A 114,585-nucleotide genomic window follows, 5' to 3' on the forward strand; every position below is an offset into this window, starting at 1 on the left:
TGTTCGCGGTCCGACAGCCCGGGGCAGGTCAGGAGTTCGCCGTTGGACAGGGCCGCCGAGACGGTGACGCCGCGGTCCACGCCGACGACCTCACCGGTACCGGGTGCGGGGATCGGCTCCGGGATGGCGGCGAACGCGAGGTACCAGCGACCCATCCGGTCGCGGGTGATCCGGTACGACTTCGCGTCGGGAATGGCACGGGACAGCCGGAACCGGACCGAGCCGACCTTGGGCACGTTGACCGCGGCCCACTTGCGGTTCAGCTTGACGATCCGGGACGCCTGGCCGCCGACGATGCGGAACCCCTCGTGCACCCCGGCTTCGCGCCAGGTCGGCCGCCGGTGGGTCCCGGCGTAGAAGTTCTTGACCGCCTGGTCGAAGTCCCGCAGCGCCTGCTGTTGCACGGTCTGCGACCCAGCCCGCAACCACCCGAACGCGGCTCGGGCCTCGGTCAGTTGCCGGGCCTGCTCGACATACCCCGGTGTCGGGCGTTTGTCGGGGGTCCACATCGACCACTGCTCAAGCGCCAGGTTCCACACGTCCCGGGCATGCCGGCATTGCGCCAGCAACGCAGCTTCCTGCGCGGGCGTCGGGTACAGCCGGTATCGGGACATGCCGAGTATCCAATCAGCCGGGACCGACAGTCCCCGATCTCCGAAGGGAGGCAGTCGCGGTTCCTCCCCGCCCTGAAGGACGGGGCTTCCCTGCGACCAATCCGATGAGCGACGGCCCGTCTCTGCGGGTGCTGTCGTACAACGTGCATCGCTGGGGTGACGATCGCGAGGCACTGGCGCGGCTGGTGCGGGCGTGTGCGCCCGATGTGGCGCTCATCCAGGAGGCGCCGACCTGGTGGGGCACTCGCCGGAAGCGCCGCGCGATGGCGGCGAGCTTCGGCCTGCAGTACGTCGCCGCGTCGGCCCGCAACGCGATCTTGGTTGCTGACGGCACCGAACTCGGGGAGACGGTGGGGTTGCGGATCTGGCGGCCCTTCGTGCGGCGACGGTTGCGTTTGATCGCGACTCAGTTGCCGGGTGGCGCGGTGGGGGGTCGGACGACTTTGGGTGGGGTCGAGCTGGCGCTTGTCGTGTGCCACCTTGGCCTGCACATCCGTGGTCGCCAGCATGAGCTGGATCAGGTCCTGCGGGGGTGCAAGTCTTTTGGCCTGCCCTATCTCCTGGTCGGCGACCTCAACGAAGAACCAGGCGGCCCCGTGTGGGACCGCCTGGCCGTTGAGGGTTTGGTGGATCTAGGTGTCGACGCGGGGCCGACGTTCCACTCGGACAACCCGGTCAAGCGGATCGACGGGGCTCATCTCTCACCTGAGCTGAGCGGCCGGATCATCCCGCTGGACTCGGTCGACGGCGTCACCCGCGCCGACCTCGCCGTGGCGTCCGACCACCTACCGATGCTGGTCGAGCTGACTAGTGGCGAAACTCCACGAGCGGATTCGTAACGGCTTCTCGCCAACGTTCCCGGTGACCGGTGGCGTGCAGGCGGTAGTAGACGGTCTCGCGGCGCTCGTCGTTCGCTGTACCGGAGTGTCCGCCGATGTTGTGCCCGAGTAGGTAGTGCGCGAAGAGGACGCTGCCGGCGGGGCCGCTGACCTGGATCTGATCGCCGAGGTCGATCTTCGGGTAGGGGCCGGGACTCATCTCGTCGAGGCGCGTCAGGGCGTCGGCGCCGTGCTCGCGCAGGTACTCGCCGAGGCGCAGATGCGTGCCCGGCCAGACGTGGAGGTTGCCGCGATCGAGCTGCTCGTGATCGGTCAGCCAGATCCCGGTGAGCATCGTGAACGTGCCCGGCGTACCGTCCGGAAGGGTGGGAGTCACGCCGTCCACGTGGGGGCCACCGGGGCGATGCGGCCAGGGTGGAATGGTCACCGCCAGCTGAGCGAAATCCGGCTCGTCGACGCCGAGATCCGGCCGGAGCAGCTGACTCGCCAGCTTGGCGATCCCTGCCTCGTCGTAGAGGTTCAGCAACGGATTGCCGCCGGCCTCGAACCTCGGCCAGAGGAAGTGGAACCCGACGTGGTCCGCCGGCGGCGGCTCCTTGGCCAGCAGCTCCGCCACCACGGCGCGCGCCCTTGTCAGCTGGTTCGCGCCGAGTACGTCCGGCACGACCACGAATCCCTGCTCGCGAAAGGTCGTCCGCATCTCGTCGTTGATCGCCGGCACCACGTCAGTCCACCAACCTCGGCGCGTAGTCGGCAACCGAATAATGCGTTGCGACAGCGGCCATGGTTCACGGCAGGATGGGTGGATGAGCTCAGCTAAGCGACCGGTTGCGTTGGTTACCGGAGTGGGTCGGCGGGTCGGGATCGGGGCGGGTCTGGCTGAGCGGTTGGCGGCGAGTGGGTGGGACGTGGCTTTTACCTACTTCGCTGGGTATGACGACCGGATGCCGTGGGGTCGCGATACGGCCGCGCGGGACGAGATCACCGAGTTGCTGGAGAAGCATGGGGCGCGGGTGGCGGCGGTCGATGCGGACTTCGAGGACACGGCGGCGCCGGCTACGTTGTTCCGGGCGGTCAACGAGGCGCTCGGGCCGGTTCAGGCGTTGGTGATGGCGCACTGCGAGAGCGTGGACAGCGGAATCCTCGACACCTCGATCGAGAGCTTCGACCGGCACTTCGCGGTGAACGCCCGGGCGACCTGGTTGCTGATCAAGGAATTCGCCGGCCAGTACGACGCGCCGTACGGCGACGGGCGGATCATCGCGTTGACCAGTGACCACACTGTCGGCAACCTCCCGTACGGCGCGAGCAAGGGTGCCCTCGATCGGATCACCCTGGCCGCGGCGCGGGACCTGAGTCACCTCGGCATCACCGCGAACGTGATCAACCCCGGCCCGATCGACACCGGCTGGATGACGCCCGAGATCAGGGAGATGCGGATCGCGCAGACCCCGCTCGGCCGGCTCGGGCTGCCCGCCGACACCGCGAACCTGGTCGCCTTCCTCTGCTCACCCGAAGGCGGCTGGATGAACGGCCAACTCCTCTACAGCAACGGCGGCTTCGCGCCCTAGCTCTTCTTGCGATTCAGGAAGGCCAGCATCGCTTGCTGGGCGGCTTCGGAGCCGAAGAGGCCGGCGGACAGTTCTGCGAGGTCCTTGCCTCGGGCATCGATGTCGGCGAGCAGCTCGCGGGTGAGCAGCTTCTTGGTCTCGCGGAGGCCCTGCGGGACACCCTTCAGCAGCGACTTCAGGATGGCGGCGAGGGCGGTGTCGAGTTCGTCCTCGGGTACGGCGCGGGTGACCAGGCCGAGCCGGGCGGCCTCGGCGCCGTCGAAGGTGTCGCCGGTCAGGAACGTGAGCGCGGCGGCGCGGTCGGTGAGCCGAGGGATCACGGTCAGCGAGATCGTCGCCGCCGCGAGGCCCAGGCGGACCTCGGTGAGCGCGTAGGTGGAGGTGTTCGCGGCGATGCTGATGTCGGCGGCCGCGACGATCCCGATCCCGCCGGCCCGGACCGGTCCCGCGACGCGAGCGACCACCGGCTTTGGGTTCGCCACGATCGCCCGCTGTACGTCGACCATCCGCTGCGCGCCGACCCCCATCCCGACGGTCGTCGCCTCGGACAGATCGGCCCCGGAACAGAACACGTCACCCGCCGACCGGATCACGATCACCCGCACCGCGTCGTCCGCACCCGCCGTCTCCAGGTGAGCCAGCAACTCCCCGGTCAGCTGCTGCGACAACGCGTTCTTGTTGTGCGGCGAATCCAGCGTGATCGTCCCCACGCCGTCATCCACCCCGAGGTGCACCAGTTCCGTCATACCCATCTCCTACTTGGTGGAGGCGTAGTCGGGGGCGAGTTCGCGGGCCAGGTGTTCGATGAAGAGGCCTACGTCGGTGACTATGCCTCGGGCTTGGGAGGAGCCGCGGTCGGCGAGTTTGGTGACGGTGGCGGGGTTGATGTCGATGCAGGTGAGCGGGATCGAGGCCGGCAGGATGTTGCCGGTGGCCACCGAGTGGAGCATGGTGGCGGCCATCAGGCAGTAGCCGACACCCGGCAGCTCGGCCCGCATCGCGCGTTGGCCGGCCAGTACGTCGGTGTAGACGTCGGGGAGCGGGCCGTCGTCGCGGACGGAGCCGACCAGGACGAAGGTCTTGCCGTTCTTGACCAGCGAGTGCATCACGCCCGAGGTGAGCACGCCCTGCTCGACGGCGGCCGCGATCGAGCCGGCCTTGCGGATCGTGTTGATCGCGCGGATGTGATGCTCGTGACCGTGTTCGACGCCGCGGCCGCGGGCCAGGTCGACGCCCAGCGAGGTGCCGTACAGGGACGACTCGATGTCGTGTGTGGCGAGCGCGTTGCCGGCGAACAGGATGTCGACGAAACCGGCCTCGACCAGCGCGACCATCGCCGGTGCGGCGCCGGTGTGGACGATGCCGGGGCCGCCGACCCAGAGCACCTTCTGGCCGTTCGCCTTGGCCTCGCGCATACCGTCCGCGACCTGCATGACCAGCACCCGCTGCGGCTTCTCACTGGACACGTCCGAGTCCATGAAGCCGAACGCTTCCTCGGTGTTCGCCACGATCGGCGGTGTGACCTTGACCCCCTGCGCGCTGCTGATGATCCGCATCCCGGCCTTCACGTCGGACATCGGAATCGTCCGAACAGTACTGCCGCCCTCGGCCTCCTCAATCACGAGCCCGCAGTCCATCTCCGGGTTCTGCACCTGGACCCAGTGACCGCCGAGCCGAACGCTGGTCGGCAGGTTCGTGGTCGAGTAGAACCCGTCCGGGAAGACACCGTCCTGGATCACTTCGGAGATCTCCGGCTCGCCCGGGTTGACCAGGTTCGCGCCCTTGGTCTGGATCCGCATCAGCAGCCGCTGCAGCGCCTCCTCGTCCTCGGCGCCGACCGTCATCCGGACTGTGGACGGGTCGTCCTTGTCGTAGCCGAGGTCGAACTTGTCCAGCGTGTACTCGCCGCCGTAGCCGCGGATGTCGTCCAGGACCCGGGACAGCAGCCCGGAGTCCATCAGGTGGCCGGTGATCTCGACCGTCTCGGTGACCTGCACGGGTGCCTCCCTCGAACCAGATTCGTCGGATTGTCCGACGATCGGAACTCTAGACCACGGCCCCGTCGTCCGGGGTGTCGTCCGGTGGAAGACGGTCATTCATCCGGATGACCAGGGTGAGGAAGCCGGCGATGAACGCGACCACGCAGAGCAACTGCAGACGGCTGGAGCCGAAGTCGAGGATCGCGGCCAGGATGAGCACCACCGGGCCGCCGAGCAACCCGAGCCAGGCGGCGCGGCTGATCCAGTCGAGCCGGGGCGCACGGGGTGGTTCCGGCGGGACGAAGTGGTCGTGCGGGTCGTCCTTGCGCCGGGCCGGTGGTGGTTCCTCCGGCGGCTCCTCGTCGGTGTCGCCGACCACCAACCCGGCCGGTACGTCGATGAGCGGTTCGTAGGTCTCGTCCACGTCCTCGGTCGCCGGCCAGCGGGGTACCGGTGGAGCGTCGTGCCCGGGAGCCGACGGCGCGTTGTACTGCTCGACCAGCGACTTCCACTCGGCGTCCTCGGTGCTGCGGTCGATCACCCCGCGCGCCGCCTCCACCGACCCGGAGTCCACGAAGATCTCCTCGAACCCCACCGGGATCTGCTGGACCGGCTCGTCCGCCTTGGCCGGCGCCTCGGCCTTCGCCGGTCCCTCGGACTCGGCGGCCGCCGGATCCGGGGAGGCGTCGGCAGTCGGGTCCGGCGCGGTCTCCGCCGGGCGCCCGGGTGTGGGCTCGCCCGACGGATCGGACTCGCCCGGCGGAGCGCAGTACGCCGCGATGCCGGCCTCGGCCAATGCGGCCAGGACCGGGTCGGCGACGAGGGGATCGATACCGCCCATCGACGTGTACGCCGGGGCGGTCAGGCCGTTGTCACGCATCGGCCGTGATCCGTCGGATGAAGGCGGTCGAGTCCGCGAAGATCCGCGGTGCGTCGTTGTCCAGAGTTGCCACGTGATAGCTGTCCTCGAGCAGGGTCTCGGTCACATCGCGGGACGAGATCCTGGCCAGCACCGTCCGGCCCGAACTCGGCTCCACCACGTGATCGACAGTACTGCGGAACATCAGCAGCGGCTGTGTGACCTTGGCCAGATCGTCGCGGGTGATCTTCCACAGCAACGACAACTGGTACAGCGCGCGCAGCGGCATCCGGTCGTACGCGCCCTCGTCGACACCGGGCTTCTTGATGTCGTTCGCGATCCCCGGGAACGACGGGAGCACCCGCTGCAGCACCGGCAGCACCGCGAGCCGCTTGTCGTCGGTCTGCACGGATGGGTTGACCAGGACCACGCCGGAAACGTCCGCGCCGTGCTCCTCGGCCATCCGCAACACCAGGCAGCCGCCCATCGACAGGCCGGCCAGGAAGACCTGGTCGTGCTCTTTGCGGAGCCGCTCCAGCTCGTTGTCGAGTACGGCGTACCAGTCCTGCCAGGTGGTCTTGTTCGCCTCCCGCCAATGCGTGCCGTGGCCGGGCAGCCGGGGTACGGCGACGCCGAAGCCCTCGGCCGTCAGGTGCTCGGCGAACGGGCGCATCGCCTTGGGCGATCCGGTGAAGCCGTGGGACAGCAGTACTCCGGTGGCGGCTTCGGGGCCGTGGCCGGGACTGCGGAACTCCTCGGCGTGGGCTTGCACTGGCACAGGTCGCTCCTCGGCGTTCGCGTGTTTCCGAGCTAATGGTCGCAGCCGGACGGCCCCCCGCCCAGACCGCTTCGGGTGCGTGACAGATATCGCATCCAGTCTGCAATCACAGATCAACACAGAGTGCAACTCCAGAATCCCTGGCGGTGACATTGCCTGAGGAGGAAGCTGGAACGTAGTGTCCTCCCCGGCGGTGCCTGCCACCGTCTTGCGCGGGACATACTGGGCATGGCCGAGCGGCGGAGGTGAAGGGCGCGTGTTGTACCTGTTCCTCAGACGATTTTTCGTCGCCCCGCTGGTGAAGTTGTTGTTCCGGCCCAAGGTCACCGGACTGGAGAACATTCCCGACGACGGACCGGCCCTGCTGGTGAGCAACCACCTGGCCTTCTGCGACTCGATCTTCCTGCCGGTCGCCGTACCGCGGCAGATCGTCTTCCCGGCCAAATCGGAGTACTTCACCGGTCCCGGGCTGAAGGGCAAGCTGGTCGCGACCTTCTTCCGGTCCGTCGGGCAGATCCCGATCGACCGGTCCGGCGGGCGCGCCTCGCTGGCCGCGCTGAACACCGGCCTGGAGATCCTCGGCAAGGGCGAGCTGTTCGGCATCTACCCCGAGGGCACCCGGTCACCCGACGGCCGGCTCTACAAGGGCAAGACCGGGGTCGCGCGGATGGCGATCGTGGCCGGCGTACCGGTCATCCCGGTCGCGATGATCGACACCGAGAAGCTGCAGCCGCCGGGCACGATGAAGCCGCGATGGCTGGTCCGTGAGCCGGGTCGCCGGCTGCCGCGGCTGATCCGCCCCGGCGTCGCGATCGGCAAACCGCTCGACTTCTCCCGCTACGAGGGAATGGAGAAGGACCGGTTCGTCCTCCGCTCGGTCACCGACGAGATCATGTACGCGCTGATGGGGCTGTCCGGCCAGGAGTACGTCGACATGTACGCCGACAGGGCCAAGGAACTGATCAAGGCCGGCGAAAAGGTCGACGACCATCTCAAACCCCGCCTCGACGACACCAAGGCCTCCTGACCTTGTACTACGCCCCGCCGGGGTGAAGATGTCCTGGTGGAGAGCGAACTGAACGTGCTCGGGGAACCGCTGGAGGAGTGCGGTACGGATCCGGTGACCGGGTTCTTCCGCAACGGGTGCTGCAACACCGGACCGGAGGACCTCGGCAGCCACACGGTCTGCGCGGTGATGACGGCCCAGTTCCTGGCTCACCAGCAGTCGGTTGGCAACGACCTGGTCACCCCGAGACCGGAGTACGACTTCGCCGGCCTCCACCCCGGCGACCGCTGGTGCGTAGTCGCCGTCCGCTGGCTCCAGGCCTACCACGACGGCGCCGCGGCCCCCGTAGTACTGGCCGCCACCAACGCCCGTTCCCTGGACACCATCCCACTCGAGGTCCTCCGCGAACACGCGGTGGACGTCCCACCGGACCTGAGCTCCATCACCTGACGGCTGGGTGAGACGGGCGGGCGGGGGCTGGAGGCGCTCGAATAAGGTGGGGGTATGCAATTTGCGACGTTGAGCGCGGGGGTTGTGCCGGGGGTGCCGGGGCTGGACGAGTTGCGGGCGTTGAAGCCGCTGCAGCAGCCGGAGTGGCCGGACTCGGAGGCGCTGGAGCAGGTGATCGGGCAGCTGCGGAGCCTGCCGCCGCTGGTGTTCGCCGGTGAGTGCGACGACCTGACCACGAAGATCGGGGCCGTCACGCGCGGTGAGGCGTTCATCCTGCAGGGCGGCGACTGCGCGGAGACGTTCGACGGGGTGACCGCCGAGAACATCCGGGCCAAGCTCCGGGTGCTGCTCCAGATGGCCGTCGTGCTCCAGTACGCCGCGAGCGTGCCCGTCGTGAAGGTCGGCCGGATCGCGGGGCAATACGCGAAACCCCGCAGCTCCGGCGAGGAGACCCGCGACGGGGTCACCCTGCCGTCGTACCGGGGTGACGCGGTCAACGGGCTGGACTTCACCCCCGAGGCCCGTATCCCGGACCCGCAGCGGCTGCGTGGCGTCTACAACGCGGCCGCCGCGACGCTCAACCTGACTCGTGCGTTCACGACCGGTGGGTACGCCGACCTGCACCAGGTGCACGCCTGGAACACCGACTTCGTGAAGTCCTCGCCGGTCGGGCAGAAGTACGAGCGGCTGGCCACCGAGATCGAGCGGGCCCTCGCCTTCATGCGCGCCGCCGGGGTCGCCTCGGACGAGATCAAGACCGTCGACTTCTACGCGTCGCACGAGGCCCTGATCCTGGAGTACGAACACGCACTGACCCGGATCGACTCCCGCACCGAGCTCCCGTACGACGTGTCCGGGCACCTGCTCTGGGTGGGGGAGCGGACCCGTCAGCTGGACGGTGCGCACGTGGAGTTCCTGGCCTCGCTGAGCAACCCGATCGGCGTGAAGATCGGGCCGACCACGACGCCGGAGTACATCAAGGCCCTGATCGACAAGCTGAACCCGAAGGGGATCGAGGGGCGGCTGACGTTCATCACCCGGATGGGTGCGGGCAAGATCCGGGAGGCGCTGCCGCCGCTGCTGGAGGCGGTCCGGGACCACGGGTCGCCGATCGCGTGGGTGTGCGACCCGATGCACGGCAACACCTTCGAGACGCCGAACGGCTACAAGACCCGCAACTTCGAGGACGTCATGCACGAGGTGCAGGGCTTCTTCGACGCGCACGAGCAGGTCGGCACCTGGCCGGGCGGCATGCACATCGAGCTGACCGGCGACGACGTCACCGAGTGCCTCGGCGGCGGTGAGGAACTGGTCGCCGAGGACCTGGTCAACCGGTACGAGACGGCCTGCGACCCGCGGCTGAACCGGCACCAGTCGCTCGAGCTCGCGTTCCTGGTCGCCGAGCGTCTGCACAGCGCACGGGCATGATCGATCTCCGGTCGGACACCGTCACTCGTCCGTCGGCCGGGATGCTCGCGGCGATGACGAGCGCGCCGGTCGGCGATGACGTGTACGGCGAGGACCCGACGGTCACCGAGCTCGAGGAGACGGTCGCCGGCCTGCTCGGGCACGAGGCCGGCCTGTTCACGGTGTCGGGTTCGCTCGCCAACATCCTCGGCGTACGGGCTCTCTCGGCGCCCGGCACGGAGGTGCTCTGCGAGGCGAGCGCGCACATCGCCCGGGCCGAACTCGGCGCGCACGCCGCCGTCTCCGGCATCACCACGCGGACCTGGAGCGCACCGGCCGGCCAGATCGACCTCGCCCAGATCCGCGCGCTGATCTCCGCCGACCTCGGCCCGTACTTCGTGCGCACGGCCGCCGTGTCCGTCGAGAACACGCACAACTTCGGCGGCGGTTCGATCCAGCGCTCGTACGACGTACTCGCGGACGAGCTGGACGCGATCGGCCTCCCGCTGCACCTGGACGGCGCACGCCTGTGGAACGCGTCGGTGGCGTCCGGCGTACCGGTGTCCGCGTATGCATCCCGGGCCGCGGCGGCCAGCGTCTGTCTGTCGAAGGGATTGGGCGCACCCGTCGGCTCGGTCCTCGTCGGCTCGACCGAGCTCATCCGGGAGGCACGAGTCTGGCGCAAACGCCTCGGCGCCGGCTGGCGTCAAGCGGGCGTCCTCGCCGCGGCCGGCCTCTACGCGCTGCAGCACAACGTCGACCGCCTGGCCGAGGACCACGCCAACGCCCGCTTGATCGCGGAGATCCTCGCCGACGCGGCCCCCGGCTCGGTCAAACCCGACCAGGTCGACACCAACATCGTCGTCGCCGACCTCGCAGCGACCGGCAAGTCGGTCCCCGAGGTGGTCGAGGCGGCTCGTACGGAAGGCATCCTGGTCGGCGGCGTAGGCCCCACCCAGCTGAGGTTGGTCACCCACCTGGACGTCTCAACATCCGGTTGCCGTCGTGCCGGTGAAGTGGTGGCTGGTCTGCTCCGCTGATCTCACCAGTTAGGCTTTCGGTGTCGTGGTTGCTGCGTTCGGGGAGAGCCGTGCGAGAGATCGTCGTGTTCAGCGGAAGTGCCCATACCGCGCTGGCGGAGCAGATCTGTGCCGATCTCGGCGTGGAGTTGTCGCCGGTGGAGATCCATCGGTTCAGCAACGATTGCCTGCAGGTTCAGTTGCAGGCGAACTGCCGGCAGCGGGACGTGTACATCATCCAGCCGCTGGTGCCGCCGACCCAGGAGCACCTGATGGAGCTGCTGCTGATGATCGACGCGGCCCGCGGCGCCTCGGCGGCCCAGATCACCGCGGTCATGCCGCACTACGCCTACGCGCGGTCCGACAAGAAGGACGCCTCCCGGATCTCGATCGGCGGCCGCCTGGTCGCCGATCTGCTGGTCGCAGCCGGCGTGGACCGCGTGCTGACGATGGCCTTGCACGCTCCGCAGGTGCACGGGTTCTTCTCGGTACCGGTCGACCATCTGACCGCGATCGGGGTGCTCGCCGAACACTTCAGTACGGCGGACGTCCGCAACACCGTGGTCGTCAGCCCCGACCTGGGCAACGCGAAGACCGCGACCCAGTTCGCCCGGTTGCTCGGTCTGCCGGTCGCGGCGGGCAGCAAGCAGCGGCTGGCCGACGACAAGGTGGTGATCGACGCGATCGTCGGTGATGTCGTCGGCAAGCGGGCGATCGTGCTCGACGACGAGATCGCCACCGGCGGCTCGATCATCGAGCTGCTGGACCGGCTGAAGGACTTCGGCTGCACCGAGGCCGCGGTCGCCTGCACGCACGGGTTGTTCGCCGGGCCCGCGGTCGAGCGGCTCCGCACGCACCCGTCCATCACCGAGGTGATCAGCACCGACACCGTCCCGCGCCCGCCCGGTTTCCCGGAGCTCAAGGTGCGGTCGGTCTCACCGCTGTTCGCCGAGGCGATCAAACGCATCCACTACGGCGAATCGGTCAGCAGCCTCTTCGACGGCGTCGACCCGACCCACGCCCCGCCACAGCCGAAGCTCCCCTTCTAGCCTTCGCAGCAGGCCCGGTGCAGCCACTCGGGCTCATGCCACCAGTACGCCGCGTCGTGGGCGTGCGCCTGATCCCTACGCAGCGGCGCCGGACCCGCCGCGGCCTTTGTAGTGCTCTCGAATGGCCCCAGCAACTCGTCGACCGTGTGCAACCTCCCAGCGATCATTACCTGCTGTACTGCGGCCGCGTGCTTGATGTCCGCGAGCGGATTCCCGCGGACGAACGCCAGATCGGCCTGCGCACCGGGTTTGATGACCCCGATCTTGTCCTCCAGGTTCAGCCACTTCGCCGGATTCCGGGTCGCCGTGCTCAGCGCTTCGTACGGCGTGAATCCGCCGCCGACCATCGCCCGCAGGTTCGCGTGCAGCGACACAGCGATGTTGTCCAACGGAGTGTCCGTACCGGAGATCACCAGGCCGCCACCCCGATGGATCCGCAGCACCATGTCGACGTTGCCCCGCAGCAGTTCGCGAGTCGTCACCCCGGCCGGCCCGGACGCGGTGTTCACCTCGGCCTGGAGGGCGGCGTACTCCCAGGCCGGGAAGAGCGTCGTCGTCCGTCGGTCGGTGACCAGGGACGGATCGTCGACGTGCGCCATCGTCGAGTTGAACAAGGTCGGCGTGACGGACATCCCGGACTTGGTGAACAGCGTGATCACATCTGCATAGGCGCGGCCGAGCCGGCTCACCGTGTGCGAGTAGCCGAGCCGGTTGGTCGCGCCGGTGTGCTCCATCCCGTCCATGCCGAGGTTCTCGGCCGGGTAGAGGTAGTGCGACGACAGTTGCAGGCCGAGCCGGTGGACTGCGGCGATCGCGCGCCGCTGGTATTCGACCGGCAACCGCACATAGGTCTTCACCAAGTCGTACGCGAGCCCCTCGACCCGGTCGATCTCCAGTTCGAGCTGTCGCAGCGACAAGGTCGGCCGCATGAAGTTGTAGTAGACCCGCGATCCGTCGATCGCCTCGCCCGTCGCGAAGTACCGCGGTCCGAGGAGCGACCCATGTGCGAGGGCTTCGCGCGTCTCCTGCATCTGGTAAACCGGGTCGCCGGGAGACCGCGTGGTCGTGATCCCGAACGCGAGCCATAGGTTGCCCTGCCGCGCACCCCACGCTCGTCCGCGCAGATGCCAGTGGTTGTGCGCGTCGATTAGCCCCGGCATCACCGTCAGCCCGGACGCGTCGATGTCGGCATCACCCTGGTGCGGCCGGACCGCTGCGATCTTCGACCCGTCCAGTACGACGTCCACGTCGTGCCGCAGTTCCTCGGCCCGCCCGTCCCACAGGGCGGAGGCGTGGATCGTGACGTGCTGGTTCACCGTCGCGCGTTGCCAAGTGAGATCGAGCGGCACGGTCCGCGGACGGGATCCGGCGAGATCCGTACGACGCAGCTTGCCGTTGCTGAGGTAAAGCAACGTCCGCTCGTCCTGCCAGACAGGCGAATCGGTCACCTCTGACGTGATCGCTTTCGGGTCCCCGACGTACCGACCACGGGCGTCCACCGGTACGACGTACAGTAGGCTCTCGACGACGAAGGCGAGCCACTTGCCGTCGGGGGAGAACACCGGTCCGTCATCGCCGCGCGTTGCGAGTGACCGGAATGGCATGGGCTCGACGTACTCGAACGCGGTGCTCGCGACATCGACGTACAGGAGCTGGCTGGTGCCTTCGCGGAACCGCCTGGAGAATGGCTTGACCGCGGCCAGCACGATCGTCTTGCCGTCGGCCGACCAGCTGACCCGGCCGGGCTGGAACAACGTCGGCGTGAGCTGGCGGACCTGGTTGGTGGCGAGGTCGAGGACCCAGGCGATGCCGTCCTGGTCCTGGTACGCGACCTGCTTGCCGTCCGGGGAGAACCGCGGTGCGGTCTGGGCCCCGGGCAACGAAGAGAGCTTGCTGTCGGCACCGGTCGCGAGATCGTGCAACCAGAGATCCGCAGTACCGTCCCGGTCGCTTGCGTAGAGCAACTTCTCGCCGTCGGGGGAGAAGTCCGGGTCGGAGTTGAAGTAGCCGTCGGCAACGATCTTCCGGGGTCGGCCGCGCCCGTCGGTATTCGCGAGCCAGAGGGCGTTCAGAGCCCGGAAGGCGACCAGCCGGCCGTCGGGGGACACGGTCGGGCCGGCGATGCCGAGTACGGGCCGGCGTTTGGTGGATTCCAGATCCGGCGCCTTCGGTCGCGGTCGGCGCGACGTGACGGGAACGCTTGCGGTGAAGGGGATTGCTTGATGTACGCCGCCCAGTTCGTGTTTCATCACGTGCCCGTCGGCGGTGTAGTAGAGCGTCGTGGCGGATGCCCATGACGGCGGTACTGCGAAGACGTCCTTGCCGCTCGTGACGGCCTGATCGCCGACCACCAGATTGCAGACCGGTCCGGCCAGCCGTACGTAGGCCAGCTGGCCCGCGGGGGAGTACGCCGGACCGTAGACGCTGCTGCCGGTCTGAGCCGGTACTGCGGTACGCCGCTGGCCCGTCGTCAGGTCGAGCTCCACGATCGACGAGGCGTCCACGGTGAACGCGATCTTGGTGCCGTCCGGCGAGAACGCAGGCTCGGCCTCCTCGGTCGGGTCGTCGGTGAGCGCGACGATGCTGCCGGTGGACAGGTCGAGCCGGTGGATGCCGTAGCTGCCGGAGCTGCCGCGATCGGACGAGAACACGACCGACCGGCCGTCGGGGGAGAAGTGCGGTTCGCGGTGGTCGTACCGGCCGGTGGTGAGCTGGCGGAGCCCGGTGCCGTCGGGGCGGATCGTCCACAGGTGGAAGTTGCCATCGCGGTATGACTGGAAGACGAGCTGCGATCCGTTGGCGGACCAGCGCGGGCGGGTGGCGTCCTGCAGATCGTCGGTGAGCCGCCGGGACCGTCCACCTGCGGCCGGCGTCACCCAGATCGCGGTGACCAGATCAAACGCGAGCCAGTTCCCGTCCGGCGACACCGCAACCATGAAGTTGGTGCCCTCGGTGAGAGTGGCTTCGTTGGCGCTACCGACCTCCCCGGCGGCGGCGCTGACTGCCGGCAGGGAGCCGGCGGCGGCGATACCGCCCGTCAGTTGCAGCGCGGTGCGACGCGAGAAGCTCCATGGTCTAGGCGTATCTGAGTTCACAGCTCGTCTTCCAATCCTTCGGGGGCGGGGGCGGCAGTTCGGACACCAATTTGCCAGGAGTGTCGGCAATAAATGGCCCTGAACGGCGTGGCGAAACAGGCTCGCAATATCGTCTGGGGTCATGACTTCTGTCTCTCCGCGGGCCCGGGCGGGTCTTGCTGCTCTTGGCTGCCTGGTGATCGCGATCGTCGCAGCGCTCGCGGTCGACGTCCGACTCGACCGGCACTGGGTGCTGCGCGGGCTCACCTTGCTGCTCGCTCTCGGGTGCGCCGCCGTACTCGCGGTCGACCAGGGCAGGCGGGCCCGGCAGATCATCGGGGTCGTCGGGATGCTGATGTTCGGCCTGGTGTTCCCGGTAACGACGACCACGTGGGCGACCCCGCCGGAGATCGACTTCGCCCTGGCGGTCGCCACCGATGCCGAGGCCGCTGCCTTCAAGGACGCCCGCAGCGTGGTCCTCCCTGGCGACGTCCGTGCCGCGGCCGAGGCTCGAGGCGGAGCGGTCGGCACCCTCAAGACCGACCGCACCCCCGAGGTCCGAGGCGCCGACTCCTTCCCGGTGATCGTCCGCCCCACGCCCAGCCAGGGCCGCCCCCGAGCCTGCATCACCTTCGAGAACGGCTTCGACGCCAAGGTCCGCCCCTGCTAGGCGAGGCCGCTGGATGCCCACAACCTCGCAGCACGGTTCCTGGGAAATCGATTTCTTGCTAGGGTCGCGGGCATGACTCTTGGGAAGCTGACCGGAATCAGTGCGATCGCGGAGGTCGAGTCGCGGTCCATCAGTGCCGAGAACCCGACCGGCGAGCGCGGCCAGGGCGGACGTCGTACGGAGGGGACCGGTGCCAGGGCCGCGCGGGACCTCGGGGTCGGGTGGAAGGTGTCGCCGTCGATCGAGATCGCGGCCGGCGAGACCGTCACGCTGGCGGATATCGCCGGGCCCGGCTGCATCACTCACATCTGGCTCACCACCCACGTGGACCACTGGCGCCGGCTCGTCCTGCGGGCCCACTGGGACGGTGACGACGCGCCCGCGATCGAGACGCCGGTCGGGGACTTCTTCTGCTCGGGGTGGGGCCGGTTCGCGCAGGTCAACTCGCTCCCGGTCGCGGTGAACCCGAACGGCGGTTTCAACTCCTACTGGGAGATGCCGTTCCGCTCGCAGGCGCGGATCACGCTGGAGAACACCCACGACGAGCCCGTGATCGTTTACTTCCAGATCGACTACTGGCTGGGCGCGGTCGCGGAGGAGTCGGCGTACCTGCGCACGCAGTGGCGGCGCAGCAACCCGCTCCCGGCCAAGACCGTGCACACCCTGCTCGACGGCGTCGAGGGCCCCGGCCACTACGTCGGCACCTACCTCGCGTGGGGCGTCAACAGCACCGGCTGGTGGGGTGAGGGTGAGGTGAAGTTCTACCTGGACGACGACGAGGAGTTCCCGACCATCTGCGGTACCGGTACCGAGGACTACTTCGGCGGCGCCTGGAACTTCGACGTTCCAGGAGGTGGGTACACCGAGTTCAGTACGCCGTACCTCGGCATGCCACAGGTGATCCGTCCCGACGGCCTGTATGCGAGCCAGCAACGGTTCGGCATGTACCGCTTCCACCTGCCCGACCCGATCCGCTTCCGCACCCGCCTCCGCGTCGACGTCCAGGCCCTCGGCTGGCGTTCCGGCGGCCGCTACCTCCCACTCCAGGACGACATCAGCTCCACCGCCTTCTTCTACTCCACCCGGACCAGCACCAACCGCCCCGAAGCCCCCACCCACGACACGATCGAGATCTGCTGACCGTCAAGGAATGGGCAGCGGGCGATCGAGTGCGGCCGTGGTGAGGACGACGAGGGCCGAGGTCCAGCCGAGCGGGGCCTCGCCGGCCGGTTGAAGGTCGCGGTTGACCTTCTCCGGGATGGCGCCGGACGGGGTCCGATGGGTATCGATCCAGTGGAGCAGCTCGGTCGCGGTCTCGCGGTCCCCACGGGCCGCGGCGCTGAGCGCGAAGAGGACGGTCTGCGGGGTCCAGGCAACTCCGTCAGCCCGCCACTCCTCGCCCGGTGTCACACCGCCGTTCGGTTGAGTCAGTACTGCGTGCGCTCGGTTGATCGCCGCTGTCGTCTGCGGCTTCTCCGGGGCGAAAGGCGGACCGAGCACCGCGACGATCGCGTCCGCTCCGCCGCCGATCCCGGTGCCTGCGCGGCCGGGAGTGCGGGGGTAGTCAGGACCGAAGGCACGATCGGTGGCGGTCGACAGGCGGGACAAGGCGTCTTGCCAGCGGGGCAGTTCGGTGGTGCGACCAAGCGACTGCGCGATCGCGACGGCGGAACGAAGGCCGGTCAGCAACGGGGCGATGGTGCCGAGGGTGACCTCGGATTCGGGGCGCTCCCAGTAGTCGGGGGAGGGGGCGGGCAGGCCGTCGGGTCCGAGTTCGGCGACGATCTGGTCGGCGGACTCCTGCACCATCGGCCAGTACCGGTTGAGATCGAGGCCGGCCGAGGCGCAGAACCAGGTTGCCCAGAGCACCCAACCGGAACCGTCGAGCTGATCCTCCCGGCCGTCCTGTGGGATGGCGCCCGTGTCGGCGAAGTACCGCGCCGCCCAGCGTCCCGACGACGGCCTGACCCGGTCGAGGAACCCCAGTACCTTGGCGGCCTCGGCGTACTGGCCGATCGAGCAGCGGGCGGCGGCGACGAACGACGCGTCGCGCGGCCAGACGAAGCGCCATGGCCCGTCCCACCCGGCCAAGGTCCCGCCGTTCGGGAGGGTGAGGGCGTCGAGGTCCGCGAGAGCGTGCCGCGCCAGGTCCGCGAAGGCGCAGTCCGTCGTACTCAAGGTGGAGCCCGGGCAGGTGCCCGTTGTGGTGGGCAACGGACGGCCGGGGATGCCGTCGGCGACGAGCTGCGGTTGTGGATTGCGGCGCACGTTGGACGCCGTACCGGCCGCCAGGAACGCCAGCAGGACCACGATCACGACGGCCGGAAACCACCGGATCCGTCGCGCACCGTCGTCCCGCATGGCACCTCCCCTTACTGGGCGAGGTGCTGGACCTCGGCCTCGAACTTCCGTCGCGGCGCCAGCTCGACCAGGTACATCGCACTGACCACCAACGCACCGCCGATCAGCAGCCGCCCCGTCACACTGTCCGACCCGAACAGTACGGCGAACGCGGACGCGAACACCGGCTCCATCGTCATCGCGATCGCCGCCCGCGTCGGGGTCAGATGGGCCTGTGCCCAAGTCTGCACGATCAACGCGAGCGCACCCGCGATCAAGGCCATGTAGACCACCCGAACCCAGTCCCCACCGTTGTCCGGTACGGCGAAACCACCCGGCACCGCCCCGATCGCGCACACCGCCGTGATCACGATCATCTGCAACGACGAGAGCCCGAAGGCGTTCGACGGTGTCGACCACGCGCCGAGCCCGATGATGTGCAACGCATACAGGCCCGCGGACGCCAACGTCAGCAGCTCACCCGTCCCCAGGCTGAGCCCGCGCAGCGAGAGGACGCCGAGCCCGATCGTGGCGAGCGTCACGGCGATCCAGGCCCAGCGGCCGATCTTGTGCCTCAGGATCACGGCGGCCAGCAGCGGCGTGAACACGACGTACATGCCGGTGACGAAACCGGACACACTCGCCGACGTGTGCCGCAGGCCTTCGGTCTGGACGAGTTGGGCGACCCCGTAGGTGATGCCGAGGGCAACACCCCGGCCGCGATCGAGCCGGCTCAGCCTCGCCATCGCGGGCGGGTGGACCATGATCAGCACGACCGAGGCGATCAGGAAGCGCAACGCCAGGTAGTCGGCGACGTCCATCCGGGTGAGCAGATCCTTGGTCAGGAAGAACGTCGATCCCCACGCCGCCGCCACCGCGAGCAGGGCCAGAACAGCGATGCGCGGGTGATTCACCGGCCAAGCTAACCAGACGCCTTGGCTTCGCTGGAAATCAGACGATGGTGACGATCACTGTGCTGCCGGGTTTGGCCTTGCGACCGGCCGCCGGGTTCTGACCGGCGACCAGGTTCAGGCCGAGATGGAACGGCGCCTGCTCGACCTTCACCTTGAAGCCGGCGTCGGTGAGCATCTTCCGCGCCTCGGCGAGGTTCTTCCGCCGGACGTTCGGCACCTCGCGCAGCGCCGGGCCCTTCGACACCACCAGCTTGACCTTGTCCTTGGCGAACAACGTCCCCGTGTTCGGGGTTTGGCTGATCACGTTGCCCTCGGGCACGGTCTCGTCGTACTGGTCGGTGCGGTCGATGCGGAAACCGGCCTTGCGCAGCGCCTTGGTCGCCTCGCCGACCTGCTTGCCGGTCATGTTCGGTACGTCGATCGGCCGCTTGCCCAGCGAGACCCACAGGTTGACCGTGTTCCCCGGCTTCATCACGGTGTCGAACTTCGGGGTGAAGGTGATCACCCGCCCGGCCGGCACCGTCTCGCTGTAGGTGTCGGTGATCTTCCCCGTGACCAGGGTGATCGAGTCGAGCGCGCGCTTGGCCGAGTCCAGGTCGAGCCCGGCGAGCTGCGGCACGCGGTACCGCTCCGGCCCCTTCGACACGATCAGGCCGATCTCGCCGCTCTTCCGGATCCGGTCGCCGGGCGCCGGATCCGTGCCCATCACCTGCCCCTTCGGCACGGTCTCCGAGAAGCCCTGATCGCGCAACGTGGTCCGAAGGCCGACCTCGCCGGCCTTGGCCGTCGCGTCGGTCGGCGACAGGTTGAGCAACACCGGCGTGGCCGTGTACCGATGGATCCCGTAGTACCAGCCGGCTGTCCCGGCCCCGATCGCCAACGCGAGCACGGCGATCAGCGCGATCAGGCCACGCCAGCGCCGAGGCGGTCGAGCAGCCACTCGTGCGGGTGGGGAAGCCCCAGGAGCCCCGGACTCGATCGGTACGACGATCGTGTCGTTGCGCAGCTTGACGTAACCGGTGCCCCGCTCGTATCCGCCGTCGTCGTACTCGGACTCGTCGCGGAGCTGCTGGATCGGCACGGTCAGGTCGCCGGTCAACTCCGGATCGTCGGGCAGGCCCTCCTCGAGCGCGCTGCGGACCCGGCGTACCTGGCGGCTGAGTACTCGCGCATCGGCCGGCCGAAGATCCCGGTCCCTCGCCGTGGCCCGCTGGACCAGCGCATCGACGTACGGCGGGATGCCGGCCTGCAACGCGGACGGCGGCGGTACATCGGCGTGAACGTGGGCGTATGCGACCTGGATCGGGGTGTCGCCGGTGTGTGGCTTGGTCCCGGTGAGCATCTCGAAGAGCAGGATGCCGGCCGAGTACACGTCCGACCGGGCATCGGCGCTGCCGTCGGTGACGAGCTCGGGCGCGAGGTAGGAGACCGTACCCATCAGGAGTCCCTGGGTCGCGGTCTGGCCGGTCGGCTTGACCGCCCGGGCGAGGCCGAAGTCGGCGACCTTGACCGTGCCGTCGTGGGCGATCAGCACGTTCTCGGGCTTGATGTCGCGGTGCACGATGCCGGCGTCGTGGGCCGCGGAGAGCGCGGACAGCACGGGCATCAACAGGTCGAGCGCGCGGCCGGGGGCGAGCGGCGAGGACTGCCGGATCACGTCACGCAGCGTGCGGCCGGGGACGTACTCCATCGCCAGGAACAGGGTGCCGTCGTCCTCGCCCTGATCGAAGACGGCCACCACGTTCGGGTGCGACAACCGCGCGGCGGCCCGGGCCTCGGCCACGAACCGGCGGCCGAACTCGGCGTCGTCACCCATTCCGAGGTGCATCACTTTGAGCGCGACGACCCGGTCCAGCCGCATGTCCAGCGCCTCGTAGACGGTGGCCATGCCGCCCTTCGCGACGCGCGCACCCACGCGGTACCGCCCGTCGAGCACACGCCCGACAAGGCGGTCGCTGACCTGGGTGTCTACGTCGTCCGTCACGTGCGGTGAGCCGCCTCTCGAAGCCTGTCTGCTCTGAGAGTGTAAATAGGCGGCCCAGTCGCGCCTTCCCCGCCGCGCCGTGCCACGGTCTGTGACGCTCAGCTTGCTGGATTCCAGCCGCTCTCCAGTTGCGCCTTGATCCGCATCACGTTCTTCACGTACAGCTTCGTGTCCGGATACATCCCGTTCCGCCGCACTCCGCCGAGGCCCTGGTAGTAGCCGGCCACCGCGATGTCGAGCTGGGCAGCCCCGGTCAGCCGGTCCAGCAACACCACACCCGCGGTGACGTTGTCCTGCGGCTTGAGCAGATCCAGCTTGCGGCCGACCACGTTCGACGCGAACCGCCCGGTCGACGGGATCACCTGCATCGCGCCGATCGCGTTCGCGGGGGACACCACCCGCTGCTTCCAGCCGGACTCCTGCCAGGACACGGCCAGCGCGAGTTCGGGATCGACGCCGTACCGCTTCGAGGTGGTGATGATCATCGCCCGCATCTGGCCGCGGGTCGGGAGTTTGCGCTGCTTCAGGATCGCCCGGTTCCGGTCGGCGGCGTCGACCACGTGGTCGGCGTACTTGCGGCCGGCGAAGGTGTTGTTCTTCCTTTTCTTCCTCGGCGTCGTCTTCGGGACCGGCACCGGGACCTGGAGCGGCTTGCCGATGTAGATGTGGTCGGTCCGCGACAGGCCGTTCACCGAGAGCAGGTAGGCCTGAGTCACGTGGTACCGCTTGGCGATCCGGCCGATCGTGTCACCGGATTTGACGACATACGTGATCCGGCCGCGGCTTGTCTGCTGGCCGGCGCCCTTGGTGCCGGCCTTGCCCGGCAGTTGCAGGAGCTCGCCGGCGTAGATCGCGTTGCCGTTGCCCGGCAGGTTGTTCAGCAAGACCAGGGTCTTCACGGTCGTGCCGTACCGCGCGGCGATGTGACTGAGAGTGTCACCCTGCTTCACCTTGTACTGGCCGAACCCCGGCGATCCCGCCGTGATCACCCCGGCCGCCACCACTGGTACGGCGATCCCGGTGAGGATCCGTAGTACTACGGTCCTGCGCCGTCGCGTGTCGCTCATCATCCATCTCCCCGTGTCAACGTCCCATGACCGTAAGTGGTGGTGCTGATGTGACAACAGAGGCGAATGGGTCACTTGTTACGGCTGTTACCCAATGTTTACAGTTGACGACTGAACTACATCACTGTGATTCACAAAGCGACACGCCCGGGCATGCTGATTGGCGCGGCTGATTCCTTGCCGGGAGCAACTGATGCCTAGGGTGTGTCTGCTCATCCCCTGCAGTCGCGAGCAAGTGCTCGGCGCGGTAGCTCGGTGTGCTGGAGTGAAGGCGGCGATGCGGCGCATCGTGGCCTTTGCTCCAGTGCAGCGAGATGCCGTGCCGAGTGCTGCGCAGCACGCAGGGGATGAGCAGACACACCCTCGGGCAATCAGAGGTCTGCGCGGCCCTCTAGTGGCGAGGATGCCTGGGCTGCGTGGTAGCGCCGCGGGATGCGTCCGGCGAGTCGGGCGTTGCGCCCGGCGACCACCGCGTCACGCATCGCGGCGGCCATCAGGGCGGGCCGTTCGGCCCTGGTCACGGCCGTCGCCAGTAACACAGCGTCACAACCTAGCTCCATCGCGAGCGCCGCGTCGGACGCCGTACCGATCCCCGCGTCCAGCACGATCGGGACCTGAGCGGCCTCGACGATCATGCTGATGTTGTGCGGGTTCCGGATCCCCAGGCCCGACCCGATCGGCGAGCCGAGCGGCATCACGGCCGCACAGCCGACCTGCTCCAACCGGCGGGCCAGGATCGGGTCGTCGTTGGTGTACGCGAGCACGGTGAACCCGTCGGCGGCCAAGGTCTCGGCGGCGTCCAGCAGCTCGACCGGGTCCGGCAGCAGGGTGTGGTCGTCGGCGACCACTTCGAGCTTGATCAGGTCTGTCTGCAGTGCCTCGCGAGCCAGTCGAGCCGTGAGCACGGCTTCGCCCGCGGTGAAGCATCCGGCCGTGTTAGGTAGTACGGCGATGTCGTGCTTGCGCAGTACATCGAGGACCGAGCCTTGCTGACCCGGATCGAGCCGTCGAAGCGCGACGGTGGTCAGCTGGGTCCCGGAGGCCACCAGGGCTTCCTCCAGCACCTCGAGACTCGGCGCTCCACCGGTCCCCATCACCAACCGGGACGTGTACTCGCGTCCGGCGATCACCAGGGTGTCGTCGCTCATCCGTCCTCCTACCCGCCCTGGACCGCGGTGAGAATCTCCACCCGGTCCCCTTCGGTCAGCGCGGTACCGGTCCACTCGGCCCGGGTCACCACCGCTTCGTTCACCGCGACCGCGACACCGATCGGGCTGCGGGCCCAGCGGTCGACGACGTCGGCGACCGTGGTTCCGGCTTCGAGTTGTTCGGCATGGCCGTTGACGAGCACGTTCATGGCCTCACTCACCTCGCTACCTTAGGCGTCTGCTCACCGTTGTCCGGTACCCGGTGGGCGAACCGGTCGGCGAGGAAAGGCTCGATCAGCTTCGGTACTCCGCCGGTACGGATCGACTCCGCGATGAGATCGGCGGTGATGGGAGTCAGCAGTACGCCGTTGCGGTAGTGCCCGGTCGCCCAGAGCAACCCGTCGATCCCGGACGGTCCCAGGATCGGCGCGTTGTCCGGAGTCGCCGGCCGCAACCCCGCGACGGACTCCACCAGCTCCAGCTCGTCCGTGATCGGCAGCACCGTGCGCGCATCCCGCAGCAGGCTGAACACCCCACCGGCCAGCACCCGCGTGTCGTAGCCGAGCTCCGATGTGGTTGCGCCGACCACCAGTTCACCACCAGGCCGGGGGACGAGGTACACGCCGAATCCCCGTGCCGTGGCCCGCACGGTGTGGGTGAGCGCGGGCCGGTATGCCTCGGGGACACGGAGCCGGAGGATCTCACCCTTCACCGGTCGGACCGGCGGCCGGAGTTCGTCCGGGATCCCGCCGAGCTGCGCCGACCAAGGGCCGGCCGCGGCGACTATCTGGGACGAGGTGATGGTGTCCCCGTTGTCCAGCTGGACGCCGACGGCCGTCGTACCGGAGACGAGCACGCGGGCAACGTGTTCGCGGACCAGGTTCACGCCGACCTTCTCGACGGCGCGGAGGAGAGCGGCCACGGCCTGGCGGTTGTCGACCGAGTGATCGCCGGGAACCCAGACGCCGGCGGAGATCCCCGCGGCCAACAGGGGCTCGCGTTTGCGGGTCTCGCGGCCGGTGAGTTCTTCGACGTCGAGGCCGAGCCGGCGTTGGTAGTCCGCCAGTCTGCGAAGGGCGGCCGCGTCGTCGGTGTCGTAGGCAACGGAGAGGGTGCCGGTCCGATGGAGGCCGGCCGGGACACCCGCGACGGCTTCGAGCTCCTCCGCGAAGGCAGGCCAGGCGGCCACGCTGGCGAGGTTCAACGCGAGCAGGTCGTCCTCGCCGAACTCGACCTCGGTGATCGGGGCGAGCATGCCGGCGGCGACCGAAGACGTCTGAGTGCCGGGTGTCGGATCACATACCGTCACCTGCATACCGTCTGCCGCGAGCCGCCAGGCAACAGCCAAGCCGATCAGCCCGCCACCGACCACCACGACATCAGCCACGCCCCCAACAGTACTAATTTCTTTCCCCACCCCACCGCCCCGGTCAGGACGACGGTATACACCTGGCAAGCTGTGACCTGTGACTGAGCACACCGCGGGACTACGTGACCGGCTCGAGGCGGCCCGGCTCTACCTGTGCATGGATGCACGGGAGAAGCAGGGTGACCTGGAGCAGTTCCTCGACGCCGCGCTGAGCGGTGGTGTCGACATCGTGCAGTTGCGCCAGAAGGAGATGGAAGCGGCGGACGAGCTGGCCGCGTTGGAGGTGTTCGCGGACGCCTGCAAGCGGCACGGCAAGCTGCTGGCCGTGAACGACCGCGCCGACATCGCCTTCGCCGCCGGCGCCGACGTCCTCCACCTCGGCCAGCGGGACCTGCCGGTGCACGCCGCCCGGGCCATCACCGGGCCGGAACCAATCGTCGGCCGGTCCACGCACACCTTCAGCCAGGTGAACGCCGCAGTCGCCGAACAGGGTTCGGACTACTTCTGCGTCGGCCCGACCTGGGAGACCCCGACCAAGCCCGGCCGGACCGCCGCCGGTCTCGAGCTCGTTTCGTACGCCGCGAGCCGGCCGCAACCGAAACCGTGGTTCGCGATCGGCGGGATCGATCTTGGCCGGCTCGACCAGGTCCTCGAGGCCGGTGCGAGCCGGGTGGTCGTCGTCCGGGCGATCACGGCGGCCGACGACCCGGCGGCCGCGGCCGGTGAGTTCGCCCGGCGGTTGCGGGGTGCCGGGTGATCAACAACCCGAAGATGGCCCGCATCATCGCGGCCGTGGTGATCGCGGCGATGGTCATCACTCTCGCCGCCGCGCTGTTCGGGTGCGCAGCGGAGGAGAAGAGCCCTGGGAAGGACCCGGCGAGTGGTCTGACCATCGTCGCGGTCGAGGACTTGCCTGCTGGGGGGACCAAGGGATGACTGAACTGCGCGCGCTGCTGGACGAAGGGCTGCGTCCGGGCGTCTATCGCTGGCGGTCCGACCTGCCCGCCGAACAGGTGCGGGGCGGTGTCGACGCTGCCGGGTGGGGCTTCGTGCTGCTGGACACCACGGCCGTGCACGACAAGGCCGGGCTGCTGGATGTGTGTGCGACCGCTTTCGACCTGCCGCGCTGGTTCGGCCGCAACTGGGACGCCCTGGCCGACTCGCTCAGCGACCGGTCCACCGGTGAGCCCGAGCTGGTCCTGTGGGAGGGCTGGCGCGAACTGCTCGACCATGACCACGACACGGTCGACGTGGCCTTGCAGATCTTCGCCGAGGACGCGAACGAGTCTGGTCAGCTGCGCGTGTTCCTCCGCGAGGCCGCCGACGTTCCGGACCTCGTCACCGCAGTACCGCTCGTCTAGGCGTTTCCGCCCGAACCGGCAGCCCGAACCGTGCCGCTACGCCGGCGCTGAAGGCGACGTGGTCGGGTGGGCGGTCGCCTAATCCGATGGGCGCCAGCAGGCCGTGATCCTCGAAGTCGACGAGCTCGGCCGTTCGTAGTACCCAGGTCGGGTGGTCGTTGGGCAGGTACCACGTCCTTCCGGCGCGGGCCACGTGCAATCCCCAGCGGGCGGTCAGGAAGTGCTCCAGTGGTCCGGGGATCAGGGTGGTGCTCGGGCGAACCGTCACCGTGCTCGCGGCGGCCGGCCCAGGCCAGCGCAGTACGGACTCGTAGGTGTGTAAGCCGTTGTGTTGTTGGTAACTCATCCGGGCCCAGCGGTAGGGGAGACCGAAGGCCGTCCGAGCCGCGGCCACCACGTCGAGGCGGTTGGTGTCGAGGCTGAGGAACACGACGCCGCGGCGGCCGGTGCGGTCGACCGAGTAGAGGCGGACGTTCGTCTCCAGGAAGGTGCCGATCAGGGCCGGGCCGTGGGGGAAGCCGGTGTTGGCCATCTGGAACGGCACCAGACCGACGTACGTGCGGCCCTCGAAGGTGTCCGGCTCGGTCCCCGGTGGGAAGAAGTGCACGACGCTAGGCGGGTCGACGGCCCAATGCAGGAAGGACAGGTTGAGCCAGTCCTGCCGCAGGATTCGCGGCTTGGGTAGGTATGGCGCGTCTGGGGTCACCGCTTCCCGCATGGCCGCAATCTAGCCCTGCCGAGCCCCAAACTAGCGCCGCCGCTCCTCGAACGACGCCAGGTCCGGCACGAACCAGACGTCCTTGCCCCGGTTGGTCTCCCGCACCCAGTCGCGGAACGGCTTGCTGGCCGCCTCATGCGCCGAGACGTCGCCGACCACGGCCAACCGCATCCGGTAGTTCACGAACTTCTGCACGATCGCCCCGGCCACCCCGCTGCTCAACGTGAAGAACTCCGCGGGCAGTTGGTCCCTCTGCAGAACGACCCACTCAGCCTGGTGAAGGTGGTACGCATCCGCGATCAGATCGAGCGCATCCTGCTCGCTGCCGATCGCCCGATCGCTGACGAATAAGCTCATAGGCCCTAAACTACCGTAAATGGTCATATCTCGTCATCTATAGGGAATTCTAAGGAATCGGATAATGGTGACCGTTAGCCTGAGAGCCCGCGAGGAGAGGTGGCCGATGCCGCAGGAGCTGTACTCGGTCGAGCAGGTTGCGGACCGGCTCGGTCTGCACGTGCGCACGATCCGGAACTACGTGCGGGACGGCCGGCTGAAGGCGGTCCGGATCGGCAAGCAGTACCGGATCGCCCGCGAGGATCTCGACGCGTTCACCGGCCTGCCGAGCGCGCCAGGAGGCACCGAGTCGGCGGCCAGGCAGGTCGAGGTGTCGAGCATCGTCCAGATCGACGCGATCGACCGCGCCGCCGCCGACCGGATCTCCACCTACGTCACCGCCTCCCTGAGCCAGGGCGGCCTCGGCCACATCCGGGTCGAGATCATCTACGACGAGACCCGGGCCGTGCTCAAGCTCATCCTCCTCGGCGACCCCACCATCACCGCCGACCTGCTCCGGCTGATCGCCATGCTGGCCAGCCCTGAGTAGTCCAGCCCTGAGCAGTCCAGCCCCGAGCAGTCCAGCCCTGAGTAGTCCAGCCCCGGATCCAACCTCAGAGGGTGCGGGCAGTGGCGGCGATCGCGAGATCGGAGAGAGCCTTGTGGGCGGCATCGTCGGCGAGGGGAGCGCGGTCGAGCGCCTCCAAGGCGTCCTCGGTGCGCTCGGTGATGAGGTCTTCGCAGGCCCGGACGGCGCGGCTGTCCTGAAGGATCTCGCGGAGCAACTGGATCTCGTCGTCGTCGAGGTCCGGGCGGCCGAACAGCCGGTCGAACTCGGTCAGCTGGACCTCCGAGGCGTGCTCCACGGCATACGCGACGAGCACGGTGCGCTTTCCTTCGCGCAGGTCGTCGCCGGCCGGCTTGCCTGTGACGGCCGGATCGCCGAACACGCCGAGCAGGTCGTCGCGCAGCTGGAACGCCTCACCGACCGGCAGGCCGTACGCCGACAGGGAGTCGATCAGGTGCTGCCCGGCACCACCAAGTGCGGCGCCGATGTGGAGTGGGCGCTCGACCGTGTAGGTGGCGGACTTGTACCGCAGTACTCGCAAAGCGCGGTCCATGTCGGCTTCGCCGCTCGCCTGCGCGACCAGGTCCAGATACTGACCTGCGGTCACCTCGACCCGGACCGCGTCGAAGAACTTGGACGCCCGGGCCAGCGCGGCCGCGTCGAATCCGGACGTGTGCAGCATCTCGTCGGCCCAGATCAGGCAGAGGTCGCCGAGCAGGATGGCCGCGCCGATCCCGAAGCCGACCGGATCACCGCCGACCCCGCTCGCCTCCGACCGGGCCCGCTGCAGTGCCTCGAACCGCTTGTGCGCGGCCGGCGCGCCCCGGCGTACGTCGGACGAGTCCATCACGTCGTCGTGCACCAGCGCGCTGACGTGCAGCATCTCCAGGCTGGCCGCGGCCTTCAGGATCGGCCGGGCCGGATCGCCGCCCGCGGCCCGGAAACCCCAGTAGCAGAAGGAAGGCCGCAGCCGTTTGCCGCCACTGGTCGCGTCCCGCGCGGCCTGTACCTGCTCGGCCAGCTCGGGGCCGATCTCCGCCAGCCGTTCCTGCTGGATGTCCAGGAAACCGGTCAGGGCGCGCTGGACCTCGGTCGGGATGTCTACGTCGGCATGCACGTCTCGGAGGGTAGTCGGTCGGTCCGGTTGCGCCCATGCCCCGGTAGCCTTGGGGGATGGTCACCGGTCTTCCCTCGACGCGCCCCGGCAGCACGCCGACGATCCGTGAGCTCCTGGCCGCGGGCAACCGGTCCTTCTCCTTCGAGTTCTTCCCGCCGAAGACACCTGAGGCCGAAGAGGTGCTCTGGCGGTCGATCCGCGAGATCGAGCAGCTCCGGCCGACGTTCGTCTCGATCACGTACGGCGCGGGCGGGACGACCCGGGACGGCACGATCCGCGTCACCGAGCGGGTCGCGCAGGACACCTCGCTCACCCCGCTCGGCCACCTGACCTGTGTCGCGCACTCTCGCGACGAGCTTCGTTCGGTGATCGGCGCGTACGCCGGCTCCGGGGTGCGGAACATGCTCGCGCTGCGCGGTGACCCGCCGGGTGGTCCGTCGCAGCCCTGGGTCGCGCACCCGGAGGGGATGAACCACGCGATCGAGCTGGTCGAGCTGATTCGTTCACTCGGCGACTTCTGCGTGGGCGTCGCCGCGTTCCCGGACAAGCACCCCGAGGCCGCCGATCTGGACGCCGACGCACGCGTGCTCGCCGAGAAGGCGGAGGCCGGTGCGGACTACGCGATCACCCAGATGTTCTTCGGGGCCGACGACTACTTCTCCCTGGTCGACCGCGCGGCGGCGTACGGGTGTGACATCCCGATCCTGCCGGGCATCATGCCGGTGACGAACATCAAGCAGATCAAGCGGATGGCCGAGCTGACCGGGATGGCGCTGCCGACCGCGGTCACCGATCGGCTGCACGCGGTCGAGGAGGACCCGAAGGCGGTCCGCGAGGTCGGGATCGAGATCGCCAGCGAACTGTGCGAGAAGCTGCTCTCCGGCGGCGCCCCCGGGATCCACTTCATCACCCTGAACCGCTCGACGGCGACCCGTCAGGTCTACCTCAACCTGCAGGGCACAACCGTCTGAGCCGGACCGCTATCGTGACCTGATGGCCGACCCATCCGATCTGCTGATCGACCACACCCTGGTTCTGCTCCGGCACTCCAAGGCGGTGCCGCCCGAGACGATGCCCGACCTGGATCGCCCGCTCGCCGACCGTGGTCGCGCCGACGCGGCGGCGGCCGGCCGCTACCTCGTTGCCCAGGGCATCGAAGCCGACCTGGTCCTGTGCTCGCCGTCGACCCGGACCCGGGAGACCTGGCAGTACGCCGCCGAGGCCGGTGCGGTCGCCGCGGACATCTGGTACGACCGCCGCATCTACAGCTCCGACACCGACGGGCTGCTCGACGTGATCCGCGAAGCCCCGGCCGAAGCGCGCACGGTGATCCTGGTCGGCCACGGACCGGGCGTCCCCTGGCTCGCCGACGAACTGGCCCTCGACGGCACCAGCCCCGAACGCGTCGAGCTCACCAAGAAGTACCCGACCAGCGGCCTGACCGTCCTCCACCACACCACCCGCTGGTCCGCCTTAGCCCCCGACGACTGCGATCTGGTCTCTTATGTCATCCCCCGCGGCTAGGGCAGCCACTGGGTCGTGCTGTTGACGGTGATCATGCGTTGGGTGGCGCGGGTGAGGACGACGTACAACGCGCGTACGCCGCCGAGGGTGTCGCTGACGATGCGGTCGGGTTCGACCACCACGACGGCGTCGTACTCGAGGCCCTTCGACTCCAGCGGCGTGAGCGCGACCACTCGGGGATTGTTGAGCTCGGCAAGGGTCGCGTCGACCGCGGGTCGCAGCCCGGGCGGCACGATCACCCCGACCGTGCCTTCCACCAGTTGGAGGAGTTCGCCCGCGGCGTCGGCTGCAGCCTCGGCGACCTTGGCGGCGTCGAACACGCGGTGCTCCGGCTCGACCCCGGTACTGCGAACCGCGTTCGGCAGGTCCGCATCGGGGATCTGGCGCCGGATCACCTCACCCGCGAAGGCGTAGATCTCGGCCGAGTTCCGGTAGTTGGTCGACAGCCGGAACGCGTGCCGCTGCAGGTGGGACAGCATCGACTCCATCGCCTGCCGCGCTTCGTCCGGGTCCGGCCACGAGCTCTGGGCCGGGTCGCCGACGATCGTCCAGCTGGCCTGCGGACCGCGCCGGGTGACCATCCGCCACTGCATGGGGGAGAGGTCCTGCGCCTCGTCGACCAGCACGTGCGCGTATTCCTCCGGCTCGTCCGCATCCGCCGCCGCGGCCGCCCGGGCCCGCCGCTCGGACGTGGTGAGCACCTCGTTGACCCCGTCCGACAGCCCTTCGAGCCAGTCGAACTCCTCGTCCTTGCCAGGCTCGGCCACCGGTGGCCGGCCGAGCAGATGGCTCAGTTCGTCGAGCAACGCCACGTCGGCGATGGTGAACTGGTCCGTACTGCGAACCGCCGCGGCCAGCGCGTCCACCTCGGCCGGGCCCAGCTCGTTCCGGGCCCATCGGGTCAGCCGACGCGGGTCGCCGAGCCAGCGCAGTACGGTCTGCGGCGAGAGCGTGGGCCACCAGGAGGCGAAGAACGACCGGTACGCCGGGAGGTCAACGACGATGTCCCCGAACGACTCCCGATCGGCGTACACCCCGTTCCGCAGGTCGTCGGGGAACCGGCTCCACAGGGCGGCGACCAGTCCCTTCCGGGCCTCCGAGGCAGCGCGGTTCCGCGGCGTCCGCCGCAACGCGTTCCGCCGGACGTTGTCCAGCTGGTTCGCATCGAGCTCGATCGTTGCCCCGCCGACGAACACGCGCAACGAGGTCGGCGCAGCGGGAACCCGGTCCCGGGCAGCGCGAGACAGCACTCCACGCATCCGCAGCGACCCCTTGATCGCGGCAGCGTCCGCCTCGTCGACAGCGGTCGCGCGAACCCCGTCGACCAGTTCGCCGACGGCTCGCAGCGACACGGTGTTCTCGCCGAGGCTCGGCAGCACCCGCTCGATGTACGCCATGAACGCGGCCGACGGACCGACCACCAGCACCCCGCCCCGCTCGAACCGGCGGCGGTCGCTGTAGAGCAGGTACGCCGCCCGGTGCAGCGCGACCACGGTCTTGCCCGTCCCCGGACCGCCACCGATGATCGTGACGCCGCGAGCAGGAGCGCGGATCGCCAGGTCCTGCTCGGCCTGGATCGTCGCGACGATGTCCCGCATCGTGTGACCACGCGCCCGCGACAGCGACGCCATCAACGCGCCCTCACCCATCACCGGGAGATCCTCGGGCGCACGCTCCGGTGCGAGCAAGTCGTCCTCGATCCCGACGACCCGCGCACCCTTGTTCCGCAGCACGCGGCGGCGTACGACGGCCAGCCGGTCCGCCGCCGTCGCCCGGTAGAAGGGCTCCGCCGCCGGCGCGCGCCAGTCGATCACCAGCGGCTCGTACTCCGCGTCGCGCACCCCGATCCGGCCGACGTACAGGCTCTCCAGATCCTCGGCGCGCTCGACCGCCGGTTTGTCTTCGCCGTGGTCGGAATCGAGCCGGCCGAACACCAGGCCCTCGTGCTCGGCGTCCAGCTCGGCGATCCGGCGGGCCGCGGCGAACACCAGCACGTCGCGCTCGTACAGACCGGTCTGCTCCTCCTCGCGGACCCGGCCGACGTTCTGCGCCTGGGCTCGCTGATGTCCCTCGACCGCGATCCGGGAGGCGGATCGGGCGGCCTCCGCGACCCGGCCGTAAACCCGGTCCACGTGTTGCTGCTCGGCCTCCAGCTCAGCCTGCTCGACGACGACGCTCTCCGGCTGTTCGACTTTCCCGGAATGGGGCGAAGTGGGGGATTGATCCACCGGGGTCCTCTCTACTGCCGGGCCTACTGCCCCGACACGGAACACAGGAACGATCAATCTTAGTGTGCCTTCCTCGCCGACCCCAGGCCGGTCCGTACTGCCGGTCCGGATCAGGCTTTTCCGACCGCTTCGGCGACGATCGCGGCACCAAGGGTCGTCGCCGGGACACCCGAGCCGGGATGGGCGCCCGCGCCCACGCAGTACAGGCCTTTGACGGGGGAGATGTTGCCTGCCCGGCGGCGCGCGGTGCGGTACCCCTCCCAGGCGACGCCGGCCCACCAGGACGCGGAGGTCTGCCGGGAGACGACCTTGTCGCGGACATGCAGACCACGGGCGACCAGCAGATCGAGTACGTCGTCCGTCGGGTAGCCGTGGACGAGGACGGACCAGGCCTGATGCCCGGCCGGCGCCTGACCGCCAGTGCGGATCGTCACCGTCGGACTACCGTGCAGAACGGTCTCGAACGGCAGCGTCGGCACGGGGTCACGCAGCCCCAAGTGGACGACGTACGCCGCCTGCGCCTGATGGGTCTGCTCCACCCTCTTGCGGATCTTCTTGGCCGCCGGATCGTTGACGAGCTGGGCGTACAGCCGGCGTGGATCGAGATCGCTGACCACGATCTCGGCCGGCAGTTCGGTCCCGTCGGCCAGCCGCACGCCGGTGACCGTGCCGCCGGACGTGCTCACCGACACCACTTCGGCTCCGGTCCGTACGTCGATCTTCCGCTCGGTCGCCCGCTGCGCCAACGCGTCGGCCAGCGCCCCGAATCCACCCGCGATCGTCCATCGGCCGAAGGTCCGCTCGAGATACGACCAGACCCCGACATACCCAGGCGTGAGGCGCGCCTCGGACCCATGCTGCGTGGCGTAGTACTTCAGTACTGCGCGCGCTCGGTCGTCGTCCAGGTTGCGCTCGGCGACGCGCTCGAGGGATTGCCAGGGCTTCAGGCCACGGATCGCGTTGAGTGGCAGCTTGTCGATCAGCGGCGGTTCGAGCGAGGTCTTGCGCAGGATCTGCCAGGTCTCGCCGTAGCCGTCGACCAGGGCGGTCCAGCGATTCGCGGTCTGCTCGCCGGCCAGGTCGGTCCACGCCTGGAGTTGGGCGGCGCGATCACCGACCGGGAGGTCCAGGATCGAGCCGTCGGCGAACAGGTGCCGGCGAGGTTCGCTGATCGGTTCGAGTTGGACCAGGCTCTCGATCGGCCGGCCGGACTTTCGGAACAGGTCGCGCAGGGCGGCCGGCAGCGTCGTACTGGCTGCGCCCGCGTCCCAGCTGAAGCCGTCGGCCTCGACCCGGCCGAGTGCGCCGCCGAGCCGGTCCTCGGTCTCGCACAAGGTGACCTCGTGGCCGAGCTTGGCCAGCCGGACGGCGCTGGCGAGACCGGCGAGCCCGGCTCCGATAACGATCGCGCGCGCCATTACCTTTCCTTCCCCGTCCCGCCACCCCGGTCAGGCGAAACGGTCCCTGTCGCAGGGTCGCCGCGTTTCTCTCGCCAGGCTTTGAACCGGGCGTACCCGCGTTTGATCGCGCGGAAGGCGAAGAAGACCGCGACGATGCCAATGAGCAGCAGGATGCCCGCGATGATCAGCGCCACGGTCGGGTGGAACGCGGCGAGCGAGACGACGCTGAGCACGGCCACGTCCTCACCGGATGAGGCTGCGACGTTGGTGACCGGTTCGGGGGAGGTGTTGATCGCCAGCCGCAGGCTCGACTTGACCAGATGCGAGAGCAACGCGACGAGTCCGCCGGTGGTGGCGATGAACGCTTGCTCCAGGTTGCTCGCCTGGCCGGACATCAAGGCGGCGATGATGGCCCCGACGGTCGGCCGGATCAGCGTGGAGATGGTGTCCCAGGCCGAGTCGACGTACGGGATCTTGTCGGCGACGAACTCGAACAGGAACATGGCGCCGGCCGCGATCAGCACGCCGTTGGAGGTCAATGCGGTCGGGACGTCGTCGACATCGGCGAAACGGCCGAGCAGACCGAGGACCAGCACGCACGCGTACGCGTTGATACCGCTCGCCCAGCCCGTCGTGAACGCCAACGGCAACGCTTCCATACTCCCGCTCCGTAACCCTCTGCTGTGCCCCGTCGGACGACTGTCACCGTCATTATCGAACTCGATGGCCCGACTTTTGGTTAACCGTTGACATCGACCCTGCCGCGACTCATTGTGAACGAGGCTGCCAGGCTTTGTGACCGGCACCCCAGATCAGGGAGATCGAACATGCGTCGTCGTCCGAAGATTCTCGCCGCATTGGCAGTGGTAGCGCTGCCGATCGCGGTGAACGGCGTGTCGTCCGGCAGTCAGCCGACGGCCGTCGCCTCCATGCCTTCGCCCGGGCTGGCCTCCGCGTTTCAGGCCGCATCGCAACAGTACGGCGTACCGGAGTCCGTGCTGCTCGCGCTGTCGTACGCCGAAACGCGGTGGGACGACCACCAGGGCAAGTCGAGCACGTCGGGCGGTTACGGCCCGATGCACCTCACCGCGGTCGACCCGAGCACCACGGTCGAGCGCTCCGACGGCAAGAAGGTCGCGAAGGCCGATTCGCAGCGCACGTTGTACACGGCATCCGACCTGACCGGCCTCGACCCGGTTGCTTTGCGCACCGACCCGACGGCCAACGTGGCCGGTGGCGCGGCCCTGCTCGCGTCGTACCAGAAGTCGCTCGGGCTGCCGGTCGGTTCCGACACCTCTGCGGCCGACTGGTACGCCGCGGTCGCCAAGTACTCCGGTGCGTCCACCCGCGTCACCGCCTCGGAGTTCGCCGACGACGTTTACGCGACCCTCGCCCGCGGCGCGGCCCGTACGACGAACACCGGGCAGGAAGTCGCCATGCCGGCGGAGAAGGTGGCTCCGGCGAAGGCACAACTGTCCCGGTTGGCCTTGCCTGCTGGGGCTTCCGGTGGGACGTCGGACGTCGAGTGCCCGAAGTCGCTGGCCTGTGAGTGGTTGCCAGCGCCGTACCAGGACCTGGGCGCCGGCGACTACGGCAACCACGACCTCGCGGACCGGCCGAAGACCGGCAAGATCGACTACATCATCATTCACGACACCGAGGGTGGCTGGCAGGGCACGCTCAACCTGGTCCAGGACCCGACCTACGTGAGCTGGCAGTACACGATGCGGTCGTCCGACGGCTACACCTGGCAGCACGTCAAGGCCAACGACGTCGCCTGGCACGCCGGCAACTGGTACGTGAACATGCACAGCATCGGCATCGAGCACGAAGGTGTCGCCGCTCAGGGTGCGACCTGGTACACGGAGGCGATGTACCGCAACTCCGCCAAGCTGGTCCGGTACCTGGCGGCCAAGAACAACATCCCGCTGGACCGCGCCCACATCATCGGGCACGACCAGGTACCGGGCACGATCCCGGCGAACGTCCGGGGCATGCACTGGGACCCGGGACCGTACTGGGACTGGGAGCACTACTTCGACCTGCTCGGCGCGCCAATCTGGGGGAAGACCGTGTTCCCGGTGAAGGTCGGCTCGATCGTGACCATCAAGCCCGGGTTCGCGGGTAACCAGCAGGTCCTCACCAACTGCACGGGCGCCGGGACGACCTGCACCCCGCAGGGCACGAACTTCGTCTATCTCCGGCAGGCGGCGGACGACGCGGCCCCGCTGGTGAAGGACATCGGGCTGCGGCCGGACGGGTCGGACTCGACCACCGTGGTGTCGGACATCGGGGCTCGCGCGGCCGCCGGTTCGCAGTACGTGGTGGCGCAGCGGTCGGGGGACTGGGTGGCGGTCTGGTACCTCGGGGCGCTCGCGTGGTTCAAGAGCCCGGCGTCGGCGCCGGACGCGTTCGCCAAGCCGGGGCTGGTGGTGAAGCCGAAGGCGGGGAAGACGTCGGTACCGGTGTACGGGCGGGCGTATCCCGAGCAGGCCGCTTACCCGGCCGGGATTCCCTACCAGACGGTGACTCCGCTGCAGTACTCGATCGGGGCGGGGCAGGCGTACCCGGTGGGTGACGCATCGATCGAGACGGACTACTACCGGGCTGTGACGTTCGCCGGGGAGCCGCCGGCCGATCACGTGCAGGTGCTCGGGACGGACAAGTACTACCAGATCTGGTTCGGGCACCGGATGGCGTACGTCCGGGCCGCGGATGTGGACCTCCGGCCCGCCGTTTAGTCACTGATCGACGAGAGCCGCCCACTGTCTGGTGGGCGGCTTTCGTCCTTCCCGAGGTCTTGTCAGCGGGTTTGTTTATCGATATACCTCTTGGGCAACGGATCTAGCCCGGGAGGTCGTTCCGGTGTCAGTTGGTGTGGGGTCTGGTGGTCTGGCGCTCGACCAGATGGGCCGGTACGACGAGCTCCTCGGGCTCGTCGGTCGGGCCGTCCTTGAGCTGCCGGATCAGCAGCTCGCAGATGGCGTCGGCCATCTCGTCGTGCCCGGGGTTGATCGAGGTCAGCGACGGCACCAGGAAGCGGGCCTCGTCGACATCGTCGAAGCCGACCACCTGGACGTCGTCCGGGACCCGGAGCTTGGCGTCGGCGAGGGCGCGGATCGCGCCGATCGCCACCACATCGGTCAACGCGAACACCCCGTCGAAGCCGATCTTCCGGTCGAGCAGGGACCGGATCGCGTCGTACCCGTCCTCGAAGCGGAAGCTGGACCTAACCACCAGGTCGGGGTCCGTCTCGATGCCGGCGTCAGCGTGGGCGAGCGAGTATCCCTCGGCGCGCAGGCCCGTCATGCTCGCACCACCGTCCGGATCGCCACCGAGCAGGACGATCCGGCGCGACCCGGTCGCGAGGAGATGCGCCGTGGCCTGCCGGGCGCCGTCGATGTTGTCCATCATCACGTGGTCGAACTTGGACGGCAGTGCCCGCTCACCGATCATCACGACCGGAGCGTCGGTGCGCATCTGGGTCAGCTCCGCCGGGTCGAGGTCGACCACGCTCAGGATCAGCCCGTCGTACATCCGCAGCCGGGAGAACACGACCGCGTCCAGCTCACCCTGCCGGCTGGCCCCGGTCCGCTCCACCACGATCCGCAGGCCGTGGGCCTCGAAGCGGTCGGCGAGCCGGCCGGCCAGCTGGGCGAAGTACGGGCGCTCCAGTTCCGGTACGGCGAGGCCGACGACTCCGGTCCGGCCCGCGCGCAGATGCCGGGCGGCCAGGTTCACCTGGTAACCGAGCTCGGCGATTGCCGCCAGCACCCGCTCGCGGGTCTCGGCGCCGACCCGGGGGCGGCCGTTGATCACGTTCGAAACGGTCATCGTGGACACCCCCGCGGACCGCGCCACATCGGCCATCGTCACCACGGTGGACGTCTTCTTCATGGTCCTTACCTTAAGCATCTCTTGGAGTTGTGATGAGAAAACGCCGCACTCTCGCCGCTCTCGCGGCTGTCGCGCTCGCTGTCCCGCTGGTCGCCTGTGGTGGTACGCCGGGGAGCGGCGGTGACAGCAAGAAGCTGACCTTCTTCTCCTGGGACGGGGAGGAGACGATGAAGCCGCTGATCGCCAAGTTCGAGCAGGACAATCCCGGTACCAAGGTCGAGTTCTCCAATGCGCCGCCGGTCGCGGAGTACATCTCCACCCTGCAGTCGCGGATCCTGTCCGGTACGGCGGCAGACGTGTTCGTCATCGCCGCGGAGAACAAGACGAACCTGATCAACGGCAAGCACGTGGTCGATCTGAAGGACAAGCCGTTCCTGAAGAACGTGCCGAAGTTCAACCAGGCCACGTACTCCGGTCCGGACGGCGCGGTGTACGGGATGTCGGTCGCGTCCTGGGGTGCCGGCATCCTTTACAACAAGGACCTGCTGGCCAAGGCCGGTGCGACCACGATCCCGCAGACGTGGGACGAGTTCCTTGCCCTGTGCAAGAAGTTGAAGGACGCCGGCGTCACGCCGTACCTGGAGTCCGTGCAGGGTATGTCGACGCCGCTGTCGGCGTTCCTCGGCGCCGAGAGTCGGGCGAGCGGGGACACGATGGACACGAAGATCTTCGATGGGTCGGCGAAGTTCAAGGACTACTGGGTCGAGCCCCTGACGCAGTGGTCGCGGCTGTGGACCGAGGGTCTGGTCACCCGCAACGTGGTCGGCCTGACTGGTGACCAGGTCCGGACCGAGTTCGTCACGGGCAAGGCCGCGATGATGATCGCCGGTCCGTGGGACGTGCCCGGCGTCCGCAAGGCGGCGCCGAAGCTGAACATCGAGATGGCCCCGATTCCCGGGATCAGCGGCGGTAAGCCGTACCTGGCCGGCGCGGCCAGCCCGGGCTACGCGATCAACGCGAAGGCGAAGAACCCGGAGGCAGCGGAGAAGTTCCTGACCTTCCTGGACACCCCGGAGGCGATGGCGATCTACCAGAAGGCGACCGGCGCGATCACCGTCACCACCGACTTCCAGCCGACGCTCGATCCGGCACTGACCCCGATCGTGAAGGACGTCCGGGCCGGCAACGTGTACCTGCCGCAGATCGCGTGGAAACGGGCCGAGGACATCCTCAACGTCGAGGCGACCGCGCAACTGCAACTGCTGGTCCAGGGCAAGGCGACGCCTGAACAGGTCGCGAACGCCCTCGACACCAAGCTCGCGAGTACCTCGTGACCGCTGGCCTGATGGCTCCGGCCGAGACCTCCACCGAGGTCTCGGCCGGAGCCGGCCGGCCACCCCGGATCAGGTGGGCGCGGGCGCGCGAGACGTCCGCCAACCAGCTGTTCCTGGTCCCGGTCGCGCTGGTCTTCGTGGTGCTCCTGGTGGTGCCGCTGACGCAGACGTTCTACTGGAGTTTCACCGACTTCACCGGCTACTCGGCCGAGGTGAAGTTCGTCGGGCTGTCGAACTACGGCAAGGTGCTGACCGACCCGTCGATGCTGGCCGGTCTCGGTTTCACCCTGGCCTTCACGATCGGTTCGGCCGTACTCATCACCGTGGTCGCGATCCCGCTGGCCGTCGTACTGAACAAGAAGTTCTTCGCCCGCAACTTCGTCCGGTCGGTGTTCTTCTTCCCGGCCATCCCGAGTATCGCGATCCTGGGCCTGGTCTGGGGCTACATCCTGTCGCCGCTGGGATCCGGTGTGCTGAACTCGGTGCTGGAGAGCCTGTTCCACGCCGGGCCGTACCCCTGGTTGTCGGACGCGACGCTGGCGCGGGTGTCGGTGATCGTGGTCGCGGTCTGGGGCGGCGCCGGCTGGCACGCGATGCTCTATCTCGCCTACCTGCAGTCGATCCCGTCGGACTACTACGAGGTGGCGACCATCGACGGCGCATCGGCGCGGCAGCAGTTCTTCCACATCACGCTGCCGCTGCTCACCCCGGCCATTGTCATCAGCAATTTCCTGCTGATGACCGGCGGGCTCAAGGTCTACGACCTGCCGTACACCCTGACCAAGGGCGGTCCGGGCTTCGCGACCTACACGATCACGCAGTCGATCATCACCAGCGGTGTCGCACAGGGGCGGTACGGGCTGGCCTCGGCACTGGCCGTGCTGTTCACGATCGCGGTCGGCATCGTCGCCGTCGCCCAGCTGTGGGTGTCGCGCCGAATCGAACGGAGAGTGCTGTGAAACAACGACGTTCTCCGATCACCAGCGTGGTGATGATCGGGCTCGCGTGTCTGGTCGGCGTGCCTCTGTACTACATCGTCGTCAACACGGTGAAGACACAAGAAGAAATGGCCCGGTCGCCGTTGGCGCTGCCGACCAAGCTGTTCCTGGACAACTACCAGCGGGTCTTCGAGACGGTGCCGCTCGGCCGCAGCTTCCTCAACACACTGATCCTCACCGTCGCCTCGATCCTGGCGATGCTGTTCGTCGGCTCGACCGCGGCGTACGCGATGGCGATGCGGGCCAGCCGGTTCAACCGGTTCTTCGGTGCCCTGCTGCTGCTCGGGTTCATCGTGCCTGGGCAGTCGACGCTGATCCCGCTCTACCGGATGCTCGTCGACGCCGAACTCGTCGACACCCTGCGCGGGCTGGTGGTGATCTACACCGGCGGCTCGATCTTCGTCTACTTCCTGATCCAGGGCTACATCAGCCGGCTGCCGTTCGAGATCATCGAAGCGGCCCGCATCGACGGTGCCGGACCATTCCAGATCTACTGGCGAATCGTGCTCCCGCTGATCCGGCCGATCCTGGCCACCGTCGGAGTGTTCCAGACGATGTGGATCTGGAACGACTTCATCACTCCGAGCGTCTTCCTCAGCTCACCGGAAAAACAAACACTCGTCATGCAGGTCTACCGCTCAGTCGGCGAATTCAGCACCGACTGGCCCGGCTTCATGACCATGAGCGTCATCGTTCTGATCCCGATGGTCGTCTTCTTCATCCTCACCCAACGGCACATCGTGAACGGCCTGCTGGCCGGCAGCGTGAAGTCGTGACCTTTACCGACGTTTCCACCCACTTCCCAAGGAGTCGACTCTTGTCTACGGAGCCCACCAGCGCCGCCCGGATCGTGATCGATCTGGACGTCCCCGGCCCCACCATCAGCAGGCATCTCTACGGCCACTTCGCCGAGCACCTCGGCCGTTGCATCTACGAGGGCTTCTACGTCGGGGAGTCGTCCGAGCTGCCCAACGAAGCCGGCATCCGGCTCGACGTGGTCGAGGCTCTGCGCGCGCTCGACATCCCCAATCTCCGCTGGCCGGGCGGCTGCTTCGCCGACGAGTACCACTGGATGGACGGCATCGGCCCGAAGTCCGAACGGCCCGGAATGATCAACACCCATTGGGGAAACGTCGAGGAGAACAACCATTTCGGCACCCACGAGTTCATGGCATTGTGTGAACTGCTCGGCGCCGAGCCGTACGTCAACGGCAACATCGGCAGCGGCACCGTCAAGGAGATGAGCGACTGGGTCGAGTACCTGACCCGCGACGGCGACAGCCCGATGGGCCGGCTGCGCAAGGCGAACGGTCGCGACGAGCCGTGGAAGATCCCGTTCTGGGGGCTGGGCAACGAGGCGTGGGGCTGCGGTGGCAATCTGCGCGCCGACGCGTACGCCGACCTCGCCCGGCAGTTCAGCACCTTCTGCCGGGATCACGGTGACAACAAGCTCTACAAGATCGCTGCCGGCGCCGCCGATGACGACCTGGCCTGGACCGAGACGTTGATGAAGGCGATCAGCTGCCTCGGTTGCAAACGCGACCCCAAGGGCTTCTTCCAGGGCATCTCGTTCCACTACTACACGGTGCCCGGACCGTGGGAGCACAAGGGCAGCGCCACCGAGTTCGACATCGACGACTACTACCGGACGATGATCAAGGCGGCCGACATCGACCGCGTCATCGCCGGTCACAGCGCCGTCATGGACGCGTACGATCCGCAACGCAAGGTCGGCCTCGTCCTCGACGAATGGGGCACCTGGTGGGACGTCGAACCCGGGACGAATCCCGGCTTCCTCTACCAGCAGAACGCGTTGCGCGACGCCCTGGTCGCCGGTCTGCACTTCGACATCTTCCACCGGCACGCCGAACGACTGGTGATGGCGAACATCGCCCAGACCGTCAACGTCCTCCAGGCGATGCTCCTCACCGACTCCTCCGGCGGCCTCGTCCTCACCCCGACGTACCACGTCTTCGAGATGAACAAGGGCCATCACGACGCGACGTCGGTCCCGGTGCACCTGGTCGACCGGCCAGCGCCGTACACCATCGACGGTCAGAGCCTGGAGTTGCTCTCGGCCTCGGCCAGCATGAAGGACAACCGGGCCCTGATCTCGCTGACGAACCTCGATCCCAGCTCGCCCGCGGACATCACGCTCGACCTTCGCGGCGCGACCATCAACAGCCACTCCGGCCGACTCCTCACCGCCCCCAAACCCCAAGCCCACAACACGTCGACCGACCCGTCGGCCGTCACCCCTGTGCCCCTCACCACCATCACTCCCGTGGCTGGTGGCCTCCAGGTGACCCTCCCACCCCACTCCTTCGCCACTGTTGCCCTAGACCTGTGAACTAACCTCTGCCCCAATGACCGACGAAGCCGTCCAGACCCTGCTGGACGGCTTCGTCCGTTCCGTCACCTACGGCGACCACCGCTTCCCTCCCTGCTCTGGCGCATTCGCCGTGGGGAGCTCACCCGCACCTATTTCCACACCCAAATCCCCGCCTTGGCCACCTGACCTATTCCGTTGAAAAGGTCCGCGGCGTAGAACGGCCAGTGCAGGCACATCTCTGGGAGGGGTCATGTTCGGACGTTCAAGCATCATCGCGGCAAGCGCCGCCCTGGCGATTACCACCACCATCGCACCGGCCGCGACCGCGGCACCAGCCATCCCGCTCAGCGGCGGCCAGGAAACCGCCGCCGCCGACGACGACGGCCACGGCTTCTTCACCTACTCGATCGACGGAACGACCTTCTGCTGGACCCTCAGCTGGCAGGACATCGACGCCCCGTTCGCCGCGCATATCCACGTCGGTCCACGGCACGTCGCCGGCCCCATCGTCATCGGCCTCGACGTCGACGGAGTACCGGGCCCCGACACGTCCGGCTGCACCACCATCGCCGCCGACCTCGCCGCAGCCATCACCGCCAACCCCAACGGCTACTACGCCAACGTCCACAACGCCCCCTTCCCCGGAGGTGCCATCCGAGGCCAACTGAAGTAACCCAACAAACGTTGGAACTCGAGACGGCCGGCTCCGCGCCGAGAGCCGGGGGGAGGGCTCAATCGGAACGCGAAGTCGACCGCCTACTGCAAGTGTGCCTCGGAGCGCAACCGCCGACGAGGGCGCGCCGGGAAAGAGATTTCCGTGGTCAGTTGACGACGACCGGTGTGCCGTTCGTCAAGTGCAGGAGTTCCTTGTACGTGGTGGGAAAGACCGTGTGCGCGATCCCACCCGCGGCCCAGATCTCGTCGTACTGTTCGAGCGCTGTGTCGACCAGTGTGCGGACCGGAGCGGGGTGACCGACCGGGGCGACTCCGCCGATCGCCTGCCCGGTGTGCTGCTTGACGAACTCGGGTGTTGCCCGACGCAACTTACCGATCCCGAGCTCCGCGGCGAGCTTCTTGGTGTCGACCCGGTGCGCACCCGAGGTCAGGATCAGCACCGGCTCGCCGTCACCGTCGAAGATCAGGCTGTTCGCGATCGCGCCGACCTCGCAGCCGAGCTCCGCCGCCGCGGCCGCCGCCGTCGGGACCGCCTCGTCGAGGATCCGGATCTCACCGGTCGCACCGGCTGCCGCCAATGCGTCGGCGACCTTCTGGACGTTGGGATGTGTACTCACCATCACACCTTATTTCTCGTAGATCTTGACCAGCCGCCGGTAGGCGGCCGTCGTACTCAGCAGGTCGGTGTTGTCCGCGAACTGGTCGATCCCGCCCACCAGCTCGAGCCGCCGCAGCAACGGATCCCGCACCCGCGCGACACACGCGGCCACGAATCGGTCCGCCCCGAGCACCGTCGCCGGCCTGTCGAAGAACTGCCGCACGTCAGGATCCACCTCCTCCGTGACCCCCAACGCATTGTGCCGCCGAGCCATCAACCCGTACGCCGTAACCAGGGCGCGCTCACGATCCACCAACTCGTCCGCGGCCAGCACCTCGGCCAGGACCCGGTCGAGCCCATCGTCATGCCCGAGCCGAGCGAACGCAGTACCGAGCCATTTCGTGTACGGCGCGTAGGTGCGCTCCATCAACAGGGCGAGCCGCATCACGTCCCGAACCAGTCGCGCCGCCACCACCCGCGAACCGAGGTGGTCCCCGACCTCGTCGGTGCGCTGGACGAACGGTTCCTCCTGGGCAATCCGGGACCACTGACAGGCGAGCAACCAGATCCACACGTCGTCCGGATACCACTGGAGTGCCTCGCGGATCGGTTGCAGCCGGCCGTCATCGGCGTACACAGCTCCGGCGACGACACCGAGCAACTGCTGCTGCGGCGTGATCAACCAGTCCTCCGTGCCGACCCCCTGCGCGGCGTCGAAGCCGAGGTGATCGGTCAGCCAGTCGGACAGTGACGTCACGGTGACGTGGTGCACCGGCTCCTGGGTATCCCAGCCGAACCGGACGGCATACCCCCTGTACTGCGCGGGGAGGTTGTCGTCGACGAGTTTGGCGACGGGTGCCACCTGGTCGGGATCGACGAAGATGTGCAGCCGTGGTCCCCAGCCGTGGTCGGTGGAGCGGGCCGTGTCGTAGCCGAGGACGTCTGATCCCCAGCCCAGCAAGCCTGCCGCGTAAGGGAGCCGGCCGAGCAGGGGACGGATCACCTCGGTGTGGAAGCCGGCGCCGAGGTCTCTCGCCGAGATGAAAGTCGTCATGCCGGCGACATTAGTTGGGCCGGTGGCCGTGGAACATGTGGTTTTCCGCAGTCTTCGACTGTGGTCTACCTCAGGTCTTGCTGAGGTCGGCCGCACCGAAGGAGACGTTGAACCGGTCGCACCAGATGGTCACGCTGGTGAAGTCGGCCAGCTCGACGTCGGTGGGGATCACGTAGTTCTGGTTGCCGTGGTTGCCTTTGAGGTCGCCGAGGTTCCGGTAGCGGCCGTCGTCGAAGACGTGCCAGCCGGCTCTGCCTTCGAGCACCGGCGCGTTGGTGAGCCAGACCTTGAGGTCGGGGCCGTCCGAGGTGTCGAGGTTCTCGAGCCGGAGGACTCGTGAGCCGTCCGGCAGGCGGAAGATCGCGACGCTTCCCTGGGTCTCGTGTTCGTGGCTGATCAACCGTCCGGCGGCCAGTCGCTCGGGCTCGGCCGGCTGCGAGGGCTTTGTCGTGGCCGGCTTTGGAGTGGGCGGGGCCGGGGTGCTGGTGCGGTCGCCGGAAACTGTCGGTGGCACCGGTGAGGATGAAGTCATGGACACACCGGGAGCGCCGGGCAGCGATTCATCGACGACCTTGTCGGTGAAGAGCCGCCACGGCTGGAAGAGCGGCAGCGCCACTGCGGCGACGACCGCCGCCATGGCGATCGCGCTCACGCCGACGACACGGCGACTGGGCAACGACATGGTGTTCCTCGCTCTCTCGCGGTCCGCCTGCAGGCGGCTCCGGGTGAACCCAGTGTGGCGGGGCGAGCGGTCCGGCGGGACGGTCCAGGCCTTACGGCACGTTGACGTTTGTCGGCAGCCGAGGCTACGCTTTCAGTGTTCGAACAGATGTTCGATTGGTTCGGGTCCGGTGTCGTCGGGAGACCGGGGCGGAATCAGGACCGCTGTTCGGCCTCGGTGCGGAGTTGCGGCCGCATCGGGAATCGGTGGTCCCGGTGGGCCGGGCGCCGTGGTGGACCTCGACCCCCACCTGGCGTCCACCCACCGGGCCGCTATCCAGGGGAAGCTCGCGTACAGGAGGCGATGGAGCATGTGGGAGTTCGACGAGGCCGTTGAGGTGCGTTCAGGCGTCGTGGACGGCATCGAGACTCCAGAGCAGTTCCTGTGGCGCGGCCGGCTCTGGCGGGTGTGCGCAGTGCAGGCCCGCTGGGTGGAGACCGCCGCGTGGTGGGAGCGCGGCGTGATCGGCTCAGGAGTCGGTACGGCGACCGCGATCGCCGCTGCGGGTTCTTCCGCGGCGGTCGGTGTGCTGGACGCCGATTGGGGACCGCGGCGCGCGGTCTACCGAGTGGAAGCAGGCTGCGGCCGGCACGGTCGTCGCGAGCTGTTCGACCTCGCGCACGACCCGGACTCCGGCCGCTGGCAACTGGAGAGGGTGACGGACCGATGACTGTTTCACCGGTTTCCCCGGCGGCCGCGGGTTCGGCCAGCCGCGACCTGTCCCGGGCGCGCCTGGCGCTCGCCGAGGCGCGCGAAGCCGACGACCATCTACTCAAGTACTCGAGCGCTCACGTCGCCGCGCTCCGGGTGGCCGCCGCGGTGCTCGCCGTCCGGGCCCGCCCGGTTCGCTCCGGTCCTCGACGCCGCGTCCAGCGCAACGCCTGGGTGCTGCTCGCCGAGGTTGCCCCCGAGTTCGGCGAGTGGGCCACGTTCTTCGCCGCCGGTGCCACCCAGCGCGCGGCCGCCGAGGCCGGCCTGGAGCGCGCCGTCAGCACCCGCGAGGCCGATGACCTGATCCGCGCCGTGGAGACCTTCTACGACCTGGTCGAGACCAGCCTCCGCATCCAGGCCCACCCGGTCCTCCCCGCCGCCTCCGACCCCCAGTCCGTCCTGGCCCAGTCCTGGATGCAAGCCAGCTGACAAGCCCCACATCCACTCACTCGGCCGTCGACGCCGCCCCGTCGGCGGCCGAGATCCGTCGGGCGAGATCCGTGGGCCGGTTGCCGCGATCGGTCGAGGTCGGGAGCGAACCCCCGGCTGGTTGGTTCAGCGGGTGGCGAGGATGTGGAGCTGGGTGGCGATGGCCCGGAAGGCAGGGTGCTCGCTGGCGGCGCGCTCCAGGTCGGCCAGGGATTCGGCGGCGCCGGGCTCGGAGTCGACGAACGCTGCGGGCACCAGATCGGCGAAGGTCCGTACGCCGTGGATGGTGTGGACCAAGAATCCGGCTTCGGCGAGCTGAGTGGTGATTCCGGCTTCGTCGAACCGGCGAGGCATCGGGTCGTTGGTCCCCCAGCGGCCGTCCGGGTCTTGAAGGGCGACGCGCGCTTCGGAGAGATGACCGGCCAGCGCCCGCGCCAGGACGACAGCGTTGCGTTGGGCAACCAACAGACTCAGCACGCCGCCTTCGCGCAGAACTGATCCCATCGCCAACAGAGCCTGAGCCGGGTCGTCCACCACTTCCAGCACACCGTGACAAAGAACTGCATCGGCGCTCGCCTTGCCGGCCAGCCCGGGGAGTTCACCTGCGTCTCCCTGGATACCTCGCACCAGTTCGCTGACACCTTCGTCCCGAGCGCGGCGCTCGAGAGAAGCGAGGGCATCCGGGCTCGGATCGACAACCGTCACACGGTGCCCATCGGCAGCCAGTGGCACCGCAAATCCACCGGTACCGCCCCCGAGATCAACGATGTCGAGCCCACCACTGGGATCGGTCCGCACCCGGCCGGCCAAGGCGACCCGCAGCGCCTCCGCAACCAGCGCCGTACGAACCGAGCGGCGACGTCGGTCAACCATCGTGAGTGCCCTCCTCGCCAAATTCCAATGCCGCCCACACCCTACTTCCCACCCCACCCACCCCGCCGACCACTATCGGGTTGCTCCTGCATCGACCGACCGTGAGGATGACGCAGTGAGCGGGGGACGAGCGACGGGGACCACGGAGTGGCTGGAGTTCGTCCGCCAGGAGTACCCGCTCGCCGAGGTCACCTTCGTGCGCGACCTCGGCGGGAACTTCAACCTGAACCTGCAGGTCTTCACCGACCAAGGCGCCTTGGTTGTTCGGATCTCACCGCAGTGGGTCGAAGCGGACCGACTGGCCGCGGTGCAGGCGGTTCGTCAGTATCTCCGGGACCGGGGCTGGCCGATTCCCCGGACGCTCCGCAGCCGATCGGGCAGGACCTTGGCTCAACTCGACGGCCGCGTCGTGGAGGTCGAGCAGTACGTCGAACCGTCGGGCACGAGCATGACCACCTGGCCTGCGATCAGCGCCGGCATCCAGTGGCTCGCCCGTCTCCACGAAGACCTTCGAGCCGCGCCGACCTCGACGGCAGCGGCCCATCCGCCGATGGCGAACCACATCGAAGCCGATGCCGAGTTTTCGTCCACGATCGCCGACATCCGCAGCTGGTCCCTCTCCGCGGAGGAGGCGACGTACGTCGACGCTGCCGAGCAACTGGCCGCGAGTCTTGCCCACGAGTCCCCTGACTGCGATCTTCCCCGCCAGCTGGTCCACGGCGATTTCTGGGCAACCAATGTTTACCTCTCAGGCGACCAGCTCACTCTGCTCCTCGACCTGGACTTCCTCGGCGAACGTCCACGGGTCGACGACCTGGCCCTCACCCTGTTCTTCATCAACGACCACCTGGGCCGCAGCGACACGAGCTCCATACGCATCGCCAAACTTCGCAACCTGGTCAACGACTACGACGCTGCCCTCAAGACTCCACTCAGTCCGACCGAACGCGCGGCCATCCCGTACGCAGTCGTCCGCACTCCTCTGACGTTCCTGCGTGACCTCGCCTACCTCGGTCCCTCGAGTGGCCCCGAACTGACCACCCTCCGCGGCCCGCAGTACGAATGGGCCCTCCGCCTGCTGAGCAACCCCGAATGGCGGACAGCCTTCAGCTGACGTCCGCCCGTCAGACGAGCGAGGCTTACTGTTCTGCTCTTGCGTGGATGCGGATCAGGGTTTGTTGGCCTGTCGCGACGAGGGATCGTTGGGTGCCCTGGACGCCGAACACTTCCAGTTGGCAGACGGTCAGCGTTCGTCCGGATTTGAGGACTTGTCCGATGGCTTCGATGTGTTCGCCTTCGGCTGGCGCGAGGAGGTTGATCTTGTACTCCACCGTGAGCACAGAGGTGTTCTCCGGGAACAACGTGAAGGCCGCGTAGCCGCCTGCGCTGTCAGCGATGGCGCTGGTGGCTCCCGCGTGGAAGTACCCGTGCTGCTGGGTGACCTCGGGTCGGCTGGGCAACAGGATGTGCACGCGCCCTGGGCCGATGTGCCCGAGCCGTGCGCCAAGATGCCCCATCAGTCCCTGGCGATCGAAACTGTTCCGGATCCGCTCCTGCACCGCGGGATTTGCCGGTTCTGGTTGTCTCTCGTCTTCCACAACTCTCCCTCGAGCGGAACATCACGGGCAGGTCTTGATGATGTCGCAGCGCCTGGTCTAACGGATGAGTTGCTCGACCAGTAGCGCCACGCCGATGACGATCATCGCGCCGCCCGAGACACGGCTCACGATCCGCGCTGCGCCGGGTCGTGCTCGGAGTACGAATCGTGCGCCGGAGGCGACGCAGAGATAGATCACCGCGCAACTTGCGACGTGCACCAAGCCGAGTGCCACGATCTGGATCGCGAGCGGCCAGTCCGCGTCTGGGTCGGTGAACTGCGGCAGCAGTGCCAAGAACAGCAGGAACAGCTTCGGGTTGAGTCCGCTGACCGCCGCACCTCTCACCGCGTGCCGCACCCATGAGCCCGACGGCTGCTCCGTGCCGGCCTGCGGCGAGGACGGGTGGGTGATGGTCCCGATGCCCAGCCAGACCAGGTACACCGCACCGATTGCGGTGAGCACGGTCAGCAGTACCGGTTCGCGGGCCACCAGGGCGGCCATTCCGGCGGCCACCACCGCGGTCGCCGTCAGATGGCCGGCCAGCAGCCCGCCAATCGCGGGCAGCACCGTCCGATGCCGCAGTCCGGCGGCGATCGCGTAGGCCCAGTCCGACCCGGGCGTCACCACGAACAGGAGCGACACCGCCCAAACGCTGCGAGTGTCTCGACCGGCATGACCTTCGCATCCCTACCCGCTGCTGGAGTTCGTGGAGGGTCTGTGGACCCTCGGCGGGAAGACTAGGCGCGATTGGCCGGGATGTGTTTCCAATCTTTGCGCCACAGATGCCGAAATGGGGGAAGATCGACCTCATGGACCAAGTAGACCGCGAGATTCTTGCCGAACTGCAGCAGGACGGGCGCCTGACGGTCACGGAACTCGCCGAGCGAGTCCGGATCAGCGTCTCCCCGTGCCATCGCCGGCTGCGAGCCCTGGAACGGTCAGGGATGATCAGCGGGTACCGCGCCTATCTCGACGCTCACGCGCTCGGTCTGACCTTCGAGGCCCTGGTCTTCGTCACCATGGCCACGGCAAACCGTGACACCGTCGCCGCCTTCGAACAGGCCGTCGCCGAGATCCCTCAGGTACTACGGGCGCAACGACTCTTCGGGGACCCCGACTACCTTCTCCGCGTCGTCGCCCGCGACCTGCCCGACTTCCAGAAGCTGTACGACGACCGTCTCGCCACCCTCCCCGGCGTACAGCGCCTCAGTTCCACCCTCGTCATGAAGAGCGTCGTCGAGGACCGCCCACTCCCGCTGTAGGAAACCGGCCGACCCCTAGGGGAGTGTCGGTGGCTGAGGTGGGACTGATTACGGGCCGTGTGTGGGGCGGGGGATGTGAGTGGTGGTCGGGGAGGAGCGTGGCGTGGCGAGGCTGGGTGGGGAGTCGGGAGCGGAGGGGGTCGGATCAGGCGGGATGGGTGGGATTCGGGGTGGGTGGAGGCGGGGAATCGGCTGGGAATCGGGTGTGGCGGGGCTGGAAAAGGGGTAAAGGGCGGCGGCTACGGGGTGGAGTTGTGGGACCGTGACGCGCGGGACAGGCGGTCAGGGTTTCGTCGGGGACAGCGGCGGCCTAGACTGGAGTCGGCCTATCGAGATCGCGCTCATCATGGAGGGATCGACGGTGCCCCTCTCGGAAGAAGAGCAGCGCCAGTTCGAGCAGCTCGAACGTGCCCTTGCTGCGGAAGACCCGAAGTTTGTTTCCGCTATGCGAGGCACCAATGTGCGCTTGTATTACAAGCGCCGGGCAGTGCTTGCCGGCGTTGGATTCGTGCTGGGAATCGTCATATTGATGACCGGTGCGATCATCCCCAACACCATCATCGGAGTCATCGGCTTCGTGGTGATGGTGGCCTGCCTCTACATCGCGGCGCTGAGCATGAAGCGGATCAGCAACGCCGGGGACTCCGACGACGCGCCACCGCCGCCTCCACCGCCGCCGACCAAACGGCATCGGACGAAACACGACTCGTCCGGGAGCTTCATGGAGCGGATGGAAGACCGCTGGCGGCGCCGGCGGGACGAAGACCTCTGAGCGCAAGCTACCGACGGCCGTACTGAGCCACTCCGAACCACATCCGCGCCTCCGTGCCGGATGTGGTTTGTCGTATGTCCGCGCACCCGCGCGGCGCGGGGGGCTCCCCATGGGTGGGATGGCATGGGAAAGGTCCGGCTCTGCGGTGGGAACCGCGGGGAGCCGGACCTTTGGTGGTGAGGACCAGGTGGGGTTAGTTGGCTTGGCGGTGGGGGAGTAGGCGGGAGCGGATCCGGGCCAGCAGGAGGTCGAACTCGTCCAGGAGGTCGGAGGCTTCCGCGCTGCCTCGGTTGAGGTACCAGCGCCACGAGGGCGGGAGCACCGTCGCTCGGATGCGGCGAAGGAGCTTCGCTCGGGTCCACAGGGCCTTGCGGACTGTCTGGACGTCGTCGCGGAGGTCGACCGTGGTGTCGTCGGTGAGGCCGGCGTAGCGGACTGCTTCCAGGCCGCGGGCCAGTCCGCGGGCCTGTGGGTGCAGGTCCGGGGGGAGTTTGCCGACGAGCCATTCGCCGAGTTGGCGTGGGGTGGCGCTGTCGGACCAGTCGAGGCCGAGGTCGCGAGCGGTGTCGCGGAGTTCGGCCCAGAGACCTTCGACGCCGGCGCGGCCCGGCAGGCGGGCGAAGCGCTTGCGCCGGAGCAGGAATCGGATCAGCCACGGGATCGACAGGACGATCAGGCCGGCCGCGACGCCACCGATGATCCGGGCTCCGCCGTTGGTGAACCAGTTGCCCTGGTCAACCGTCGCGGAACCGCTCTCGCTGGGGAGGTTGCGGTCCGGGTTCGCCGTGGGGTCGTCGGTCTCTTCCGTCTGGCCGGGGGTGGTCGGCGCGGTGGTCGGGTTCGTGGTCGGGGTGATCGGGGCGGGCCCGATCTGCTCTGTCCAGCTCGGCGTGCTGGCGACCCGGGCCGACGGGGTGGGCTCGAAGCGGACCCAGCCGATACCGCCGAAGTACAGCTCGGGCCACGCGTGCATGTCGTGCATCCGGACGATGTGCTCGCCGTTCTTGCCGGCCTGACCGGGCAGGAAGCCGATCCCGACCCGGGCCGGGATCCCGAGGATGCGGGCCATCAGGGCCATGCCGGTGGCGAACTGTTCGCAGTACCCGGTCTTGTTCACCAACAGGAAGTTCTGCAGTGCTCGCATCCCGCTCTGGCTGTCGGTATCGGTGCTGTAGGTGAACTCGCCGCTACGGAAGTAGTTCTGCAGCAGCACCGCCTGCGCGAACGGGTTGCCCTTCGCATCCGCGGTGACCTCGGAAGTCAGGTTCCTGATCCGCTCGGGGGTCCGGGACGGGACCTCACTGGTGTACTGGTCGGGCTCGCCCGTCGGTACTGCGTCGCGCAGCTGTTCCGGCGTGGGCTGCAGGTCGTACACCTGGAGGTTGTAGTTCTTACCGGCCACGCCGCGGCCGTTCGTGGAGAGGACGTCGAGGACGTTCGGGTCGTAACTCCACTGGTCCTTCAGTGAGACCGACCGCAACGGGTAGGGCACCGGGGCGAACTGGGACCGGAAGTTCCGGGTCACCTCGATCTTCAGCTTGCTGGTCGTCACCTTGGACAGGTCACCGGTGTACCCCGGTGGCGTGGTGAGGTCCGCGTTGGTGATCTTGCGGCCGCCGTCCCGGCCGGAGACCCGCCAGGTGTTGCCGTCGAACTGGTCGAGCGCCGTGAGCCGCAGGTACGTGCCGCCGGCGGGACCGCCGGAGTACGTCAGTGCGGTGACGTTGTCGCCGCGTTTCAGGTTCTTGCCCATGTCCAGCATCGGGTCGGTCGAGGAGATCGACGCGCCCACTCCGGTACCAGGCCCTGAGCCGGCCAGACCGTTGCCCACGACACCTTCCGGCAGGGCCGGCAGGAGGGCGGGCAGCAACGCGGCCAGGGCGACGACGCTGAGCCCGATCCGGCGGCCGGCCTGACCGAGCGCGGACGCCTCGATCGGCTGGGACGCGTCCAGGTGCGAGACACCGGAGATCCGCCGGCCCCAGCGGCTGAGCCTGGTGCGGCCCTCGGCGGACAGCAGCACGATGTAGCCGATGGCCGGCGGGATGAAGAGCAACGCAGGCAAGCCGCCGTGCACGGTCGCGGCCGGCACGGTGTACATGGTCAGCAGCAACAGCCCGGACCAAGCGGCCTGCCGGAGCTGTACTGCGATCAGGTGGATCAGCAACCCGGTCGCCGCGATCACGGACGCCGCGAACAGGGTCAGGTGATCATCCGGAGGCAGCGGCGCGCTGAACCGGTTGATCGAGTCCATCGCGTTCACCATCTGCTGGTTGAACTCGAGCGCCGTCTCCTTCCACGGCACCAATCCGTACCGCAGTGTGTCGCGGAGGAAGATGAACGAGATCAGCTCGACCAGGACGATCAGCTGCACGACCGGTACGACGGCCCGTGGCGTGCGCAGATTCTGCAGGGCGATCCCGGTGCCGGTGATCGCGGCGCAGAGGAACGCACTGATGAAGAGGAACGGCCCGGAGAACACGGGCGTGAGCACCAGGGCGCCGAGCACTGTCGCCGCCCAGGCGGCAAGCGAGATCCTCGCGTGGCCGGTCATGCGATCCTTCCGCTCCGCAGTCCGAGGCTGGACCACACGGTGGGCAGGTGATCACCGCGACGGACCCGGGCGACCCGCCAGCCGTTGCGGCGCAACTCTCCTTCGGTGGCGTCCGTGGCGGCAGTCAGCCGGGCCACCTTGTCGGTGCCCTCGGCACCGACCTCCCAGCTGGCCGCGTCCAGTACCAGCGCGACACCGGTCGCCTGGCCGGTCCGCCAGCGGTTCAGCGCGATGATGTCGTCGGAGTTGCAGGCGCCGAGGATCGCGATCGCCAGACTCGGGTCCTGCGCGTGCCGGTCCACGGTCAGCAGCGGGCCGATCTCGGCGTACTTGTGCTCCTCCACCGTGGCGCACTCGGTCAGCAACTGCTGGTTGGTGAGCGGCTGGTGGATCGCGGTCGAACTGCGATGCGTGATCGCGGCCAGTGTGGTCGGCCCGCCGAGCAGGGTGGTCACGTACCCCCGGCGGATCCGGTCCGCGCCGACCGATGCGGCCGCGCTGACAGCCCACTCCAGGCTGGACGACGGTCCGTGCCCGTGGTGCGAGACGGTCCGGGCATCGAGGAAGATCGCGCACTTGCTCTGCCAGGGCTGCTCCTCCCGGCGGACCATCAGTGACCCGCGACGGGCCGTGGACCGCCAGTGCACCCGGCGCAGGTCATCGCCGTCGCGGTACTCGCGGACGGTCGCGTCCTCCTCACCGGCCGATGCGATCGCGCGCGGCCGGTTCTCGCCCGAGCCCGCCCGGTCCGAGCCGAGCCGTACTTCGGGGAGCCGGTGCACCCTCGGCGTCACCAGCAGATGCTGGCTGCGGGCGAACGTCCGGCTGGTCTCCACCAGACCGAACGGGTCCGCGACGGTAAGCATCAGCGGCCCGACCTGGAACAGCCCCCGGACGTCCGACTTCACCGGATAGGTGACCGTACGCCGCCAGTTCGGGCTGACCCGGTCGACCACGAACCGCGGCCGGTGTCCGAGCACATACGGAATCCGGTCCTCGAGCAGCAACAGTCCGGCCGGCATCCGCCCTTGGTTGCTCAGGGCAAGCTCGACGGTGGCCTGGGTGCCGACCGGGACCTGGTCCGGGGTCAGGCTGCGCCGCACCTGCAGCCGCAACCTGGTCCGGCCGACCACGAGTGCCGCGACCACGGGCAGCGCGACCAGGAGGATGCCGACGCGGAGCAGATCCTTCTGGCCGAGCAGCAACGCGCACAGCGACGCGGTGATGCCGGCGGCGACGAACGCCCGCCCTCGGGTGGTCAGTCCGCGCAGTGCCTGCCGCATAGTTCAGTCCCGACGGGTTCGGGGCAGTGGCACGGTGGCCACCAGCCCGGCGATGATCTCGGCCGAACCACGCCCGCCCAGATGGGCTTCGGCGGCAGGCAGGACCCGGTGGGCCAGCACCGGTACGGCGAGCTCCTGCAAGTCGTCCGGCAGGACGAACTCACGTGAGTCCAACGCGGCGGCGGCACGGGCTGCCCGGATCAGGTGCAAGGTGGACCGAGGGCTCGCGCCGAGTCGCAGCTCCTGCGAACGGCGAGTCGCCCCGACCAGCGCGACGGCGTACTCCTTCACCGACTCGGACACGTGCACGGACTGCACGGTCTTCACCAGGCGGAGGATCTGCTGACCGTCGGTGACCGGCTGGAGATCGGCCAGCGGGTCGTGGGCCGAGTGCCCGTCGAGCATCCGGAGCTCGGCGGCCGGCTCGGGGTACCCCATCGAGACGCGGGCCATGAACCGGTCCCGCTGCGCCTCGGGGAGGGGATAGGTACCCTCCATCTCGATCGGGTTCTGCGTCGCGATCACCATGAACGGCGCCTCGAGCTGGTACGTGGTGGTGTCGACGGTGACCTGCCGCTCCTCCATCGACTCCAGCAACGCGGCCTGCGTCTTCGGCGAGGCGCGGTTGATCTCGTCGCCGACCACGATGTTCGCGAACACCGCGCCCGGCCTGAACTCGAACTCGCGGTTCTCCTGGTTGAAGACCGACACACCGGTGATGTCCGACGGCAGCAGATCCGGCGTGAACTGGATCCGCCGCATGCTGCAGTCGATCGACCGGGCCAGCGCCTTGGCCAGCATCGTCTTGCCGACGCCCGGCACGTCCTCGATCAGCAGATGTCCTTCGGCGAGCAGCACGGTGACGGCTGTCTCGACCACGTCGGGTTTGCCTTCGATCACTGTCTCGATGGCTCGGCGGACCCGTCCCGCCACCTCCGACAGCTCGTCGAAGTCCATAGCCGAGCTGGTCGCCATGGTGCTCACCCTGAGTCCTCCCCATTGATTGATAGCCGACTCATTCTCACCTGGGCCCGGGGTCGGGCCTAGATCTGCGGGGATTTCGTTACCAGTCGTTTCGGCACTCATCGAAAACCGCCCTCACCCGACGTTGCGGATCTGTGACCTCAAGCGTACGGGGGAGCAAAACACTACGCATTTGGTTGACGGTGGGGGAAAGTGGAGTAAGGTGGAGCGCAGTGGTACTGGAATGGTGGAGATAGCTCGACCTGAGACGGAGAGTCCGCAACGGGGAGGTGGAGCGTGTTCCTCGGAACGCACTTCCCCAAGCTCGACGACAAGGGGCGGCTGTTCCTGCCGGCGAAGTTCCGGGACGAACTGGCGGAGGGTCTGGTGATCACCCGCGGACAGGAGCGGTCGCTGTTCGTGTGGCCCGAAGCGGAGTTCGTCCAGCTGACCGAGCAGTTGAAGCAGGCTCCGATCACCAACAAGGGTGCGCGGGACTACCTGCGGATGCTGTTCGCCGGCGCCTCGAACGAGGTACCGGACAAGCAGGGCCGGGTCACCATCCCGCCGATGCTGCGCGATTACGCCGGACTGGATCGCGACTGCGTCGTCATCGGGGCGATGAACAGGGTGGAGATCTGGAACACGGAGAACTGGAACAGGTACTCAGCGGAGCAGGAGCAGGCGTTCGCCGATCTCTCCGAGGAGGTACTGCCCGGGATCTTCTGAGCGAGAACAGGCAACTGCAGAGCGCGGCACGAGTCGTCCGGTGAGATCACGGGTCCGACTTCCGACCTGGGTGTTGACGCCACTTCCCCGGCGCCAAGGCCACAGGTACTTCCCCGGAAGGCGTACCCGCGATCTGACCGGACGAACGCGTCGCTCCACTTTGCTCCACTCCACCGCCGTCGCTCCACTTCGCACCACCCGCCCCCGCAGTACCGAAGGACAAGAGCAGTCACAGGTAGTCGAGAACCCGCGGGGGCAGGGTCGCTCCCGCGGCTATGGAAGGGTCGAGATGGACGGTGCGGAGCGCTCTGAGCGGCACATCCCGGTCATGCTGGACCGGGTTGTCGCCCTGCTCGCGCCCGCGCTCCAGCACCCCGGTGCCGTGCTCGTCGACGCCACCCTCGGCCTCGGTGGGCACTCGGAAGCCTTCCTTCGGCAGTTCCCCGACGCCCGCCTGATCGGCCTCGACCGCGATCCCGACGCACTCCGGCTGGCCGGCGAGCGCCTCGAGCCGTACGCCGGCCGCACCACTTTCGTGCACGCCGTGTACGACGAGCTGCCGCGTGTGCTGGCCGAACTGGGCGTGCCCGCGATCGACGGGATCCTGTTCGACCTCGGTGTCTCCTCGATGCAACTGGACGAGGCGGCGCGCGGTTTCGCCTACGCCCAGGACGCGCCGCTGGACATGCGGATGGACTCCAGCGCGCCGACCACGGCCGCCGACATCCTGAACACCTACAGCGCGGCCGATCTGGCCCGGATCCTGTTCCAGTACGGCGAGGAGAAGTTCTCCCGGCGGATCGCGGACCGGATCGTCAAGGCCCGCGAGGTCGAGCCGTTCACCAACAGCGCCCGGCTGTCCGAGCTCGTCCGCGACGCGATCCCGCAGGCGGCCCGGCGGACCGGGGGACACCCGGCGAAGCGGACCTTCCAGGCGCTCCGGATCGAGGTCAACGGCGAGCTCGACGTACTGCGCCGCGCCCTGCCCGCCGCGATCGACGCGCTCGCGCTGCACGGCCGGATCGTGGTGATGAGTTACCACTCGCTGGAGGACCGGATCACCAAGCAGACGCTCGCGGCCGGCACCAGGACCGACGTACCGGACGACCTGCCGGTGATCCCGGCCGGGCACGAGCCGTACCTGAAGTTGATCACCCGGGGAGCCGAACGGCCGACCGAGGAGGAGGTCGTCGCGAACCCGCGAGCCGCATCGGCCCGGGTGCGGGCGGCCGAACGAGTCCGGGAGAGGGGGCTGGTGGCCTGATGAGTACCGTTTTCAGCCCGTCCAAGGCACGGGTCACGCCGGCGCCTGCGCAGCGGCCCGAGCCGAAGCTGCGGATCGTGTACGGCGCGCCGTTCCGGCCGCCGCGGATGCCGTTCGTCATCTTCGTGGTGTCGTTGCTGGCGGCCGGCCTGGTCGGTCTGCTGCTCCTCAACACCGAGTTGCAGCGCGGCGCGTTCCAGGTGACCGCGCTGAACCAGCAGGCGGATCAGCTGCGGGATCAGCAGGAGCAGCTGGAACGGCAGGTCCGCACGCTCGAGTCGCCGCAGAATCTGGCTGACCGGTCGCTGCGGATGGGCATGGTGCCGAACCCGAACCCGGTGTTCCTGCGGCTGTCCGACGGGCAGGTGCTGGGCGTGCCGGCCGAGGGCAAGGCGGGCACCGGCGCGGCGATGTTCGGCCCGGGTACGACGAAGCCGTCCACGCCGGCAGTCACCCCGAAGCCGCCGGTCGTAGCGGTCAAGCCACCGGCCGCGACGACGACCAAGCCACCGGCCGCGACGACGACCAAGCCGTCGGCGACGGGGGCGACGAAGCCGACGACCAAGCCGACGACCACCAAGCCGAGCACGACCAAACCGCCGGCCACCACGAAGCCGCCGGCGACAAGAACTGCGACATCTACTGGGGGATGATCGGATGACGGAGAGACGGGGTAACGAACCACCACGCCGTGGTGGTCGATCGGAACGGGGCAACCCGTCCCGCAACACCTCGTCTCGCCGTCCCTCCACTACAGACAGCGGCCGCCCCAGCGCACAGCGTCCGGACCGCCCTCGCCGGCCCCCGTCAGATGACCAGCGCCCGCGCAAGTCGGCGGCAGGGCGGGATGACGTCCGCCGCAGACCCCCAGAAGACGGCAGACGGCGTGCACCTGAGGAACGGCGGGTTGCGAAGAAGGCCGCTCCTAACAAGCCGAGGAAGACAGCCGCAGGAGACGCGCGGCCGGCGGCTCGGCGTACCGGGCCTGATGGGCGGGCGGTTGCGGCCAAGAAGGCGGCTGCGCCTAGGAAGAGGCCGCCGCAGAGTAGGCGGCCGCCGGCCAGGAAGCCTAAGCCGAAAAGGCCGCCGCGGACGTTGAAGCTGGGGCGGCCGGCGTTGCGGCTGCGGGTGACGTTCGGCGTGATGGCGTTTGTGTTGTCGCTGTTCGCGGGGCGGCTTGTGCTGTTGCAGGGGGTCGACCCTGACTCGTATGCCCTGGCGGCGTCGAGGGAGAACACCAAGCCGTTCGTCCTGCATGCGTCCCGCGGCGCGATCCTGGACCGGAACGGGGTGCCGCTGTCGGTCTCCGAGGATGCCGTCGCGATCACCGCCGACCCGACCCAGACGAACAAGATCGCCACCCAGCTGGCCGCCGTACTCGCGCCCAAGCTCTCGTCGACCACCTACGCCAAGCTGGTCGAGGCGATGACCCGCAAGGGCCGGTACGTGATCCTCGCGCGCCAGGTGAGCCCGCAGACCTGGAACCAGATCACCGACGAGCTCAAGCAGCGCAACACCCAGATCAAGGAGCAGAACAAGGACCTCGCGGCCGACCAGAAGCTGCCACTGCTGACCGGGCTCTACACCGAGCAGGACCCGATCCGCAGCCATCCGAACGGCACCATCGCCGCCAACGTGGTCGGCATCGTCGGTGCCGAGGGCAAGGGCCTGGCCGGGCTGGAGTACGGCCTGAACGACAAGCTGTCCGGTTCCGACGGCAAGGCGATGTACGAGGTCGATGCCAAGGGCAACAAGATTCCGAACGCCGACCACACCGTCGAGGAGCCGAAGCCGGGAGTGTCGGCGCAGCTCACCCTGGACGCGGATCTGCAATGGTTCGCGGAGAAGCGGATCGAGCAGGCGGTCAAGCAGTACAAGGCCACCTCCGGCACCGTGGTCACGATGGACCGGACCAACGGCGAGATCCTGGCGATGGCCAACTACCCGACGTACGACCCGAACAAGCCGGTCCAGACGAGCGCGCTGAAGAACCCGGCGCTGGAACAGGTCTACGAACCGGGCAGTGTGCAGAAGGTGGTCACGATGGCCGCGCTCGCCGACGCCGGCCTGATCTCGCTGGACACCAAGCTCAAGGTGCCCGGCTCGTACACCGTGCAGCGGCGCACCATCAAGGACCACTTCTCGCACGGCACGCTGAACCTGACGATGGCCGGCGTGATCGCCAAGTCGTCGAACGTCGGCACCATCATGGCCGCGCAGCAGATGCCGGTGCAGGACTTCGTGCACTACCTGAAGAAGTTCGGATTCGGTGAGCCGACCGGGCTGGACTTCCCGGGTGAGAGTCGCGGCCTGATGCCGCCGGGCGACGAGTGGAGCGAGCTGACCCGGTCGAACGTCGCGTTCGGCCAGGGCCTGTCCGCGAACGCCGTCCAGATGACCGCCGCGGTGAACGCGGTCGCGAACGGCGGCGTCTACGTGCCGCCGAAGCTGGTCAAGGACTGGGTCGACGCGGACGGGAACAGCACCCCGAACCAGGCCGGCGCGTCCCGCCGGGTGGTCAGCGAGTCGGCCGCGAAGCAGGTCTCCACGATGATGGAGTCCGTCACGGCCAAGGGCGGTACCGCGACCCAGGCCGCGATCTCCGGTTACCGGGTCGCGGGCAAGACCGGGACCGCGCAGGAGGTCGACTCGGCCTGCGGCTGCTACCGGAAGTGGGCGACTTCTTTCGCCGGATTCGCGCCGGCCGACAACCCACGCTTCGTTACCTACGTCGTACTGCAGAACCCGACGAACGGGCGCAGCGGTGGAGGTCAAGGAGGCCCGGTGTTCCGCGATGTGATGAGTTACGCCCTGCAGAAGTACGCCGTCCCGCCGACCGGTGCGAAGCAGCCCGTCGTGCCGCTGACCTGGTGAGGGCCTGCGGTAGCGTGCCGGGCGTGCGTTACTTTGCCCAGTACCGGGCGGGGCTCGGTGAGCTCGTGATCGACTGTTTGCGGCACGATCTCTCCGGGGTGAAAGTGGTCGGCTCGGACGACAGCAGTGTGCTGTTCGACAGTCGCAGCGAGCAGTCGAAGGTCGGTTCGCTGGGATACCTGAAGAACGCCTTCGCGGTGCTGGCCACGGTGCCGCGGTCGACGCCGCAGCGCGCGGCCGAGCGGGTCGCGGACCAGGTGCTGTCGACGCCGATGCTGCGGGGTCAGCGGCGGGTGACGAGCTTCCGGACGATGGTGAGCGTGGACGGCAAGCTGGTCGGGTTGCCGAGGCCGGCCAAGGCCAAGCTCGAGTCGGCGATCGGGCGCGCCACCGGGGCACGGCTGAGCACGCGCGGCGGCGGCGCGGAGTACTGGCTGGTCGGCCGGCGTGACCTGCAGTCGATGCTGTTCTGTCAGCGCCTGACCAGCGGCGTGAAGAACGGTGCAGCCGGCAGTCTCGGCGCGGACCTCGCCAGCTTGCTGGTGACGGCGTCCGATCCGCGGCCTGACGACGTCTTCCTCGATCCGTTCGCCGGCAGTGGTGCCATCGTGCTGGCCCGGATGAGCCTGCCCTACGACCGGGTGATCTTCTCCGACCTCGCGGGTCAGCCGGTGCCGACGGAGATCCGGCGCGGTAGGCGGGTCAGTGTGCTCGCCGAAGATGCCCTGGAGTTGCCGTCCGTCCGTACTGGTTCGGTGACGAGCGTGGTCACCGATCCGCCGTGGGGTGAGTACGACGAGCTGGGCACCGACTTCGCCACGTTCGCGGCGCAGATGATGACCGGTATGGACCGGGTGCTGGACCCGCGGCGTGGCCGACTGGTGCTACTCCTTTCCCGGCGGGCTGCCTACGTGACGGAACGTCTCTGGCAGCCGGCGAACCTCAAATTGCGGCAGTCCCACCAGCTGCTGGTGAACGGACATCCGGCCACCGCGCAGATCGGTGGCAGACCGGGGAGTGGTAGCTGACGGTGCCCGCTCAGCGCAGTGGAATAGGAGTCACAGGTCCAGGAACGGTAGCCTCTGGGGCCGTGTCCTCCCCTACCGCCGCAGGCGGTGCCGTTGCCGCGATCAGGCCGCGGCACACCGTACCGGTTGCCCTCACCGACATCGCCGCAACAGCCGGAGCCAAGGTTCCCGCGGGCTTCGCCGACGTCGGAGTAACCGGTGTCTCGCTCGACTCCAGGTCGATCCTTCCGGGTGACCTGTACGCCGCTCTGCCGGGTGCTGTGACTCACGGTGCGGCCTTCGTCGCCGGTGCGCATGCGGCCGGGGCGGTCGCCGTACTGACTGATCCGGACGGTGCGGAGCGAGCGCAGGCCGCTGGGTTGCCGGTGCTGGTGGTCGCCGATCCGCGCGGGGTGCTCGGTGCGGTCGCGGCCAAGGTGTATGGCGAACCGACGAGCGAACTGCGGTTGCTGGGCGTGACCGGGACCAACGGGAAGACCACCACGACCTTCCTCCTCGACGCCGTACTGCGTGAGCTCGGCAAGGCGGCCCTGATCGGCACGATCGAGACGCGGATCGGCGACCAGATGGTGAAGAGCGCGATGACCACCCCGGAGGCGACCGATCTGCAGGCGCTCTTCGCGGTGATGCGCGAGCAGTCGGTCGCGTGGTGCGCGATGGAGGTGTCCAGCCACGCGCTCGCCAAGGGCCGGGTGGACGGCGCCCGGTACGCCGTGGCCGGGTTCACCAACCTGAGCCAGGACCACCTGGACTTCCACAAGACGTTCGAGGAGTACTTCGCGGCGAAGGCCTCGCTGTTCACCCCGGAGCGGTGTGATCTGGCCGTGGTGAACATCGACGACGAGTACGGCCGCCGGCTGGCAGCTCAAACGCTCGTTCCGCTGATGACGGTGTCCACGGTCGGTGAGGCCGACTGGACGGTCGCGGCGACGCACCAGTCCGAGCACGGCACTACGGTGCTGGACATCAATGGGCCTGGGGAGACGTTGACCGTCGAGATCGTGCTGCCCGGGGACTTCAACGTGGCCAACGCCCTGCTCGCGGTCGCGATGCTGCGGCAGCTCGACGTACCGGGTGACAAAATCGCCAAAGGTCTGCGGACCGCGCGAGTGCCGGGCCGGATGGAGACGTTCACCCGCGAGGACGGCCTGGCCGTGATCGTCGACTTCGCCCACACCCCGGACGCGATCGAGCTCGCGCTGACGGCGGCCCGCGGTACCACGAAGGACCGGTTGTTCGCCGTGGTCGGTTGTGGCGGCGACCGCGATCCGTCGAAGCGGCCGCTGATGGGCGCCGCCGCGGCCCGGAACGCCGACGTGGTAATCGTGACCGACGACAACCCGCGCAGCGAGGATCCGGCGACGATCAGAGCGGCCGCGCTCGACGGTGCCCGGGCCGCGGTCCCGGGTGTCGACTTGCGTGAGGTCGGCGACCGGCGCAAGGCGATCCGGACCGCGATCGAGCTGGCCGGGCCGGGTGACACCGTCGTGGTGCTCGGCAAGGGCCATGAAACAGGCCAGGACATCGGTGGCGTGATCCACCCGTTCGACGACCGTGAGACCGTGCGTGAGCTGCTGGAGGTAGCCCGGTGATCCCTGTCAGTTGCGGCGAGATCGCCGAAGCGGTCGGCGGTGAGCTGACGGGTGTGGACCCGTCCGCCGTCGTCGACGCGGCGGTGGTGATCGACTCGCGGGCCGCCGTACCGGGCGGGCTGTTCGTCGCCCTGCCCGGAGAGCGCGTCGACGGGCACGATTACGTCGGCGTCGCGACCGAGGCGGGCGTGACGGCGTCGCTCACCACCCGGCCGATCGAGGGCAGCCCCTGCATCGTCGTCGCTGACGCGCAGGCCGCGCTCGGTGCGCTGGCCCGGCTCGTCGTCGGCCGGCTGCCGGACCTGACCGTCATCGGCCTGACCGGTTCGTCGGGCAAGAGCAGTACGAAGGACCTGATCGCCCAGCTGATCCGGCCGTACGGCGAAACGGTGTCGCCGGAGGGCTCTTTCAACAACGAGATCGGGCACCCGCTCACCGCGCTGCAGGCCACGGCCACGACGAAGTACCTGGTCGCCGAGATGGGCGCCCGGCACCTCGGCGACATCACTTACCTGTGTGACATCACGCCGCCGCGGGTCGGCCTGGTGCTGAACGTCGGCACCTCGCACATCGGCGAGTTCGGGTCCCAGGACAACATCGCGCTGGCCAAGGGTGAACTGATCGATGCGGTGATCCCCGGCGGGACCGCCGTACTGAACGCCGACGACCATCGGGTCGCGGCGATGCGGAGCCGTACGAAGGAGCAGGTGCTGACCTTCGGCGAGGCACCGGAGGCCGACGTACGGGCGGAAGGCGTCAAGCTCGACGCCGAGGGACGGCCCGCGTTCACGCTGCAGATCGGGGGCTTCAGCGGGGATGTCCAGCTGCAGCTGATCGGTGAGCACTTCGTGTCGAACGCACTCGCCGCCGCCACCGTCGCGTCGGCCGTGGGCCTGACGCCGGAGCAGATCGCCGCCGGGCTGAACGCGGCCACCCGCGTCTCGGCGGCGCGGATGGAGGTCACCGAGCGCGCGGACGGCGTGACGGTGATCAACGACGCCTTCAACGCCAACCCGGATTCGGTCCGGGCCGCGTTGAAGGCGCTGGTCGCGATCGGCCGGGCTCGCGGCGTACGGACCTGGGCGGTGCTCGGCGAGATGCTCGAACTCGGTGACACCTCGACCGAGGAGCACGACGCCATCGGCCGGCTGGTGGTCCGGCTGGACGTCAACCGGCTGCTCGTGGTCGGTGAGGGCGCCCGGCCGATCCACCTGGGCGCGTCCCTGGAAGGCTCCTGGGGCAACGAGTCCGCGTTCGTCGGGAGCATCCCGGAAGCCCTCGAGGTGCTGCGATCGGAGTTGCGCGCGGGTGACGTCGTACTGGTCAAGTCCTCGAAGGCGGCGAAGCTGCGAAGTCTGGCCGACACTCTGATCGCGGAGGGCGCGCTGTGATCTCGATCCTGTTCGCGGGCGCCGTGTCGATGGTGCTCACCCTGCTCGGCACCCGGCTGGCGATCAACGTGCTGTCCAAACGCGGCTACGGCCAGGAGATCCGCGACGACGGCCCGACCTCGCACCACACCAAGCGCGGTACGCCGACGATGGGCGGCACCGTGTTCATCATGGCGACCATCATCGGGTACTTCGCCGCGAAGCTGTTCACCATGACCAGCCCGAGCGCGTCGGCGCTGCTGGTGCTGTTCCTGTTCGCCGGGATGGGCGCGGTCGGCTTCCTGGACGACTTCATCAAGATCTTCCGGCAGCGCAGCCTCGGCCTGCGGAGCAAGGCGAAACTGGCCGGCCAGACGATGATCGCGGTCATCTTCGCGGTGTTCGCGCTGCAGTTCCCCGACGAACGCGGCCAGAGCCCGGCCTCGCCGTTCATCTCCTTCATCCGGGACATCAACTGGCTGCACCTGTGGCCGGTCCTGGTGGTGATCTGGATCCTGCTGCTGATCGCGGGCATGTCGAACGGCGTCAACCTGGCCGACGGTCTGGACGGTCTGGCCACCGGCGCGTCGATGATGGTGTTCGGCGCGTACACGCTGATCTGCATCTGGCAGTTCAACCAGAGCTGCGCGACCGCGCCCGGCTCCAAGTGTTACGAGGTCCGAGATCCGCACGACCTGGCCGTCGTCGCGGCGGCGTTGACCGGCGCGCTGTTCGGATTCCTGTGGTGGAACGCATCTCCGGCCAAGATCTTCATGGGTGACACCGGATCGCTGTCGCTCGGCGGCGCGCTGTCCGGCTTCGCGGTGATGACCCGGACCGAGCTGCTGGTGCTGCTGCTCGGCGGGCTGTTCGTGATCATCACCGCCTCAGTCATCCTGCAGGTCGGCTACTTCAAGCTCACCAAGGGCAAGCGGCTGTTCCGGATGGCCCCGTTGCACCATCATTTCGAGATGCTCGGCTGGGAACAGGTGAACGTGGTGATCCGGTTCTGGATCATCTCCGGCCTGTGCGTGGTCACCGGCCTCGGCTTGTTCTACGCGGAATGGGTGGCCGGTTGACGTCCTCCTCGTCCTGATGGACGGGGATTCCAACTACTACGCGGAGGTAGCGTGTTGAGGTTCACGCTTCGGCGAGACCCGTACGGGCGTCTCTCGGCGTGCGCTGACGGCCCGTCCGGCCGCGATGTTCACTGCCGCGTTCACGTCCGCGTTGGCCTGATGTCCGCAGGCTACGCACCGGAACGCCGCTTGGTTCTCGCGGTTTCCCGGTGCGCAGTGCCCGCAGACGCTGCAGGTCTGCGACGTGTACGCAGGATTCACCTTCTCCACGCGCCCGGCGGCCTTGTGCTCCAGGCGCTGGACAAGCAGTCCCCAGCCGTTGGCCAGGATGCCCCGGTTGAGTCCGGCTTTGGCGCGGCGACGGTTCGGCAGGTACCTCCCTGGTCGTTCGAGGTCGGGTTTGGCTTTGGGTCGCCGGGTCATCGGCGCGATGCGCAGGTCCTCGACGCGGATGACGTCGAACCGACGGGCGAGGTCGGTGCTGGTCTTCTCCACCCAGTCCTTGCGCCGGTCGCCGGCCCGCGCCTGAAGCCTGGCGATCGCGGCCTTCGCCCGCTCGCGACGATTGGAACCGTGACGGCAGCGGGCCAGGCGGCGTTGCAACTGCTTCAGCCGCGCCTGCTCGGTCTCCGACAGGCCGGGGCAGGTCAGGAGCTCACCGGTGGACAGGGCCGCGGACACGGTGACGCCGCGGTCCACACCGACGACCTCACCGGTACCGGGTGCGGGGATCGGTGGCGGGATTGCGGCAAAGGCGATGTGCCAGCGGCCCAGCCGGTCGCGGGTGATGCGGTACGACTTCGCGTCGGGAACAGGTCGGGACAGCCGGAACCGTACCCAGCCGACCTTGGGCGCCAGTACCCGCGCCCACTTACGGTTCAACTTCTCGACACGGCCCGCCTGACCACCGACGATGCGGAACCCCTCGTGCAGGCCTGCTTTGCGCCAGGTCGGCCGCCGGTGGGTCCCTGCGTGGAAGTTCTTGACGGCCTGGTCGAAGTCTCGCAGTGCCTGCTGCTGCACGGTCTGCGACCCGGCCCGCAGCCAGCCGGAAGCGGCCCGCGCCTCGGTCAACTGCCGCGCCTGCTCGACATACCCAGGTGTCGCGCCTTTGTCACAGGTCCACATCGACCACTGCTCAAGCGCCAGGTTCCACACGTACCGGGCCTGCCGGCACTGCTCCAGCAACGCAACCTGCTGCGCGGGAGTCGGGCACAGCCGGAACCGGGACATACCACCTACCCAATCAGCCGGGACCGACAATTCCCGATCCCCGAAGGGAGGCAGTCGCGGTTCCTCCCCACCCTGAAGGACGGGGTTTCCCCGCGACCAATCCGATGAGTCTCACCACACGCACCGACGACGGCTGGGCGGCGACCCGGTTCGCCGTCCTGGGCTTCGGTACGGCGGGTTACGCGTCCGCCGACTCGTTGCTGCAGGCCGGAGCCGAGAACGTCCGCGTGCTCGACGACCGGGACAACGAGCAGCTCCGCGAGAAGGCGCAGATCCTGGAGACGTTGGGCGCGACCGTCACGCTCGGCCCCGGGTCCACGGCCGAACTGCCCGAGGGCACCGAGATCGTCGTCACGTCGCCGGGGATCCCGCCGCACGCGCCGTTACTGGCCGCCGCGGCGGCGGGCGGCGTACCGATTTGGAGCGAGATCGAGCTGGCCTGGCGACTCCGCGATCCGGCGAACGCGGCGCCCTGGCTGTGTGTCACCGGGACCAACGGCAAGACCACGACGGTTCAGATGCTGACCGCGATCCTGCGCGCTGCCGGTCACCGAGCGGTTGCCGCCGGCAACGTTGGGTTGCCGCTGCTCGAGGTCGTGATGGACCCCGAGCCGTACGACGTGATCGCGGTCGAGCTGTCCAGTTATCAGCTGCACTTCACCCATTCCATGTCGGCGCACTCCGCGGTGGTGCTGAACCTCGCGCCGGACCACGTCGACTGGCACGGATCGCTGGAGGCGTACGCCGAGGACAAGGGCCGGATCTACCAGAACTGCCAGGTCGCCTGCGTCTACAACGTGGCCGACCCGGCGACCGAGAAGCTGGTCGAGGAAGCCGATGTGATCGAGGGCTGCCGGGCGATCGGCTTCACCCTTGGCACTCCCGGCTTGTCGATGGTCGGGATGGTCGACGACCTGCTGGTGGACCGCGCGTTCGTGGAGCAGCGGGCGACCTCTGCGCTCGAGTTGGCCTCTTTGAAGGACATCACGCCGCCCGCTCCGCACAACGTGGCGAACGCGTTGGCGGCTGCTGCCCTGGCCCGTGCGTTCGGCGTACCGGCGACCGCGGTACGGGACGGGCTGCGCGGGTTCCGGCCGGACGCGCACCGGATCGCGCAGGTCGCGGAAGTTGCCGGGGTCAACTATGTGGACGACTCGAAGGCCACCAACCCGCATGCCGCGCAGGCTTCGTTGCTGGCCTACGAACACGTCGTGTGGATCGCCGGCGGACAGGCCAAGGGCGCGACGTTCGACGAGCTGGTGATCGCCGCCCACAAGAGGTTGCGCGGTGTGGTGCTGCTCGGTCAGGACAAGGCGGTGATCGCCGAAGCACTTGCCCGACACGCGCCAGATGTCCCGGTGATCACGATCGAAGCAACGGACACTGGTGTCATGGAGACAGTGGTGGGGGAGGCGACGAAGCTGGCCCAGGTGGGGGACACCGTGCTGCTCGCGCCCGGCTGCGCTTCCTGGGACATGTTCGCCAACTATGGAGCCCGCGGAGACGCGTTCGCCGCAGCCGTGCACCGGCTGGGCGACCACTGACCCGGGGGGTGATCGCGTGTCAACGTCGATCGCGGATCAGCCTGAGTCGAAGACCGGTGAGCGCAGCTGGCTGGTGGCGCTGAAGAACCTGCTGGACCGCCCGCTCACGTCGTATCACCTGGTGCTCGGCGCGACCGGGCTGCTGATGGTGCTCGGCCTGCTGATGGTGCTGTCGGCGTCCAGCGTGCTGTCGTACAAGGTCAACCACGGCAACCAGTACGCGATCTTCTACCGGCAGCTGATCTGGGTCGGCGTCGGCCTGCCGATGGCGTACGTCGCCTCCCGGATGACCGCGCGGCACTTCCGGATGCTCGCGTACCTCGCGCTGCTGGGGTCGGTGTTCCTGCTCGTCCTCACCTACACGGGGCTGGGTAAGAACGTGAACGGCAACACCAACTGGCTGTCGCTCGGCGGTCCACTGCAGATCCAGCCGAGTGAGTTCGCCAAGCTCGCGCTGGTGATGTGGTGCGCGGATCTGTACGCCCGCAAGCAGAAGCTGCTCACCCAGTGGAAGCACCTGCTCGTTCCGATGGTGCCGGTCTGCGGCCTGGTGATCGCCCTGATCGTCGGCCAGCGCGACCTGGGGACGGCGCTGGTGCTGATGGCCGTGATGATCGGGATGATCTGGGTGGTCGGCGCGCCGACCCGGTTGTTCGTCACCACGATGGTGGTGGTCGGCTCGATCGCCGCGTACTTCGTCACCACCGCGCAGCACCGGATGGACCGGGTCGAATCGTTCATGAACCCGTTCGCGGACCCGAGCGGCGTCGGCTGGCAGGCCTACCACGCGTTCTACGCGCTCTCCACCGGCGGCTGGTGGGGCGTCGGGATCGGCAACAGCCGGCAGAAGTGGGGCAACCTGCCCGAGGCGCACACCGACTTCATCTTCGCGGTGATCGGTGAGGAGCTCGGGCTGATCGGATCACTGACCGTGCTCGCGCTGTTCCTCACCCTGGCGTACGCCGGTGTCCGGATAGCGACGCGGACCACCGAGCCGTTCATCCGGTACTGCGCCGCCGGGATCACCATCTGGATCATGGCCCAGACGCTGGTCAACCTGGGCGCTGTGATCGGACTGCTACCGATCGTGGGCATCCCGCTCCCGCTTTTGTCGTACGGTGGGTCCGCACTGCTGCCGACGCTGATCGCGATCGGCATGCTGCTGTCCTTCGCGAAGGCCGAGCCCGGCGCGCAGGCCGCCCTGAAGGAACACCGGCGGCCGTTGTTCGGGTGGATGTCTTCGTGGCGTACATCTGGTCCTCACGAGAACACGCGGGAGCGTTGAAAGCTGTGCCGAGCATCGTCCTGGCCGGTGGCGGAACCGCCGGCCATACTTCCCCCCTGATCGCCACGGCCGACGCATTGCGCCGGATCGACCCCACCATCGAGATCATCGCGCTCGGGACCGAGCGCGGCCTCGAGACCCGGGTCGTGCCGGAGGCCGGGTACCGGCTGGAGCTGATCCCGCCGGTGCCGCTGCCGCGCAAGCCGACGCCCGCGCTGTTCGCCGTACCGGGCAAGATGCTCGCCTCGGTGAACGCGGCCCGGAGGGTGCTGGACGAGGCGAAGGCGGACGTCCTGGTCGGCTTCGGCGGCTACGTCTCCACCCCGGCGTACATCGCCGCCTGGCGCCGGAAGACGCCGATCGTGGTGCACGAGGGGAACGCGGTGCCGGGGATCGCGAACAAGTTCGCCGCCCGGTACTGCACCGAAAATGTCGCGGTCTCGTTCCCGGGGACCGACCTGCCGCACGCGTCGTACGTCGGGCTGCCGATCCGGCGGGCGATCTCGACGTTGGACCGGGCCGCGTCCCGGGCCGAGGCACGGCAGTTCTTCGGGCTCGACCCGGAGGCGCCGACGCTGCTCGTCACGGGCGGTTCGCAGGGCGCGCAGCGGCTGAACGAGGCGATCGCCGGGGCTGCCGCGGATCTGCAGGCGGCCGGCGTACAGGTCCTGCACGTGATCGGGCCGAAGAACACTCTTGAAGTCCCGCAGACCGGGCACTTGCCTTATGTGGTGCTTTCGTACGTCGACCGGATGGACCTCGCCTACGCAGCCGCGGACCTGGTCGTCTGCCGGTCTGGTGCGAACACGGTCACCGAGGTCTCCGGGGTCGGCCTGCCCGCGATCTACGTTCCGCTGCCCCACGGTAACGGTGAGCAGGCGCTGAACGCGAAACCGGTGGTGGACGCGGGTGGCGGCCTGCTGGTGAACAACGCTTCCGTGACTCCGGACTGGGTTCGTGCCACGGTTCCGCAACTTCTGCACGACAGCGCGCGTCTGGTTGGTATGTCCTCAGCGGCCCAAGGCCTGATCCGGACGGATGCCGACGACCGGTTGGCGCGGATGATCCTCGATGTGGTGAGGTCTGCGTCGTGATTGTCGAAGTAACAATGCTAGGCCCTGACGCCGTCATTCTCCCCGCCGAGAAGCTCGGCCGCGTCCACTTCGTCGGTATCGGCGGCGCCGGGATGTCCGGGATCGCCCGGATCATGGCGTCGCGCGGGATCGAGGTGTCCGGCTCCGACGCCAAGGACGGCAAGGTGCTGGGCGCGCTCCGCGCTCTCGGTGCCACCTGCTGGGTCGGCCACGCCGCCGAGCACGTCGCCGATGTGGACACCGTGGTGGTCTCGACCGCGATCCGGGAGACCAACCCCGAGGTGGTCGCCGCCCGGGCCGCCGGCATCCCGATCCTGCCGCGGGCGGCCGCGCTCGCCTCGGTGATGGTGGGCCGCCGGACGTTGGCCGTGGCGGGCACGCACGGCAAGACCACGACCACGTCGATGCTGACGGTCGCGTTGCAGCACTGCGCCGCCGACCCGTCGTACGCGATCGGTGGCAACCTGAACGAGTCCGGCTCGAACGCCCACGACGGTACCGGCGACCTGTTCGTCGCCGAGGCGGACGAGTCCGACAAGTCGTTCCTGACCTACAGCCCCGAGGTGTCGATCGTCACGTCGGTGGAGCCGGATCACCTGGACAACTACGGCGACGAGGCCAGTTACCGCCTGGCGTTCGAGGAGTTCTGCGGCCGGGTGCTGCCCGGTGGGTTCATGGTGATCTGCTTCGACGACGCGGGTGCGCGGCGGCTGGCCGAGTTCGCGGTGGCGCGCGGGATCGACGTCCGCACGTACGGCGAGTCGGTGGACGCGGATCTGCGGTTGACCGAGATCACCGCGACGGGGGCGACCCAGACCTTCGTACCGATCTACCGCGGCCGGAGGTTGCCGATGGTCCAGTTGCAGCAGGCCGGCAAGCACAACGCGCTGAACGCGTCGGCGGCGTTGACGGTCGGGCTCGGCCTGGGCTTCTCGGCAGCTGACCTGGCAGAGGGGCTTGCGTCCTTCACTGGGACCGGCCGGCGGTTCGAGTTCAAGGGCGTGGAGGACGGCGTACGGGTCTTCGACTCCTACGCCCACCACCCGACCGAACTGGTCGCGGACCTGACCGCGGCTCGTCAGGTCGCAGGGGAGGGTCGGGTGATCGCCTGCTTCCAGCCGCACCTGTTCAGCCGGACGCGGATCTTCGCCGCCGAGTTCTCCGATGCGCTCGCGCTGGCCGACGAGGTCGTGGTGATGGACGTGTTCGCGGCCCGTGAGGATCCTGAGCCCGGCGTCACCGGTGCGCTGATCGCGAACCACGTGCCGCTGAAGCCCGACCAGGTCCGGTTCGAGCCGTCCTGGTCCGCCGTACCGCGAGTGGTCACGGATCTCGCCCTGCCGGGTGACCTGGTCGTCACCCTCGGGGCGGGCGACGTGACGTTGATCGGGCCCGAGGTCGTCGGGTTGCTGGCCGAGCGGGCGGCGCTGAACGCTGCGCTGATCGAGTGATCCGCGGATCGGGATGAGTCAGATCGACCGGGGTGAGGTGAGTGACCGGGGCGGTGGGGCGGGCAAGGAATCCGACACAGCTCTAGCCAAAGCTCAGCAGCGGTTCGCCCGCAGGCAGCGGTTGGTGCGCTGGCGGAGCTGGCTGCCCTGGGCGATCGGCGGCGGCATCGTACTGGTCGGCGGGATCGCCGCGTGGTCGTTCTACTTCTCGTCCGTCCTCGCGGTCGACGGAGTCCAGGTCAACGGCGCCGATACGGTGCCGACGGCAACGATCATGTCGGCGGCCGACGCCCCGATCGGTACCCCGCTGGCCAAGGTCGACCTGAACGCGATCGCCGATCGGGTGCGCACGCTGCCGGCGGTGGCCGACGCGCAGGTGACCCGCGCCTGGCCGGACCAGCTCGTCATCGTGGTGACCGAGCGGGTGCCGGTGGTCGTGGTGACCGACGGCAGCCGGTTCGAGTTGGTCGACGCGACCGGGGTGTCCTTCAAAACCGTGCCGAGCAGGCCCGAAGGGTTGCCGGAGGCACTCGTCGTCGGCAGCCGGCGGGACGTGACGATCCGGTCGGTGGTGACCGTTTCGGCTGCGTTGCCGACCGGTTTGCGGTCCCAGGTACGGTCGATCTCGGCAGCGTCGCCGGACTCGATCGCCCTCAACCTCCCGGCCGGGGTGAAAGTCGTCTGGGGCAGTTCCGATGACAGTGCGCGCAAGGCCGAAGTACTGAGCGTGCTGATGCGCCGCCAGGCCAAGGTGTACGACGTGTCGGCGCCCGATCTCCCTGTCACCAAAGGGGAAAAGAAGTGATCGGTCTCATCCCGGCACACGGCGGCGAGGCGCGTGGACTTTGCCCGGGAGCGTCCCGTAGCGTGCGGCGTAATCTAAAGTTGACATAACTCTAAGCATCCACTTGAGGTTCAGTCTTTTCGCTGGAACTTTCGCTGGAACAAGGCCTCCGGGCTACAACGGGACAGAACGAGGCGAGAGGCGCGGACGTGGCGGCACCGCAGAACTACCTGGCACTCATCAAGGTCGTCGGTACCGGCGGCGGCGGCGTCAACGCCGTCAACCGGATGATCGAGCACGGTCTCAAGGGCGTCGAGTTCATCGCCATCAACACAGACGCCCAGGCGCTGCTGATGAGCGATGCCGACGTCAAGCTCGACATCGGCCGCGAGGAGACCCGCGGTCTCGGCGCGGGCGCGAACCCCGAGGTCGGCCGCAAGGCCGCCGAGGACCACGCGGAGGAGATCGAGGAGGCGCTCAAGGGTGCCGACATGGTCTTCGTCACCGCGGGTGAGGGCGGCGGCACCGGCACCGGCGGCGCGCCCGTGGTGGCTCGGATCGCCCGGTCGCTGGGAGCGCTGACCATCGGTGTGGTGACCCGGCCGTTCTCGTTCGAGGGCAAGCGCCGCGCCACCCAGGCCGAGGACGGGATCAGCATCCTCCGCGAGGAGGTCGACACGCTGATCGTGATCCCGAACGACCGGCTGCTGACGATCTCCGACCGCGCGGTCTCCGTGCTGGACGCCTTCAAGCAGGCCGACCAGGTGCTGCTGCAGGGCGTCTCCGGTATCACCGACCTGATCACCACACCCGGCCTGATCAACGTGGACTTCGCCGACGTCAAGGCGGTCATGTCGAACGCCGGCTCCGCGCTGATGGGGATCGGCTCCTCCCGTGGCGAGGACCGCGCGGTCGCGGCGGCCGAGGCGGCCATCTCCTCGCCGTTGCTGGAGGCAAGCATCGAGGGTGCGCACGGCGTGCTGCTGTCGATCGCGGGTGGGTCGGATCTCGGCCTGTTCGAGATCAACGAGGCGGCGCAGTTGGTGTCGGAGTCCGCGCACACCGACGCGAACATCATCTTCGGCGCGGTGATCGACGACGCACTCGGTGACGAGGTGCGGGTGACGGTGATCGCGGCCGGCTTCGACGGCGGGATGCCGAAGCGGCGAGAGCAGCAGATGAACTCGGCCCGGCCCCAGACCCGGCCGCCAGCGGCACCGCCGGAACCGACTGTGACGCAGCGGCCCGCAGTACCGGAGGGCGGTGCGTACTCAGCGCAGATGCATCAGCCGGCCACGCCTGCGCAGGCACCGGGTCAGAGTCCGGGGCAGCAGGTTCCGGGTCAGGCTCCGGTCGGTGCGCCGGGGGCTCAGCCCGTGAGTGGGCAGACGGCGGGTGCGCCGTCGAACGGGCAGACGCCAGGCATGCAGCCGTCGTCGAATGGGCAGGTGCCGGCTGGACAGGGTGGCTCGCACCCGGCGGGTGCTCCGGTGCAGCCGCCGGCGGGGACGGACGACACGGTTCCGGTGCCGACTCCGGACGAGAACCGGCCGGGCGGCGTTGGTACGACACATTCGGCTCGTCCGCAGGCCGGTGAGCCGGTGCGTACCGCGCACCAGCCGTCCGAGCAGTCGCCGGCTCCCCACATCCCGGCCCCGCCAACCCGCTCCTGGCCGACCCAGGGCCCAAGCAACGCCACACCGGCGAACCCCCCGGCCTCGTCCCAGCCAATCAGGCCGGCCCGAAAGCCAGAACCAGAAGAAGACCTAGACATCCCCGACTTCCTGAAATAAAACACACCCCCGGCCCCCACCGCCGGGGGTGTTCCACGTCCGGGGCACGGCCACGGGCACGGGGCAGGGGCACGGGGCAGGGGCACGGGGCAGGGGCACGGGGCAGGTGGCACTCGCCCACCCGGCGCGCGGTGTGCCGACCGTGTTCGGTTGAACAGTTGGTGGTGATCGTGATCGGGGCCGGGTCGGGCCGCCACTGGGGACCTCGGTCAAGAAGCGGGGGGCTTGAACTGGAAATAGCCAGTTCACGGTCCCGGGTTGTTGTTCAAGGTCCCGGGCGTGGGGCGGTTGGTTGTCGTGTGGTGGGTGGGGCTGGGTAGCCTTCGGGGGTGTTCGGTTATGACGAGGTTCGTGATGGGGTCCGCTTCGCTTTTACCGATCGGTATGGGGGTGCGAGTCGGCCGCCGTACGGGGAGTTCAACCTGGGGGGTTGGGGGGAGGAGCCGGAGGCGATCGCGGAGAACTTCGGGCTGGTGGCGGCCGAGTTCGGGGTACGGGACGACGCTGTTGTCAGGGTCAGTCAGGTGCATGGCAGGGATGTGCATGTGGTGGAGGCGGGGGATGAGGTGCCGGCCGGGTCGCTGCCGGCTGACGCGTTGGTGACTACCCGGAATGATGTGGTGCTCTGCGTTCGTGCGGCCGACTGCCTGCCGGTGTTGTTGGCGGATCCCGTCAATGGGGTCGTAGGCGCGGCGCACTCGGGGCGGCGGGGGCTGTACGTCGGGGTGGTGCCGGCGACTGTTGAGGCGATGCGGGGGCTGGGGGCGGAGCGGATTACGGCTGTGCTCGGGCCGTATGCGTGTGGGAAGTGTTACGAGGTTCCGGCGGATATGCGGGCCGAGGTGGCCGAGCGGGTGCCGGCGGCGTACGCGGAGACGAGTTGGGGGACGCCCTCGATCGATGTGGCGGCCGGGGTGATCGCGCAGCTTGGTGAGCTCGGGGTCGAGGTGATCGACGCGACCAGCTGCACGATCGAGTCGGAGGACCTGTACTCGTACCGGCGGGAAGGTGCTGTCAGCGGGCGGATGGCCGGGTTGATCAGGTTGGGTCGATGAACACCGGGCCGACAAACACCGGGCCGGCGACCACCGGATCGGCGAGGATTGGGACCGTGGATCGCGAGCGGGAGCTGCGGGACAACCTCGAGCGGGTGCGGGAACGCGTTCAGGCGGCCTGTGAGGCGGCTGGACGGCCCGCGGAGGAGGTAACCCTGGTCGCCATCACCAAAACCTTCCCAATCAGCGATGTACGGGCGCTGGCGGCCCTCGGAGTCCGGGACCTGGGGGAGAACCGGGAGCAGGAGCTCAAGGCCAAGGCGCCGGACTGCCCGGAGGCCACCTGGCACTTCGTCGGCCAGTTGCAGACGAACAAGGCCCGCTCGGTCGTCCGGCATGCCCAGGTTGTGCACTCCGTGGACCGCTCGTCACTCGTCGCAGCCCTGTCGAAGGCGGCTGTCGCCGAGGAGCGCGTCGTACGGTGCCTGCTCCAGGTGAGCCTGGCGTCGTACGGGCCGGACGGTGCGGCGACCGGGATCGCGCGAGGGGGTGTCGAGCCGGCCGACGTACCGGCGCTGGCCGCGGAGGTGGCGGCGGCGGACGGGCTGGAGCTGGGTGGGGTGATGGCGGTGGCGCCGCTGGGTGCGGATCCTCGAGATGCGTTCGCCGGGCTCCATGCAGTAGCCTCCCGACTACGCTCCGAACACCCCGGTGCCGGCTGGATCTCGGCCGGGATGACCGGCGATCTGGAAGCCGCGATCTGGCACGGGGCGACACACGTTCGGCTCGGGCGCGCATTACTCGGAACGCGTCCTCCTCTGGGCTAGGGTCGACTTCGAGCAGGTTTTCGACTTGCTCGACTTGTCGGCGTTGGAGACCGGACCGAGGGGCTGGAGGGCCATGAGCGGCGCGTTGCGCAAGATGGGTGTGTACCTCGGCTTGGTCGAGGACGGTGAGCGCTACAACGCGCGCTACGACGACGAGTACGACGACTACGACGAGTACGAGGACGAAGTCGTCGACGGGGAGTCCCACGAGACCGAGCCGGTGCCTGCCCGGGACGCTCGCGACCTGCGGGACAACCGCGACAGTCGCGACTCGCGGGACGCGCGTGACATTCGCGACGAGCAGGTCGGCACAGTCAGCAAGTTCCCAGATCGGCGTGGTGTCGTACCGTCCCCGGAGGTTACCGAGTTGGCCCGCATCACCACCGTGCACCCGCGCAGCTACAACGAGGCGCGAGTCATCGGTGAGCACTTCCGCGACGGCACCCCCGTCATCATGAACCTGACCGAGATGGACCACGCCGACGCGAAGCGGCTGGTCGACTTCGCGGCCGGCCTGATCTTCTGCTGCCGTGGCTCGATCGAGCGGATCACCACCAAGGTGTTCCTGGTCTGCCCGCCGAACGTGACGGTCGCCGCGGAGGAGAAGGAGAAGATCGCCGCGGACGGGTTCTACAACCAGAGCTGACCGCGGGCTTTTCCGGTCTTCTACACTCATTGCTGACATGGTTGCTCTAGCGCTCGTCCTCAGTGTCCTCAGCTGGGTGCTGCTCGCCTTCTTTCTCGTTCTGGTGGCGCGCTTCGTCCTCAGCCTGATCGTCATGTTCGCGCCCCAGTGGCACCCCAAGGGGCCGTTGCTGCTGATGTTCGAGCTGGTCTACTCGATCACCGACCCCTTCCTGCGGCCGCTCCGGCGGATCCTGCCCCCGATCGGGGCCGGTGGCATCCGGATCGACCTGTCCATGCTGATGTTGTTCGTCCTCGTCTCGCTGGCGATGTCGATCAACTCCACCGCCCTCAGGTCTTTGTGAGCCGATCGGCAGCGATGATCGATGGGTTGGCACCCGGCCTCACCTGGTGGAGTCGGAGCGTGAGACGGTGTTCGAGCGTGAAAAAGGCGGGACGGGGGTAGGACCAGACCGAAGTACGGGGGAGACCGGGGAACGTTATCGCCCGCCCGGATTCCGTCAGAACACAACGAAGCGATAACGTGATCTACTGAGTCGCCGAGGTTGAGGCCTTGGGGACTCCGCCAAGACACAGACAAACGAGGTGAAAGATGCCGCTGACGCCGGATGACGTCCGCTCGAAGCAGTTCACGCCCGTCCGATTGCGGGAGGGCTACGACGTCACTGAGGTCGACTCCTTCCTCGACGAGGTCGAGGCAGAGCTTGAGCGCCTCCTCGCCGAGAACGAGGAGCTGCGCGCGAAGCTCGCGGCGGCTCAGCGCGCCGGCGCCGGACAGGAGCGGCCGGTCGACCAGACCGCCGCGCTCCCGCCGGTGGTGCAGCAGCCCAAGCCCGCGCCGATCGTGGAGAAGCCCGAGGAGAAGCCGCCTGTCGTCGCTCCGGCTGTAGCGGCCGCGGGGGCTGCTGCGGCAGCGGGAACCGTGGGAGACGCTTCCAGCTCCGCGGTCCGGCTGCTGGAGATGGCCACCAAGCACTCCGACGACCTGGTCCAGGAGGCGAAGGACACCGCCGACAAGATCATCGGCGAGGCCCGCGCCAAGGCCGAGCGGCTGGAGAACGAGGCCCGCGGCAAGGCCGACCGGATGACCGGCGAGGCCCGCGCCCGCGCCGAGAAGCTGGACGGTGAGATCGCCGAGCGCCGCGCTCAGATGCTGGGCACGCTGGAGAAGCAGAAGGGCCAGCTGGAGCGCACGATCGACGACCTGCACGCCTACGAGCGCGAGTACCGCAGCCGGCTGAAGACGTACTTCACCGAGCAGCTCAAGGCGCTGGGCAACGGCGACGACACGCTCAGCCCGCGCAACGGCTTCCGTCCGGAGGCTCGCGCCCAGGCTCACGGCCACGGCGTCTGACAGACACCTCTGACTCAGGGGCGGTGCAAATCCGGCGGCACCGCCTCTTCGTCATGTCTGGGCACCTCTGACAGAGGGTGCCCTTTCTGTGACGTAGCGTCCGAAGAACCGAGGGCTATGGCGCTCGCTTCTTCGGACGCTACGACCAGGTCAGGCCTTGGTGAGCCAGTAGGTGAGGCCTAGTTCCTCGTCGGTGCCGGTGGTCAGGCCGTTGGTTGCCGAGGGCGCGGATTGGGTCAGGGAGGTGGCCAGCACCTCTCGGGCGACGTCGTCCGCATGCTTGCCGAGGGCATCGGCCAGGTCGGCGTCGGTGGCGGTCAGCCAGACGGTGATCCGGTCGGACACCTCCAGACCCGCGTTCTTCCGGGCCTCCTGCAGGGTCCGGACCACCTCGCGGGCCAGACCCGCCTGGCGGAGCTCCGGAGTCACCTCGAGGTCGAGCGCGACCGTCTCGCCCTGCTCGTTGACGACCGACCAACCCTCGCGCGGACGCTCCGACAGGATGACGTCGTCGGGGCCGACCTCAACGTTCTCGCCGTCGACCACCACAGTCGCAGTACCGGATGCCTTGAAGGATGCGGCCAGGGCGGCCGCGTCCGCCTCGGCGATCGCCTTCGCGACCACCGGGGTCTGCTTGGCGAACCGCTTGCCGAGCTCGCGGAAGTTCCCCTTGGCCGAGTACTCGACCAGGTCGGCGCCGGCGGACGACAGCGGTTCCACCGTGCCGACGTTCAGCTCGTCGGCGATCTCCTGCAGGAGTTCGGGATTCAGGTCCGCGATCGCGGCCGAACCGACCAGCGCGCGGCTGAGCGGCTGCCGGGTCCGGACCTTCGCCTCGGCCCGCGCGGACCGGCCGAGCTCGACCACCCGGCGCGCCATCGACATGTGGGTCGCGAGCGTGTCGTCGATCAGCGACGCGTCGTACGCCGGGAAGTCGGTCAGGTGCACCGATTCCGGCAGCGACGCGCCGACCGGGCGGAACACGTCCTGCCAGACCCGCTCGGTGACGAACGGGGTGAGCGGCGCCATCAGCCGGGTCAGCACCTCGAGGGTCTCGTGCAGCGTCGCGAGCGCCCCGGCGTCACCCGCCCAGAACCGGCGGCGGGAGCGCCGGACGTACCAGTTCGACAGCACGTCCACGAACGAGCCGATGACGACGCCGAGCTTCTGCGTGTCGAACGAGTCGTAGGCCTCGTCGGCATCCCGGACCAGCCGGTGCGTCTCGCTGACCAGCCAGCGGTCCAGCACCGACCGCTCCGCGACCGGCGGCACGTCGGCCGGATCCCAGTCGGCCAGCCGGGCGTAGAGCGCGTGGAAGGCGACCGTGTTCCAGTAGGTCAGCAGCACCTTCCGGACGATCTCGTTCAGCACGTTCGGCCCGATTCCGCGCGCCTTCCACGGCGAGCCGGAGCAGGCCATGAACCAGCGCACCGCGTCGGCGCTGTGCGCCTCCATCAGCGGGATCGGCTCCAGGATGTTGCCCAGGTGCTTGGACATCTTCCGGCCGTCCTCGGCCATGATGTGCCCGAGGCAGACGACATTGCGGTACGACGACTCGTCGAACACCAGCGTGCCGATCGCCATCAACGTGTAGAACCAGCCACGGGTCTGGTCGATCGCTTCGGAGATGAAGTCAGCCGGGTACGCCTGCTCGAACTTCTCCTTCGACCCCTCGGCCCACGGGTATCCCCACTGCGCGAACGGCATCGAGCCCGAGTCGTACCAGGCGTCGATCACATCGGCCACCCGGCGGGACTCCTCCCCACAGGTCGGGCAGGCGAAGGTGATGTCGTCGACGTACGGCCGGTGCGGGTCCGAGGCGCTCAGGTCGCGGCCGGCCAGTTCGCCGAGCTCGGCCAGCGAACCGACACAGACCTGGTGGTCCTCACCGCATCGCCAGATCGGCAGCGGCGTGCCCCAGTACCGCGATCGGGAGACGGCCCAGTCGATGTTGTTGCGCAACCAGTCGCCGTACCGGCCCCACTTGACCGAGTCCGGGTACCAGTTGGTCTTCTCGTTCTCCCGGAGCAGCGCGTCCTTCACCTGGGTGGTGCGGATGTACCAGGACGGGAGGGCGTAGTACATGACCGGGGTGTGGCAGCGCCAGCAGTGCGGGTAGGGGTGCTCGTACGGCACGTGCCTGAACAGGAGGCCGCGCGCGCCGAGGTCCTTGACCAGGTCCTCGTCCGCCTTCTTGAAGAACTGCCCACCGACCAGCTCCAGGTCGGCGTCGAACCGGCCGTCCGGTCCGACCGGCTTCACCACCGGCAGCCCGTACGCCCGGGCGACCTGGAGGTCGTCGGCGCCGAACGCGGGGGACTGGTGGACCAGACCCGTACCGTCCTCGGTGGTCACGTACTCCGCGAGCACGACGTAGTGGGCCGGCTCGTCGAAGGAGACCAGCTCGAACGGGCGCTGGTACGTCCAGCGCTCGAGCTCGCGGCCGACGTACTCATTGGTGACCGTCCAGCCCTCACCCAGTACGCCGAGCAGCGGCTCCGCGAGGACGACGGACTCCTCGCCGTTCGTGGCGACGACGTACGTGACGTCGGGGTGGACGGCGACGGCGGTGTTCGAGACCAGGGTCCACGGGGTGGTCGTCCAGACCAGCAGGGACGCCTTGCCGGCCAGCGGACCCGACGTCAGCGGGAACCGGACGTAGACCGACGGGTCGATGACGGTCTCGTAGCCCTGGGCGAGCTCGTGGTCGGACAAGCCGGTGCCGCAGCGCGGGCAGTACGGCGTGATGCGGTAGTCCTCGACCAGCAGGCCCTTGTCGTGGATCTGCTTCAGCGACCACCAGACGGACTCGACGTACTGCGCGTCCATCGTCCGGTACGGGTGATCGAGGTCGACCCAGTAGCCCATCCGGACGGTCAGCTCGTTGAATGCGTTGACGTGCCGCAGCACCGACTCGCGGCACTTCGCGTTGAACTCGGCGATGCCGTACGCCTCGATGTCGTTCTTTCCGCTGAAGCCGAGCTCCTTCTCCACTGCGACCTCGACCGGCAGGCCGTGGCAGTCCCAGCCCGCCTTGCGCTCGACCGAGAAGCCCTTCATGGTCCGGTAGCGCGGGAAGACGTCCTTGAAGACGCGGGCCTCGATGTGGTGAGTGCCGGGCATGCCGTTGGCGGTCGGCGGTCCCTCGTAGAAGGTCCACGGCTTGCCGCCGGCCGACTGCTCAAGGGTCTTGGCGAAGGTGTCCTGGTCCGCCCAGTGCGCGAGCACGTCGCGCTCGATCGCGGGGAGGTCGACCTGAGCCGGGACCTGCCGCCACGGGGTGCTGGGTGTGTCCGCCATCTTTCGTAGTCCTTCGTCGCTTCAACAGACGAAGGGACGAGGCGCCGGCGAGGTCGCCGGGCTCCGCGGTACCACCCTCCTTGGTGACCACGTGCCGGCGTCACCCACTTCGTTGTGCTCCGCTGCCGGTTCTAATGGGTCCTGAGGACCGTTCTTCCGGCGGCTCCGGGGTGATGGCCCCATCACTGCCTTGCGGTGGCGAAAAAAGTGTACGACTTCACACCCGGCGACTACGAATCGTTAATCACTGGTCAGGAGACACTACGGCGGTGAGAATTGCGCTGCGGGTGAAGCCGGGGGCTTCCAGAACCGCGGTCGGCGGCCGGTACGACGGTCCGTCCGGGCCGGCGCTGGTGGTCGCGGTGGCGGCCCGTCCGGTCGAAGGGCAGGCGAACAAGGCCGTCGTTCAGGCGGTGGCGGCGGCGTTCGGACTGCGACGGTCTGCGGTCACTCTGGTGCACGGTGCGACCGGCCGGGACAAGGTGGTCGAGGTGGCGGGGGACGAGGGCGCGATCCGGGCCCGATTCGAGCACTTGCTCGAATGAACGAAACCTTGCTGTGACGCGCGGAACATCGAGCGGGCTTGAAGAAGCGACTACCGTATGTCCACGGTCTGCGCGTCGGGCTGGCACGTGGCCGCTACGTGTCCTACTGTCTTGCGACCAGTCCGCTTCAGTCTCCGACGAAGGCAGGGGGTAGTCGAGCATGGCTACATCGGCAAAGAAGTCCGCCCCCAAACGCACTGCCGCGGCCGACAAGACAGCCGCGAAATCCACTGAGCCTGCCAAGAAGACCCCGGTCAAGAAGGCCCCGGTCAAGAAGGCGACGGCCAAGAAGACCCCTGCCAAGCAAGCTCCGACGAAGAGGGTGGCCATGAAGACGAACGAGAATCGGACCCCGGCGACGGCGCCGGCCAAGTCGCCCAAGAAAGTCGAGAACCTGACCGTCCGGGAAGGTGAGACGCCGTGGACCGCCGCCGAGCTGGCGGAGCTGCGCAGCGAGCTCGAGGCCGACGTGGTGCACCTGAACAAAGAGATCCACGACGCCGAGCAGGAGATCGTCGGGCTGCTCCGGGACGGCGGTGACGGGGCCGGCAACGACCAGGCCGACGTCGGGTCGACCACGCTCGAGCGGGACCACGAGATGTCGCTGGCGAACAACGCCCGGGACATGCTGGAGCAGATCGAGCGGGCGCTGGCCCGGATCGACGACGGCACCTACGGGATCTGCGAGAGCTGTGGCAACGCGGTCGGCAAGGGCCGGTTGCAGGCGTTCCCGCGTGCGACACTGTGCGTGTCATGCAAAGAACGCGAAGAACGCCGCTGAGCGAAACCGACCCGTCCCACGCCACCGGGGACGAGCCAGGCGAAGACCGTACGGAACCGGCCGACTCCACGTCGGCCGGTTCTCCGTCGTGGAGATTGACCGCCGTGTTCGCGGTGGTCGGCCTCGTGGTGCTGGGGCTGGATCAGCTGACCAAGGCGCTGGCACTGCGGCACCTGACGCCGGGGGATCCGGTGGACGTGATCGGCACGTTCCTGCGGTTCAACCTGATCCGGAATCCGGGCGCCGCGTTCAGCCTCGGGTCGGACTTCACCCCGGTGATCAGCACGATCCAGATCCTGGTCGCGATCGCCGTCGTGTGGTTCTCCCGTCGGCTCGGGTCGGCCGGCTGGGCCGTCGCGTTCGGTTTCCTGTTCGGAGGCGCGGTCGGCAACATCACCGACCGGGTGTTCCGCGAGCCGTCGCCCTTCCACGGGCACGTGGTCGACTTCCTCCAGCTGCCGCACTGGGCGATCTTCAACGTCGCGGACATGGCGGTCACCTCGGCCGCCGTACTGCTGGTGATCCAGACCCTGCGCGGGATCAAGCTGGACGGCACCAGGGACATAGCCAGGGACGCGGTGAAGAAGTGAGCGGTGACTCGCGCACGGTGATGGTGCCGGACGGCCTCGCCGGTGAGCGCCTGGACGCCGCGCTGTCCCGGCTGTTCGGCGTGTCCCGGACCAAGGCCGCCGAGATGATCGAGTCCGGCCTGGTCCAGGTCGACGGATCACCCGCGCTCAAGTCCGCCCGGGTCGCGGCCGGTGTTCTGCTCGACGTCGAGCTCCCGCCCCCGCCGGCCGAGGTCACCGTCGTACCGGAGACCGTGGAGGGCCTGCGGATCGTCCACGACGACGACGAGATCGTGGTCGTCGACAAGCCGGTCGGGGTCGCGGCGCACCCGTCCCCGGGCTGGACCGGGCCGACCGTGATCGGTCACCTCGCCGGCGCGGGGTTCAACATCTCCACCAGCGGTGCCGCGGAGCGCAAGGGGATCGTCCACCGCCTCGACGTCGGTACGTCGGGTCTGATGGTGGTCGCGAAGACGGAGTACAGCTACACCGTCCTCAAACGCGCCTTCAAGGACCGTACGGTCCGCAAGATCTACCACGCGCTGGTCCAGGGCCACCCCGATCCGTTCACCGGCACGATCGACGCCCCAATCGACCGGCACCCGCACCACGACTACAAGTTCGGCGTGGTCGCGGGTGGCAAGCCGAGCATCACCCATTACGAGACGCTCGAGGCCTTCCGGTTCGCCACGCTGCTCGAGATCACCCTGGAGACCGGCCGCACCCACCAGATCCGGGTGCACATGTCCGCGATCGGTCACCCGTGCTGCGGCGATCTCACGTACGGCGCCGACCCGGTCCTCACCGAACGCCTCCAGCTCGGCCGCCAATGGCTGCACGCGATGCGCCTCGGCTTCGACCACCCCGGCAGCGGGTCGTATGTCGAGTTCACGTCCGAGTACCCCGACGACCTCGATCACGCACTCGACCGCCTCGCCGACGCGCAGTGAAGCTGTACCTCTCCTCGTTCCGGCTGGGCGACCATCCCGAGCGACTGGTCGCCCTCCTTCCGCCGAGCGCGCGGGTCGCGGTGATCTGCAACGCGATCGACTCCGAGGACCCCGAGATCCGGCGGGAGAAGGTCGCGGACGAAATCACCTGGCTGACCGAGCTCGGCCTGCGTGCCGAGGAGCTGGACCTCCGCTCAGCAGACGACCTGCGCACCTGGCTCACCCAGTACGACGGGGTGTGGGTCCGTGGCGGCAACGTGTTCGTACTGCGGGTCGCGATGGCGCGAAGTGGTGCCGACAAGATCCTGCCCGACCTGATCCGCTCCGAGCAGGTCGTGTACGCCGGGTACAGCGCCGGGCCGTGTGTGTTGGCGCCGAGTCTGCGGGGGCTCGAGTTGTGCGACGACGTCACCGCGGTCGACGGTGAGGTCATCTGGGACGGCCTCGGCGTAGTCGACCACGCGATCGTCCCGCACCTGAACTCCCCGGGCCACCCCGAGATGGAGCCCTCGAGAAGGTGCAGACCCTGTACCAGCAGACCGGCGTACCGCACCTACCCATGAGCGACGGCCAGGCCCTCGTCCTCGACGGCGCCACTCGCGAACTCGTCTAGCGGCTTACGAGGTGGTGCCGACTTGGTCGGCCAGGGCGATGACGGTCTCGATCAGTGCTCGGCCATGGAGTAGTTCGGGGTCGTTGTGGTTGGCTCCGGGGATTTCGACCTGGTTCTTGAGCGTTGGCGCTGCCTCCGCGACTGCCCGGCTCTGTTCCGGCGGGACGATGGAGTCGTCGCTCCCGTAGATCACCGCGACCGGAGCCTTCACGGTCGACAACTGTTCGGCCAGCGGATATCGGTCGCGGAGCAGCAGTCGGACGGGGAGGAACGGGTAGTGGACCTGACCGACCGAGGCGAGGTCGACGAAGGGGGAACGCAGGACGAGTCCGCCCGGCTCGATCTCGGTCGCGAGTTCGGTGACAACGGCGGCCCCGAGGCTCTCGCCGTAGTACAGGATGCGGCTGGCTGGTACACGGAGTTCCTCGACCAGGTACCGCTGTGCCGCCCGGGCGTCCTTGGCCAGCCCTCGTTCGCTGGGGCCGCCGTCGTTCCCGCCGTACCCGCGGTAATCGAACAGCAACACGGTCAGGCCTTCGGCCGCCAGCGCACGCGCAAGCGGAACCCGTGCTGCCCGGTTCCCCGCGTTGCCGTTGGCGACCAGCACGACCAAACCACGATCAGGCTCCTCGGCCGGGATCAGCCAAGCACCCAGCCGTACGCCGTCGCTCGCCTGGAGCACCACATCCCGTGCACCGGGCACGACGACTGCCGCCGACGGCACGGCAGCCTCGTCCGGCAGATAGATCAGACGCCGCTGGAAGGCCCACACCGCAGTCAGCAGCAGCAGGACCACCGCCGCCGCAATCACCGCGAAGCGCACCACAGGATCAGTGTGCGCTACCACCGCGGTCGAGCTCGTCCAACGCCGCGGACAGCTTCCGGAGGGCATCGACGGCTGCGGCGAAGTCCTCCTGGCCGAGGATGCCGCTCAGGCGTTTGGCCTGGCGGGCGTGATCCGGTCCGATCGCCTTGATGGCGGCCAGGCCCGCCTCGGTGCCGGCGACCAGCTTGGCGCGGCGATGGGCTGGGTTGTCCCTGTACTCCGCCAGGCCGCGGTCCACCAGTACGTCGGCGGTGCGCTGGACGGCCTGGCGGGTGATGCCCATCTCCCGGGCGATGGCCGACACGGGTAACGGGGTGTGGAGCACCGCGCCGAGGACCTGCCACCAGGCTGCGGTCAGGCCGGCCGGGCGGGCGAGGCTCTCGGCCAGGTCGAGGAACTGGCCGTTCAGCTTGAAGGCGGTCAGCGCCGCCGCACTGAGCAGGTCCTGGTCGCGGGTCACGGTGTGGGCGCCTCCTGTCAGGCGGACATCAGCTCGTAGAAGCCGGCCGGGTCCTGCCGACCGTACAGCTTGTACCAGGAGTCGAGCACGGCCGGTTCGAACACCTCCAGCCGGGCCATGATCGCGCGGGCGAAGTCGATCGGCGCCTGCGCCTTACCGGTGATCAGACCGCGGTCGGTCACCACCGGCTCCTCGCGGTACAGGTGCCCACCCGCGTACCCGACGCCGGCCAGGAACTCGGCCGCGTTGCTGGTGTGCTCGCGGTCGTCCAGCAGCCCGGCCATCGCCAGTCCGCCGGTCGCGCCGCAGATCGCGGCAACGCTCACACCGGCGTCGAGGAACTCGCGCGCCTTGTCGGTGAACGGCCGATACGCATCGGTCGGGAAGAGGTCGTTGCCGGCCAGGATCAGCATCACGCTGTCGGCCGGCTTCAGCTCGTCCAGCGCGATGTCGGGGATGACGCGCATGCCGCCCATCGTGGTGATCGGCTCCCGGGTCGCGCCGACGGTCCGGACCTGGAACCGGCCCGGCGTCTGGTGCCACATCGGCTTGTTGATGTGGGCGGTCGCGAAGCCGATCTCCCAGTCGGCGAAGGTGTCGTAGACGGCGACGTGGACAGTGGCGGTGGCAGTGACTGCAGTGGTCTCGATCATGACAAGAGCTTGTCATATTGACAAGATGTTGTCAATGGATCGGATCGGCTGCCGCCCGGATATCGGGCGGTTCGGGCTCTGGTCGGAGGGCGCACGGTGGGTTGGTCGGAAACTGTCCATCGGCCCGCATAAGCTGATCCCCGTCCCGCTCACTCACGCCCTGGGAGGTCTGCGAAGACATGGCGTCCAGCGACAGTTTCGTGCATCTACACGTGCACACCGAGTACTCCATGCTGGACGGCGCCGCGCGGATCGACGAGTTGTTCAAAACCGCCCAGGAGATGGGCATGCCGGCGATCGCGACGACCGACCACGGCTATGTCTTCGGCGCGTACGAATTCTGGAAAACGGCGAAAAAGTACGACGTCAAACCAATAATCGGAGTAGAGGCCTACTTAACACCGCACACCCACCGCAGCGAGCGGAAGCGGGTCAAGTGGGGCGACGCCAACAGCGGCCGTGACGACGTCTCCGGTTCGGGTGCGTACACCCACATGACGCTGCTGGCGAAGAACACCTCCGGCATGCACAACCTGTTCAAGATGTCCTCGCTGGCCAGCCTCGAGGGGTACTACTTCAAGCCCCGGATGGACCGCGACCTGCTGAACACGTACGGCCAGGGCCTGATCGCGACCACCGGCTGCCCGTCCGGCGAGGTGCAGACCCGGCTGAGGCTCGGGCAGTACAAGGAGGCCGTCGAGGCGGCCGCGGAGTTCCGCGACATCTTCGGCGCGGAGAACTTCTACTGCGAGCTGATGGACCACGGCCTCGGCATCGAGCGGGACATCCAGAAGGACCTGCTGAAGCTGGCCCGCGAGCTCGGCCTGCCGCTCGTCGCGACCAACGACCTGCACTACACCAAGCCCGAGGACGCGACCGCGCACGCCGCGCTGCTGTGCGTGCAGTCCGGCTCGACGCTGTCCGACCCGAACCGGTTCAAGTTCGACGCGAACGAGTTCTACGTCAAGACCGCGGCCGAGATGCGCGAGGTGTGGAAGGAGTTGCCGGAGGCGTGTGACAACACGCTGCTGATCGCCGAGCAGTGCGACGTCAGCTTCACCGAGGGCGAGGGCCGGTTCATGCCGCGGTTCCCCTGCCCGCCGGGGGAGAACGAGGACTCCTGGTTCGTCAAGCAGGTCGAGGTCGGGCTGCACCAGCGCTACCCGGCCGGCATCACCGACGAGATTCGCAAGCGGGCCGACTACGAGATCGAGATCATCGTCTCGAAGGGGTATGCGGGCTACTTCCTGGTGGTCGCCGACTTCATCAACTGGGCCAAGAAGCAGGGCATCCGGGTCGGCCCGGGCCGAGGCTCCGGCGCCGGTTCGATCTGCGCCTACGCGATGCGGATCACCGACCTCGAGCCGTTGGCGCACGGCCTGATCTTCGAGCGGTTCCTGAACCCCGAGCGGATGTCGATGCCGGACTTCGACATCGACTTCGACGACCGCCGCCGGGCCGAGGTGATCCGCTACGTCTCCGACAAGTACGGCGACGACCGGGTCGCGATGATCGTCACCTACGGAACCATCAAGGCCAAGCAGGCGATCAAGGACGCCGGCCGGGTGCTGGACTACCCGTTCGCGATGGGCGACCGGATCACCAAGGCGATGCCGCCGACGGTGATGGGCAAGGACATCCCGCTGTCCGGCATCTTCGACCCGCAGCACAAGCGGTACTCCGAGGCCGGCGAGTTCCGTCAGCTGTACGAGGCGGATCAGGACGTCCGCAAGATCGTCGACACCGCCCGCGGGCTGGAGAACCTGAAGCGCCAGTGGGGTGTGCACGCGGCCGGCGTGATCATGTCCAGCGAGCCGCTGATCGACCTGATCCCGATCATGCGCCGCGAGCAGGACGGCCAGATCATCACCCAGTTCGACTACCCGAGCTGTGAGACGCTCGGCCTGGTCAAGATGGACTTCCTCGGCCTGCGCAACCTGACGATCATGGACGACGCGGTCAAGAACATCGAGGCCGCGCACGGCATCACCATCGACCTCGACGCGCTGAGCCACACCCTGGACGACGGCCCCACCTTCGAGCTGCTCGGGCGGGGCGACACGCTGGGTGTCTTCCAGTTCGACGGTGGCCCGATGCGGGCGCTGCTGCGGTTGATGAAGCCGGACAACTTCGAGGACATCTCCGCCGTCGGCGCGCTCTACCGGCCGGGCCCGATGGGTGCGAACTCGCACACCAACTACGCGCTCCGCAAGAACGGCCAGCAGGAGATCAGCTACCTGCACCCGGAGCTGGAAGAGGCGCTGAAGCCGATCCTGGGCCCGACGTACGGCCTGATCGTGTACCAGGAGCAGGTGCTGAAGATCGCCCAGGAGCTCGCGGGCTACAGCCTGGGCAAGGCGGATCTGCTCCGCAAGGCGATGGGCAAGAAGAAAAAGGAAGTACTCGACGCCGAGTACGTCGGCTTCGAGGCCGGCATGCAGTCGAACGGCTTCTCGGCGGCGTCGATCAAGGCGCTCTGGGACGTGCTGGTCCCGTTCTCCGACTACGCGTTCAACAAGGCCCACTCGGCGGCGTACGGGCTGGTCTCGTACTGGACGGCGTACCTCAAGGCGAACTACCCGGCGGAGTACATGGCCGCCGTCCTGACGTCCGTGAAGGACGACAAGGACAAGATGGCCATCTACCTGAACGAGTGCCGCCGGATGGGTATCAAGGTGCTGCCGCCGGACGTCAACGAGTCCGACTCGAACTTCACCCCGATCGGCACCGACATCCGGTTCGGCCTGTCCGCGATCCGCAACGTCGGCGTGAACGTGGTGGCCGAGATCGTCGTGGCCCGGGAGGAGAAGGGCCGGTTCACCGATTTCGTCGACTTCATCGACAAGGTGTCGCTGCCGGTCTGCAACAAGCGGGTGATCGAGTCGCTGGCCAAGGCCGGTTCGTTCGACTCGATGAACCACGCCCGCCGGGCCGTCGTCGCGGTGCACGAGCAGGCGGTGGACGAGGCGATCGACCTCAAGCGGAACGAGGCGCACGGCCAGTTCGACCTGTTCTCGATGGGCGACGACGACGCGGACGAGGGCGAGGGCAACTCGCGGCTCACCGTGACGGTGCCCGAGATCGAGGAGTGGGACAAGGCGACCAAGCTCGCGCACGAGCGGGACATGCTCGGGCTGTACGTGTCCGACCACCCGCTGTTCGGCGTCGAGCACGTGCTCACCAACGGCTCCGACTGCACGATCGGCCAGCTGCTCGCCGACGAGGACCGGCCGGACGGCAGCAACGTGACGATCGGCGGCCTGGTCACCGCGGTCCAGCGGAAGGTGAACAAGCGCGGCGACATCTACGCGATCGTCACCATCGAGGACCTGGAAGGTTCGATCGAGGTGATGATGTTCTCCTCGGCGTACCAGCTGCACGCGCACCTGCTGAGCAACGACGCGATCGTGCTGATGAAGGGACGGTTGCGCCGCCGCGACGACCGGGTCGAGCTGAGCGGGTCCGAGGTGATCGTGCCGGACCTGACCGTGGGCCCGACCGGTCCGGTCGTGATCACCATGCCGGTGAACCGATGTACGCCGCCGGTGGTCGAGCAGCTCCGGGACGTGCTGCGGTCGCACCCGGGGATGACCGAGGTCCAGCTGCGGTTGCAGGCCCGGCAAAAGACGACGGTGATGCGGATCGGCGACCGGTTCCGGGTCACCCCGACGTCGTCGCTGATGGCCGACCTGAAGGCCCTGCTCGGCCCGTCGTGCCTGGCCAGTTGAGGCGCCGGTGGACACTTCATCGGACCGGGGCGATGGGGCGGGGTTGACAGGGATGAGCCACACTGGCGAGGTGAGTCAGTCAGTGCAGCCCGGCCCGTACACCCAGCAGCCGTTCGGTTCGCCGTACGGACAGCGGCCGGAGCCGGAAGCGAAACTGCCGTGGAGCAAGGCGATCGCGCTCACCGTGGCCGGGTTCCTGGTCGCCGGCGCGATCGCGGGCTGGGCCTGGCAGCAGTTCGCACCGCTCGCGCAGTACACCGTCGACGAGAACGGCGGGTCGCTCGGCGAGGAGCAGATGACCCGGGTGTTCGGCCCGGACGGCATGTTCACGGCGATCGGGTTCCTGACCGCGCTGGTGCTCGGGGCCGGGCTGTTCTGGTGGTTGCGCAACTACGGTCCGTGGGCGGTGGCGATCGTTGTGCTCGGCGCGTCGTTCGGATCGTCGGTGGCGTGGGGTGTCGGCATGCTGCTAGGTCACGATCCGTTGCAGCCGCGGCTGGAGGCGGCCAAGCCGGGTGATCTGCTCGCGGCGCCGCTGGAACTGCACACCTGGACCCCGCTGGCGGCCTGGCTGGTCGGTGCCGCTCTCGCCACCGCGATCATCGCCACCACGAGCTGGCGGGCGGAACCAGTTGCAACCACATCGGTATCTGGCACGTCTGAATCGGCGCCGCAGGTGAAATAGCCTGTTGCGGCCCGGTGGTGTGAGGCCATCGGCGACGTGAGGGAGCCTGATGTCCGACCAGACCAATCCGCCGGTCAACCCGCGCCACCCCGGTGCGGCCGGTGGTCCGCAGCCCGGCCAGTACCCGACGCCCGGTTCCGGTGCGCAGGGCAACCAACAAGGCCCGTACTCCGCGCCGCAGCAGCAGCCGCAGCAGCCGCCGTACGGCGGTCCGCAGCAGCGCCCGGGCCAGTACGCCGGTCCGCAGGGTGGGCAACCCCAGTACGGTCCGCAGGGGCAGCCTCAGCGTGGTCCCCAGGGTGGGCAACCCCCGTACGGGCCGCCGCAGCACGGACCTCAGGGCGGGCAACCTCAGCACGGGCCGCAAGGCGGACAGCCGCAGTACGGGCCGCAGGGCGGGCAACCTCAGCGCCCGCAGGGCGGGCAGCCGCAGTACGGGGCGCAGGGCGGGCCGGCGCAGTACGGGCAGTCGGGTGCTCAGCAGTTCGGGCAGCCGGGCCAGGCGCAGTACGGGCAGGGTGGGCAGCCGCCGTTCGGGCCGCAGTACGGGCAGGCGCAGCAGTGGCAGCCGGAGCCGAAGAAAAAGCGCGGCAAGCTGATCCCGCTGGTCGCGATCGTCGCGGTGCTCGCGGTGATCAGCGGCGGCGCGGTGTTCGCCTACGCGCGGCTGAACGGCGGCGGCGACCAGCCGGCCGCGGTGCTGCCCGGTAACTCGATCGCCTACGCCCGGATCGACCTGAACCCCTCGGCAGGCCAGAAGGTCGCCGCGATCCGCTTCATGCTCAAGTTCCCGTCGGCCAAGGAGAATCTCGGGCTGACCAGCGACAACGACGACCTGCGGCAGAAGCTGTTCGAGCTGATCAAGAGGGAATCCGGCGACGACCTGGCCGACGTCGACTTCGCGACGGACATCGAGCCGTGGCTCGGCGACCGGGCCGGTGCGGCCGCGGTTCCGGCGGCCGACGGCGACGACGAGCCGGACGCCGTGGTTGCGGTTCAGGTGAAGGACCAGGGCAAGGCCACGGCCGGTCTGGACAAGCTGTTCGCCGAAGCGGAGGACAAGCCGGGCCGCGCGTTCACCGAGGGGTACGTGATCCTCGGTGAGAACCAGTCCGTCGTCGATGCCGCGGTGTCCGCCGCGAAGAACAGCCCACTGAGCGAGAACTCCAAGTTCGACGCGGACATGTCCGCGCTCGGCGAGCAGGGGTTCGCCTCGGTCTGGGCGGACACCAAGGGCCTGGCCGAGCTCAGCGGCCGGTCGCTCACCGACGAGCAGCGGTCCGCCCTGCCGGGCGGGAGCATGGCCGCGGCGCTGCGGTTCGATGCCTCGTACGTCGAGCTGAAGGGCGTCGTGAACGCCGACCAGAGCGTCAAGGTGAGCTCGTCCGACGCTGGTGACCTGATCGCGCAGCTGCCGGACACGACGGCCGGCGCCCTCGCGTTGTCCGACGGCGAGAACCTGGTCAGCACGATGTGGTCCCAGCTGGAGAAGAACTCGGGTGGGCTGGATCTGAAGGAGCTGACGGCGAACTTCGCGGACGAGTACGGCCTGGCCATCCCCGACGACGTGAAGCCGCTGCTCGGCAAGAACGTCGCCGTCGCGATCGACAAGGACGACAGCGACGGGCCGAAGATCGCGGCCCGGATGGAGACGGATGTGGCCAAGGCCGAGGGTGTGGTGGACAAGGTGACGAGCCTGCTCCGCGACCGGTCCTCGGCGAACATCCCGATCGAGAAGGCCAAGGACGACGACACGCTGGTGGTCGCCACTGACCAGGGGTACGCCGAGCAGGTGCTCAAGGGCGGCAACCTCGGCGACACCGAGAACTTCAAGCAGGCGATCCCGGACCGCAAGGGTGCGGTGATGGTCGGCTACGTGGACTTCGAGGCGGCCGGCGGGCTGAGCGAGGACTTCAGCTCGAACAAGGACGCCGCGGCACTCCGGTCGGCCGGGTACACCATCCGCGTCACCGGCGACGGCGAGGCCGACTTCACCTTCAGGGTGGTCGCGAAGTAGCACACCGCGCGCAGAAGGCCCGGACGGTTCTCGCGTAACCGTCCGGGCCTCTTGATTGATCCAGTGCCCGGTGCCGTCGAAGCTCACCAGCTCGGTCGCGGCCTCAGCCCCTGACGCCGTAACGCAGGTAGACCACACCGTTCCCGAATCGTCGCTCGTCCCACAGCTCGAGATCGACGCGGACGTCGTCCGGGAAGAACGGATTGCCACCACCGACGATCACGGGTGTGACGAAGAGTTGGTACTCGTCGACGAGCCCGGCGCGGATCGCGTGAGCCGCCAGGTGTGGACCGTCGACGGCGATGTCGAGGTCGGACTCGGCCTTCAACTTGCGCACCGCATCGGGGTCGAACGTCCGCTCGATCCGGGTCCGCGCGCTGGCGACCTCGGTCAGCGTTGTGGAGTAGACGATCTTGTCGGTGCCCTGCCAGATCCGCGCAAACTCCAGCTCGAACGGCAGCTGCTCGGGCACCGTGTGCGCCGTCTCCCAGTAGACCATCGTCTCGTACATCCGCCGGCCGTACAGGTTCGTGCCGATCGATCGAAATTGCTTGTTGACGAACTCGTGCACCTCCTCCTCTTCAGCACCCCAGCCGAAGTTGCCGGCTGGATCGCTCACGAAGCCGTCGAGTGAGGTGGCCAACGAATAGATCAGCTTGCCCATGGTGCCTCGCCCTTCCGTAGAAACCGTTGCCAGTTGCCTGGCGCTGTTCATGAAGACGAGCGACCGCCCGAAAACTCATCGCCGCTCTGTGTCGAAGGTGCGCGGACGGCTTCTACCTAGGGGTGACAGCAACCTTCGAGGAGGATCTCATGATCACCGCCATCAGCACGGTCGCCATCCCCGTCAGTGACCAGGACCGGGCCGTTGACTTCTACGTCGGCACGCTCGGCTTCGACAAGCACCTGGACGCGCCTCTGCCGCAACTCGGTGGGCGCTGGATCGTCGTCGCCCCGCCCGGTGCCAGCACCTCGCTCGCCCTCATCCCCGCGAGCGCGGAGACCCCGGTCGGCACAGACACCGGCATCAGGTTCACCACCCCCGACGCCGCGTCCGCCCACGCCGCCCTCACCGCCCAGGGCGTCACCACCTCGGACCTCATCACCTGGCCCGGTGTCCCGCCGATGTTCACCTTCCAGGACCCCGACGCCAATCGGCTCTACCTGGTCGAGGGATGATCCTCAGAGCCGTACCCCGGTGAGCTGCTCGCACGCAGTCAGGAACGCATCCTGTACTGCGGGGTCGGTGGCTGCCGGGTGGGTCCGGTGCGGGCGGCGATGGTAGAAGTACGTGCCGGTGACGGGGTCGTCGGTAGTCGCCAGCCAGACCTGGGTTTCGGGGCCCTGACCGAGATCGCCGGGCGCGCCCCGACCGCCCATCCTGGTCGCGACCCAGCCGGGATCGACGGCGTTCGACCGGACCTCGGGCCATCGCCGGGCCACTGCGAACGCGATCAGCACGTCGTGCAGCTTGGAGTCGGAGTACGCCCCTGCTCCGCTCCAGCGGCGACGGGTCCACTGCAGATCGTCGAACGCGACCTGACCGCCTTCGTGCATCCCCGAACTCAGGTAGATCAAGCGATCGGGGCGATCGATCAGGGCGGTGAGCAGATACGGCGCGAGCGAGTTGATCGCGAAGACGTGCTCCAGACCGTCGACGGTTTCGCGGCGCGGTTCCTGTTCCCCGACCGCGGCGTTGTGCACCACGACGTCGAATCGCCCGTTCTCGTTGGCCTGCCGGGCGAGATCCTTCGTCTCGTCGATGCTGGCCAGCTCGCCGGTCAGTGCATCGCTCGCTCCCGGTACCGCGGCCAGCGCGTCCCGCGCCCGGGCTGGGTTGCGGCCGTGCAGGACGACTTCGTGGCCCTCGGCCACTAATCGCTCAGCCACCATCCGGCCGAGCCCATCCGCCGAGCCCGTGACCAGCACCCGCATCTTCGCACTCCCTCCGCGCCGCGCCCCCCACTCTGCCAGCCCCCGCAAGGCCTGGCGAAGGGTCGACAGGGGAGAGGGATGGCGGCAGGATCGTGAGATGGGCATGATTCGGCCGGCGCTGGTTCTCACGGCGCTGGCTCTGATCGCGCCGGTCGCGTGCACCTCCGACGACGACGGCACTGTCGAGCCGACAGCTGCCCCAACTGTCTCTGGAAAACCGACTGCTGTTCCAGGCACACCGACAGTCCGCCCGCAGAATCGCACGCCCGCCCCCTCCACGAAGGCACTCGACCCTGCCAAGGCGGCCGCGTTGCAGGCGGTGCTCGCGAAGGTGGTCAAGCTCAACGCCACCATCCCGGACGCGTACGTCGCCGCGCGGGGAATCACGGCAGCTGTGGTGACCGACAAGTGGATGTGGTCGGGAGCGGCCGGCGTGGATGCTGCCGGCACCACTCTCGTCCCGACCACGATGCTGGGTGCCGCGAGCATCACGAAGACGTTTGTCGCCGCCGAGGTCATCCTGCTCGCGTCGGCAGGCAAGATCGACCTGGATGCACCGCTCTCGCAGTACGTGCGGCATCGGCTCACCGAGAACGACGCGCCCATACGGCAACACCTCGCCATGCGGGCCGGCGTACCGAACTTCCGGCCGGAGGAGTATGCGCAGCTGGACAAGGCGATCGCGGCCGCGCCGGGCAAGCACTGGACGGCGGAGGAGGTGCTCGCGTACAACACCGGGCCGCTGCTGCCGCCCGACAGTCCGTACAGCTACAGCAATCCGAGCTATCTGCTGCTCGGCTTGCTGATCGAGAAGGTCACCGGCCAATCGCTGGCGACCGTACTGCGCCGCGACCTGGCGCGGCCGGCCGGGCTGGAGCGGGCCGCGTTCCAGGACGCCGAGCAACCACGACCGCCGCTCGCGGAGGACCGCAATCCGTTGTGTGGCAAGGCCCGCGACGGATTCGTCCCGTGCCGGGCGTTCGCCAGTTCGCTGGGCGCGAGTGCGAGCCTGGCCGCCGATGCGCCGACGATCGCGCGCTGGGGCTATCAGCTGTACGGCGGACGCGTCGGGCCGGCGGAACTGGTGCGGCAGATGTCTCTGGGCGAAGGGAATTTCGGGCTCGGCACGATGCTCTTCTCGTACACGTTCGGAAACTTCCTGGCCTTCGGGCACAGCGGTCAGCTGCCCGATCACACCAGCATGCTCGTCTCCGTTCCCGAGTTGAGGCTCTCGGTCGCGGTACTGGTCGCGGCCGGCGGCAAGGACGCGGACGAGCTGGCCGGCGAACTGATCCGCGCAGCCGTCCCACTCCTCGACGGCTAGCGGCACCTACTCCGCGGCCAGTGTTTCCAGGACGCCGTCGCCGTACTTCGCGAGTTTGTTCTCGCCGACCCCACTGATCCGGCCCAGCTCGGCCAGCGTCGTCGGCAGCTCGGTCGCGATCTGCCGCAACGTCGCGTCGTGGAAGATCACGTACGCCGGGACGCCCTGTTCCTTGGCGACTCCGGCTCGCCAGCCGCGCAGCCGTTCGAAGGTCGGCGCGGCCTCGGCCGGCAGGTCGACGGTCTTCTTCTTGCCGCCGGACGACGAGGACTTCGACCGGGCGACCCGCTCGGGTTCGCGACGCATCATCACCTCACGCCGGCGGCCGAGCACCTCCGCGCTGTCCTCGGTGAGCACGAGCGTGCCGTAGTCGCCTTCGACCGCGAGCAAGCGCTGGGCCAGCAGTTGCCGGATCACACCGCGCCACTCGGCGTCCTTCAGCTCGGTGCCGATGCCGAAGACGCTCAACTGGTCGTGCCGGAACTGGGTCACCTTCTCGGTCTGCTTGCCGAGCAGGATGTCGATCACCTGACCGGCGCCGAACTTCTGGTTCCGCTCGTTCTTCAACCGGTACACGGCGGACAGCAGCTTCTGCGCCGCGATCGTGCCGTCCCACGACTCCGGTGGGGTCAGGCAGGTGTCGCAGTTGTCGCAGGCCTCGCCCTGCTGGCCGAAGTACGCGAGCAACTGGGTGCGGCGGCACTGCACGGTCTCGCACAGCGCGAGCATCGCGTCGAGGTGAGCACTCAGCCGGCGGCGATGAGCGAGGTCGCCTTCGGACGTGTCGATCATCTTGCGCTGCTGCACGACATCCTGCAGCCCGTACGCGAGCCAGGCCGTCGAGGGCAGCCCGTCCCGGCCGGCGCGACCGGTCTCCTGGTAGTACCCCTCGACCGACTTCGGCAGGTCGAGATGCGCGACGAACCGGACGTCCGGCTTGTCGATCCCCATCCCGAACGCGATCGTCGCGACCACGACCAGCCCGTCCTCGCGGAGGAACCGGGCCTGGTTCTTCGCGCGAGTCCGGTTGTCGAGTCCGGCGTGGTACGGAACGGCTTCGATCCCGTTCTGGGTCAGGAACGCGGCCGTCTTCTCGACGCTGTTGCGGGACAGGCAGTAGACGATGCCGGCGTCACCCGCGTGCTCGGTGCGGAGCAGGTCGAGCAGCTGCCGTTGCGGGTTGTCCTTCGGCGCGATCCGGTACTGGATGTTCGGCCGGTCGAAGCTGGCGACGAAGTGTTTCGCCTCGGACAGGTTCAACCTGGTCGCGATCTCCGCGTGCGTGGCCTCGGTCGCGGTGGCGGTCAGCGCGATCCGCGGTACGTCAGGCCAGCGCTCGTGCAGCTCCGACAACATCAGGTAGTCGGGCCGGAAGTCATGCCCCCATTGGGACACGCAGTGCGCCTCGTCGATCGCGAACAACGAGATCTTGCCCTGGTCGAGCAACCGCACGGTCGCCTCGACCCGGAGCCGCTCGGGCGCGAGGTAGAGCAGATCCAGCTCACCGGCCAGGAACGCCCGCTCGACCTCACGCCGCTGCTCGTAGTCCTGGGTGGAGTTGAGGAATCCGGCCCGTACGCCGAGCGCGGTCAACGCATCCACCTGGTCCTGCATCAACGCGATCAGCGGCGAGATGACTACACCCACACCGGACCGGACCAGTGCGGGGATCTGGTAACACAACGACTTCCCGCCGCCGGTCGGCATCAGCACCAGCGCGTCCCCACCGGCGACGACGGTCTCGATGATGTCGCGTTGCCGGCCGCGAAACTCGTCGTACCCGAACACGCGGTGCAGGACCTGATGAGCTTCCGACTCGGGCAACGCGGTTGTATCGGCCACCCGGCGATTCTAGTGAGGTCCAGGGACAACCGTTGGCACCCTGTGGATTACGTGATCTCGCCCTTGTAGGTACCGACACTCCAGAGGTTGCCTTCGGGGTCCTTCACGGTGAAACCGCGGGAGCCGTAGTCCTCGTCGCGCAGGCCGCGTACGACGACCGCGCCGGCGGCGATCGCCTGCGCCAGCAACCGGTCCGGGTCGCCGTCGACGACGAGATAGACCGACTGCGGATGGTCGGCCAGCCAGGAGAAGTCGTCCGGCACGTGGTTTCGGCCGACCGAGCTGACCATCACGCCACCGCCGGCCGGCCAGGCCAGCTCGGAATGGGCGATCGATCCTTCGGTCTCACCGGCATACAGGCAGACCTGGGTGAAGCCCAGTCCCTCGGTGAGGAACTTCAAGGCTGCTTGGCCGTCGTGGTAGATCAGTGTCGGCCAGACACCGACGACGATCTTGTTCTCGGTTGTCGTGTTCATACCTCCGACTCTGCGCCCGCACCGACCGGCACGTCTTGAACGTTTGGGAGCAGTTCCTCGGTCATCCACTGCCGCGGAGAGCAGCCGGCGATCGCGTTCCACTCCCGGGTGAGATGGGCCTGGTCGGCGTACCCGAGCTCAGCCGACAGCTCCGCCAGCCTGAGCTTCGGATCGCGCCTCAGCCGCCCGACCGCCTGCTCGAACCGCATCACCCGGGCCGCCACCTTCGGTCCCAAGCCGTACTCATTGGTGAACCGGTCCGTCAGATGCCGACGGCTCCAACCGATCTCGGTCGCCAGGTCCTCCACGCCGACCGCCCCGGCCGTCTCGCGGAGGCGCCGCCACGCCCAACCGAGCTCGGCTCGCGTCTCCGGTGCGGGCTCGTCCGCCCAGTGCTCGAGCAGCAGGCTCTCGACCAGGTCGAAGCGCTCGACCCAGGTCGGCGCCTCCCGTAGCCGCCCGCTGACGGCGCGGGCCGGGCTGCCGAGGATGTCGTCCAGCTCCACCACCGCCGACGCGAGCTCGCCGGGCGGCAGGCCGAGCAGGGCCCGCGCCGCGGCGGGCCGGAGGGCGAGCTGGATCCCGGACCGATTGGGCGACTGACCGATGTGTACGGCGGTCGAGTGCAGCCCGCCGACGACGGTGCCGAACGTGGTGACGGGGGAGCCCGGCCAGGCGATGCCGAGCGGCTCGTCGAGGGTGATGACGAGGGTCAGGTACTGCGAGGGGAGGCCGCGGTGGAGCGCGGGCGGCTCACCGGGATACGCGTAGCCGGTGACCTCGGCGACGTACGGGCGCAGGGCGGGGTGCACACGCCGCCAGTGAAGCTCGAACCCCGTCATGCTCACAGGCTAGATCTGCCCATGGACAGTTTCACGCCCTCCGGAATGCGGGACCGCCATACCGCCATCTGGACGACCATGGCACCATGTTGATTCGCGCCCACCCCACCGCCCCGGTCAGGCGGTGGAGTCGTCCAGAACGCAAGGAGATGTCGTCGTGCCTGCTTTGAGGTCCCGTACTGTCACCCACGGCCGCAACATGGCGGGCGCTCGCGCGCTCATGCAGGCCTCCGGGGTAGCCCGGGAGGACTTCGGCAAGCCGATCATCGCGGTGGCGAACAGCTTCACCGAGTTCGTCCCCGGGCACACCCACCTGGCACCGGTCGGCCGGATCGTGTCCGAGGCGATCCACGCGGCCGGCGGGATCGCGCGCGAGTTCAACACGATCGCGGTCGACGACGGGATCGCGATGGGTCACGGCGGCATGCTCTACAGCCTGCCGTCGCGGGACCTGATCGCCGACTCGGTCGAGTACATGGTCGAGGCGCACTGCGCCGACGCGCTGGTCTGCATCTCGAACTGCGACAAGATCACCCCGGGCATGCTGATGGCCGCGATGCGGCTGAACATCCCGACCTTGTTCGTCTCCGGCGGCCCGATGGAGGCCGGCCGGGCGACCCTGGTCGATGGCACCGTGCGCAAGCTCGACCTGATCGACGCGATGTCCGAGGCCGTCAACGAGAACGTCTCCGACGCCGACATCCTGCGGATCGAGGAGAACGCCTGCCCGACCTGTGGATCCTGTTCGGGCATGTTCACCGCGAACTCGATGAACTGCCTGACCGAGGCGATCGGGCTGTCGCTGCCCGGCAACGGTTCGGTGCTCGCCACCCACACCGCCCGCAAGGCCCTGTACGAGCGGGCCGGAGCGACCGCCGTCGAGCTGGCCCACCGGTACTACGACGGTGACGACGCGACCGTGCTGCCCCGGGCCATCGGCTCGCGGGCCGCGTTCGAGAACGCGATGGCGCTGGACATCGCGATGGGCGGTTCAACCAACACGATCCTGCACCTGCTCGCGGCCGCGCAGGAGGCGGAAGTCGACTTCGACCTGGACGACATCAACGCGGTCTCGCGCCGGGTGCCGTGCCTGGCCAAGGTCGCCCCGAACGTCGCGCCGGGTGGCACCTACTACATGGAGGACGTGCACCGGGCCGGGGGTATCCCGGCGATCCTCGGCGAGCTGCACCGGGCCGGTTTGCTGAACGAGGACGTCCACACGGTGCACAGCGACTCGATCGACGAGTGGCTCAAGACCTGGGATCTGCGTGGCGGCTCACCGTCGCCCGAGGCTGTCGAGCTGTGGCACGCGGCTCCGGGGGGCGAGCGCTCGGCGACCGCGTTCTCCCAGTCGAAGCGGTGGGAGACCCTCGACACGGACGCCGCTGGTGGGTGCATCCGGGATCTCGAGCACGCGTACTCCGTTGACGGCGGCCTCGCAGTACTGAAGGGCAATCTGGCCGAGGACGGCTGTGTGGTGAAGACCGCCGGCGTGGACGAGTCGATCTGGACCTTCCAGGGCCCGGCCGTCGTCTGCGAGTCGCAGGACGAGGCGGTCGAGAAGATCCTCACCCAGCAGATCCAGCCCGGCGACGTCGTGGTGATCCGGTACGAGGGTCCGAAGGGCGGACCGGGGATGCAGGAGATGCTGTACCCCACCTCGTACCTGAAGGGCCGCGGCCTGGGCAAGGTCTGCGCCCTCATCACCGACGGCCGCTTCTCCGGCGGGACCTCGGGACTGTCGATCGGCCACGCCTCACCCGAGGCGGCTTCCGGCGGCACGATCGCGCTGGTCCACGACGGCGATCAGATCCGCATCGACATCCCCAACCGCTCCATCGACCTCCTGGTCGCCGAGGACGAATTGGCAGCGCGCCGCGAGGCGTTGGGTGGCGTGTACGCCCCACGCGATCGGGACCGGAAGGTTTCCCAAGCCCTCCGCGCCTACGCCGCCATGGCCACCAGCGCCGACAAGGGCGCAGTACGGGACGTCACCAAGCTCGGCTGATCCCCTTCAGACGGAGTCCAGGTCGAAGGCGAGGGTGATGGCTTCGGTGAGGCGGGGTTCCTGGGCGGGGAGGAGGTAGCCGATCAGGCGGCCCAGCTGGACCTTGGGGATGGTCTGGATGTTGTCGCAGCTGACGGCGCTCGGGTGATCGAGGCCGTTCTCGGTGCCAACCAGGACCTCGGTGGACAGACCGCGGATCGTGCTGGTGATCGGGGCGACCGTGACGTTCTTCAGCCGCGGGCGGATCAGCTCGCGGGTGAGTACGACCACCGGCCGGGGTTTGTCCAACCGCGCGATGTGGATCGGCCGCATCAGTCGAGGTCGGACAACACGGTGCCACTGGCCGCGGCGGCCAGCCCGTCGAGATCGTCGTACTCGCCGTGCTCGGTCAGGATCGCGAGATCACGTTCGGCCAGCTGCCGCCTGCGCTCACGCTCCATCGCCCGGGCGACCACGGAGGCCCGGGACGGTGCTTTGTGATCGTCGACCAGCTGGTCCATGAACTCCACCAACTCGTCCGGCAACCGCACAGTGATCTGCTTGCTCATACCAACACCATACCACCCAGGGATTCACTCCAATACCACAAGTACCGGCGGGTGGGTTAGTTGGGGTGCATGGAGGACCAGGGGAGGTCGGTGTCGGGGAGGGAGGGGAGGGCGGCGATGGCGGCCAGTTCGGTGTCGAGGAGGCCGACCAGCTGGGCCAGGCGGGTGGTGGTGTCGGGGGCTTCGAGGAGCTTCTGGCGTTCGGGGGTGAGGAGGGTCGTTGCGGCCGACATCAAGTAGGACAGCGTGCTCGGGTCGTCCGGCAGGGGGCCGAGGTGCAGGCCGGGGCTGCTGATCTCGGTCACGGCCGCGGCGTACCGGCGGAAGCGGGCGATCGCGATCGTCGCCGTACCGAGTGGGTCGTCGCCGAGCTCCTCGGGCAGCCACTCGACATCGGCGACCAGGTAGTCGCCGGTGCTGTCGAGGGAGTCGACCTTGAACCGCCGGTTGCCGGTCAGGGTGACCTCGACCGGTCCGTCGTCGCCCGCCTCCAGGGTGATCTCGGAGATCGTTGCCGCGCACCCCGTGCCGTAGAGCGAGCGGAACACCCGGTCGCCGAGCTCGTACCCGTCCCGCACCGCCACCGCGCCGCAGGCCATCTCCCCACCGTTCTCCACCAGATCGCGAATCACCGAGCGGCCCTGTACGTCGGTGATGGGGATGGGGAGCACCAGCCCGGGGAAGATCACCGTGTCAACGGTGAGAAGCGGCAGGCGCGAATCCATGCGCCGAGCCTAGTGCCAACCACCGACTCCCGTACGCGCGCCGGTGGGTGGCCGGGAGGGAAGACGGGGTGGCGGTTGTCCACGCTCCCGGATGCGCCGAGGCTGTGGACAGGGGACGGAGCAGGGCAGGCCCGGCCACTAGACTGAGGGCATGATTCGTCGTGTCGACCTGCGGGGGCGGGTGGCGGCTGGAGAGGTGGTTGAGCTCCAGGCGCTGGTTCCCCGTGCCGTGTTCGACGTCGAGAAGGCTCTCGACGTCGCCCGACCGATCTGTCTCGACGTCCGTCATCGTGGCCTCGAGGCGATCCGGGAGTACGGCGAGAAGTTCGACCAGGTGCGGGTGGACGACCTCCGGGTGCCGGCCGAGGCGTTGAAGACGGCGCTGGAGGAGCTCGACCCCGAGGTGCGGAGCGCCTTCGAGGAGTCGATCCGGCGGGTCCGCGAGGTCAGTGAGGACGAGCGCGGCGCCGACGTCGTGTCCGAGCCCGCGAAGGGCGGCCGGGTCACGCAGCGGTTGGTGCCGGTGCAGCGCGTCGGGCTGTATGTGCCGGGCGGCCGCGCTCCGCTGGCCTCCAGCGTGGTGATGAACGTGGTGCCGGCCCAGGTCGCGGGCGTCCCGTCGCTCGCGGTGGCGTCGCCGCCACAAAAGGAGTTCGGTGGCCTGCCGCACCCGACTGTGCTCGCCGTGTGCGCACTGCTCGGGATCGACGAGGTGTACGCGATGGGCGGCGCGCAGGCGATCGCCGGGTTCGCCTATGGGTTCGAGGGGTGCAAGAAGGTCAACCTGATCACCGGCCCGGGCAACATCTACGTCGTCGCCGCCAAGCGGTTCCTGCTCGGCGAGGTCGGGATCGACTCCGAGGCCGGTCCTACCGAGATCGCCGTACTGGCCGATGACACCGCCGACCCGGCGCATGTCGCGGCCGACCTGATCAGCCAGGCCGAGCACGACCCGATGGCGGCCAGCGTTCTGGTCACTCCCAGCGAGACCCTGGCGGCCGCGGTCGAGGCCGAGTTGCCGCAGCAGGTCGTGAAGACGAAGCACCAGGACCGGGTCAAGGAGGCGCTCGCCGGCCAGCAGTCCGCCGTCGTGCTGGTCGACGATCTGGAGCAGGGGACCGCCGTGGTGAACGCCTATGCGGCCGAGCACCTGGAGATCCAGACGGCCGACGCGGAGGAGCGGGCCGGGCTGATCACCAACGCGGGAGCGATCTTCATCGGCGGCTGGTCGCCGGTCTCGCTCGGCGACTACTGCGCGGGCTCGAACCACGTGCTGCCCACGGCCGGTTGCGCGTGCCACTCGTCCGGCTTGTCCGTGCGCAGCTTCCTCAAGGCCGTACACGTCGTGAACTACTCGCGCGAAGCCCTCCAAGAGGTCGCCGGTCACGTCGTTGCGCTGGCGCACGCCGAGGACCTGCCCGCCCACGGTGCCGCCGTGTCGGTGCGTTTCCCCGGGGCGAGCTGATGGGGCGCTTCGACGGGCTGCCGATCCGGGATGAGCTGAAGAGCTTCGAGCCGTACGGCGCGCCGCAGCTGGACGTCCCGGTCCTGCTCAACGTCAACGAGAACCCGTACCCGCCGAGCGAGGAGACCGTCGCCGACATCACCGCGTCGGTCGCGGAGGCGGCTCGCGGGCTGAACCGGTACCCGGATCGCGAGTTCCTCGACCTCCGGGCCGACCTGGCCGCGTATCTCGGCCGCGAGTCGGGCGCCAACCTCACCGCCGACCAGGTGTGGGCCGCCAACGGGTCGAACGAGGTGATGCTGCACATCCTCCAGGCTTTCGGCGGACCAGGCCGTACCGCACTGTCGTTCGCGCCGACATACTCGATGTACCCGGAGTATGCGCGGGACACGAACACCGGCTGGGTCACGGGTCGCCGGGCCGAGGACTTCACCCTCGACGAGAGCAAGGCGCTGGCCGCGATCTCCAGGCACCGGCCGTCCGTCGTACTGCTCGCTTCGCCGAACAACCCGACCGGGACCGCGCTGCCGATCCAGTTGGTGGAGGCGATCGCGGCCCGGACCGCGACGATCGGGGCGGTCCTGGTGGTCGACGAGGCGTACGCCGAATTCCGTCGTACCGGGACACCGAGTGCGGTCAGCCTGCTCCCGGCGTACTCGCATCTGGCGGTGGCGCGGACGATGTCGAAGGCGTTCGCCCTGGCCGGCGGGCGGGTCGGATACCTTGCCGCGAGCAAGCAACTGGTGGACGCGCTGCGGATCGTGCGGTTGCCGTACCACCTGTCCGCCGTGACCCAGGCGGTTGCGCGGGCCGCGCTGCGGCATTCGGACGAGTTGCTCGGCCGGGTCGACCAGCTCCGGGTCGAGCGGGACGAAACCGTCGACTGGCTGCGGGCGCAAGGGCTGCGCGCGGTCGACTCGGACGCGAACTTCGTCCTGTTCGGCACGTTCGCCGACCGGCATGCGGTCTGGCAGTCGCTGCTCGACGACGGCGTGCTGATCCGCGAGACCGGACCGGACGGCTGGCTGCGGGTCTCGATCGGCACCGGCGCCGAGATGGCCGCGTTCCGAGCCTCGTTGGAGCGAGTTCTCAAGACAGACGTGGGAAGGCATTCATGACCAGGACTGCCCGGATCGATCGGGAGACCAGCGAATCGAAGGTGCTGGTCGAGCTCGACCTGGACGGCACCGGCCGCGCCGACATCTCCACCGGCGTCGGCTTCTACGACCACATGCTCAACGCGCTGGCCAAGCACGCGCTGCTCGACCTGCACGTGAACACGGTCGGCGACCTCGAGATCGACGCGCACCACACCGTCGAGGACACCGCGATCGGCCTCGGTCAGGCGCTCAAGCAGGCGCTCGGCGACAAGCGCGGCATCCGCCGGTTCGGTGACGCGACCGTGCCGCTGGACGAGGCGCTCGTGCACTGCACCGTCGACCTGTCCGGCCGGCCGTACTGCGTGCACACGGGTGAGCCCGAAGGCCAGGTGTACGCGATCATCGGTGGCGACTACGCCGGTTCGCTGACCCAGCACGTGTTCGAGACGCTCGCGTTCAACGCCGCGATCTGCATCCACATCCGGGTGCTGTCCGGGCGCGATCCGCACCACATCGTCGAGGCCCAGTTCAAGGCGTTCGCGCGAGCGCTGCGCGACGCGGCCGAGCACGACCCGCGGCAGCCCGGTATCCCGTCGACCAAGGGCGCTCTGTGAGCAAGACGGTTGTCCTGCTCGATTATGGGTCGGGCAACATCCGTTCCGGCGAGCGTGCGCTGCAACGCGTCGGCGCCGACGTGACCGTGACGGCCGACTTCGACCAGGCGCTCAACGCTGACGGCCTGCTGGTTCCGGGCGTCGGGGCGTTCGAGGCCTGTATGACGGGACTGCGTGCGGTGCGGGGCGACGTACTGGTGGACCGGCGCTTGACCGGTGGTCGGCCCGTGCTCGGGATCTGCGTCGGCATGCAGATCCTGTTTGCCAAGGGCATCGAGCATGGGGTCGAGACCGACGGCTGCGAGCAGTGGCCGGGCACGGTCGAGCGACTACAGCCGCACAACAACGAGCCAGTTCCGCACATGGGCTGGAACACGGTCGACGTCCCGTCGGGAAGCGCTCTCTTCGACGGCATCGAGAAGGACCGGTTCTACTTCGTCCACTCGTACGGCGTACGGACGTGGGAGCTGACCGAAACCCGCGCCTCCGTGACCCCGGCCGTGACCTGGTCCGAGTACGGCGGCGACCGGTTCGTGGCCGCGGTCGAGAACGGTCCGCTCGCCGCAACCCAGTTCCACCCCGAAAAGTCCGGCGACGCCGGCGCCGAACTCCTGTCGAACTGGGTCCGCTCCCTGTAACCACGGCGCGAACCACGAAACTGAGAACCCTGAACAACAAGCCGGGACCTCGGACAGGAAAATAACCTGTCCGAGGTCCCGAGTTGTTGTTGAAGGTGCCGGTGAGTTGGCGGCACGGGCCCGATTGGGGTGGGGTGGGCGTCCGTGGGGGTAGCGGGCGGGGGGGCGATGTGGCGGTGTGGGGCGTTTGGGGGGTTTGGTGCTGACCCTCGGCGTGGAGGCGTCCGTTGTCGGTCACGGTTTGGGTGACAGCGTCCGATTTTCGGGGCGTCGCTCTTCAAAGATGACAGAGCCGGTGTCACACTCACTCGCCAGGACGGTGGAAACCCTCGGGGATCCAGGAGGCCGGACGTGCTGGCGGCGAAGAATCTCGAGGTCGTCTACGACGACGTGATGCTGGTCCTGCGAGGCGTCAGCCTCGAGGTCCCGCGGGGGCGGATCGTCGCCCTGCTCGGGGCGAACGGGGCAGGCAAGTCCACTTTGCTGCGCGCGATGTCCGGTCTGCTCGACGTCCACGACGGCGAGGTACGCCGCGGCGAGATCACCCTCGACGGTGTACCGATCCACCACCTCGGCGCGAGCCGGATCGCCGCGCGAGGGGTCAAGCAGGTGATGGAGGGCCGGCGGATCTTCGTCGACCTCACCGTCGAGGAGAACCTCCGGGTCGGCGCGCACGCCCGGCCCCGCACGGTGAAGGTCAACCTGGATCGCACCTACCAACTGTTCCCGGTGCTCGCAGACCGGCGGAAGAAGGTGGCCGGCTACCTGTCCGGTGGTGAGCAGCAGATGCTGGCGATCGGCCGGGCGCTGATGTCCGATCCGGAGTACCTGCTGCTGGACGAACCGAGCCTCGGGCTGGCACCGCTGATCGTGCAGCAGATCCGCGACGTGATCGTCGAGATCAACGCCGCCGGGACCACCGTGCTGCTGGTCGAGCAGAACGCGGCGATGGCACTGGCGATCGCTGAGCACGGCTATGTGCTGGAGAACGGCGCGATGGTGATGGACAAACCAGCCGCCGACCTACTGGCCGACGGCGACGTACGCGAGTTCTACCTCGGCCTCGGCGCGGAGGGCGCGGCCCGGTCGTTCCGCGACGTGAAGCATTACCGTCGACGGAAGCGGTGGCTGTCGTGACCGCCACCGAGACCCGCTCACCAGAGGCCGAGCCGACGGCGACCCCGGTGCTCACCTTCGAGGACGTGGTCCTCGGGTTCTCCGGCGTGACCGCGCTCAACGGCGTGAGTTTCACCGTCGGACCAGGTGAGCTGTTCGCGGTGATCGGCCCGAACGGCGCCGGCAAGACGTCGATCTTCAACGTCCTGTCCGGGGTCTACCGCCCCCAACGCGGCACCGTCCGCTTCGGCGCGCAGAACCTGATCGGCATGAGCCCGCACGCGATCGCGCGACTGGGTATCGCCCGGACCTTCCAGAACATCGAGCTGTTCTCCAACCTGACCGTCCTCGACAACCTGATGCTCGGCCGCCATCACCACCACCCGTACGGCGTACTCGCGGCGCTCGGCTGGTTCGGCAAGGCCAGGCGCAACGAACTCGCCAACCGCCGGGCCGTCGAGGAGATCGTCGACTTCCTCGACCTCGCGCAGTGGCGGCGACTGCCCGTCGGCCTGCTCCCGTACGGCGTCCAGAAGCGCGTCGAACTCGGCCGGGCACTCGCGAGTGAGCCCAAGTTGTTGCTGCTGGACGAACCGGTCGCCGGGATGAACCTGGAGGAGACCGAGGACATGGCCCGGTTCATACTTGACATCCGGGACGAACTAGACGTGCCGATGGTGATGGTCGAGCACGACATGGGCCTGGTGATGGACCTGGCCGACCGGATCATGGTGGTCGACTTCGGCCGGGCGATCCGGACCGGCAGGCCCCGGGAGGTGGCCACCGATCCCGATGTGGTGCGCGCCTACCTCGGCGAGGAACACCGGGTGGTGGACCGGCCATGAGTACCGTGACTGCCGCGACAAAGGTGACCACGATCGCTGCCCGGATCAAGGAGCGCGCCGTCGCGAAGCCGAACGTGATCGCCTTGCGGGAGAAGGATCTGGGCATCTGGCAGGAGGTCAGCTGGTCGCAGTACTGGTACACGGCCGAGCTGGTCGGGCACGCCTTACTTGCCCTCGGCATCGAACCGGGCGACCGAGTCGCGATCCAGTCGGAGAACCGGCGCGAGTGGCTCTACACCGACGTCGGTACGGTCGCGGTCCGCGCCGCCACCGTCGGGCTGTACCCGACCAACCCGGTCGCAGAGGTCTCGTACCTGTTGCGCCACTCGGGTGCCCGGGTACTGATCGCCGAGGACCAGGAGCAGGTCGACAAGGCGCTCGCGGTTGCCGACGAGCTGCCCGATCTGGAGCGCATCGTGTACCTGGAGCCGCGCGGCATCCGGTACCGGTACGACGACCCGCGGTTGCTGGCCTGGCCCGATTTCCTTGCCCTCGGCCATGAACACCGTGACGCCAACCCGGGTGCCGTCGAGGAACGGATGGCGCAGACCCGTCCCGACGATGTGGTCACGCTGATCTACACGTCGGGCACCACCGGGCCGCCGAAGGGCGTGATGCTGACCGCGGCGAACGTCGAGTTCGCCATCCACGAGCTGGTCGAGCACGGCGGATTCACCTCGCCGCCGCCGTCCTCAAAAGACAGCGTGCTGTCCTACCTGCCGTTGTGTCACGTGGCCGAGCGGATCTTCAGCTGCTGGTTCGGCGCCGGTGCCGGGGTCTGCGTGCACTTCGCCGAGTCGATCGAGACCGTCGCGGCGAACCTGCACGAGGTGCAGCCGACGATCCTGTTCGGCGTACCGCGGATCTGGGAGAAGATCGCGGCCGGCGTACAGATCCGGGTCGAGTCGGCCAGTCCGGTGAAGCGGATCGTCGGCGGCTTCTGGCTGCGTCAGGCGGATCGGCTCGGCGGCTTGCTGGCCGAAAACCATGGTCGTCACACACCGAAGACCCGGCTGCTCTACGCGGCCGGCTACCTCTTCAGCTATCGCGCGCTGCGGGACCGGATCGGCGTACGGAAGGTCCGGTACGCCGCGTCCGGGGCGGCCCCGATCGCCCCGGAGGTACTGCGCTTCTTCATGGGCCTGGGGCTGCCGATGCACGAGGTGTACGGCATGACCGAGAACACGGCCGTGGCGACCGCGAACCGCCCGGGCCGGGTCAAACTCGGTACGGTCGGCGAAGCGCACACGGGCGTGGAACTGCGGATCGACGAGCAGACCGGCGAGATCCTCACCCGGCACGCCGGCACGTTCGCCGGGTACTGGCGCGACCCGGACGCGACCGAGCGCGTGATCGACCCCGATGGCTGGCTGCACACCGGCGACGTGGGGGAGTTGGTGGACGGTACCCATCTGCGCATCACCGACCGGATGAAGGACATCATCATCACCGCGGGCGGCAAGAACATCGCGCCGTCGGAGATCGAGAACGCGCTGAAGGCGTCGCCGTACATCAAGGAAGCCGTGGTGATCGGCGATCGGCGGAAGTTCCTCACCGCGTTGATCGGGATCGAACCGGACACGGTCGGCCACTGGGCCCAGCTCCGCCGGCTGCCCTACTCGACGTACCGCGATCTGTCCGAGAAGCCCGAGGTGATCGAGCTCGTGCAGCAGGTCCTCGACGAGGTCAACGAACGGTTCGCCACGGTCGAGCAGGTGAAGTCGTTCCGGATGCTGCCGAAGCTGCTGGATCACGAGGACGGCGAACTGACCGCGACCCAGAAGGTGAAGCGGACCGCCGTCGCGGGAGCGTTCGCCGAGCTGGTCGAGTCGATGTACGGCGGAGGTGGCCGGTGAACGAGTTCGTCGCGACCGTGGTCCGCGGCCTCGGCAGCGGCTCGATCTACGCGTTGCTGGCGCTGGGGTTCGTGATCATCTACAAGTCGATGCGGGTGATCAGCTTCGCCCAGCCGGCCTTCATGATGGCCGGTGCGACGCTGGTCAGCCACCTGGTGCTGTCGATGAACTTCTTCCTCGCTGTGCTGGTCGCGCTGCTGCTGACGGCATTGCTCGGCGCCGGGGTGGAGCGGCTTGCGTTGCGGCCGATGATCGGCCGGCCGGTGTTCGTGATCGCGATCATCACGCTCGGCGTCGACATCGTGATCCGGACCGTGGTGAACTCCTTCATCGGCCTGGACATCCGCCAGATGGGCGATCCGTGGGGCCTCGAGCAGGTCGGCGTACTCGGCGCGAACATCGATCAGCGGCACCTCGCCACCCTGATCACCACGCTGATCGTGGTCGCCGCGCTGTTCGCCTTCTATCGCTGGTCCCGGACCGGCCTGGCGATGCGGGCAGCCTCCTCGGACCAGGAGGTGGCGCTCGCCCAGGGCGTGTCGGTCGGTCGGGTGTTCTCGCTGTCGTGGGCTCTCGCGGCGATGCTGGCCGGACTGGCCGGGGTGTTCCTCTCGACCGGGATCGGGCTGGAGCAGAACCTCTGGCTGACCGCGTTGAAGGCCCTGCCGGTGATCATCCTCGGCGGGCTCGACTCGCTCGGCGGGGCAGTGGTCGCCGGCCTCTCGATCGGCGTGGTCGAGGCGCTGGTCGGCAGTTACGGCGGCGACCTCCACCCGGTGTTCGGCGGCGACTTCTTCCTGGTCGTGCCCTACCTGCTGATGTTGCTCGTCCTGCTGGTCAAACCGTACGGGCTGTTCGGGACCCGGGAGGTGGAGCGGATATGACCACCCGCATCGGCAGACCACTGCTCTACACGGCGTACGAGCAGGACATGTCGTTGCTCAACACGCCGGCCAAGCGCGGCTGGACGTTGATCCTCGGCCTGGTCGCGGTGTCGCTGCCGTTCCTGCTCCAGGACGACCTGCTCGTCGTCATGGCGACCGCGTTCGTCGCCGCGATCGGTGCGATCGGCCTGAACATCGTCACCGGGTACGCCGGTCAGGTGTCGCTCGGGCACGCGTTCTTCCTTGCCATCGGCGCCTATACGGCCGCGGCGTTGTCGGGTGATCCGGACAGCACCCGGCTGATCGGGTTCGGCATCACCTCGCTGCCGATCTGGTTGCTCGCGGCCGGACTGGTCGCGGGACTGGCCGGGCTGATCGTCGCACCGTTGGCGGCCCGGTTGCGTGGGTTGTACCTGGCCGTGGTGACGCTCGGCCTGGTCTTCATCGGGGAACACATCTTCAAGCACTGGCGGGACCTGACCGGGGGAGTCGGGGTCGGCCGCCCGGCCGCCGTACCGGAGCTGTTCGGGATCCAGTTCGCGGTCGACGGCGCCACCTTCACGAAGGCGCAGAAGCTCTATCTGCTGATGTTCGTGCTGCTGGTGATCTTCGGCGTGCTGGCCCGGAACCTGGTCCGGTCCAGGATCGGCCGGGCGCTGGCCGCCGTCCGGGACCGCGACCTGGCCGCCGAGGTGATCGGCGTCGATGTGACCCGGTACAAGATGATCGCGTTCGCGGTGTCGTCGTTCTACGCCGGCGTCGCGGGCGCGCTGCTGTACGTGATGATCGGCTTCGTCGAGCCCGGATCGTTCAACCTCGCGATGTCGGTGCAGTACATCGCGATGATCCTGATCGGCGGCGTCGGCACCATCTCCGGATCGGTGCTCGGCGCGCTGTTCATCACCTTGCTGCCGCGGGTCACCCGCGAGCTGCCGGCCGTGCTGCCGTTCATCAGCGCCAGCTCGGCGGCCGGCGGCATCACGGTCTTCCAGGTCGAGACGATTCTGTACGGCCTGTTGATCATCGGCTTCCTGATCTTCGAACCGCGAGGGTTGTTCGGGATCTGGATCCGCGTTCGCAATTACTGGAAATCGTGGCCGTTCTCGCACTGACCCTGCACGTCCGGGGCCCGCGCCCAACAGGCCGGAGAAGGAGATCCGATGAGAGTACGCAGCGGAGTCGCCGTCGCACTGGTGGCGGTGCTGGTGGGGGTGTCCGGGTGCCGTAGCGACGCGCCGGAGGCCCAGCAGGGTGGCGGAGACGTCAAGTTCGACGTCGGCGTCACCAAGGAACCGTGCCCCGAGGCCGTCGACAAGGCCAAGGGGTGCATCTACCTGGGGTCGATCTCGGACCTCACCGAGGGACCGTTCAAGGCGCTCGGCGTGCCGATCACCGAGAGCCAGAAGAAGTTCTGGAAGCGGGTCAACGCGGCCGGCGGGATCGGCTCCTTCGAGGTCGACGTGACGAAGTACGTCAAGGACAACAAGTACAACCCGCAGATCCACAACGAGGTGTACGCCGAGATCAAGCCGGACGTGCTCGGATTGGCCCAGACGCTGGGCTCCCCGACCACCGCGGCGATCCTCGCCGACCTGAAGTCGACCGGCGTGATCGGCGTACCGGCGTCCTGGACGTCGGCCTGGGCGTTCGAGGACGTGATCCTGGAGTCGGGTACGAACTACTGCTTCGAGTCGATGAACTCGGTCGACTTCGGGGCCGAGACGCTGAAGGCCAAGAGCGTCGCAGCGCTGCACTTCCCGGGCGACTACGGCGACGACGCCGCGGCCGGCACGAAACTCGCGGCCGAGGTGAACGGGATGACGTTCACCGACATCCCGACCGCGCCCGGACAGGAGAACCAGGGGGCGGCGATCCAGAAGCTGATCGCGGCCAAACCCGATCTGGTCATCCTGACCACCGGTCCGACCGAGGCGGCGACCATCGTCGGTGGCGCCGCGCAGAACGGGTTCAAGGGCCAGTTCATCGGTACCAGCCCGACCTGGAACCCGGCGCTGCTGAAGAGCCCGGCCGCTCCCGCCCTGACCGCGCTCTACCGGCAGTCGGGACCGTGGGCGCCGTACGGTGCGGAAACAGCGGGCCACAAGGCGCTGGCCGAGTCGCTGGACCAGGCGATGTTCAAGGCCGCGCCGAACGACGGCTACACGGCCGGCTGGGTCTGGTCGTACCCGATGAAGGCGGCGCTGCAGAAGGCGGTCGACGCCAAGGACCTCACCCGGGCCGGCCTGCTGGCGGCGGTGAAGTCGCTGGAGACCGTCGACTACGAAGGGATGCTGCCCGAGGCGGCCGGCAAGTTCAGCGGTGAGCCGAACGAGCGGGTCTTCCGGCAGAGCATCATCTCCAAGGTGAACCCGGCCGCGCCGACCGGTGTCAGCGTCGAGAAGGACTTCTTCACCGGCAAGACCGCGGAGGCACACCAGTTCGCCAAACCCTGCTACCAGTAGATAGCTGAATTTCGCGGCACGTGCGGGCCTTCGGGTCCCGCGCGTGCCGCGACGCGCGGTTCACCTTGTCGCTGCTTGCCGTTCACCATACGTTCACTGGTGACCGGCAGATCTTATCCGCCAAGGAGGCATCCCGTGTCCGTGGAACCGCAGTCGAATCCCCTGTCCAGGCGTCAGTTCGTCGCTCGTGCGGCCGCGGCGGGTGTTGCCGTGAGTGTAGCGGGGTCGGTGGAGGCCTTGTTCGCCTCCCAGCCGGCCCTCGGTACGTCGGGGCCGAAGATCGGGTACGGCCCGCTGATCCCGGATCCGGACGGCATGCTCGATCTGCCCCGCGGGTTCAAGTACAAGATCCTGTCGCGTGAGGGCACGGTCCGGTCGGACGGCCTGCAGGTGCCGTCCCGGTTCGACGGGATGGGCGCGTTCGCCGACCGCGACGGCGGCAGCCGCCTGGTAC

109 protein-coding genes and 1 pseudogene (1 of these 110 only partly in view) are annotated in these 114,585 nt (G+C 68.4%); 67 read left to right on the forward strand and 43 right to left on the reverse strand.

The genetic code is table 11. The features are described 5' to 3' along the window. A partial coding sequence (locus EV643_RS11795) for an RNA-guided endonuclease InsQ/TnpB family protein (protein ID WP_166665424.1) occupies positions 1–614 on the reverse strand: 614 nt, incomplete at its 3' end. Positions 615–718: 104 nt separating this feature from the next. Here EV643_RS11795 and EV643_RS11800 point away from each other — a divergent pair. Beyond that, positions 719–1,453, forward strand: coding sequence for an endonuclease/exonuclease/phosphatase family protein (locus EV643_RS11800; protein WP_133800070.1), 735 nt, complete (start codon positions 719–721; stop codon positions 1,451–1,453). On the opposite strand, the gene EV643_RS11805 is transcribed toward EV643_RS11800, so the two are convergent. Then, positions 1,422–2,174: a phytanoyl-CoA dioxygenase family protein gene (locus tag EV643_RS11805; protein WP_133800071.1), complete on the reverse strand. Its 753-nt coding sequence runs from the start codon at positions 2,172–2,174 to the stop codon at positions 1,422–1,424. The genes EV643_RS11800 and EV643_RS11805 overlap by 32 nt on opposite strands. A gap of 85 nt (positions 2,175–2,259) precedes the next feature. Between EV643_RS11805 and EV643_RS11810 the strand changes: the two genes are divergently transcribed. Continuing rightward, entirely contained in the window at positions 2,260–3,024 is a 765-nt protein-coding gene (locus EV643_RS11810) for an SDR family oxidoreductase (protein WP_133800072.1), read from the forward strand. Here the strand turns inward: EV643_RS11810 and EV643_RS11815 are convergent. Genes EV643_RS11815 through EV643_RS11830 form a run of 4 tightly spaced genes read right to left on the reverse strand, consistent with a single transcriptional unit; the run spans position 3,021 to position 6,640 of the window. Then, entirely contained in the window at positions 3,021–3,770 is a 750-nt protein-coding gene (locus EV643_RS11815; protein WP_370452267.1) for an enoyl-CoA hydratase-related protein, read from the reverse strand. The genes EV643_RS11810 and EV643_RS11815 overlap by 4 nt on opposite strands. 9 nt (positions 3,771–3,779) lie before the next feature. After that, entirely contained in the window at positions 3,780–5,021 is a 1,242-nt protein-coding gene (locus tag EV643_RS11820; RefSeq protein WP_133800074.1) for an ornithine cyclodeaminase, nickel-pincer nucleotide-dependent, read from the reverse strand. Between the two features lie 49 nt (positions 5,022–5,070). Then, positions 5,071–5,883, reverse strand: coding sequence for an O-antigen ligase family protein (locus tag EV643_RS11825; RefSeq protein ID WP_133800075.1), 813 nt, complete (start codon positions 5,881–5,883; stop codon positions 5,071–5,073). Beyond that, a complete protein-coding gene (locus EV643_RS11830; protein WP_133800076.1) occupies positions 5,876–6,640 on the reverse strand; it encodes an alpha/beta hydrolase in 765 nt (254 codons plus the stop codon). Before EV643_RS11830 ends, EV643_RS11825 begins: the two co-directional genes overlap by 8 nt. 256 nt (positions 6,641–6,896) lie before the next feature. Here EV643_RS11830 and EV643_RS11835 point away from each other — a divergent pair, with 256 nt between their 5' ends. Genes EV643_RS11835 through EV643_RS11855 form a run of 5 tightly spaced genes read left to right on the forward strand, consistent with a single transcriptional unit; the run spans position 6,897 to position 11,571 of the window. Further along, on the forward strand, positions 6,897–7,667 hold the full coding sequence (locus EV643_RS11835; RefSeq protein WP_133800077.1) for a lysophospholipid acyltransferase family protein: 771 nt from the start codon (positions 6,897–6,899) through the stop codon (positions 7,665–7,667). A gap of 36 nt (positions 7,668–7,703) precedes the next feature. Beyond that, positions 7,704–8,096, forward strand: coding sequence for a DUF2237 family protein (locus tag EV643_RS11840; RefSeq protein WP_133800078.1), 393 nt, complete (start codon positions 7,704–7,706; stop codon positions 8,094–8,096). A 54-nt stretch (positions 8,097–8,150) separates the two neighbouring features. Further along, positions 8,151–9,524: a class II 3-deoxy-7-phosphoheptulonate synthase gene (locus tag EV643_RS11845; protein WP_238165524.1), complete on the forward strand. Its 1,374-nt coding sequence runs from the start codon at positions 8,151–8,153 to the stop codon at positions 9,522–9,524. After that, positions 9,521–10,543: a threonine aldolase family protein gene (locus tag EV643_RS11850; RefSeq protein ID WP_133800079.1), complete on the forward strand. Its 1,023-nt coding sequence runs from the start codon at positions 9,521–9,523 to the stop codon at positions 10,541–10,543. Before EV643_RS11845 ends, EV643_RS11850 begins: the two co-directional genes overlap by 4 nt. A 50-nt stretch (positions 10,544–10,593) precedes the next feature. Continuing rightward, positions 10,594–11,571, forward strand: coding sequence for a ribose-phosphate diphosphokinase (locus EV643_RS11855; protein ID WP_133800080.1), 978 nt, complete (start codon positions 10,594–10,596; stop codon positions 11,569–11,571). Here EV643_RS11855 and EV643_RS11860 read toward each other — a convergent pair. Then, a complete protein-coding gene (locus tag EV643_RS11860; RefSeq protein WP_238165525.1) occupies positions 11,568–14,666 on the reverse strand; it encodes a DPP IV N-terminal domain-containing protein in 3,099 nt (1,032 codons plus the stop codon). The genes EV643_RS11855 and EV643_RS11860 overlap by 4 nt on opposite strands. 121 nt (positions 14,667–14,787) lie before the next feature. On the opposite strand from EV643_RS11860, the gene EV643_RS11865 reads away from it, so the two are divergent. Next, positions 14,788–15,315, forward strand: coding sequence for a hypothetical protein (locus tag EV643_RS11865; RefSeq protein WP_133800081.1), 528 nt, complete (start codon positions 14,788–14,790; stop codon positions 15,313–15,315). Positions 15,316–15,387: 72 nt separating this feature from the next. Next, entirely contained in the window at positions 15,388–16,455 is a 1,068-nt protein-coding gene (locus EV643_RS11870; protein ID WP_133800082.1) for a glycoside hydrolase family 172 protein, read from the forward strand. A 3-nt stretch (positions 16,456–16,458) separates the two neighbouring features. On the opposite strand, the gene EV643_RS11875 is transcribed toward EV643_RS11870, so the two are convergent. The 7 genes from EV643_RS11875 to thiO all read right to left on the reverse strand — a co-directional run bounded on the left by EV643_RS11875 (position 16,459) and on the right by thiO (position 24,155). After that, positions 16,459–17,676 (reverse strand): glycoside hydrolase family 15 protein, encoded by a 1,218-nt coding sequence (locus EV643_RS11875; protein WP_133800083.1) that lies wholly within the window; start codon positions 17,674–17,676, stop codon positions 16,459–16,461. A gap of 11 nt (positions 17,677–17,687) precedes the next feature. After that, positions 17,688–18,569 carry a DMT family transporter gene (locus EV643_RS11880; protein ID WP_133800084.1) on the reverse strand — a complete coding sequence of 294 codons (882 nt, stop codon included), beginning with the start codon at positions 18,567–18,569 and terminating at the stop codon, positions 17,688–17,690. 37 nt (positions 18,570–18,606) lie between these two features. Further along, on the reverse strand, positions 18,607–20,553 hold the full coding sequence (gene pknB, locus EV643_RS11885) for a Stk1 family PASTA domain-containing Ser/Thr kinase (RefSeq protein ID WP_133800085.1): 1,947 nt from the start codon (positions 20,551–20,553) through the stop codon (positions 18,607–18,609). Positions 20,554–20,651: 98 nt separating this feature from the next. After that, the gene (locus EV643_RS11890) at positions 20,652–21,620 is read right to left on the reverse strand and encodes a lytic transglycosylase (protein WP_133800086.1); all 969 of its coding nucleotides are present in this window, start codon (positions 21,618–21,620) and stop codon (positions 20,652–20,654) included. Positions 21,621–21,991: 371 nt separating this feature from the next. Further along, complete coding sequence (locus EV643_RS11895) at positions 21,992–22,768, reverse strand: thiazole synthase (RefSeq protein WP_133800087.1); 777 nt, start codon at positions 22,766–22,768, stop codon at positions 21,992–21,994. Positions 22,769–22,776: 8 nt separating this feature from the next. After that, positions 22,777–22,989, reverse strand: coding sequence for a sulfur carrier protein ThiS (gene thiS, locus EV643_RS11900; protein WP_238165526.1), 213 nt, complete (start codon positions 22,987–22,989; stop codon positions 22,777–22,779). Then, a complete protein-coding gene (gene thiO / locus EV643_RS11905) occupies positions 22,986–24,155 on the reverse strand; it encodes a glycine oxidase ThiO (protein WP_202869523.1) in 1,170 nt (389 codons plus the stop codon). Before thiO ends, thiS begins: the two co-directional genes overlap by 4 nt. Before the next feature lie 79 nt (positions 24,156–24,234). Here thiO and thiE point away from each other — a divergent pair, with 79 nt between their 5' ends. Genes thiE through EV643_RS11920 form a run of 3 tightly spaced genes read left to right on the forward strand, consistent with a single transcriptional unit; the run spans position 24,235 to position 25,498 of the window. Continuing rightward, positions 24,235–24,894 (forward strand): thiamine phosphate synthase, encoded by a 660-nt coding sequence (gene thiE, locus EV643_RS11910; RefSeq protein ID WP_133800088.1) that lies wholly within the window; start codon positions 24,235–24,237, stop codon positions 24,892–24,894. After that, a complete protein-coding gene (locus EV643_RS11915) occupies positions 24,891–25,073 on the forward strand; it encodes a hypothetical protein (RefSeq protein WP_133800089.1) in 183 nt (60 codons plus the stop codon). The genes thiE and EV643_RS11915 overlap by 4 nt, the downstream gene beginning before the upstream one ends. Continuing rightward, positions 25,070–25,498, forward strand: a complete 429-nt coding sequence (locus EV643_RS11920; protein WP_133800090.1) for a barstar family protein — start codon at positions 25,070–25,072, stop codon at positions 25,496–25,498. The genes EV643_RS11915 and EV643_RS11920 overlap by 4 nt, the downstream gene beginning before the upstream one ends. On the opposite strand, the gene EV643_RS11925 is transcribed toward EV643_RS11920, so the two are convergent. After that, on the reverse strand, positions 25,476–26,216 hold the full coding sequence (locus EV643_RS11925; RefSeq protein WP_133800091.1) for a YqjF family protein: 741 nt from the start codon (positions 26,214–26,216) through the stop codon (positions 25,476–25,478). The two genes, EV643_RS11920 and EV643_RS11925, sit on opposite strands and share 23 nt — an antisense overlap. 30 nt (positions 26,217–26,246) lie before the next feature. Next, complete coding sequence (locus EV643_RS11930) at positions 26,247–26,573, reverse strand: DUF4180 domain-containing protein (protein ID WP_133800092.1); 327 nt, start codon at positions 26,571–26,573, stop codon at positions 26,247–26,249. A gap of 106 nt (positions 26,574–26,679) precedes the next feature. On the opposite strand from EV643_RS11930, the gene EV643_RS11935 reads away from it, so the two are divergent. Continuing rightward, a complete protein-coding gene (locus EV643_RS11935; protein WP_133800093.1) occupies positions 26,680–27,102 on the forward strand; it encodes a helix-turn-helix domain-containing protein in 423 nt (140 codons plus the stop codon). A gap of 64 nt (positions 27,103–27,166) precedes the next feature. On the opposite strand, the gene EV643_RS11940 is transcribed toward EV643_RS11935, so the two are convergent. Beyond that, the gene (locus EV643_RS11940; RefSeq protein ID WP_133800094.1) at positions 27,167–28,237 is read right to left on the reverse strand and encodes a polyprenyl synthetase family protein; all 1,071 of its coding nucleotides are present in this window, start codon (positions 28,235–28,237) and stop codon (positions 27,167–27,169) included. A 56-nt stretch (positions 28,238–28,293) separates the two neighbouring features. Here EV643_RS11940 and metF point away from each other — a divergent pair, with 56 nt between their 5' ends. Further along, positions 28,294–29,208, forward strand: a complete 915-nt coding sequence (gene metF / locus EV643_RS11945; RefSeq protein ID WP_133800095.1) for a methylenetetrahydrofolate reductase [NAD(P)H] — start codon at positions 28,294–28,296, stop codon at positions 29,206–29,208. A gap of 22 nt (positions 29,209–29,230) precedes the next feature. Then, the gene (locus tag EV643_RS11950) at positions 29,231–29,761 is read left to right on the forward strand and encodes a SixA phosphatase family protein (RefSeq protein WP_133800096.1); all 531 of its coding nucleotides are present in this window, start codon (positions 29,231–29,233) and stop codon (positions 29,759–29,761) included. Here EV643_RS11950 and EV643_RS11955 read toward each other — a convergent pair. The 3 genes from EV643_RS11955 to EV643_RS11965 all read right to left on the reverse strand — a co-directional run bounded on the left by EV643_RS11955 (position 29,758) and on the right by EV643_RS11965 (position 34,048). Continuing rightward, a complete protein-coding gene (locus EV643_RS11955) occupies positions 29,758–31,989 on the reverse strand; it encodes a HelD family protein (protein ID WP_133800097.1) in 2,232 nt (743 codons plus the stop codon). The two genes, EV643_RS11950 and EV643_RS11955, sit on opposite strands and share 4 nt — an antisense overlap. Positions 31,990–32,099: 110 nt before the next feature. Then, the gene (locus EV643_RS11960) at positions 32,100–33,407 is read right to left on the reverse strand and encodes a phytoene desaturase family protein (RefSeq protein ID WP_133800098.1); all 1,308 of its coding nucleotides are present in this window, start codon (positions 33,405–33,407) and stop codon (positions 32,100–32,102) included. Then, on the reverse strand, positions 33,407–34,048 hold the full coding sequence (locus tag EV643_RS11965) for a DUF4126 domain-containing protein (RefSeq protein WP_133800099.1): 642 nt from the start codon (positions 34,046–34,048) through the stop codon (positions 33,407–33,409). Before EV643_RS11965 ends, EV643_RS11960 begins: the two co-directional genes overlap by 1 nt. Positions 34,049–34,216: 168 nt before the next feature. On the opposite strand from EV643_RS11965, the gene EV643_RS11970 reads away from it, so the two are divergent. Further along, positions 34,217–36,130 carry an N-acetylmuramoyl-L-alanine amidase gene (locus tag EV643_RS11970; RefSeq protein ID WP_133800100.1) on the forward strand — a complete coding sequence of 638 codons (1,914 nt, stop codon included), beginning with the start codon at positions 34,217–34,219 and terminating at the stop codon, positions 36,128–36,130. Positions 36,131–36,257: 127 nt separating this feature from the next. Here the strand turns inward: EV643_RS11970 and EV643_RS11975 are convergent, their stop codons facing one another. After that, positions 36,258–37,286 (reverse strand): LacI family DNA-binding transcriptional regulator, encoded by a 1,029-nt coding sequence (locus EV643_RS11975; RefSeq protein WP_202869524.1) that lies wholly within the window; start codon positions 37,284–37,286, stop codon positions 36,258–36,260. Positions 37,287–37,318: 32 nt separating this feature from the next. Between EV643_RS11975 and EV643_RS11980 the strand changes: the two genes are divergently transcribed. The 5 genes from EV643_RS11980 (at position 37,319) to EV643_RS12000 (ending at position 42,563) form a co-directional block, all read left to right on the forward strand. Then, the gene (locus EV643_RS11980) at positions 37,319–38,560 is read left to right on the forward strand and encodes an ABC transporter substrate-binding protein (protein WP_133800101.1); all 1,242 of its coding nucleotides are present in this window, start codon (positions 37,319–37,321) and stop codon (positions 38,558–38,560) included. Beyond that, positions 38,557–39,519, forward strand: a complete 963-nt coding sequence (locus EV643_RS11985; protein ID WP_202869525.1) for a carbohydrate ABC transporter permease — start codon at positions 38,557–38,559, stop codon at positions 39,517–39,519. The genes EV643_RS11980 and EV643_RS11985 overlap by 4 nt, the downstream gene beginning before the upstream one ends. Then, on the forward strand, positions 39,516–40,334 hold the full coding sequence (locus tag EV643_RS11990; RefSeq protein WP_202869526.1) for a carbohydrate ABC transporter permease: 819 nt from the start codon (positions 39,516–39,518) through the stop codon (positions 40,332–40,334). The genes EV643_RS11985 and EV643_RS11990 overlap by 4 nt, the downstream gene beginning before the upstream one ends. Before the next feature lie 41 nt (positions 40,335–40,375). After that, the gene (locus EV643_RS11995; protein ID WP_133800102.1) at positions 40,376–41,908 is read left to right on the forward strand and encodes an alpha-N-arabinofuranosidase; all 1,533 of its coding nucleotides are present in this window, start codon (positions 40,376–40,378) and stop codon (positions 41,906–41,908) included. A gap of 232 nt (positions 41,909–42,140) precedes the next feature. Next, entirely contained in the window at positions 42,141–42,563 is a 423-nt protein-coding gene (locus EV643_RS12000) for a CHRD domain-containing protein (protein ID WP_133800103.1), read from the forward strand. A gap of 148 nt (positions 42,564–42,711) precedes the next feature. Here EV643_RS12000 and EV643_RS12005 read toward each other — a convergent pair whose 3' ends face one another. From EV643_RS12005 to EV643_RS12015, 3 genes are all read right to left on the reverse strand, one after another. Then, positions 42,712–43,185, reverse strand: coding sequence for a YbaK/EbsC family protein (locus tag EV643_RS12005; RefSeq protein WP_370452269.1), 474 nt, complete (start codon positions 43,183–43,185; stop codon positions 42,712–42,714). 6 nt (positions 43,186–43,191) lie between these two features. After that, a complete protein-coding gene (locus tag EV643_RS12010; RefSeq protein WP_133800105.1) occupies positions 43,192–44,217 on the reverse strand; it encodes a DUF4037 domain-containing protein in 1,026 nt (341 codons plus the stop codon). Between the two features lie 70 nt (positions 44,218–44,287). Continuing rightward, positions 44,288–44,899 carry a DM13 domain-containing protein gene (locus EV643_RS12015; protein WP_133800106.1) on the reverse strand — a complete coding sequence of 204 codons (612 nt, stop codon included), beginning with the start codon at positions 44,897–44,899 and terminating at the stop codon, positions 44,288–44,290. A gap of 349 nt (positions 44,900–45,248) precedes the next feature. Here EV643_RS12015 and EV643_RS12020 point away from each other — a divergent pair, with 349 nt between their 5' ends. Together EV643_RS12020 and EV643_RS12025 are read left to right on the forward strand one after the other, a co-directional pair. Then, entirely contained in the window at positions 45,249–45,608 is a 360-nt protein-coding gene (locus EV643_RS12020; protein ID WP_133800107.1) for a DUF6504 family protein, read from the forward strand. Next, positions 45,605–46,078: an SAV_6107 family HEPN domain-containing protein gene (locus EV643_RS12025; protein ID WP_133800108.1), complete on the forward strand. Its 474-nt coding sequence runs from the start codon at positions 45,605–45,607 to the stop codon at positions 46,076–46,078. Before EV643_RS12020 ends, EV643_RS12025 begins: the two co-directional genes overlap by 4 nt. Positions 46,079–46,204: 126 nt before the next feature. Here EV643_RS12025 and EV643_RS12030 read toward each other — a convergent pair whose 3' ends face one another. Continuing rightward, entirely contained in the window at positions 46,205–46,951 is a 747-nt protein-coding gene (locus EV643_RS12030; RefSeq protein WP_133800109.1) for a methyltransferase domain-containing protein, read from the reverse strand. A gap of 115 nt (positions 46,952–47,066) precedes the next feature. Between EV643_RS12030 and EV643_RS12035 the strand changes: the two genes are divergently transcribed. Then, positions 47,067–48,065, forward strand: a complete 999-nt coding sequence (locus tag EV643_RS12035; RefSeq protein ID WP_166665426.1) for a phosphotransferase enzyme family protein — start codon at positions 47,067–47,069, stop codon at positions 48,063–48,065. A gap of 25 nt (positions 48,066–48,090) precedes the next feature. On the opposite strand, the gene EV643_RS12040 is transcribed toward EV643_RS12035, so the two are convergent. Beyond that, positions 48,091–48,510, reverse strand: coding sequence for a PaaI family thioesterase (locus EV643_RS12040; RefSeq protein WP_238165527.1), 420 nt, complete (start codon positions 48,508–48,510; stop codon positions 48,091–48,093). Between the two features lie 96 nt (positions 48,511–48,606). Next, positions 48,607–49,191, reverse strand: coding sequence for a LysE family translocator (locus tag EV643_RS12045; protein WP_133800112.1), 585 nt, complete (start codon positions 49,189–49,191; stop codon positions 48,607–48,609). Between the two features lie 167 nt (positions 49,192–49,358). On the opposite strand from EV643_RS12045, the gene EV643_RS12050 reads away from it, so the two are divergent. Together EV643_RS12050 and EV643_RS12055 are read left to right on the forward strand one after the other, a co-directional pair. Further along, positions 49,359–49,811, forward strand: a complete 453-nt coding sequence (locus EV643_RS12050; RefSeq protein ID WP_133800113.1) for an Lrp/AsnC family transcriptional regulator — start codon at positions 49,359–49,361, stop codon at positions 49,809–49,811. Positions 49,812–50,073: 262 nt separating this feature from the next. Further along, the gene (locus tag EV643_RS12055; protein WP_133800114.1) at positions 50,074–50,583 is read left to right on the forward strand and encodes an SCO2097 family morphological protein; all 510 of its coding nucleotides are present in this window, start codon (positions 50,074–50,076) and stop codon (positions 50,581–50,583) included. 193 nt (positions 50,584–50,776) lie between these two features. Here the strand turns inward: EV643_RS12055 and EV643_RS12060 are convergent, their stop codons facing one another. Genes EV643_RS12060 through EV643_RS12070 form a run of 3 tightly spaced genes read right to left on the reverse strand, consistent with a single transcriptional unit; the run spans position 50,777 to position 55,395 of the window. Next, positions 50,777–53,137, reverse strand: coding sequence for a transglutaminase TgpA family protein (locus EV643_RS12060; protein ID WP_133800115.1), 2,361 nt, complete (start codon positions 53,135–53,137; stop codon positions 50,777–50,779). After that, a complete protein-coding gene (locus EV643_RS12065; RefSeq protein WP_133800116.1) occupies positions 53,134–54,420 on the reverse strand; it encodes a DUF58 domain-containing protein in 1,287 nt (428 codons plus the stop codon). The genes EV643_RS12060 and EV643_RS12065 overlap by 4 nt, the downstream gene beginning before the upstream one ends. Before the next feature lie 3 nt (positions 54,421–54,423). Beyond that, positions 54,424–55,395 carry an AAA family ATPase gene (locus EV643_RS12070; protein ID WP_133800117.1) on the reverse strand — a complete coding sequence of 324 codons (972 nt, stop codon included), beginning with the start codon at positions 55,393–55,395 and terminating at the stop codon, positions 54,424–54,426. Positions 55,396–55,680: 285 nt separating this feature from the next. Here EV643_RS12070 and mraZ point away from each other — a divergent pair, with 285 nt between their 5' ends. The 8 genes from mraZ to mraY all read left to right on the forward strand — a co-directional run bounded on the left by mraZ (position 55,681) and on the right by mraY (position 65,319). Further along, a complete protein-coding gene (mraZ, locus tag EV643_RS12075; RefSeq protein WP_133800118.1) occupies positions 55,681–56,112 on the forward strand; it encodes a division/cell wall cluster transcriptional repressor MraZ in 432 nt (143 codons plus the stop codon). Positions 56,113–56,401: 289 nt separating this feature from the next. After that, positions 56,402–57,376: a 16S rRNA (cytosine(1402)-N(4))-methyltransferase RsmH gene (gene rsmH / locus EV643_RS12080; protein WP_133800119.1), complete on the forward strand. Its 975-nt coding sequence runs from the start codon at positions 56,402–56,404 to the stop codon at positions 57,374–57,376. Continuing rightward, entirely contained in the window at positions 57,376–58,029 is a 654-nt protein-coding gene (gene ftsL / locus EV643_RS12085) for a cell division protein FtsL (RefSeq protein WP_133800120.1), read from the forward strand. The genes rsmH and ftsL overlap by 1 nt, the downstream gene beginning before the upstream one ends. Before the next feature lie 442 nt (positions 58,030–58,471). Then, a complete protein-coding gene (locus EV643_RS12090) occupies positions 58,472–60,250 on the forward strand; it encodes a peptidoglycan D,D-transpeptidase FtsI family protein (protein ID WP_238165528.1) in 1,779 nt (592 codons plus the stop codon). A gap of 23 nt (positions 60,251–60,273) precedes the next feature. Beyond that, positions 60,274–61,278 carry a TRM11 family methyltransferase gene (locus EV643_RS12095; protein WP_133800121.1) on the forward strand — a complete coding sequence of 335 codons (1,005 nt, stop codon included), beginning with the start codon at positions 60,274–60,276 and terminating at the stop codon, positions 61,276–61,278. A gap of 62 nt (positions 61,279–61,340) precedes the next feature. Then, a complete protein-coding gene (locus tag EV643_RS12100; RefSeq protein WP_133800122.1) occupies positions 61,341–62,870 on the forward strand; it encodes a UDP-N-acetylmuramoyl-L-alanyl-D-glutamate--2,6-diaminopimelate ligase in 1,530 nt (509 codons plus the stop codon). Further along, positions 62,867–64,261 carry a UDP-N-acetylmuramoyl-tripeptide--D-alanyl-D-alanine ligase gene (locus EV643_RS12105; RefSeq protein ID WP_133800123.1) on the forward strand — a complete coding sequence of 465 codons (1,395 nt, stop codon included), beginning with the start codon at positions 62,867–62,869 and terminating at the stop codon, positions 64,259–64,261. The genes EV643_RS12100 and EV643_RS12105 overlap by 4 nt, the downstream gene beginning before the upstream one ends. Further along, on the forward strand, positions 64,258–65,319 hold the full coding sequence (mraY, locus tag EV643_RS12110; protein ID WP_133800124.1) for a phospho-N-acetylmuramoyl-pentapeptide-transferase: 1,062 nt from the start codon (positions 64,258–64,260) through the stop codon (positions 65,317–65,319). The genes EV643_RS12105 and mraY overlap by 4 nt, the downstream gene beginning before the upstream one ends. 36 nt (positions 65,320–65,355) lie before the next feature. Here the strand turns inward: mraY and EV643_RS12115 are convergent, their stop codons facing one another. Continuing rightward, on the reverse strand, positions 65,356–66,552 hold the full coding sequence (locus EV643_RS12115) for an RNA-guided endonuclease InsQ/TnpB family protein (protein WP_133800125.1): 1,197 nt from the start codon (positions 66,550–66,552) through the stop codon (positions 65,356–65,358). A 104-nt stretch (positions 66,553–66,656) separates the two neighbouring features. Between EV643_RS12115 and murD the strand changes: the two genes are divergently transcribed. The 11 genes and pseudogenes from murD to EV643_RS12170 all read left to right on the forward strand — a co-directional run bounded on the left by murD (position 66,657) and on the right by EV643_RS12170 (position 78,324). Continuing rightward, on the forward strand, positions 66,657–68,096 hold the full coding sequence (murD, locus tag EV643_RS12120; RefSeq protein ID WP_133800126.1) for a UDP-N-acetylmuramoyl-L-alanine--D-glutamate ligase: 1,440 nt from the start codon (positions 66,657–66,659) through the stop codon (positions 68,094–68,096). 16 nt (positions 68,097–68,112) lie between these two features. Beyond that, a complete protein-coding gene (gene ftsW / locus EV643_RS12125; protein WP_238165529.1) occupies positions 68,113–69,381 on the forward strand; it encodes a putative lipid II flippase FtsW in 1,269 nt (422 codons plus the stop codon). Positions 69,382–69,386: 5 nt separating this feature from the next. Then, positions 69,387–70,475, forward strand: a complete 1,089-nt coding sequence (murG, locus tag EV643_RS12130; protein ID WP_133800128.1) for an undecaprenyldiphospho-muramoylpentapeptide beta-N-acetylglucosaminyltransferase — start codon at positions 69,387–69,389, stop codon at positions 70,473–70,475. 14 nt (positions 70,476–70,489) lie between these two features. Then, positions 70,490–71,926, forward strand: a complete 1,437-nt coding sequence (gene murC / locus EV643_RS12135) for a UDP-N-acetylmuramate--L-alanine ligase (RefSeq protein ID WP_133800129.1) — start codon at positions 70,490–70,492, stop codon at positions 71,924–71,926. A gap of 13 nt (positions 71,927–71,939) precedes the next feature. Further along, a complete protein-coding gene (locus tag EV643_RS12140) occupies positions 71,940–72,731 on the forward strand; it encodes a cell division protein FtsQ/DivIB (RefSeq protein ID WP_133800130.1) in 792 nt (263 codons plus the stop codon). Between the two features lie 188 nt (positions 72,732–72,919). After that, positions 72,920–73,918: pseudogene (gene ftsZ, locus EV643_RS12145) on the forward strand (cell division protein FtsZ); the annotation flags it as partial. A gap of 914 nt (positions 73,919–74,832) precedes the next feature. Beyond that, positions 74,833–75,558: a peptidoglycan editing factor PgeF gene (gene pgeF, locus EV643_RS12150; RefSeq protein WP_133800132.1), complete on the forward strand. Its 726-nt coding sequence runs from the start codon at positions 74,833–74,835 to the stop codon at positions 75,556–75,558. Between the two features lie 56 nt (positions 75,559–75,614). Continuing rightward, positions 75,615–76,325: a YggS family pyridoxal phosphate-dependent enzyme gene (locus EV643_RS12155; protein WP_238165530.1), complete on the forward strand. Its 711-nt coding sequence runs from the start codon at positions 75,615–75,617 to the stop codon at positions 76,323–76,325. 73 nt (positions 76,326–76,398) lie between these two features. Further along, entirely contained in the window at positions 76,399–76,971 is a 573-nt protein-coding gene (locus tag EV643_RS12160; protein WP_133800134.1) for a cell division protein SepF, read from the forward strand. Between the two features lie 37 nt (positions 76,972–77,008). Next, a complete protein-coding gene (locus EV643_RS12165) occupies positions 77,009–77,314 on the forward strand; it encodes a YggT family protein (protein WP_133800135.1) in 306 nt (101 codons plus the stop codon). A gap of 248 nt (positions 77,315–77,562) precedes the next feature. After that, a complete protein-coding gene (locus EV643_RS12170) occupies positions 77,563–78,324 on the forward strand; it encodes a DivIVA domain-containing protein (RefSeq protein ID WP_133800136.1) in 762 nt (253 codons plus the stop codon). A gap of 150 nt (positions 78,325–78,474) precedes the next feature. On the opposite strand, the gene ileS is transcribed toward EV643_RS12170, so the two are convergent. Next, positions 78,475–81,624, reverse strand: a complete 3,150-nt coding sequence (gene ileS / locus EV643_RS12175; RefSeq protein ID WP_133800137.1) for an isoleucine--tRNA ligase — start codon at positions 81,622–81,624, stop codon at positions 78,475–78,477. Positions 81,625–81,893: 269 nt separating this feature from the next. On the opposite strand from ileS, the gene EV643_RS12180 reads away from it, so the two are divergent. The 5 genes from EV643_RS12180 to EV643_RS12200 all read left to right on the forward strand — a co-directional run bounded on the left by EV643_RS12180 (position 81,894) and on the right by EV643_RS12200 (position 85,032). Next, positions 81,894–82,169: a DUF167 domain-containing protein gene (locus EV643_RS12180; RefSeq protein WP_202869527.1), complete on the forward strand. Its 276-nt coding sequence runs from the start codon at positions 81,894–81,896 to the stop codon at positions 82,167–82,169. A gap of 160 nt (positions 82,170–82,329) precedes the next feature. After that, on the forward strand, positions 82,330–82,950 hold the full coding sequence (locus EV643_RS12185) for a TraR/DksA family transcriptional regulator (protein WP_370452270.1): 621 nt from the start codon (positions 82,330–82,332) through the stop codon (positions 82,948–82,950). After that, positions 82,923–83,540 (forward strand): signal peptidase II, encoded by a 618-nt coding sequence (gene lspA, locus EV643_RS12190; RefSeq protein ID WP_133800139.1) that lies wholly within the window; start codon positions 82,923–82,925, stop codon positions 83,538–83,540. Before EV643_RS12185 ends, lspA begins: the two co-directional genes overlap by 28 nt. 20 nt (positions 83,541–83,560) lie before the next feature. Further along, positions 83,561–84,469 carry an RluA family pseudouridine synthase gene (locus EV643_RS12195; RefSeq protein WP_133800404.1) on the forward strand — a complete coding sequence of 303 codons (909 nt, stop codon included), beginning with the start codon at positions 83,561–83,563 and terminating at the stop codon, positions 84,467–84,469. Continuing rightward, positions 84,466–85,032, forward strand: coding sequence for a Type 1 glutamine amidotransferase-like domain-containing protein (locus EV643_RS12200; protein ID WP_166665427.1), 567 nt, complete (start codon positions 84,466–84,468; stop codon positions 85,030–85,032). The genes EV643_RS12195 and EV643_RS12200 overlap by 4 nt, the downstream gene beginning before the upstream one ends. 54 nt (positions 85,033–85,086) lie before the next feature. Here the strand turns inward: EV643_RS12200 and EV643_RS12205 are convergent, their stop codons facing one another. The 3 genes from EV643_RS12205 to EV643_RS12215 are packed head-to-tail and all read right to left on the reverse strand — an operon-like array spanning position 85,087 to position 87,021. Then, on the reverse strand, positions 85,087–85,908 hold the full coding sequence (locus EV643_RS12205; protein ID WP_238165531.1) for an alpha/beta hydrolase: 822 nt from the start codon (positions 85,906–85,908) through the stop codon (positions 85,087–85,089). Between the two features lie 4 nt (positions 85,909–85,912). Further along, on the reverse strand, positions 85,913–86,368 hold the full coding sequence (locus tag EV643_RS12210; RefSeq protein ID WP_133800142.1) for a MarR family winged helix-turn-helix transcriptional regulator: 456 nt from the start codon (positions 86,366–86,368) through the stop codon (positions 85,913–85,915). A 17-nt stretch (positions 86,369–86,385) separates the two neighbouring features. Further along, complete coding sequence (locus tag EV643_RS12215; protein WP_133800143.1) at positions 86,386–87,021, reverse strand: DJ-1/PfpI family protein; 636 nt, start codon at positions 87,019–87,021, stop codon at positions 86,386–86,388. Between the two features lie 179 nt (positions 87,022–87,200). Here EV643_RS12215 and dnaE point away from each other — a divergent pair, with 179 nt between their 5' ends. The 3 genes from dnaE (at position 87,201) to EV643_RS12230 (ending at position 93,451) form a co-directional block, all read left to right on the forward strand. Further along, complete coding sequence (dnaE, locus tag EV643_RS12220) at positions 87,201–90,749, forward strand: DNA polymerase III subunit alpha (protein WP_133800144.1); 3,549 nt, start codon at positions 87,201–87,203, stop codon at positions 90,747–90,749. A 70-nt stretch (positions 90,750–90,819) separates the two neighbouring features. Continuing rightward, positions 90,820–91,434: a hypothetical protein gene (locus EV643_RS12225; RefSeq protein WP_238165532.1), complete on the forward strand. Its 615-nt coding sequence runs from the start codon at positions 90,820–90,822 to the stop codon at positions 91,432–91,434. A gap of 49 nt (positions 91,435–91,483) precedes the next feature. Further along, positions 91,484–93,451, forward strand: a complete 1,968-nt coding sequence (locus tag EV643_RS12230; RefSeq protein ID WP_133800146.1) for a DUF3352 domain-containing protein — start codon at positions 91,484–91,486, stop codon at positions 93,449–93,451. A 103-nt stretch (positions 93,452–93,554) separates the two neighbouring features. Here the strand turns inward: EV643_RS12230 and EV643_RS12235 are convergent, their stop codons facing one another. Then, positions 93,555–94,115: a dihydrofolate reductase family protein gene (locus EV643_RS12235; RefSeq protein WP_133800147.1), complete on the reverse strand. Its 561-nt coding sequence runs from the start codon at positions 94,113–94,115 to the stop codon at positions 93,555–93,557. A gap of 149 nt (positions 94,116–94,264) precedes the next feature. Here EV643_RS12235 and EV643_RS12240 point away from each other — a divergent pair, with 149 nt between their 5' ends. Continuing rightward, entirely contained in the window at positions 94,265–94,630 is a 366-nt protein-coding gene (locus EV643_RS12240) for a VOC family protein (RefSeq protein ID WP_133800148.1), read from the forward strand. Positions 94,631–94,633: 3 nt separating this feature from the next. On the opposite strand, the gene EV643_RS12245 is transcribed toward EV643_RS12240, so the two are convergent. Then, positions 94,634–95,386: an SDR family NAD(P)-dependent oxidoreductase gene (locus EV643_RS12245; RefSeq protein ID WP_133800149.1), complete on the reverse strand. Its 753-nt coding sequence runs from the start codon at positions 95,384–95,386 to the stop codon at positions 94,634–94,636. Between the two features lie 97 nt (positions 95,387–95,483). Here EV643_RS12245 and EV643_RS12250 point away from each other — a divergent pair, with 97 nt between their 5' ends. Further along, complete coding sequence (locus tag EV643_RS12250) at positions 95,484–96,710, forward strand: serine hydrolase domain-containing protein (protein ID WP_133800150.1); 1,227 nt, start codon at positions 95,484–95,486, stop codon at positions 96,708–96,710. A 6-nt stretch (positions 96,711–96,716) separates the two neighbouring features. Here EV643_RS12250 and recQ read toward each other — a convergent pair whose 3' ends face one another. The 3 genes from recQ to EV643_RS12265 are packed head-to-tail and all read right to left on the reverse strand — an operon-like array spanning position 96,717 to position 99,870. After that, the gene (gene recQ / locus EV643_RS12255; protein ID WP_133800151.1) at positions 96,717–98,552 is read right to left on the reverse strand and encodes a DNA helicase RecQ; all 1,836 of its coding nucleotides are present in this window, start codon (positions 98,550–98,552) and stop codon (positions 96,717–96,719) included. 47 nt (positions 98,553–98,599) lie between these two features. Next, positions 98,600–99,028 (reverse strand): VOC family protein, encoded by a 429-nt coding sequence (locus EV643_RS12260; RefSeq protein WP_133800152.1) that lies wholly within the window; start codon positions 99,026–99,028, stop codon positions 98,600–98,602. Continuing rightward, on the reverse strand, positions 99,025–99,870 hold the full coding sequence (locus EV643_RS12265) for a helix-turn-helix domain-containing protein (protein WP_133800153.1): 846 nt from the start codon (positions 99,868–99,870) through the stop codon (positions 99,025–99,027). The genes EV643_RS12260 and EV643_RS12265 overlap by 4 nt, the downstream gene beginning before the upstream one ends. 157 nt (positions 99,871–100,027) lie before the next feature. Here EV643_RS12265 and ilvD point away from each other — a divergent pair, with 157 nt between their 5' ends. Beyond that, entirely contained in the window at positions 100,028–101,878 is a 1,851-nt protein-coding gene (gene ilvD, locus EV643_RS12270; protein WP_133800154.1) for a dihydroxy-acid dehydratase, read from the forward strand. A gap of 6 nt (positions 101,879–101,884) precedes the next feature. Here the strand turns inward: ilvD and EV643_RS12275 are convergent, their stop codons facing one another. Genes EV643_RS12275 through EV643_RS12285 form a run of 3 tightly spaced genes read right to left on the reverse strand, consistent with a single transcriptional unit; the run spans position 101,885 to position 103,151 of the window. Then, entirely contained in the window at positions 101,885–102,190 is a 306-nt protein-coding gene (locus EV643_RS12275) for a type II toxin-antitoxin system PemK/MazF family toxin (RefSeq protein WP_133800155.1), read from the reverse strand. Then, on the reverse strand, positions 102,190–102,426 hold the full coding sequence (locus EV643_RS12280) for a ribbon-helix-helix domain-containing protein (RefSeq protein WP_133800156.1): 237 nt from the start codon (positions 102,424–102,426) through the stop codon (positions 102,190–102,192). Before EV643_RS12280 ends, EV643_RS12275 begins: the two co-directional genes overlap by 1 nt. Before the next feature lie 56 nt (positions 102,427–102,482). Then, positions 102,483–103,151 (reverse strand): LON peptidase substrate-binding domain-containing protein, encoded by a 669-nt coding sequence (locus tag EV643_RS12285; protein ID WP_133800157.1) that lies wholly within the window; start codon positions 103,149–103,151, stop codon positions 102,483–102,485. 151 nt (positions 103,152–103,302) lie between these two features. On the opposite strand from EV643_RS12285, the gene hisD reads away from it, so the two are divergent. The 11 genes from hisD to EV643_RS12340 all read left to right on the forward strand — a co-directional run. Beyond that, positions 103,303–104,616 carry a histidinol dehydrogenase gene (gene hisD / locus EV643_RS12290; protein ID WP_133800158.1) on the forward strand — a complete coding sequence of 438 codons (1,314 nt, stop codon included), beginning with the start codon at positions 103,303–103,305 and terminating at the stop codon, positions 104,614–104,616. Continuing rightward, positions 104,616–105,734 carry a histidinol-phosphate transaminase gene (locus EV643_RS12295; protein ID WP_133800159.1) on the forward strand — a complete coding sequence of 373 codons (1,119 nt, stop codon included), beginning with the start codon at positions 104,616–104,618 and terminating at the stop codon, positions 105,732–105,734. Before hisD ends, EV643_RS12295 begins: the two co-directional genes overlap by 1 nt. After that, entirely contained in the window at positions 105,731–106,330 is a 600-nt protein-coding gene (gene hisB / locus EV643_RS12300) for an imidazoleglycerol-phosphate dehydratase HisB (protein ID WP_133800160.1), read from the forward strand. The genes EV643_RS12295 and hisB overlap by 4 nt, the downstream gene beginning before the upstream one ends. Beyond that, complete coding sequence (hisH, locus tag EV643_RS12305) at positions 106,327–106,968, forward strand: imidazole glycerol phosphate synthase subunit HisH (RefSeq protein ID WP_133800161.1); 642 nt, start codon at positions 106,327–106,329, stop codon at positions 106,966–106,968. The genes hisB and hisH overlap by 4 nt, the downstream gene beginning before the upstream one ends. A gap of 351 nt (positions 106,969–107,319) precedes the next feature. Then, a complete protein-coding gene (locus EV643_RS12310; protein WP_133800162.1) occupies positions 107,320–108,105 on the forward strand; it encodes an ABC transporter ATP-binding protein in 786 nt (261 codons plus the stop codon). Then, positions 108,102–108,929: an ABC transporter ATP-binding protein gene (locus tag EV643_RS12315; RefSeq protein ID WP_202869528.1), complete on the forward strand. Its 828-nt coding sequence runs from the start codon at positions 108,102–108,104 to the stop codon at positions 108,927–108,929. Before EV643_RS12310 ends, EV643_RS12315 begins: the two co-directional genes overlap by 4 nt. Further along, complete coding sequence (locus tag EV643_RS12320) at positions 108,926–110,785, forward strand: AMP-dependent synthetase/ligase (protein ID WP_133800163.1); 1,860 nt, start codon at positions 108,926–108,928, stop codon at positions 110,783–110,785. The genes EV643_RS12315 and EV643_RS12320 overlap by 4 nt, the downstream gene beginning before the upstream one ends. Further along, positions 110,782–111,669 carry a branched-chain amino acid ABC transporter permease gene (locus tag EV643_RS12325; protein ID WP_133800164.1) on the forward strand — a complete coding sequence of 296 codons (888 nt, stop codon included), beginning with the start codon at positions 110,782–110,784 and terminating at the stop codon, positions 111,667–111,669. The genes EV643_RS12320 and EV643_RS12325 overlap by 4 nt, the downstream gene beginning before the upstream one ends. After that, positions 111,666–112,781 (forward strand): branched-chain amino acid ABC transporter permease, encoded by a 1,116-nt coding sequence (locus tag EV643_RS12330; protein ID WP_133800165.1) that lies wholly within the window; start codon positions 111,666–111,668, stop codon positions 112,779–112,781. Before EV643_RS12325 ends, EV643_RS12330 begins: the two co-directional genes overlap by 4 nt. Before the next feature lie 48 nt (positions 112,782–112,829). Next, entirely contained in the window at positions 112,830–114,131 is a 1,302-nt protein-coding gene (locus EV643_RS12335; protein WP_133800166.1) for an ABC transporter substrate-binding protein, read from the forward strand. 210 nt (positions 114,132–114,341) lie between these two features. Beyond that, positions 114,342–114,585, forward strand: the beginning of a protein-coding gene (locus EV643_RS12340) for an alkaline phosphatase PhoX (RefSeq protein ID WP_238165533.1). Its footprint extends 1,088 nt past the window's final position; 244 of the gene's 1,332 nt are visible here — the first part of the coding sequence; its start codon is at positions 114,342–114,344; its stop codon lies off the right edge, out of view.

This window comes from Kribbella caucasensis (genome assembly GCF_004361855.1).
GTDB lineage: Bacteria > Actinomycetota > Actinomycetes > Propionibacteriales > Kribbellaceae > Kribbella > Kribbella caucasensis.

Excerpts from the sequence above, each read along its gene's own strand:
- dnaE (WP_133800144.1), top strand. The coding sequence starts at position 87,201 with ATGGCGTCCAGCGACAGTTTCGTGCATCTACACGTGCACACCGAGTAC.
- EV643_RS12295 (WP_133800159.1), top strand. The coding sequence starts at position 104,616 with ATGGGGCGCTTCGACGGGCTGCCGATCCGGGATGAGCTGAAGAGCTTC.
- EV643_RS12330 (WP_133800165.1), top strand. The coding sequence starts at position 111,666 with ATGACCACCCGCATCGGCAGACCACTGCTCTACACGGCGTACGAGCAG.
- hisB (WP_133800160.1), top strand. The coding sequence starts at position 105,731 with ATGACCAGGACTGCCCGGATCGATCGGGAGACCAGCGAATCGAAGGTG.
- EV643_RS11975 (WP_202869524.1), bottom strand. The coding sequence starts at position 37,286 with ATGAAGAAGACGTCCACCGTGGTGACGATGGCCGATGTGGCGCGGTCC.
- EV643_RS11890 (WP_133800086.1), bottom strand. The coding sequence starts at position 21,620 with ATGAGCGACACGCGACGGCGCAGGACCGTAGTACTACGGATCCTCACC.
- EV643_RS12215 (WP_133800143.1), bottom strand. The coding sequence starts at position 87,021 with ATGATCGAGACCACTGCAGTCACTGCCACCGCCACTGTCCACGTCGCC.
- EV643_RS12020 (WP_133800107.1), top strand. The coding sequence starts at position 45,249 with ATGTGGGAGTTCGACGAGGCCGTTGAGGTGCGTTCAGGCGTCGTGGAC.
- hisD (WP_133800158.1), top strand. The coding sequence starts at position 103,303 with ATGATTCGTCGTGTCGACCTGCGGGGGCGGGTGGCGGCTGGAGAGGTG.
- EV643_RS12070 (WP_133800117.1), bottom strand. The coding sequence starts at position 55,395 with ATGGCGACCAGCTCGGCTATGGACTTCGACGAGCTGTCGGAGGTGGCG.
- murC (WP_133800129.1), top strand. The coding sequence starts at position 70,490 with ATGCTAGGCCCTGACGCCGTCATTCTCCCCGCCGAGAAGCTCGGCCGC.
- EV643_RS12280 (WP_133800156.1), bottom strand. The coding sequence starts at position 102,426 with ATGAGCAAGCAGATCACTGTGCGGTTGCCGGACGAGTTGGTGGAGTTC.
- EV643_RS11825 (WP_133800075.1), bottom strand. The coding sequence starts at position 5,883 with ATGCGTGACAACGGCCTGACCGCCCCGGCGTACACGTCGATGGGCGGT.
- EV643_RS12195 (WP_133800404.1), top strand. The coding sequence starts at position 83,561 with ATGGTGCCGGACGGCCTCGCCGGTGAGCGCCTGGACGCCGCGCTGTCC.
- EV643_RS11980 (WP_133800101.1), top strand. The coding sequence starts at position 37,319 with ATGAGAAAACGCCGCACTCTCGCCGCTCTCGCGGCTGTCGCGCTCGCT.
- ftsL (WP_133800120.1), top strand. The coding sequence starts at position 57,376 with ATGAGTACCGTTTTCAGCCCGTCCAAGGCACGGGTCACGCCGGCGCCT.
- EV643_RS12060 (WP_133800115.1), bottom strand. The coding sequence starts at position 53,137 with ATGACCGGCCACGCGAGGATCTCGCTTGCCGCCTGGGCGGCGACAGTG.
- EV643_RS11950 (WP_133800096.1), top strand. The coding sequence starts at position 29,231 with ATGGCCGACCCATCCGATCTGCTGATCGACCACACCCTGGTTCTGCTC.
- EV643_RS12275 (WP_133800155.1), bottom strand. The coding sequence starts at position 102,190 with ATGCGGCCGATCCACATCGCGCGGTTGGACAAACCCCGGCCGGTGGTC.
- EV643_RS12000 (WP_133800103.1), top strand. The coding sequence starts at position 42,141 with ATGTTCGGACGTTCAAGCATCATCGCGGCAAGCGCCGCCCTGGCGATT.
- rsmH (WP_133800119.1), top strand. The coding sequence starts at position 56,402 with ATGGACGGTGCGGAGCGCTCTGAGCGGCACATCCCGGTCATGCTGGAC.
- EV643_RS11935 (WP_133800093.1), top strand. The coding sequence starts at position 26,680 with ATGCCGCAGGAGCTGTACTCGGTCGAGCAGGTTGCGGACCGGCTCGGT.
- murD (WP_133800126.1), top strand. The coding sequence starts at position 66,657 with ATGAGTCTCACCACACGCACCGACGACGGCTGGGCGGCGACCCGGTTC.
- EV643_RS12015 (WP_133800106.1), bottom strand. The coding sequence starts at position 44,899 with ATGTCGTTGCCCAGTCGCCGTGTCGTCGGCGTGAGCGCGATCGCCATG.
- EV643_RS12065 (WP_133800116.1), bottom strand. The coding sequence starts at position 54,420 with ATGCGGCAGGCACTGCGCGGACTGACCACCCGAGGGCGGGCGTTCGTC.
- EV643_RS11895 (WP_133800087.1), bottom strand. The coding sequence starts at position 22,768 with ATGAGCGACGACACCCTGGTGATCGCCGGACGCGAGTACACGTCCCGG.
- EV643_RS11875 (WP_133800083.1), bottom strand. The coding sequence starts at position 17,676 with ATGCGGGACGACGGTGCGCGACGGATCCGGTGGTTTCCGGCCGTCGTG.
- EV643_RS12170 (WP_133800136.1), top strand. The coding sequence starts at position 77,563 with ATGCCGCTGACGCCGGATGACGTCCGCTCGAAGCAGTTCACGCCCGTC.
- EV643_RS12265 (WP_133800153.1), bottom strand. The coding sequence starts at position 99,870 with ATGACGGGGTTCGAGCTTCACTGGCGGCGTGTGCACCCCGCCCTGCGC.
- ileS (WP_133800137.1), bottom strand. The coding sequence starts at position 81,624 with ATGGCGGACACACCCAGCACCCCGTGGCGGCAGGTCCCGGCTCAGGTC.
- EV643_RS12335 (WP_133800166.1), top strand. The coding sequence starts at position 112,830 with ATGAGAGTACGCAGCGGAGTCGCCGTCGCACTGGTGGCGGTGCTGGTG.
- EV643_RS11810 (WP_133800072.1), top strand. The coding sequence starts at position 2,260 with ATGAGCTCAGCTAAGCGACCGGTTGCGTTGGTTACCGGAGTGGGTCGG.
- EV643_RS11965 (WP_133800099.1), bottom strand. The coding sequence starts at position 34,048 with ATGGAAGCGTTGCCGTTGGCGTTCACGACGGGCTGGGCGAGCGGTATC.
- EV643_RS12230 (WP_133800146.1), top strand. The coding sequence starts at position 91,484 with ATGTCCGACCAGACCAATCCGCCGGTCAACCCGCGCCACCCCGGTGCG.
- metF (WP_133800095.1), top strand. The coding sequence starts at position 28,294 with ATGGTCACCGGTCTTCCCTCGACGCGCCCCGGCAGCACGCCGACGATC.
- EV643_RS11800 (WP_133800070.1), top strand. The coding sequence starts at position 719 with ATGAGCGACGGCCCGTCTCTGCGGGTGCTGTCGTACAACGTGCATCGC.
- EV643_RS11870 (WP_133800082.1), top strand. The coding sequence starts at position 15,388 with ATGACTCTTGGGAAGCTGACCGGAATCAGTGCGATCGCGGAGGTCGAG.
- EV643_RS12030 (WP_133800109.1), bottom strand. The coding sequence starts at position 46,951 with ATGGTTGACCGACGTCGCCGCTCGGTTCGTACGGCGCTGGTTGCGGAG.
- EV643_RS12005 (WP_370452269.1), bottom strand. The coding sequence starts at position 43,185 with ATGGTGAGTACACATCCCAACGTCCAGAAGGTCGCCGACGCATTGGCG.
- EV643_RS12285 (WP_133800157.1), bottom strand. The coding sequence starts at position 103,151 with ATGGATTCGCGCCTGCCGCTTCTCACCGTTGACACGGTGATCTTCCCC.
- EV643_RS12165 (WP_133800135.1), top strand. The coding sequence starts at position 77,009 with ATGGTTGCTCTAGCGCTCGTCCTCAGTGTCCTCAGCTGGGTGCTGCTC.
- EV643_RS12160 (WP_133800134.1), top strand. The coding sequence starts at position 76,399 with ATGAGCGGCGCGTTGCGCAAGATGGGTGTGTACCTCGGCTTGGTCGAG.
- EV643_RS12250 (WP_133800150.1), top strand. The coding sequence starts at position 95,484 with ATGGGCATGATTCGGCCGGCGCTGGTTCTCACGGCGCTGGCTCTGATC.
- EV643_RS12240 (WP_133800148.1), top strand. The coding sequence starts at position 94,265 with ATGATCACCGCCATCAGCACGGTCGCCATCCCCGTCAGTGACCAGGAC.
- EV643_RS12025 (WP_133800108.1), top strand. The coding sequence starts at position 45,605 with ATGACTGTTTCACCGGTTTCCCCGGCGGCCGCGGGTTCGGCCAGCCGC.
- EV643_RS12115 (WP_133800125.1), bottom strand. The coding sequence starts at position 66,552 with ATGTCCCGGTTCCGGCTGTGCCCGACTCCCGCGCAGCAGGTTGCGTTG.
- EV643_RS11845 (WP_238165524.1), top strand. The coding sequence starts at position 8,151 with ATGCAATTTGCGACGTTGAGCGCGGGGGTTGTGCCGGGGGTGCCGGGG.
- EV643_RS11850 (WP_133800079.1), top strand. The coding sequence starts at position 9,521 with ATGATCGATCTCCGGTCGGACACCGTCACTCGTCCGTCGGCCGGGATG.
- EV643_RS12185 (WP_370452270.1), top strand. The coding sequence starts at position 82,330 with ATGGCTACATCGGCAAAGAAGTCCGCCCCCAAACGCACTGCCGCGGCC.
- EV643_RS12140 (WP_133800130.1), top strand. The coding sequence starts at position 71,940 with ATGAGTCAGATCGACCGGGGTGAGGTGAGTGACCGGGGCGGTGGGGCG.
- EV643_RS12050 (WP_133800113.1), top strand. The coding sequence starts at position 49,359 with ATGGACCAAGTAGACCGCGAGATTCTTGCCGAACTGCAGCAGGACGGG.
- EV643_RS12235 (WP_133800147.1), bottom strand. The coding sequence starts at position 94,115 with ATGGGCAAGCTGATCTATTCGTTGGCCACCTCACTCGACGGCTTCGTG.
- EV643_RS11925 (WP_133800091.1), bottom strand. The coding sequence starts at position 26,216 with ATGCGGGAAGCGGTGACCCCAGACGCGCCATACCTACCCAAGCCGCGA.
- EV643_RS11865 (WP_133800081.1), top strand. The coding sequence starts at position 14,788 with ATGACTTCTGTCTCTCCGCGGGCCCGGGCGGGTCTTGCTGCTCTTGGC.
- EV643_RS12260 (WP_133800152.1), bottom strand. The coding sequence starts at position 99,028 with ATGAACACGACAACCGAGAACAAGATCGTCGTCGGTGTCTGGCCGACA.
- EV643_RS12320 (WP_133800163.1), top strand. The coding sequence starts at position 108,926 with ATGAGTACCGTGACTGCCGCGACAAAGGTGACCACGATCGCTGCCCGG.
- lspA (WP_133800139.1), top strand. The coding sequence starts at position 82,923 with ATGCAAAGAACGCGAAGAACGCCGCTGAGCGAAACCGACCCGTCCCAC.
- EV643_RS12245 (WP_133800149.1), bottom strand. The coding sequence starts at position 95,386 with ATGCGGGTGCTGGTCACGGGCTCGGCGGATGGGCTCGGCCGGATGGTG.
- EV643_RS11920 (WP_133800090.1), top strand. The coding sequence starts at position 25,070 with ATGACTGAACTGCGCGCGCTGCTGGACGAAGGGCTGCGTCCGGGCGTC.
- EV643_RS12010 (WP_133800105.1), bottom strand. The coding sequence starts at position 44,217 with ATGACGACTTTCATCTCGGCGAGAGACCTCGGCGCCGGCTTCCACACC.
- EV643_RS11960 (WP_133800098.1), bottom strand. The coding sequence starts at position 33,407 with ATGGCGCGCGCGATCGTTATCGGAGCCGGGCTCGCCGGTCTCGCCAGC.
- EV643_RS11930 (WP_133800092.1), bottom strand. The coding sequence starts at position 26,573 with ATGAGCTTATTCGTCAGCGATCGGGCGATCGGCAGCGAGCAGGATGCG.
- EV643_RS11815 (WP_370452267.1), bottom strand. The coding sequence starts at position 3,770 with ATGACGGAACTGGTGCACCTCGGGGTGGATGACGGCGTGGGGACGATC.
- EV643_RS11970 (WP_133800100.1), top strand. The coding sequence starts at position 34,217 with ATGCGTCGTCGTCCGAAGATTCTCGCCGCATTGGCAGTGGTAGCGCTG.